This window comes from Rhodococcoides sp. S146-33 (genome assembly GCF_059489205.1).
On sequence record NZ_JCAJWY010000004.1, the window covers coordinates 1 to 112,898 of the forward strand.

Annotated in this window: 110 protein-coding genes, 3 tRNA genes and 1 other RNA gene (1 of these 114 running past the window's edge); 53 read left to right on the forward strand and 61 right to left on the reverse strand. The window is 64.2% G+C overall.

The window, feature by feature from the left end; translation table 11 throughout:
• The first annotated feature begins 115 nt into the window (after positions 1-115).
• Positions 116-391: an Lrp/AsnC family transcriptional regulator gene (locus AC5WEY_RS17815; RefSeq protein ID WP_057476093.1), complete on the forward strand. Its 276-nt coding sequence runs from the start codon at positions 116-118 to the stop codon at positions 389-391.
• Between the two features lie 11 nt (positions 392-402).
• On the opposite strand, the gene trpD is transcribed toward AC5WEY_RS17815, so the two are convergent.
• Complete coding sequence (gene trpD, locus AC5WEY_RS17820) at positions 403-1,464, reverse strand: anthranilate phosphoribosyltransferase (RefSeq protein ID WP_495646928.1); 1,062 nt, start codon at positions 1,462-1,464, stop codon at positions 403-405.
• 51 nt (positions 1,465-1,515) lie between these two features.
• Positions 1,516-1,992 (reverse strand): hypothetical protein, encoded by a 477-nt coding sequence (locus AC5WEY_RS17825; protein WP_495646929.1) that lies wholly within the window; start codon positions 1,990-1,992, stop codon positions 1,516-1,518.
• Between the two features lie 151 nt (positions 1,993-2,143).
• On the opposite strand from AC5WEY_RS17825, the gene ctaE reads away from it, so the two are divergent.
• The 5 genes from ctaE (at position 2,144) to AC5WEY_RS17850 (ending at position 7,160) form a co-directional block, all read left to right on the forward strand.
• The gene (gene ctaE / locus AC5WEY_RS17830) at positions 2,144-2,755 is read left to right on the forward strand and encodes an aa3-type cytochrome oxidase subunit III (protein WP_495646930.1); all 612 of its coding nucleotides are present in this window, start codon (positions 2,144-2,146) and stop codon (positions 2,753-2,755) included.
• Between the two features lie 83 nt (positions 2,756-2,838).
• Complete coding sequence (qcrC, locus tag AC5WEY_RS17835) at positions 2,839-3,687, forward strand: cytochrome bc1 complex diheme cytochrome c subunit (protein ID WP_057476089.1); 849 nt, start codon at positions 2,839-2,841, stop codon at positions 3,685-3,687.
• The gene (gene qcrA / locus AC5WEY_RS17840; RefSeq protein WP_057476229.1) at positions 3,684-4,862 is read left to right on the forward strand and encodes a cytochrome bc1 complex Rieske iron-sulfur subunit; all 1,179 of its coding nucleotides are present in this window, start codon (positions 3,684-3,686) and stop codon (positions 4,860-4,862) included. Before qcrC ends, qcrA begins: the two co-directional genes overlap by 4 nt.
• Positions 4,859-6,652, forward strand: a complete 1,794-nt coding sequence (qcrB, locus tag AC5WEY_RS17845) for a cytochrome bc1 complex cytochrome b subunit (protein ID WP_057476088.1) — start codon at positions 4,859-4,861, stop codon at positions 6,650-6,652. Before qcrA ends, qcrB begins: the two co-directional genes overlap by 4 nt.
• 232 nt (positions 6,653-6,884) lie before the next feature.
• Positions 6,885-7,160 carry a helix-turn-helix domain-containing protein gene (locus AC5WEY_RS17850; protein ID WP_495646931.1) on the forward strand — a complete coding sequence of 92 codons (276 nt, stop codon included), beginning with the start codon at positions 6,885-6,887 and terminating at the stop codon, positions 7,158-7,160.
• 164 nt (positions 7,161-7,324) lie between these two features.
• On the opposite strand, the gene AC5WEY_RS17855 is transcribed toward AC5WEY_RS17850, so the two are convergent.
• Both AC5WEY_RS17855 and ctaC read right to left on the reverse strand, forming a co-directional pair.
• Positions 7,325-7,741, reverse strand: coding sequence for a cytochrome c oxidase subunit 4 (locus AC5WEY_RS17855; RefSeq protein ID WP_397519566.1), 417 nt, complete (start codon positions 7,739-7,741; stop codon positions 7,325-7,327).
• An 18-nt stretch (positions 7,742-7,759) separates the two neighbouring features.
• Positions 7,760-8,839 carry an aa3-type cytochrome oxidase subunit II gene (gene ctaC, locus AC5WEY_RS17860; protein WP_495647161.1) on the reverse strand — a complete coding sequence of 360 codons (1,080 nt, stop codon included), beginning with the start codon at positions 8,837-8,839 and terminating at the stop codon, positions 7,760-7,762.
• Between the two features lie 224 nt (positions 8,840-9,063).
• On the opposite strand from ctaC, the gene asnB reads away from it, so the two are divergent.
• Positions 9,064-10,992 (forward strand): asparagine synthase (glutamine-hydrolyzing), encoded by a 1,929-nt coding sequence (gene asnB, locus AC5WEY_RS17865; protein ID WP_495646932.1) that lies wholly within the window; start codon positions 9,064-9,066, stop codon positions 10,990-10,992.
• A 95-nt stretch (positions 10,993-11,087) separates the two neighbouring features.
• Here asnB and AC5WEY_RS17870 read toward each other — a convergent pair whose 3' ends face one another.
• The 3 genes from AC5WEY_RS17870 to AC5WEY_RS17880 form a co-directional block, all read right to left on the reverse strand.
• Complete coding sequence (locus AC5WEY_RS17870) at positions 11,088-12,062, reverse strand: carbohydrate kinase family protein (protein ID WP_057476084.1); 975 nt, start codon at positions 12,060-12,062, stop codon at positions 11,088-11,090.
• Positions 12,063-12,165: 103 nt separating this feature from the next.
• Positions 12,166-12,531, reverse strand: coding sequence for a HesB/IscA family protein (locus AC5WEY_RS17875; protein WP_032379078.1), 366 nt, complete (start codon positions 12,529-12,531; stop codon positions 12,166-12,168).
• A gap of 66 nt (positions 12,532-12,597) precedes the next feature.
• Entirely contained in the window at positions 12,598-13,671 is a 1,074-nt protein-coding gene (locus AC5WEY_RS17880) for a glycerate kinase family protein (RefSeq protein WP_057476083.1), read from the reverse strand.
• Positions 13,672-13,772: 101 nt separating this feature from the next.
• On the opposite strand from AC5WEY_RS17880, the gene AC5WEY_RS17885 reads away from it, so the two are divergent.
• From AC5WEY_RS17885 to AC5WEY_RS17900, 4 genes are read left to right on the forward strand one after another with little or no spacing between them, the layout of a single operon-like run.
• Positions 13,773-14,432 carry a DUF3043 domain-containing protein gene (locus AC5WEY_RS17885; protein WP_057476082.1) on the forward strand — a complete coding sequence of 220 codons (660 nt, stop codon included), beginning with the start codon at positions 13,773-13,775 and terminating at the stop codon, positions 14,430-14,432.
• A 5-nt stretch (positions 14,433-14,437) separates the two neighbouring features.
• Positions 14,438-15,007, forward strand: a complete 570-nt coding sequence (gene cobU, locus AC5WEY_RS17890) for a bifunctional adenosylcobinamide kinase/adenosylcobinamide-phosphate guanylyltransferase (RefSeq protein WP_495646933.1) — start codon at positions 14,438-14,440, stop codon at positions 15,005-15,007.
• On the forward strand, positions 15,004-16,140 hold the full coding sequence (cobT, locus tag AC5WEY_RS17895) for a nicotinate-nucleotide--dimethylbenzimidazole phosphoribosyltransferase (RefSeq protein ID WP_495646934.1): 1,137 nt from the start codon (positions 15,004-15,006) through the stop codon (positions 16,138-16,140). The genes cobU and cobT overlap by 4 nt, the downstream gene beginning before the upstream one ends.
• A gap of 2 nt (positions 16,141-16,142) precedes the next feature.
• Positions 16,143-16,904, forward strand: coding sequence for an adenosylcobinamide-GDP ribazoletransferase (locus AC5WEY_RS17900; protein WP_495646935.1), 762 nt, complete (start codon positions 16,143-16,145; stop codon positions 16,902-16,904).
• Here the strand turns inward: AC5WEY_RS17900 and AC5WEY_RS17905 are convergent.
• Positions 16,901-18,004: a branched-chain amino acid aminotransferase gene (locus AC5WEY_RS17905; protein WP_495646936.1), complete on the reverse strand. Its 1,104-nt coding sequence runs from the start codon at positions 18,002-18,004 to the stop codon at positions 16,901-16,903. The genes AC5WEY_RS17900 and AC5WEY_RS17905 overlap by 4 nt on opposite strands.
• Before the next feature lie 41 nt (positions 18,005-18,045).
• Positions 18,046-19,146 carry a glycine cleavage system aminomethyltransferase GcvT gene (gene gcvT, locus AC5WEY_RS17910; RefSeq protein WP_495646937.1) on the reverse strand — a complete coding sequence of 367 codons (1,101 nt, stop codon included), beginning with the start codon at positions 19,144-19,146 and terminating at the stop codon, positions 18,046-18,048.
• 129 nt (positions 19,147-19,275) lie between these two features.
• Between gcvT and AC5WEY_RS17915 the strand changes: the two genes are divergently transcribed.
• Entirely contained in the window at positions 19,276-20,799 is a 1,524-nt protein-coding gene (locus tag AC5WEY_RS17915) for a leucyl aminopeptidase (protein WP_495646938.1), read from the forward strand.
• Between the two features lie 42 nt (positions 20,800-20,841).
• On the opposite strand, the gene AC5WEY_RS17920 is transcribed toward AC5WEY_RS17915, so the two are convergent.
• Entirely contained in the window at positions 20,842-21,183 is a 342-nt protein-coding gene (locus tag AC5WEY_RS17920; protein WP_057476077.1) for a hypothetical protein, read from the reverse strand.
• A gap of 379 nt (positions 21,184-21,562) precedes the next feature.
• On the opposite strand from AC5WEY_RS17920, the gene sucB reads away from it, so the two are divergent.
• The 5 genes from sucB to AC5WEY_RS17945 all read left to right on the forward strand — a co-directional run bounded on the left by sucB (position 21,563) and on the right by AC5WEY_RS17945 (position 27,020).
• Positions 21,563-23,338 carry a 2-oxoglutarate dehydrogenase, E2 component, dihydrolipoamide succinyltransferase gene (sucB, locus tag AC5WEY_RS17925; RefSeq protein WP_057476076.1) on the forward strand — a complete coding sequence of 592 codons (1,776 nt, stop codon included), beginning with the start codon at positions 21,563-21,565 and terminating at the stop codon, positions 23,336-23,338.
• A gap of 150 nt (positions 23,339-23,488) precedes the next feature.
• Positions 23,489-24,379, forward strand: a complete 891-nt coding sequence (locus AC5WEY_RS17930; protein WP_495646939.1) for a TIGR01777 family oxidoreductase — start codon at positions 23,489-23,491, stop codon at positions 24,377-24,379.
• Positions 24,380-24,400: 21 nt separating this feature from the next.
• A complete protein-coding gene (gene lipB / locus AC5WEY_RS17935; protein ID WP_495646940.1) occupies positions 24,401-25,180 on the forward strand; it encodes a lipoyl(octanoyl) transferase LipB in 780 nt (259 codons plus the stop codon).
• A 10-nt stretch (positions 25,181-25,190) separates the two neighbouring features.
• Positions 25,191-26,204 carry a lipoyl synthase gene (gene lipA / locus AC5WEY_RS17940; protein ID WP_495646941.1) on the forward strand — a complete coding sequence of 338 codons (1,014 nt, stop codon included), beginning with the start codon at positions 25,191-25,193 and terminating at the stop codon, positions 26,202-26,204.
• Between the two features lie 60 nt (positions 26,205-26,264).
• On the forward strand, positions 26,265-27,020 hold the full coding sequence (locus AC5WEY_RS17945) for a DUF4191 domain-containing protein (RefSeq protein WP_057476072.1): 756 nt from the start codon (positions 26,265-26,267) through the stop codon (positions 27,018-27,020).
• Between the two features lie 40 nt (positions 27,021-27,060).
• On the opposite strand, the gene AC5WEY_RS17950 is transcribed toward AC5WEY_RS17945, so the two are convergent.
• Complete coding sequence (locus AC5WEY_RS17950; protein WP_057476071.1) at positions 27,061-27,525, reverse strand: RDD family protein; 465 nt, start codon at positions 27,523-27,525, stop codon at positions 27,061-27,063.
• A 167-nt stretch (positions 27,526-27,692) separates the two neighbouring features.
• Between AC5WEY_RS17950 and glnA (AC5WEY_RS17955) the strand changes: the two genes are divergently transcribed.
• The 6 genes from glnA (AC5WEY_RS17955) to AC5WEY_RS17980 all read left to right on the forward strand — a co-directional run bounded on the left by glnA (AC5WEY_RS17955) (position 27,693) and on the right by AC5WEY_RS17980 (position 33,967).
• On the forward strand, positions 27,693-29,129 hold the full coding sequence (glnA, locus tag AC5WEY_RS17955; RefSeq protein ID WP_032368128.1) for a type I glutamate--ammonia ligase: 1,437 nt from the start codon (positions 27,693-27,695) through the stop codon (positions 29,127-29,129).
• A gap of 187 nt (positions 29,130-29,316) precedes the next feature.
• Positions 29,317-29,967 carry an ABC transporter permease gene (locus AC5WEY_RS17960; protein WP_057476070.1) on the forward strand — a complete coding sequence of 217 codons (651 nt, stop codon included), beginning with the start codon at positions 29,317-29,319 and terminating at the stop codon, positions 29,965-29,967.
• Positions 29,960-31,159, forward strand: a complete 1,200-nt coding sequence (locus AC5WEY_RS17965; protein WP_495646942.1) for an ABC transporter ATP-binding protein — start codon at positions 29,960-29,962, stop codon at positions 31,157-31,159. Before AC5WEY_RS17960 ends, AC5WEY_RS17965 begins: the two co-directional genes overlap by 8 nt.
• A gap of 95 nt (positions 31,160-31,254) precedes the next feature.
• Positions 31,255-31,965: an ABC transporter permease gene (locus AC5WEY_RS17970; RefSeq protein WP_495647162.1), complete on the forward strand. Its 711-nt coding sequence runs from the start codon at positions 31,255-31,257 to the stop codon at positions 31,963-31,965.
• On the forward strand, positions 31,965-32,948 hold the full coding sequence (locus AC5WEY_RS17975) for a glycine betaine ABC transporter substrate-binding protein (RefSeq protein ID WP_495646943.1): 984 nt from the start codon (positions 31,965-31,967) through the stop codon (positions 32,946-32,948). Before AC5WEY_RS17970 ends, AC5WEY_RS17975 begins: the two co-directional genes overlap by 1 nt.
• A gap of 35 nt (positions 32,949-32,983) precedes the next feature.
• Entirely contained in the window at positions 32,984-33,967 is a 984-nt protein-coding gene (locus AC5WEY_RS17980; protein WP_495646944.1) for a glycine betaine ABC transporter substrate-binding protein, read from the forward strand.
• Between the two features lie 12 nt (positions 33,968-33,979).
• On the opposite strand, the gene AC5WEY_RS17985 is transcribed toward AC5WEY_RS17980, so the two are convergent.
• The 3 genes from AC5WEY_RS17985 to AC5WEY_RS17995 form a co-directional block, all read right to left on the reverse strand.
• A complete protein-coding gene (locus AC5WEY_RS17985; protein ID WP_495646945.1) occupies positions 33,980-37,027 on the reverse strand; it encodes a bifunctional [glutamine synthetase] adenylyltransferase/[glutamine synthetase]-adenylyl-L-tyrosine phosphorylase in 3,048 nt (1,015 codons plus the stop codon).
• A gap of 125 nt (positions 37,028-37,152) precedes the next feature.
• Positions 37,153-38,493, reverse strand: coding sequence for a type I glutamate--ammonia ligase (gene glnA, locus AC5WEY_RS17990; protein WP_057476065.1), 1,341 nt, complete (start codon positions 38,491-38,493; stop codon positions 37,153-37,155).
• 102 nt (positions 38,494-38,595) lie between these two features.
• The gene (locus tag AC5WEY_RS17995; protein ID WP_495646946.1) at positions 38,596-40,158 is read right to left on the reverse strand and encodes an alpha/beta hydrolase; all 1,563 of its coding nucleotides are present in this window, start codon (positions 40,156-40,158) and stop codon (positions 38,596-38,598) included.
• Positions 40,159-40,241: 83 nt separating this feature from the next.
• On the opposite strand from AC5WEY_RS17995, the gene AC5WEY_RS18000 reads away from it, so the two are divergent.
• The 4 genes from AC5WEY_RS18000 (at position 40,242) to pip (ending at position 44,381) form a co-directional block, all read left to right on the forward strand.
• Positions 40,242-41,972 (forward strand): NAD+ synthase, encoded by a 1,731-nt coding sequence (locus tag AC5WEY_RS18000; RefSeq protein WP_495646947.1) that lies wholly within the window; start codon positions 40,242-40,244, stop codon positions 41,970-41,972.
• A gap of 118 nt (positions 41,973-42,090) precedes the next feature.
• Positions 42,091-42,942, forward strand: a complete 852-nt coding sequence (gene panB, locus AC5WEY_RS18005) for a 3-methyl-2-oxobutanoate hydroxymethyltransferase (protein WP_495646948.1) — start codon at positions 42,091-42,093, stop codon at positions 42,940-42,942.
• 31 nt (positions 42,943-42,973) lie between these two features.
• Positions 42,974-43,423 carry a hypothetical protein gene (locus AC5WEY_RS18010; RefSeq protein WP_495646949.1) on the forward strand — a complete coding sequence of 150 codons (450 nt, stop codon included), beginning with the start codon at positions 42,974-42,976 and terminating at the stop codon, positions 43,421-43,423.
• A gap of 1 nt (position 43,424) precedes the next feature.
• A complete protein-coding gene (pip, locus tag AC5WEY_RS18015; RefSeq protein WP_495646950.1) occupies positions 43,425-44,381 on the forward strand; it encodes a prolyl aminopeptidase in 957 nt (318 codons plus the stop codon).
• Here the strand turns inward: pip and AC5WEY_RS18020 are convergent.
• The 3 genes from AC5WEY_RS18020 to rnpB all read right to left on the reverse strand — a co-directional run bounded on the left by AC5WEY_RS18020 (position 44,371) and on the right by rnpB (position 46,489).
• The gene (locus AC5WEY_RS18020) at positions 44,371-45,801 is read right to left on the reverse strand and encodes an RNB domain-containing ribonuclease (protein ID WP_495646951.1); all 1,431 of its coding nucleotides are present in this window, start codon (positions 45,799-45,801) and stop codon (positions 44,371-44,373) included. The two genes, pip and AC5WEY_RS18020, sit on opposite strands and share 11 nt — an antisense overlap.
• A gap of 2 nt (positions 45,802-45,803) precedes the next feature.
• Positions 45,804-45,986: a hypothetical protein gene (locus AC5WEY_RS18025; RefSeq protein ID WP_032379104.1), complete on the reverse strand. Its 183-nt coding sequence runs from the start codon at positions 45,984-45,986 to the stop codon at positions 45,804-45,806.
• A 61-nt stretch (positions 45,987-46,047) separates the two neighbouring features.
• An RNA gene (gene rnpB, locus AC5WEY_RS18030) (RNase P RNA component class A) lies at positions 46,048-46,489 on the reverse strand.
• A 63-nt stretch (positions 46,490-46,552) separates the two neighbouring features.
• Between rnpB and AC5WEY_RS18035 the strand changes: the two genes are divergently transcribed.
• A complete protein-coding gene (locus AC5WEY_RS18035) occupies positions 46,553-47,077 on the forward strand; it encodes a DUF1697 domain-containing protein (protein ID WP_495646952.1) in 525 nt (174 codons plus the stop codon).
• Positions 47,074-48,324 (forward strand): SLC13 family permease, encoded by a 1,251-nt coding sequence (locus tag AC5WEY_RS18040; RefSeq protein ID WP_480434150.1) that lies wholly within the window; start codon positions 47,074-47,076, stop codon positions 48,322-48,324. The genes AC5WEY_RS18035 and AC5WEY_RS18040 overlap by 4 nt, the downstream gene beginning before the upstream one ends.
• Before the next feature lie 53 nt (positions 48,325-48,377).
• Here the strand turns inward: AC5WEY_RS18040 and AC5WEY_RS18045 are convergent, their stop codons facing one another.
• The 5 genes from AC5WEY_RS18045 to cobC all read right to left on the reverse strand — a co-directional run bounded on the left by AC5WEY_RS18045 (position 48,378) and on the right by cobC (position 53,215).
• On the reverse strand, positions 48,378-48,914 hold the full coding sequence (locus tag AC5WEY_RS18045; RefSeq protein WP_495646953.1) for a Uma2 family endonuclease: 537 nt from the start codon (positions 48,912-48,914) through the stop codon (positions 48,378-48,380).
• Positions 48,915-49,011: 97 nt separating this feature from the next.
• The gene (locus AC5WEY_RS18050; RefSeq protein ID WP_495647163.1) at positions 49,012-50,121 is read right to left on the reverse strand and encodes a bifunctional RNase H/acid phosphatase; all 1,110 of its coding nucleotides are present in this window, start codon (positions 50,119-50,121) and stop codon (positions 49,012-49,014) included.
• A 5-nt stretch (positions 50,122-50,126) separates the two neighbouring features.
• Positions 50,127-50,864 carry a zinc ribbon domain-containing protein gene (locus AC5WEY_RS18055; protein WP_057476052.1) on the reverse strand — a complete coding sequence of 246 codons (738 nt, stop codon included), beginning with the start codon at positions 50,862-50,864 and terminating at the stop codon, positions 50,127-50,129.
• A gap of 105 nt (positions 50,865-50,969) precedes the next feature.
• On the reverse strand, positions 50,970-52,091 hold the full coding sequence (locus AC5WEY_RS18060) for a Nif3-like dinuclear metal center hexameric protein (RefSeq protein WP_495646954.1): 1,122 nt from the start codon (positions 52,089-52,091) through the stop codon (positions 50,970-50,972).
• A 14-nt stretch (positions 52,092-52,105) separates the two neighbouring features.
• Positions 52,106-53,215, reverse strand: coding sequence for an Rv2231c family histidinol phosphate aminotransferase CobC (cobC, locus tag AC5WEY_RS18065; RefSeq protein ID WP_495646955.1), 1,110 nt, complete (start codon positions 53,213-53,215; stop codon positions 52,106-52,108).
• Positions 53,216-53,271: 56 nt separating this feature from the next.
• Here cobC and AC5WEY_RS18070 point away from each other — a divergent pair, with 56 nt between their 5' ends.
• From AC5WEY_RS18070 to AC5WEY_RS18080, 3 genes are read left to right on the forward strand one after another with little or no spacing between them, the layout of a single operon-like run.
• On the forward strand, positions 53,272-53,964 hold the full coding sequence (locus AC5WEY_RS18070) for an HAD hydrolase-like protein (protein WP_495646956.1): 693 nt from the start codon (positions 53,272-53,274) through the stop codon (positions 53,962-53,964).
• Positions 53,961-54,434: a low molecular weight protein-tyrosine-phosphatase gene (locus tag AC5WEY_RS18075; protein WP_495646957.1), complete on the forward strand. Its 474-nt coding sequence runs from the start codon at positions 53,961-53,963 to the stop codon at positions 54,432-54,434. Before AC5WEY_RS18070 ends, AC5WEY_RS18075 begins: the two co-directional genes overlap by 4 nt.
• A gap of 18 nt (positions 54,435-54,452) precedes the next feature.
• Positions 54,453-55,388 (forward strand): SURF1 family cytochrome oxidase biogenesis protein, encoded by a 936-nt coding sequence (locus AC5WEY_RS18080; RefSeq protein WP_057476049.1) that lies wholly within the window; start codon positions 54,453-54,455, stop codon positions 55,386-55,388.
• Here the strand turns inward: AC5WEY_RS18080 and AC5WEY_RS18085 are convergent.
• The 3 genes from AC5WEY_RS18085 to AC5WEY_RS18095 all read right to left on the reverse strand — a co-directional run bounded on the left by AC5WEY_RS18085 (position 55,329) and on the right by AC5WEY_RS18095 (position 57,557).
• Positions 55,329-56,297: a cobalamin biosynthesis protein gene (locus AC5WEY_RS18085; protein WP_495646958.1), complete on the reverse strand. Its 969-nt coding sequence runs from the start codon at positions 56,295-56,297 to the stop codon at positions 55,329-55,331. The two genes, AC5WEY_RS18080 and AC5WEY_RS18085, sit on opposite strands and share 60 nt — an antisense overlap.
• A gap of 46 nt (positions 56,298-56,343) precedes the next feature.
• On the reverse strand, positions 56,344-56,469 hold the full coding sequence (locus AC5WEY_RS18090; protein ID WP_268793484.1) for a hypothetical protein: 126 nt from the start codon (positions 56,467-56,469) through the stop codon (positions 56,344-56,346).
• A 191-nt stretch (positions 56,470-56,660) separates the two neighbouring features.
• Entirely contained in the window at positions 56,661-57,557 is an 897-nt protein-coding gene (locus AC5WEY_RS18095; protein ID WP_495646959.1) for a LysR family transcriptional regulator, read from the reverse strand.
• 112 nt (positions 57,558-57,669) lie between these two features.
• Here AC5WEY_RS18095 and AC5WEY_RS18100 point away from each other — a divergent pair, with 112 nt between their 5' ends.
• The gene (locus AC5WEY_RS18100) at positions 57,670-59,163 is read left to right on the forward strand and encodes a CoA-acylating methylmalonate-semialdehyde dehydrogenase (RefSeq protein ID WP_495646960.1); all 1,494 of its coding nucleotides are present in this window, start codon (positions 57,670-57,672) and stop codon (positions 59,161-59,163) included.
• 88 nt (positions 59,164-59,251) lie between these two features.
• Positions 59,252-60,418, forward strand: coding sequence for an iron-containing alcohol dehydrogenase (locus AC5WEY_RS18105; protein WP_495646961.1), 1,167 nt, complete (start codon positions 59,252-59,254; stop codon positions 60,416-60,418).
• Here the strand turns inward: AC5WEY_RS18105 and AC5WEY_RS18110 are convergent.
• A complete protein-coding gene (locus AC5WEY_RS18110) occupies positions 60,415-61,824 on the reverse strand; it encodes an amino acid permease (protein WP_495646962.1) in 1,410 nt (469 codons plus the stop codon). The genes AC5WEY_RS18105 and AC5WEY_RS18110 overlap by 4 nt on opposite strands.
• A gap of 128 nt (positions 61,825-61,952) precedes the next feature.
• On the opposite strand from AC5WEY_RS18110, the gene AC5WEY_RS18115 reads away from it, so the two are divergent.
• Positions 61,953-62,540 (forward strand): winged helix-turn-helix domain-containing protein, encoded by a 588-nt coding sequence (locus tag AC5WEY_RS18115; protein ID WP_495646963.1) that lies wholly within the window; start codon positions 61,953-61,955, stop codon positions 62,538-62,540.
• A gap of 18 nt (positions 62,541-62,558) precedes the next feature.
• On the forward strand, positions 62,559-63,500 hold the full coding sequence (locus AC5WEY_RS18120) for an NAD(P)/FAD-dependent oxidoreductase (RefSeq protein WP_495646964.1): 942 nt from the start codon (positions 62,559-62,561) through the stop codon (positions 63,498-63,500).
• Between the two features lie 12 nt (positions 63,501-63,512).
• Here the strand turns inward: AC5WEY_RS18120 and AC5WEY_RS18125 are convergent, their stop codons facing one another.
• The 4 genes from AC5WEY_RS18125 to AC5WEY_RS18140 all read right to left on the reverse strand — a co-directional run bounded on the left by AC5WEY_RS18125 (position 63,513) and on the right by AC5WEY_RS18140 (position 66,903).
• The gene (locus tag AC5WEY_RS18125) at positions 63,513-64,184 is read right to left on the reverse strand and encodes a nitroreductase (RefSeq protein ID WP_495646965.1); all 672 of its coding nucleotides are present in this window, start codon (positions 64,182-64,184) and stop codon (positions 63,513-63,515) included.
• Between the two features lie 96 nt (positions 64,185-64,280).
• Positions 64,281-65,168 carry a MetQ/NlpA family ABC transporter substrate-binding protein gene (locus tag AC5WEY_RS18130; protein ID WP_495646966.1) on the reverse strand — a complete coding sequence of 296 codons (888 nt, stop codon included), beginning with the start codon at positions 65,166-65,168 and terminating at the stop codon, positions 64,281-64,283.
• Positions 65,169-65,194: 26 nt separating this feature from the next.
• The gene (locus AC5WEY_RS18135; protein WP_495647164.1) at positions 65,195-65,812 is read right to left on the reverse strand and encodes a methionine ABC transporter permease; all 618 of its coding nucleotides are present in this window, start codon (positions 65,810-65,812) and stop codon (positions 65,195-65,197) included.
• 83 nt (positions 65,813-65,895) lie between these two features.
• Positions 65,896-66,903, reverse strand: a complete 1,008-nt coding sequence (locus AC5WEY_RS18140; RefSeq protein WP_495646967.1) for a methionine ABC transporter ATP-binding protein — start codon at positions 66,901-66,903, stop codon at positions 65,896-65,898.
• A 170-nt stretch (positions 66,904-67,073) separates the two neighbouring features.
• On the opposite strand from AC5WEY_RS18140, the gene AC5WEY_RS18145 reads away from it, so the two are divergent.
• The gene (locus AC5WEY_RS18145; protein WP_495646968.1) at positions 67,074-68,465 is read left to right on the forward strand and encodes an LLM class flavin-dependent oxidoreductase; all 1,392 of its coding nucleotides are present in this window, start codon (positions 67,074-67,076) and stop codon (positions 68,463-68,465) included.
• A 1-nt stretch (position 68,466) separates the two neighbouring features.
• Here AC5WEY_RS18145 and AC5WEY_RS18150 read toward each other — a convergent pair.
• From AC5WEY_RS18150 to AC5WEY_RS18160, 3 genes are all read right to left on the reverse strand, one after another.
• A tRNA-Val gene (locus AC5WEY_RS18150) sits at positions 68,467-68,541 on the reverse strand.
• Between the two features lie 87 nt (positions 68,542-68,628).
• Positions 68,629-69,090, reverse strand: coding sequence for a peroxiredoxin (locus AC5WEY_RS18155; RefSeq protein ID WP_495646969.1), 462 nt, complete (start codon positions 69,088-69,090; stop codon positions 68,629-68,631).
• 31 nt (positions 69,091-69,121) lie between these two features.
• Positions 69,122-69,544: a DUF3052 domain-containing protein gene (locus AC5WEY_RS18160; protein ID WP_032379129.1), complete on the reverse strand. Its 423-nt coding sequence runs from the start codon at positions 69,542-69,544 to the stop codon at positions 69,122-69,124.
• Positions 69,545-69,802: 258 nt separating this feature from the next.
• On the opposite strand from AC5WEY_RS18160, the gene aceE reads away from it, so the two are divergent.
• From aceE to AC5WEY_RS18190, 6 genes are all read left to right on the forward strand, one after another.
• Complete coding sequence (gene aceE / locus AC5WEY_RS18165) at positions 69,803-72,622, forward strand: pyruvate dehydrogenase (acetyl-transferring), homodimeric type (protein WP_057476221.1); 2,820 nt, start codon at positions 69,803-69,805, stop codon at positions 72,620-72,622.
• Between the two features lie 87 nt (positions 72,623-72,709).
• The gene (locus AC5WEY_RS18170; RefSeq protein ID WP_495646970.1) at positions 72,710-74,104 is read left to right on the forward strand and encodes a PucR family transcriptional regulator; all 1,395 of its coding nucleotides are present in this window, start codon (positions 72,710-72,712) and stop codon (positions 74,102-74,104) included.
• Between the two features lie 128 nt (positions 74,105-74,232).
• Positions 74,233-75,141, forward strand: a complete 909-nt coding sequence (locus AC5WEY_RS18175) for an ACP S-malonyltransferase (RefSeq protein WP_057476036.1) — start codon at positions 74,233-74,235, stop codon at positions 75,139-75,141.
• Positions 75,142-75,222: 81 nt separating this feature from the next.
• Positions 75,223-75,567: a meromycolate extension acyl carrier protein AcpM gene (acpM, locus tag AC5WEY_RS18180; protein ID WP_052058428.1), complete on the forward strand. Its 345-nt coding sequence runs from the start codon at positions 75,223-75,225 to the stop codon at positions 75,565-75,567.
• A gap of 8 nt (positions 75,568-75,575) precedes the next feature.
• On the forward strand, positions 75,576-76,826 hold the full coding sequence (locus AC5WEY_RS18185) for a KasA/KasB family beta-ketoacyl-ACP synthase (protein WP_032403883.1): 1,251 nt from the start codon (positions 75,576-75,578) through the stop codon (positions 76,824-76,826).
• 129 nt (positions 76,827-76,955) lie between these two features.
• Positions 76,956-78,389 (forward strand): acyl-CoA carboxylase subunit beta, encoded by a 1,434-nt coding sequence (locus AC5WEY_RS18190; RefSeq protein WP_495646971.1) that lies wholly within the window; start codon positions 76,956-76,958, stop codon positions 78,387-78,389.
• Between the two features lie 219 nt (positions 78,390-78,608).
• Here the strand turns inward: AC5WEY_RS18190 and AC5WEY_RS18195 are convergent, their stop codons facing one another.
• From AC5WEY_RS18195 to AC5WEY_RS18205, 3 genes are all read right to left on the reverse strand, one after another.
• Positions 78,609-79,055 carry a cold-shock protein gene (locus AC5WEY_RS18195; protein ID WP_495646972.1) on the reverse strand — a complete coding sequence of 149 codons (447 nt, stop codon included), beginning with the start codon at positions 79,053-79,055 and terminating at the stop codon, positions 78,609-78,611.
• Positions 79,056-79,145: 90 nt separating this feature from the next.
• Complete coding sequence (locus AC5WEY_RS18200; RefSeq protein ID WP_495646973.1) at positions 79,146-79,658, reverse strand: DUF3145 domain-containing protein; 513 nt, start codon at positions 79,656-79,658, stop codon at positions 79,146-79,148.
• Between the two features lie 144 nt (positions 79,659-79,802).
• Positions 79,803-80,606 (reverse strand): serine hydrolase domain-containing protein, encoded by an 804-nt coding sequence (locus AC5WEY_RS18205; protein WP_495646974.1) that lies wholly within the window; start codon positions 80,604-80,606, stop codon positions 79,803-79,805.
• 67 nt (positions 80,607-80,673) lie between these two features.
• Between AC5WEY_RS18205 and AC5WEY_RS18210 the strand changes: the two genes are divergently transcribed.
• The 3 genes from AC5WEY_RS18210 (at position 80,674) to AC5WEY_RS18220 (ending at position 83,739) form a co-directional block, all read left to right on the forward strand.
• On the forward strand, positions 80,674-82,827 hold the full coding sequence (locus AC5WEY_RS18210; RefSeq protein ID WP_495646975.1) for a molybdopterin-dependent oxidoreductase: 2,154 nt from the start codon (positions 80,674-80,676) through the stop codon (positions 82,825-82,827).
• Positions 82,828-82,896: 69 nt separating this feature from the next.
• Positions 82,897-82,973: transfer RNA gene (locus AC5WEY_RS18215), tRNA-Ile, on the forward strand.
• Positions 82,974-83,118: 145 nt separating this feature from the next.
• The gene (locus tag AC5WEY_RS18220) at positions 83,119-83,739 is read left to right on the forward strand and encodes a YdeI/OmpD-associated family protein (RefSeq protein WP_495646976.1); all 621 of its coding nucleotides are present in this window, start codon (positions 83,119-83,121) and stop codon (positions 83,737-83,739) included.
• Positions 83,740-83,755: 16 nt separating this feature from the next.
• Here the strand turns inward: AC5WEY_RS18220 and AC5WEY_RS18225 are convergent, their stop codons facing one another.
• The 4 genes from AC5WEY_RS18225 to AC5WEY_RS18240 all read right to left on the reverse strand — a co-directional run bounded on the left by AC5WEY_RS18225 (position 83,756) and on the right by AC5WEY_RS18240 (position 87,040).
• The gene (locus AC5WEY_RS18225) at positions 83,756-84,340 is read right to left on the reverse strand and encodes a hypothetical protein (protein WP_495646977.1); all 585 of its coding nucleotides are present in this window, start codon (positions 84,338-84,340) and stop codon (positions 83,756-83,758) included.
• Positions 84,337-84,687 carry a hypothetical protein gene (locus AC5WEY_RS18230; RefSeq protein ID WP_495646978.1) on the reverse strand — a complete coding sequence of 117 codons (351 nt, stop codon included), beginning with the start codon at positions 84,685-84,687 and terminating at the stop codon, positions 84,337-84,339. The genes AC5WEY_RS18225 and AC5WEY_RS18230 overlap by 4 nt, the downstream gene beginning before the upstream one ends.
• Complete coding sequence (locus tag AC5WEY_RS18235; protein WP_495646979.1) at positions 84,684-86,468, reverse strand: TIGR03767 family metallophosphoesterase; 1,785 nt, start codon at positions 86,466-86,468, stop codon at positions 84,684-84,686. Before AC5WEY_RS18235 ends, AC5WEY_RS18230 begins: the two co-directional genes overlap by 4 nt.
• A 104-nt stretch (positions 86,469-86,572) precedes the next feature.
• Positions 86,573-87,040, reverse strand: coding sequence for a universal stress protein (locus tag AC5WEY_RS18240; RefSeq protein ID WP_057476028.1), 468 nt, complete (start codon positions 87,038-87,040; stop codon positions 86,573-86,575).
• Positions 87,041-87,168: 128 nt separating this feature from the next.
• Between AC5WEY_RS18240 and AC5WEY_RS18245 the strand changes: the two genes are divergently transcribed.
• Complete coding sequence (locus AC5WEY_RS18245) at positions 87,169-87,891, forward strand: GAF and ANTAR domain-containing protein (RefSeq protein WP_057476027.1); 723 nt, start codon at positions 87,169-87,171, stop codon at positions 87,889-87,891.
• A 10-nt stretch (positions 87,892-87,901) separates the two neighbouring features.
• Here AC5WEY_RS18245 and AC5WEY_RS18250 read toward each other — a convergent pair whose 3' ends face one another.
• The 3 genes from AC5WEY_RS18250 to AC5WEY_RS18260 form a co-directional block, all read right to left on the reverse strand.
• Positions 87,902-89,368: an MFS transporter gene (locus AC5WEY_RS18250; RefSeq protein ID WP_057476026.1), complete on the reverse strand. Its 1,467-nt coding sequence runs from the start codon at positions 89,366-89,368 to the stop codon at positions 87,902-87,904.
• A gap of 55 nt (positions 89,369-89,423) precedes the next feature.
• Complete coding sequence (locus AC5WEY_RS18255; RefSeq protein ID WP_156399397.1) at positions 89,424-89,603, reverse strand: hypothetical protein; 180 nt, start codon at positions 89,601-89,603, stop codon at positions 89,424-89,426.
• Positions 89,604-89,678: 75 nt separating this feature from the next.
• Positions 89,679-90,146, reverse strand: a complete 468-nt coding sequence (locus AC5WEY_RS18260) for an NUDIX hydrolase (protein ID WP_495646980.1) — start codon at positions 90,144-90,146, stop codon at positions 89,679-89,681.
• Positions 90,147-90,251: 105 nt separating this feature from the next.
• Between AC5WEY_RS18260 and AC5WEY_RS18265 the strand changes: the two genes are divergently transcribed.
• Complete coding sequence (locus tag AC5WEY_RS18265; RefSeq protein ID WP_495646981.1) at positions 90,252-90,896, forward strand: ScbR family autoregulator-binding transcription factor; 645 nt, start codon at positions 90,252-90,254, stop codon at positions 90,894-90,896.
• Here the strand turns inward: AC5WEY_RS18265 and AC5WEY_RS18270 are convergent.
• Positions 90,871-91,785 carry an AfsA-related hotdog domain-containing protein gene (locus AC5WEY_RS18270; RefSeq protein ID WP_495646982.1) on the reverse strand — a complete coding sequence of 305 codons (915 nt, stop codon included), beginning with the start codon at positions 91,783-91,785 and terminating at the stop codon, positions 90,871-90,873. The genes AC5WEY_RS18265 and AC5WEY_RS18270 overlap by 26 nt on opposite strands.
• Before the next feature lie 225 nt (positions 91,786-92,010).
• Positions 92,011-92,083, reverse strand: a tRNA-Asn gene (locus AC5WEY_RS18275).
• 168 nt (positions 92,084-92,251) lie between these two features.
• On the opposite strand from AC5WEY_RS18275, the gene AC5WEY_RS18280 reads away from it, so the two are divergent.
• Complete coding sequence (locus tag AC5WEY_RS18280) at positions 92,252-92,497, forward strand: hypothetical protein (protein ID WP_057479979.1); 246 nt, start codon at positions 92,252-92,254, stop codon at positions 92,495-92,497.
• Here the strand turns inward: AC5WEY_RS18280 and dnaG are convergent.
• Genes dnaG through AC5WEY_RS18315 form a run of 7 tightly spaced genes read right to left on the reverse strand, consistent with a single transcriptional unit; the run spans position 92,494 to position 99,991 of the window.
• A complete protein-coding gene (gene dnaG / locus AC5WEY_RS18285; RefSeq protein ID WP_495646983.1) occupies positions 92,494-94,410 on the reverse strand; it encodes a DNA primase in 1,917 nt (638 codons plus the stop codon). The genes AC5WEY_RS18280 and dnaG overlap by 4 nt on opposite strands.
• 42 nt (positions 94,411-94,452) lie before the next feature.
• A complete protein-coding gene (locus AC5WEY_RS18290; RefSeq protein ID WP_495646984.1) occupies positions 94,453-95,727 on the reverse strand; it encodes a deoxyguanosinetriphosphate triphosphohydrolase in 1,275 nt (424 codons plus the stop codon).
• Position 95,728: 1 nt separating this feature from the next.
• Positions 95,729-96,445, reverse strand: a complete 717-nt coding sequence (locus AC5WEY_RS18295; protein WP_495646985.1) for a YdcF family protein — start codon at positions 96,443-96,445, stop codon at positions 95,729-95,731.
• A gap of 55 nt (positions 96,446-96,500) precedes the next feature.
• Positions 96,501-97,109: a response regulator transcription factor gene (locus tag AC5WEY_RS18300; protein WP_057479925.1), complete on the reverse strand. Its 609-nt coding sequence runs from the start codon at positions 97,107-97,109 to the stop codon at positions 96,501-96,503.
• Entirely contained in the window at positions 97,106-98,269 is a 1,164-nt protein-coding gene (locus tag AC5WEY_RS18305; RefSeq protein WP_495646986.1) for a sensor histidine kinase, read from the reverse strand. Before AC5WEY_RS18305 ends, AC5WEY_RS18300 begins: the two co-directional genes overlap by 4 nt.
• A complete protein-coding gene (locus AC5WEY_RS18310; protein ID WP_495646987.1) occupies positions 98,262-99,065 on the reverse strand; it encodes an ABC transporter permease in 804 nt (267 codons plus the stop codon). Before AC5WEY_RS18310 ends, AC5WEY_RS18305 begins: the two co-directional genes overlap by 8 nt.
• Entirely contained in the window at positions 99,062-99,991 is a 930-nt protein-coding gene (locus AC5WEY_RS18315; RefSeq protein ID WP_495646988.1) for an ABC transporter ATP-binding protein, read from the reverse strand. The genes AC5WEY_RS18310 and AC5WEY_RS18315 overlap by 4 nt, the downstream gene beginning before the upstream one ends.
• 122 nt (positions 99,992-100,113) lie before the next feature.
• Between AC5WEY_RS18315 and AC5WEY_RS18320 the strand changes: the two genes are divergently transcribed.
• Positions 100,114-102,150, forward strand: coding sequence for a TPM domain-containing protein (locus AC5WEY_RS18320; RefSeq protein WP_495646989.1), 2,037 nt, complete (start codon positions 100,114-100,116; stop codon positions 102,148-102,150).
• Between the two features lie 65 nt (positions 102,151-102,215).
• Here the strand turns inward: AC5WEY_RS18320 and AC5WEY_RS18325 are convergent, their stop codons facing one another.
• On the reverse strand, positions 102,216-103,601 hold the full coding sequence (locus AC5WEY_RS18325; protein ID WP_032379159.1) for a glycine--tRNA ligase: 1,386 nt from the start codon (positions 103,599-103,601) through the stop codon (positions 102,216-102,218).
• Between the two features lie 317 nt (positions 103,602-103,918).
• Between AC5WEY_RS18325 and AC5WEY_RS18330 the strand changes: the two genes are divergently transcribed.
• Both AC5WEY_RS18330 and AC5WEY_RS18335 read left to right on the forward strand, forming a co-directional pair.
• Entirely contained in the window at positions 103,919-104,257 is a 339-nt protein-coding gene (locus tag AC5WEY_RS18330) for an ArsR/SmtB family transcription factor (RefSeq protein WP_032379570.1), read from the forward strand.
• Positions 104,254-104,694: a Fur family transcriptional regulator gene (locus AC5WEY_RS18335; protein WP_057479922.1), complete on the forward strand. Its 441-nt coding sequence runs from the start codon at positions 104,254-104,256 to the stop codon at positions 104,692-104,694. Before AC5WEY_RS18330 ends, AC5WEY_RS18335 begins: the two co-directional genes overlap by 4 nt.
• Positions 104,695-104,701: 7 nt before the next feature.
• Here the strand turns inward: AC5WEY_RS18335 and AC5WEY_RS18340 are convergent, their stop codons facing one another.
• Genes AC5WEY_RS18340 through recO form a run of 4 tightly spaced genes read right to left on the reverse strand, consistent with a single transcriptional unit; the run spans position 104,702 to position 107,767 of the window.
• The gene (locus AC5WEY_RS18340; RefSeq protein WP_495646990.1) at positions 104,702-105,694 is read right to left on the reverse strand and encodes an iron-siderophore ABC transporter substrate-binding protein; all 993 of its coding nucleotides are present in this window, start codon (positions 105,692-105,694) and stop codon (positions 104,702-104,704) included.
• A gap of 49 nt (positions 105,695-105,743) precedes the next feature.
• The gene (locus AC5WEY_RS18345) at positions 105,744-106,166 is read right to left on the reverse strand and encodes a hypothetical protein (protein ID WP_057479920.1); all 423 of its coding nucleotides are present in this window, start codon (positions 106,164-106,166) and stop codon (positions 105,744-105,746) included.
• Entirely contained in the window at positions 106,159-106,977 is an 819-nt protein-coding gene (locus AC5WEY_RS18350; RefSeq protein ID WP_052058432.1) for an isoprenyl transferase, read from the reverse strand. The genes AC5WEY_RS18345 and AC5WEY_RS18350 overlap by 8 nt, the downstream gene beginning before the upstream one ends.
• Positions 106,934-107,767: a DNA repair protein RecO gene (gene recO, locus AC5WEY_RS18355; RefSeq protein WP_057479918.1), complete on the reverse strand. Its 834-nt coding sequence runs from the start codon at positions 107,765-107,767 to the stop codon at positions 106,934-106,936. Before recO ends, AC5WEY_RS18350 begins: the two co-directional genes overlap by 44 nt.
• 73 nt (positions 107,768-107,840) lie before the next feature.
• Between recO and AC5WEY_RS18360 the strand changes: the two genes are divergently transcribed.
• Positions 107,841-109,262 (forward strand): amidase, encoded by a 1,422-nt coding sequence (locus AC5WEY_RS18360; RefSeq protein WP_495646991.1) that lies wholly within the window; start codon positions 107,841-107,843, stop codon positions 109,260-109,262.
• Positions 109,263-109,304: 42 nt separating this feature from the next.
• Here the strand turns inward: AC5WEY_RS18360 and era are convergent, their stop codons facing one another.
• The 4 genes in view from era to AC5WEY_RS18380 are tightly spaced (at most 40 nt apart) and all read right to left on the reverse strand, a layout consistent with a single transcriptional unit that may run on beyond the window.
• Entirely contained in the window at positions 109,305-110,219 is a 915-nt protein-coding gene (gene era, locus AC5WEY_RS18365; protein WP_032379164.1) for a GTPase Era, read from the reverse strand.
• A gap of 17 nt (positions 110,220-110,236) precedes the next feature.
• Positions 110,237-111,559 carry a hemolysin family protein gene (locus AC5WEY_RS18370; protein ID WP_495646992.1) on the reverse strand — a complete coding sequence of 441 codons (1,323 nt, stop codon included), beginning with the start codon at positions 111,557-111,559 and terminating at the stop codon, positions 110,237-110,239.
• 40 nt (positions 111,560-111,599) lie between these two features.
• Complete coding sequence (gene ybeY, locus AC5WEY_RS18375) at positions 111,600-112,142, reverse strand: rRNA maturation RNase YbeY (protein WP_057479916.1); 543 nt, start codon at positions 112,140-112,142, stop codon at positions 111,600-111,602.
• A gap of 37 nt (positions 112,143-112,179) precedes the next feature.
• Positions 112,180-112,898 carry the 3' portion of a PhoH family protein gene (locus AC5WEY_RS18380; RefSeq protein WP_057479915.1) on the reverse strand. Its footprint extends 325 nt past the window's final position, so 719 of the gene's 1,044 nt are visible here — the last part of the coding sequence; the start codon falls outside the window, past its right edge; it ends in the stop codon at positions 112,180-112,182.

The following is a 112,898-nucleotide window of genomic DNA, read 5'->3' on the forward strand; positions in this document are numbered from 1 at the left end:
GTGGAGCCCGCGGAACGACCGGTGATGCAGGAGTGGAGCCCGCGGAACGACCGGTAGAACTAGGGTTGGGTGGGAGCTCGTCGCACATCGGGCTCGAGACGCATGAGGAGCAGAGATGATCAATGCCATCGTCTTGATCGACGCCGAGGCCGACCTGATTCCGGAGGCGGCGCAGGCCGTTGCCGACGTCGATGGTGTGACGGAGGTCTATTCGTGCGCTGGGGATGTCGATCTGATCGCCATCGTCAAAGTGCGCGATCACGCCTCGATCGCCGACGTCGTCACCAAACACATCAATCGTGTGCGCGGCGTGCGGGGCACCACGACTCACATTGCGTTTCAGTCGTATTCGAGCGCCGACGTCGACGCAGGGTTCTCGATCGGCGAGTAGGACGCAGCTCGTCAGTCGGCCAGTGCGGTGGTGCAGCGCGCCCAGTCGGCGAGTAGCCGAGCCGCTGAACCGTTGTCGACAACCGTTGCGGCGGTTGCCAATCCGGCTTCGATTCGCTCACGCAGGTTCCCGGAGATGCCCTGATATGCGGCTATGGCTGCGGCGGCGTTGAGCACAACGGCGTCACGCACCGGTCCGTGCTCGCCGGCGAACACGCGATGCGCCACTGCGGCATTGAACTCCGCGTCGCCGCCTCTGAGGGCCTCGATGGGAGCTCGTTCGATCCCGAAGTCGACTGGGTCGATCGTCTCCACGGTCACCGAGCCACCCGACACGACGTGCACGGTCGTCGTGGTGGAGAGGGTGATCTCGTCCAGTCCGTCGTCGCCACGCACAACGAGAACCGAGCTGCCCCGGCCGGCGAACACGTCCGCCATCACGGGGGCCAGACTCTCGAAGGCGCAGCCGATCAGGCCTGCGCGCGGCCGACCCGGATTGGTTAGTGGCCCAAGCACATTGAACACGGTCGGAATGCCGATTTCCTTCCGCGGTGCCGCGGCGAACCGCAGAGCGGGGTGGTGGATCGGCGCGAAGCAGAACCCGATACCGACTTGTTCGACGCTCGACGCCACTGCATCGGCCCCCAGAGTCACGCGGACACCCAACGCTTCGAGCACGTCGGTGGTGCCGCTCTTGGACGACGCCGCCCGGTTGCCGTGCTTCACCACTCGTATTCCGCTCGCCGCGACGACGATCGCAGCCATGGTGGAAATGTTCACGGTATCGGCACCGTCGCCGCCGGTGCCCACGACGTCGACGGCGTCGGTATCGGTGTTCACCAACACCGCGTGGGCCAGCATCGACTCGGCGAGCCCGTTCACTTCCGCCGGAGTAGGCCCCTTCATCCTGAGGGCCACGCCGAATGCTGCGATCTGTGCCGCTGTCGCGTTGTCGGCCATGATCTCGTCCATCGCCCAGCCGGTATCGGCACTGGACAAGTCGATGCGAGTGCTCAGCGCGCCCAGAATTCGACGCCAGGTTCGCGGCTGCTCGTCAGTGGTCGGTGCGTTCATGGCTGGATCCGTTCGTCGGTCCCTGGCGGCGGACATGGGGGCGGAGGAATCTTAGCCAGAGCCCGGGTCGGGCAGAGCCGGCTGCAGCGCGTCCCAGCCGAGTACAGCGCCACCCCGGCGTTGGGCGAGGCCCGCCATTCGCGAGCGCTCCTGTGAACAGTGGAGCGCGTCGAGCACCTGCACGCGCTGCAGAACCAGCGGAACGCCGTCGTCGACGTGAGGGCGGTATCCATCGATGTCCGACAATTCGACCGCAGGCCCCACTTCGTAATCGTCCTGAGCCGCGACCGCAGCTGCGTCCGCTACTTCGTGTGCCGGCAGCAGCAAATGATGCCGAAGCAACACATCCGACGCCGCCGTCCACACCGGCGGCATTCGGGCCGCGTCGTCGAGCACGGCGGAACACGCCTGCGCGTCGTCGAAGCAGCTCGCCACTATCACCAGATCCTCGCGCGTGGGGTCCAGACGTTCTGCGGTCGACCGCGAGAACAGCCGCCGAAACCACCCACCTTCGGTGCTCTTTGCCATGAGGCCAGCCTTGCACGACTGGACCCTACCGGCCCGTACAGGGTCTCTGACCAGCCAGGGAACAAGCACGCTCGTGGATTCGTTGCGTTGCGACGCGCCCAGAGCGGACCCGGATATGCCTTCCGTACTACGACGGGTCATACTTCTTTCTGTGACGAGCGCTGTAGGGACTCAAGGATCGGCAATCACCCAACGCGTGCACTCGCTGAACCGTCCCAATATGGTCAGCGTCGGCACGATCGTGTGGCTGTCGAGTGAACTCATGTTCTTCGCCGGGCTGTTTGCGATGTACTTCGTCGCGCGAGCCCAGGCGAACGGAAATTGGCCGCCGGAACCGACGGAGTTGAACCTCGGTCTGGCCGTACCGGTGACGGCCGTGCTGATCGCGTCGTCGTTCACGTGCCAGTTGGGCGTGTTCGCCGCGGAGCGTGGAGACGTCTTCGGTCTTCGACGCTGGTACATCATCACGTTGGCAATGGGCGCGTTCTTCGTGGCCGGCCAGGCGTACGAGTACTACCACCTGGTACACGAGGGCACGACGTTGTCGAGCAGCGTGTACGGCTCGGTCTTCTACATCACGACCGGCTTCCACGGATTGCACGTGATCGGCGGACTCATCGCGTTCGTCTTCCTGATCACCAGAACTCTGGTCAGTAAGTTCACGCCCGCACAGGCCACCGCCGCCATCGTCGTCTCGTACTACTGGCACTTCGTCGACATCGTCTGGATTGCCCTCTTCGCGACGATCTACTTCATCCGCTAGTGACAGTCAGCACGCCAAAGATAACGAACGGACGGATTCAGCCCCCGACGTTCGGCCCGTCCCGACACGACAAGGGATAGAAGATGAGTACATCTCCCCCAGCAGCATCCGTCGACAAAGCCGCCGTCAAGACGCGACGTCAGCGTAAGACGCGCCGACGCATCACCGGCGCTCTCGTTCTCATGATGGGCCTTCTGAGCGCGGGTTTCCTCGCTTCGGCCCTGACTCCGACTCCGCAGGTCGCTACGGCAGACACGGACTCGGCGGCGCTCATTCGCGAGGGCAAGCAGTTGTACGACACGTCGTGCGTGACGTGCCACGGCGCAAACCTGCAGGGCGTTCAGGATCGCGGACCGAGCCTCATCGGCGTCGGCGAAGCGGCTGTCTACTTCCAGGTCTCCAGTGGTCGCATGCCCGCCGTTCGTAACGAGGCGCAGGCACTCCGCAAGCCACCGAAGTTCGACGACAAGCAGATCGACGCGCTCGGTGCCTACATCCAGGCCAACGGTGGCGGACCCACGGTCATCCTCGACGAGAACGGCGAGGTCGCACAGGAGTCGCTGCGCGGCGACGACATCGCACGCGGCAGCGAACTGTTCCGATTGAACTGCGCGTCCTGCCACAACTTCACCGGTCAGGGCGGTGCCCTGTCCTCCGGCAAGTTCGCGCCGGACCTCGGACCTGCCAACGAGCAGGAGATCTACACCGCGATGGTCACCGGTCCGCAGAACATGCCCAAGTTCTCCGACCGTCAGCTGACGCTCGAAGAGAAGGGCGACATCATCGCGTACGTCAAGTCGGCCCAGGAAACCAAAGCCGCGGGCGGCTGGGGTCTCGCAGGCTTCGGTCCCGGTACCGAGGCGATCGCGTTGTGGGTTGTCGGAATCGCCGCAGTCGTCGGCGCAACACTGTGGATCGGAGCGAGGTCATGAGCGACGGCGATTCCGGCCGCAAGGACGCGGCAAACACCGGTGGTGTGGATGCCGACAAGAAGTACACCGACGAGGAACTGGCTTCTCTGAGCCGCGACCAGTTGGTCGAACTCGGTACGAATCTCGACGGTGTCGACGTTGCTTTCCGCAGAAACCGCTGGGCTGTCGAGGGCACCCGGGCGGAGAAGCGCGCGGAGCGCAGTGTCGCGATCTGGTTCGCCATCGCCGGCCTCTCTGCCGTCGCGTTCATCGGTGTCTACCTGTTCTGGCCCTGGCAGTACGCCGGGATCGGTGACGAGAACTACAACCTCTACTCGCTGTACACGCCGCTGATCGGCGGCACGATGGGTCTGGCAATCCTCGCCGTCGGCGTCGGTGCTGTGCAGTTCACCAAGAAGTTCATTCCCGAAGAGGTCTCCATCCAGGACCGTCACGACGGAAGTTCGTCGGAGACGGACCGCAAGACGTTGGTGGCCGAGCTGGGCGACTCCCTGGACACGTCGACCATCGGTCGTCGCAAGGTGATCAAGCGCTCACTGTTCTTCGGCGGCGGCGCACTGGGCATCATGGCATTGCTCCCGCTCGGAGGCCTGATCAAGAACCCGTGGGCGAAGGGCGAAGATTCTCCGTTGTGGGTATCCGGCTGGACTCCTCGGTACGATGGGGAGACCATCTACCTCCGACGAGACACCGGGCGACCGGAAGATGTCGTTCTCGTTCGGCCCGAGGACTTGGACGCTGGTGCTATGGAGACTGTCTTCCCGTTCCGCGAAGCGGACCGCGAAAGCGAGCACGAACTTCTCGTCTCGCTCCGCGGGATTCGCAACGCCGTCATGCTCATCCGCCTCCGCCCCGACGATGCCAGCACGGTCGTCAAGCGTAAGGGCCAGGAGAGCTACAACTACGGCGACTACTACGCCTACTCCAAGATCTGCACGCATTTGGGTTGCCCGACATCGTTGTTCGAGCAGCAGACCAACCGCATTCTCTGCCCTTGCCATCAGTCGCAGTTCAACGCGCTCGAGTACGCCAAGCCGATCTTCGGACCGGCCGCGCGCGCGCTGCCTCAGCTTCCCATCACAGTCAACGAGGAGGGATACCTAGTGGCACAAGCCGATTTCAAGGAAGCACTGGGCCCCGCCTTCTGGGAACGTCGACCGGAGCGTGATTCATGAGTCCTTCACTGCAAACCCTCGCAGCCAAGCAGGCAGACGACGTAGACAGTCGTTACCACTTGGCACCGGGATTGCGCCGCCAGATCAACAAGGTGTTCCCCACCCACTGGTCGTTCCTGCTCGGTGAGATCGCGCTGTACAGCTTCGTGATCCTGCTGATCTCCGGCGTATTCCTCACCCTGTTCTTCGATCCATCACTCAGCGAGGTCGTGTACCAGGGCGCTTACACCCCGCTCAACGGTGTGACCATGTCTCGTGCGTACGCCACTGCCCTCGACATCTCGTTCGAGGTCCGCGGTGGTCTGTTCATGCGACAGATCCACCACTGGGCGGCACTGATGTTCGCCGCGTCGATCATCGTGCACATGGCCCGCATCTTCTTCACGGGTGCATTCCGTCGCCCCCGCGAAGCCAACTGGGTCATCGGCTGCCTGCTGCTGATCCTGGCGATGTTCGAGGGCTTCTTCGGATACTCCCTCCCCGACGACCTGCTCTCGGGCACCGGTCTTCGCGCCGCCTTCTCCGGCATCACGATGAGTATCCCGATCGTCGGCACCTGGATGCACTGGCTGATCTTCGACGGCGACTTCCCGGGAACGATCATCATTCCTCGCCTGTACGTAGCCCACGTGCTGCTACTTCCCGCGATCATCCTGGCGTTGATCGCAGCTCACCTCGCATTGGTCTGGTACCAGAAGCACACGCAGTTCCCCGGACCGGGACGCACCGAGAAGAACGTCGTCGGCGTTCGTATTCTCCCGGTGTTCGCGGTCAAGTCCGGTGCATTCTTCGCCGTGACGTTCGGTGTGCTGGCAGCAATGGGTGGCCTACTTCAGGTCAACCCGATCTGGAACTTGGGTCCGTACAACCCGTCGCAGGTGTCGGCAGGTTCGCAGCCCGACTTCTACATGATGTGGACGGACGGTCTGGCCCGACTGTGGCCGGCTTGGGACATCTACATCGCCGGTCGCTACACCATCCCGGCTGTGTTCTGGGTGGCGGTGATCATGGGTCTCGTATTCACGGTCATGATCGCCTACCCGTGGATCGAGAAGCGCCTCACCGGTGACACTGCACATCACAACCTGCTGCAGCGTCCCCGCGACGTGCCGGTCCGCACGGCCATCGGCGCGATGTCGATCGCGTTCTACGTCGTCCTGACGCTGTCCTGCGTCAACGATCTGATTGCGTACAAGTTCGACATCTCGCTCAACGCCATGACGTGGATCGGTCGCATCGGCGTACTGATCCTGCCTCCGATCGCCTACTTCGTTGCCTACCGGTTCTGCATCGGTCTGCAGCGCAGCGACCGGGCGGTACTCGAGCACGGCATCGAAACCGGAATCATCAAGCGTCTTCCGCACGGCCAGTACGTGGAAATTCACCAGCCGCTCGGACCGGTCGACGATCACGGACATCCGATTCCCCTCGATTACCAGGGCGCACCGGTACCCAAGAAGATGAACAAGCTCGGTTCGGCCGGAAAGCCCGGCTCCGGATCGCTGTTCACCCCGGACCCTGTTGCTCAGAGCAAGGCTCTGGAAGATGCACTGCACAAGGGCGAGCACGAGCAGCTCGCAATGCTCCGCAATTACCAGGCCGGAATTCTCGGCAGCGGCTCGAACGGCCACTCGAACGGCAACGGTCATTCCAATGGCAACGGCCACTCGAACGGTAACGGCCACACAAATGGGAACGGCCACTCGAACGGCAACGGCCATTCGAACGGCAACGGGCACGAAGACGCGGCGATCACGTCGGGTCGTCAGGACAGTGACAGCGATCGCTGACATCTGACACAGCACAACGGAAGGGCGGCACCGGAAACGGTGCCGCCCTTTTTCGTATCCACTGATCTGGAACGAAACGAGGCGTCGCATCGGCACGTGGCGACCTTCGTGCCACTCCCCTCCCCCGGTCTCGGGCGGTCCCTACACCGAACTCGAATACTCGCCGGGACATCCTCGTACGCGGACACCACTGCGCCGCAACAGGACGGCTCACCGGTATTACTATCGGCACATGGTCCGCATTCCCCTCACCCCCGGCGAGCTCGCTCGCGGTGCCAGGCTAGGCGCAACACTGCGTCGTCACCGAGGCAGCCGCACCATGACCGATGTCGCCGACTCCGCCGGCATCTCGGTCGAGACGCTCAGAAAGATCGAGACCGGACGCATACCGACACCTGCATTCTTCACCGTCGCGGCCCTGTGCGAGGCGCTCAGCATCTCTCTGGACGCCGTGGCGGACTCGGCTTCGGACTCTACGGCGAGACACTCCGAGGCCGACGCCTCCTGACGTTGCGGACGCCCATGTACAGTCGCTCGCCTCTGGTCGGGCACTGTTCTACGGCGTGAATGCTCCATGCGACGTCGGTGCTTCTCCAGCGGTCACTCTCGGTACAGAAAAAGGCCCCGATCGTTCTCGCGAACGATCGGGGCCTTTTGTCTGGTGTGTGCCAATCAGTGGCGCTCGGCTCCGAGGTGGTACTCGAACACCAAGCCGGCAGCCGCTGCGATGACGCAAACGACTCCCAGTGCGATCAGCCACGGCTGGAAAAAAGCGAATCCGAGAGCAGTGATGGACGCAGCGCCGGCGAGCACGATCGGCCAAAAGCTGCCGGGGCTGAAGAAGCCGAGATCGCCTGCGCCGTCGCTCACCTCGGCATCGTCGAAGTCCTCGGGACGGGTGTCGAGGCGTCGAGCAACGAACCGGAAGTAGGTGCCGACGATCAGAGTCAGGCCCACCGACAAGAAGATCGCGGTAACGCCTGCCCACTCCACTCCAGTGCGACTCAGGCCCGTGAACAACGCGTACACGATGCCGACCAGGAGGAAGAAGACAGTGAGGATCTCGAAGATCTTGGCTTCGATTTTCATATCAGCATGCTTCCTTGGTCAGTTGCCTTCGGCGACGGTGGCGGTACGGACGGTGCGATCGGTCTCGAACGGCGAGGTGCTCGTAGCGATCGGGCTCTCACCGATGGCCTCGAGTGCCTGCGCATTGGTGAGTGCGTCGCCACCCTCGGACAGTGGCTTGCGTAGCTCGATGTACTGCTCGAACTTGTCCGGCGACACCGCGCGAACCTCGAAGTTCATCATCGAGTGGAAGGTGCCACACATTTCGGTGCACCGACCGACGAACGATCCTTCACGTTCGATCTCGCTGATCTGGAACACGTTGTCGGAGTGGTTCTCCTCGGGGTTCGGAAGAACGTCCCGCTTGAACAAGAACTCCGGAACCCAGAATCCATGGATGACGTCCGAGGACGCGAGCACGAATTCGATGCGCTTGCCGGTCGGGAGGACCAGCACCGGGATCTCGTCACTGGATCCGACTGTTTCGATCTTGTTGTAGTGCAGGTAGGACAAGTCCTGCGTCAGCGCACCGTTGATGGGTCCCGGAACGAACTCGCCGTCTTCACTGCCCTCGGCACCCTCACCGGGAGTGGCGGCGGCTTCCGCTGCCGCCTGCTCCTCTTCGTCGGTGCCCTCGTACTTGGCGGCACCGTCCTTGAGGTCGATGGTCCGGTAACCGAACTTCCAGTTCCACTGGTAAGCGGTGACGTCGACCTGTACGTCCGGATCGGCCTGCTTCTCGTCGACGTAGTTCTGCACCACGACGGTGAAGTAGAACAGGACGGCGATGATGACGAACGGCACGGCCGTGTAGAACAGCTCGAGCGGAACGTTGTACGCCGTCTGGCGAGGGAACTCCGGTGAGTTCTTCTTCTTGCGGTGAAAGAGCACCACCCAGAAGATCAGGACCCACACGACGATGCCCATGACCAGGGCGGCAATAACCGACCAGGTCCACAGGTCGCCGATGCGTTGCCCCTGCGGAGTGACTCCCGAAGCGAAACCAAAATTGAGTACGTTGTCGCTGCTGATGGAACAGCCCGACAGCATCAACGCGGCTACACCGAGAAATGCTGTCAGCCCCGCTCGACGAAGGATCCGACTCTGCGCCACGTTCACGCCTTCCTGATTGCCCACCACTGAAGAATAAGAGCTTCCACATGGAGATGCTCTAGTACTACGCAGCGTAGACCAAAGCCGACGGATAGCCATCCTTGGGTCGTCACCTACGCTCGTGCGTGTCTGCGGCATACTCGGTTCCTGATCTGCCGTCCCGCTGACGCCGCTCGCGGAGACTCGGACCGCTGCATTGTCCCCAACTGCGAGAAGAGGTAGCAGACGCTGTGTGTGGACTGCTCGGAGTACTCACGTCTCACGGAACGACCGCCGCCGGAGTCGAGCTGGTGAGCTCGGCAACCCACTGCATGCGCCACCGGGGGCCTGACGAGCCCGGTGGGACGTGGCACGACGACGACGTCGTTTACGGGTTCAACCGATTGTCGTTCATCGACATCGAACACTCGCATCAGCCGATGCGCTGGGGTCCGCCCGAGTCACCGAACCGGTACGCGCTCGTCTTCAACGGCGAGATCTACAACTACCTGGAGTTGCGCGCGGAATTGGCGCGCGATCACGGCGCGGAGTTCGCCACCGAGGGCGACAGCGAATCGATCGTTGCCGCGTTTCACTACTGGGGTCCAGCCGCGGTGCAGCGACTGAGGGGCATGTTCGCGTTCGCGGTCTGGGATACCGAGACCCGCCAGATGTTCATCGCACGCGATCCCTTCGGCATCAAGCCGTTGTTCCTGGCCACCGGCCCGGGAGGCACTGCATTCGGTAGTGAGAAGAAGAGCGTGCTGGAGTTGATGAATCTGGTCGGGGTCGACGACGACCTCGACCAGCGCGCCCTGGAGCACTACACCGTGCTGCAGTACGTCCCCGAGCCCGAGACCCTCCACGTGGGGATCCGTCGACTCGAATCCGGCTGCTACGCCACCCTCTCCCCCGGTACCGCGCCCGAGGTCACCCGATACTTCACGCCGAAGTTTCCGGTCCGACCCTTCGCGCCCGGCAGCGAAAGAGCTCGTTATCAGGAGATCGCCGAAGCGCTCGAAGATTCGGTTGCCAAGCACATGCGGGCCGACGTGACAGTCGGATCCTTCCTGTCGGGCGGCATCGATTCGACGGCCATCGCGGCGCTGGCAATTCGCCACAATCCTGACCTGATCACCTTCACCACAGGTTTCGAGCGAGAAGGCTATTCCGAGGTCGACGTCGCCGCGGAGTCGGCGGCGGCCATCGGTGCCCGCCATATCGTCAAGGTCGTCGGGCCGGAGGAGTTCGCGGCATCCATCCCCGAGATCGTCTGGTACTTGGACGACCCGGTGGCGGATCCCGCATTGGTACCGCTGTACTTCGTCGCCAAGGAGGCGCGGAAGCACGTGAAGGTCGTGCTCTCCGGTGAGGGCGCAGACGAGTTGTTCGGCGGGTACACCATCTATCGCGAGCCGCTGTCGCTGAAGCCGTTCGAGTCGCTTCCTGCATTCCTCAGACGCGCTGCCGGGTCGTTGAGCGAGCGGATTCCGGAAGGAACCCGCGGGAAAAGCCTGCTGAACCGTGGATCGATGACTCTTGAGGAGCGGTACTACGGAAACGCTCGTAGTTTCAACGACGCACAACTGCGGTCCGTATTGCGCGATTTCCGACCGGAGTGGACCCACCAGGACGTCACTGCGCCGATCTACGCGCAGTCGCAGGGATGGGATCCGGTAGCCCGGATGCAACACCTGGACCTGTTCACCTGGTTGCGCGGCGACATCCTGGTCAAGGCCGACAAGATCACCATGGCGAATTCACTCGAACTGCGAGTCCCGTTCCTGGACTCGGAGATCTATCGGGTCGCCGAGAAGCTGCCCCTCGAGCAGAAGATCACCAAGAACACCACCAAGTACGCCCTACGCCAAGCGCTCGAGGGGATAGTTCCCGGTCACGTGCTGCATCGCGCCAAGCTGGGCTTTCCCGTGCCGTTGCGCCACTGGCTACGCGGCACCGAGCTCTTCGACTGGGCACACCAGCAGATCGCCGACTCCCAGACCGACCACCTGCTGAACAAGCCCGCCATAGTCGCGATGCTCAACGACCACCGCGCCGGAAAATCCGATCACAGCCGACGTCTGTGGACGCTGCTGATCTTCATGGTGTGGCACGGCATCTTCGTCGAGAAGCGCATCGTGCCCCAGATCGCCGAACCGGAATACCCGGTCAACATCTGACCGGTACACCCCTCCCCTCATGGGATCAATGTGGGTTTCAGTCACTCTGATTGCAACAAGGCCACATTGATCCCGTTCTGGGGGGGGAAGCGATCTCAGGCCGGCAGCAGCGCGCCGATCTCTTCGCCTGCCTCGGTGCCGTAAGCCGCGCTCAGCCGCTTGATCGCGTCGTCGCGGTTCAGGCTCCATTCCTGGGTGCCGGTGGTTTCCAGGACCAGAACGGCGACGAGCGATCCGAGTTGCGCCGCACGTTCGATGCTCGCTCCGGCCAGATGTGCGGTGAGGAAGCCGGCCCGGAAGCCGTCGCCGACGCCGGTCGGGTCCACCTTGCTCGTTTCCGGTACGACACCGATGTGGGTATGCACACCGTCTTTGGTGACGATGTCGACGCCCCGCTTGCCCAAAGTCGTGACACGCAGATCCACCTTGTCGGCGATGTCGGCGTCGGACATGCCGGTCTTCTGCTTGAGCAGAGCCCACTCGTATTCGTTGGTGAACAGATACGCGGCTCCGTCGATCATCTCCATTGCCTGCGCCGCATCGAGGCGAGCGAGCTGCTGGGACGGGTCGGCCGCGAACGGGATTCCCGCGGCGCGGCACTGAGCTGTGTGCGCGGTCATCGCATCCGGGTCGTTGGCACCGATCAACACCAGATCGAGGTCGCGCTCGCCGGCCAGCGCCTCGATGGAAATATTGCGAGCCTCACTCATGGCCCCGGGGTAGAACGATGCGATCTGCGCCATGTCCTGGTCCGTGGTGCACACGAAACGCGCTGTGTGGGCGGTTGCGGAGATGCTCACGCCACTGCAATCGACACCGTGGTCTTCGAGCCAGCCGCGATAGTCGGCGAAGTCCGGTCCGACCGCTCCCACGAGCAACGGTGAGCCGCCGAGGACTCCGAGCGCGTAGGCGATGTTGCCGCCCACCCCTCCCTTGCGGATGACCAGGTCGTCGACCAGAAAGCTCAATGAGATGTTCGAGATCTGGTCGGCGACTATCTGCTCGGCGAACCGTCCGGGGAATCGCATGAGATGGTCGGTCGCTATCGAGCCTGATACCGCGAGAGTCACGAAGAAGAGCCTTTCGAATGGGGGTGCTGGTTTACTGACCGGCAGACACGACTGTGACCGATACACGCATGCGTGTATCGGTCACAGTCGAAAACGAGTCAGCTCAGTTGAACGAGTCGCCGCACGCGCACGAACCCGTGGCGTTCGGGTTGTCGATCGTGAAGCCCTGCTTCTCGATCGTGTCCACGAAGTCGATGGATGCACCCTCTACGTAGGGGGCGCTCATCCGATCCACTGCGAGAGTGACGCCGTTGAAGTCGACCGCGAGGTCGCCGTCGAGGCTTCGATCGTCGAAGAAGAGCTGGTAACGCAGTCCTGCACAACCACCTGGCTGCACAGCGATGCGCAGCGCGAGGTCGTCGCGGCCTTCTTGATCCAGCAACGCCTTGGCCTTGGCCGACGCGGTCTCGGTCATGGTGACCTTGTGCGCCGTGGTTTCGGTTGTTGTGGTCTCGCTTGAAACGGTCATGGGCTCTCCCTATCAGTCGTACAAAACCCGTGAACTACTCAACCGTACTCTCGGTGCCTCTATTCCTCACGCTCGCCGCCTCGGATTCACGGCAAAGTCTGCGACCTCGCCCGCGATGCGCGCGGTGAGCAGTTCGAGCTGGTTCGCGGCGTCCGACATCGCCAACTCGACCGATCCCGCGAATTCGCTGATCGAATGTGCCGCCTCGATACCCGCCGACGCCAGTTCGTCGTCGGTCAACGTCACCTGGCCCGCAAGCACGATCGTCTCCACGCCGGTCGCGCCGCCGGCGGCCGCGATTCTGGTGACCAGCTTGCCGCGCAGCGATTGCGAATCGAACTTGCCCTCACCGGTCAACACCAGGTCGACGGTCCCCAACAGGTCCTGCTGTCCGGTCCGTTCGGCCACCACGACGGCTCCGGGTTGCTGCGTGCCGCCGAGTGCGAACAGCGCGGCACCGAGACCACCCGCCGCTCCGGCACCCGGCCTGTCCGCCACGTCGTGACCCGCTGCGGACAGGACGGCGGCCCAGTCCGTGTTCAGCTCCTCCAGTCGACCGACCGTCTCGGCATCGGCACCCTTCTGCGGTCCGAACACCCGGGCCGCACCCCACTCGCCCAGCAACGGATTCTCTACGTCCGACGCGGCGACGAGGTCGATTCCCGATAGACGACCGACCGCCGATCCCAACCCGCCCAGCGCGCGTATCAGTGCGCGGCCGCCGTCGGTGCAGCTGCTGCCGCCGAGCCCGACGAAGATCGTTCGAGCTCCGCTGCCGATCGCCGCATCGATCAACTGCCCGACGCCGTAGCTGCTCGCCTTCAGCGCAGACAATGGGCTCGGCGGGCCGTCGAGCAGATGCAGCCCACACGCCTGCGCGGATTCGATGTACGCCACTGTGCCGTCGAGCAGCCAGTGAGCCCGAACAGGAGTGCCGAGCGGTCCGTCGACGTCGGCGACCTGAACAGTGCCGATGCGCGAGGCCAGCACCTCGACGAACCCCGGCCCGCCGTCGGACTGGGGGGCGAGCTCGAGTTCGTCCTGACCCCTGACCGATGTCCATCCCCTCGCCATAGCGTGTGCCGCGTCTGCAGCCGTCAGGGTGTCTCCGAAAGAATCAGGCGCAATCATCACTCGCATCGTGGAAAGTCTAGGGCTGCAGCATGCAGACGGCATCTGCTGGTCTGCGAGCTGACCTGGCCGGTGTTCGATATCGATAGGTCATCCCATACTCTGGGTGCGTGAAGCTGCTACGCCGTGGAAACTCCGACAATTCGGACGAACAGAACTCGAACGAATCCGAGTCGACTGCGTCCGGGCACGAAGCTGCGTCTCCGGTGTCCCTCGGCAAGGGCCGCCCGACACCCAAGCGCCGTGACGCCGAGGGTCGTCGTCGCGGGCCTGTTGCTCCGGCGCCCCTCACGAGCAAAGAAGCACGCGAGCGCCGCAAGGCGAACAAGGGCAGCAAAGAAGACCGCAAGGCCGCGTCCAACGAACGCCGCGCCGCAGCGGCCGAGCGTCGTGCGCGCATGCTGGCCGGTGACGACAAGTACTTGCTCCCCCGCGACAAGGGCCCGGTCCGCGCATACGTCCGCGACATCGTCGATGCACGGCGCAATCTCGTCGGACTGTTCATGCCGCTCGCACTCATCCTGATTTTCGCGCTGTTCCTACAGCCTGCAGTGCAGCAGTACGTCACTCTCGGCATGTTCGTGATGATGCTGTTCATGGTGGGCGAGGGCATCTACTTGGGCAAGATGATCAACAACAAGATTCGCGTGCGCTTCCCCGAGACGACGGACGGCGGCTTCAAGATCGGGTGGTACGCCTTCGTTCGCGCGTCGCAGATTCGCAAGATGCGCGCACCCAAGCCGCGAGTCAGCGCCGGCGCGGCTGTCTGACGTCGGTGGGTGAACCGACTCGAACCCTCGTACTCGGTGGTGCCCGATCCGGTAAGTCCGCATATGCCGAGTCGTGTGCCGTCACCGAGCCGGTTCGGTACCTCGCAACCGGTAGGCGCAACCCCGCCGACGAGGATTGGCAGCGTCGCATCGAGCTCCACCGGGCGTCGAGACCGCAGCATTGGTCCACCGTCGAGACGGTGACCTCGCTGGCCGCATCGATCTCGGAGCCCTGGGGCGGCACCACGTTGGTCGACGACCTCGGAACGTGGCTGACCGGGATGCTCGACGACGCTCGGGCGTGGGAACGGCCACGGGGCACGATCACGCCGGCTGTCGACGACCTGGTCGGTGCGGTCGCGGACTGCACGTCCACCATTGTGCTGGTCAGTCCCGAGGTAGGTCTGTCCGTGGTTCCCGAGTCGCGTTCCGGACGCCTCTTCCGCGACGAGCTCGGACTGCTCAATTCTCGACTTGCCGCCGTCTGCGACAGGGTTCTGCTGGTCGTCGCGGGACTCGCACTGACCCTCAAGGAACCACCGGCGGAATCCATCACCGCGAAAGGCACAGTGTGACAACATTTTCGGCAGAAAATTCGGAGTCATCGCCGTTCCGTCCGGTCACCGCTCCGTCCGACGCGGCTCGTACTTCTGCCGTCGAGCGGCAACGTGAGCTGACCAAGCCCGCAGGCAGCCTCGGCCGCCTCGAGAAACTCGGTGAATGGATAGCGTCCTGCCAGGACACTTGCCCGCCTCGATCTCTCGAGCGGGTACGTGTCGTCGTCTTCGCCGGTGACCACGGCATCGCAGCGCACGGGGTCTCTGCGTACCCGCCCGAGGTGACAGCGCAGATGGTCGAGAACATCCGTGCCGGCGGCGCAGCGGTCAACGTCCTCGCCGCCATCGCCGGTGCCACCGTGCGGGTGGTCGACATCGCCGTCGATGCCGAGACCGATCCCACCGTGTCCGCGTTCAAGGTCCGACGGTCCAGTGGATCGATCGACCGCGACGATGCGTTGAGCGAGGACGAGGTTCGTGCCGCCCTCGCCGCGGGAGCCGCCATTGCCGACGAAGAAGTCGACGGCGGTGCCGATCTGCTCATCGCGGGCGATATGGGCATCGGAAACACCACTCCGGCAACGGTATTGATCGCAACCCTCACCGACACCGAACCGGTCGCCGCCGTCGGCCGCGGCACCGGAATCGACGACGCCGGATGGATCAGAAAGACCGCAGCCATCCGGGACGCGATGCGCCGGGCGCGTCCGGTCGCGAAGAACCCCACCGATCTGCTTCGGGTCGCGGGCGGCGCCGACATAGCGGCGCTGGCAGGATTTCTCGCCCAGGCTGCGCATCGGCGAACCCCGGTGATCCTCGACGGTCTCGTGGTGACTGCAGCAGCTCTGGTGGCCGAGGACGGCGCGGCCGGGGCACGGGACTGGTGGGTTGCCGGGCATCGCTCGGTCGAGCCTGCACACTCATTTGCGTTGCGGCACTTGCGTCTCGAGCCGTTGGTAGAGCTGGACATGCGACTCGGCGAGGGCTCGGGCGCGCTGGCGGCACTGCCATTGGTTCGCGCAGGTGTCGACACTCTGAACTCGATGGCGACCTTCGCCGACGCTGGGGTCAGCACCGGCGACAGCGAAGCCCACAGCAGTATCGAGGACCACAGCAGCACCGCAGCCCCCAGCAGTATCGAAGACCGCTGACCGTGCGCAGGCGAGCCGATGGACTGTTGCTAGCGTTCTCCTGGCTGACGGTCCTGCCCGTACGCGGCCCCACCGATGTCGATCGGCACTCGGCCGGACGGGCCATAGCTCTCGCTCCGCTCGTCGGCCTCACCCTCGGTGGCATCTCCGCAGCGCTGTTGTGGGTGTCGATCGCAGCCGGACTGTCGCCCCTGCTCGGCGGACTGATCGCCGTTGCGGCCTCGGCACTGCTCACTCGGGGTATGCATCTCGACGGCTTGGCCGATACCGCAGACGGACTCGGTTGCTACGGCCCGCCCGAGCGGGCGCGAGAAGTCATGAAGTCCGGCAGTGCCGGCCCGTTCGGGGTTGCGGCCATTGCTCTCGTCCTGGCAATCCAGGCCGCGAGCCTGGGCCAGCTCGCTCAACAACACCTGTGGTGGGCCATCGTCTGCGCCTCGGTGATCGGACGGGTGTCGGTGGTCGTCGCGTGCCGCCGAGGGATCGACGCGGCCGCACCGAGCGGCTTCGGCGCGCTGGTGGCAGGCACTCAGTCGGCCGCAGCCGTGGCATTGTGGGCAGGCGTCGTAACGGCCATGTTCACGTACATTCGGCCCGACCGACCGTGGCAGGGCCCACTGGTCGTCGTCGCCGTACTTGCCCTTGCGGTGATTCTGACTCGACACTGCGTCCGCCGCTTCGGTGGCCTCTCCGGCGACGTACTCGGAGCCGGAATCGAGACCACCACAGCTCTGGCCGCGGTCGGCCTGCTTCTGGGGAGCTAGCGGAGTGTGGTCATCCAGCCGTGGGTATCGGCGAAGGTGCCGCGCTGAATTCCGGTGAGAGTGTCTCGCAGAGCGAGCGTGATCTCGCCCGGCTCACCGCCCGCAATCTCGAACGCTCCCTCGGTGGACTTGACGCTGCCCACCGGAGTGATGACAGCTGCAGTGCCGCAAGCGAACACCTCGGTGATCTCGCCCGAGTCGGCACCCTTGCGCCACTCTTCGGTGGAGATGCGGCGTTCTTCGACGGGGATGCCGGCGTCCGTCGCCAAAGCCAACAGCGAGTCTCGGGTGATGCCGGGGAGAAGCGATCCGGACAGCGACGGCGTCACCAGGCGTGCATCGGACCCCGAGCCGAAGACGAAGAACAGGTTCATCCCGCCCATCTCCTCGACGTACCGGCGCTCGGTGGCGTCGAGCCACACCACCTGATCGCATCCTTCGTCGCTGGCCTGCGCCTGGGCGAGGAGTGACGCGGCATAGTTACCTGCGAACTTCGCGGCACCCGTTCCTCCCGGTGCCGCCCGGACGTACTCGGTGGACAGCCAGACGCTCACCGGCTTGACCCCCCTGGGGAAGTACGCCCCTGCAGGCGAGGCGATCAGCATGTAGCGGTACGAATCTGCGGGGCGCACGCCCAGCCCGGCCTCGGTGGAGAACATGTACGGACGGACGTACAACGCGTCCTCGCCGCCTGCCGCAGGAACCCACTCGTGGTCGAGTGCGAGCAGCTTCTCGATCGATCCGACGAAGAGCTCGTCCGAAAGCTCAGGCATGGCAAGTCGCCTGGCCGAGGACCGAAACCGTTCGGCGTTGGACTGGACCCGGAACGTCGACAGGTCTCCGTTCGGCTGACGGTAGATCTTGAGGCCCTCGAAGATAGCCTGGCCGTAATGCAGCACCATCGCTGCCGGGTCGAGCTCGATCGGGCCGTAGGGCGCGATCGTCGCGTCGTGCCAGCCACGGTCGCGGGTGTAATCGATGTACACCATGTGGTCAGTGAAGTGTTTTCCGAATCCCGGTGCGGCAAGCACTGCGTCGCGCTCCGCCGGTGTAGCGGGCGAGGGATGCTGCACGTACGTGAATTCGGAAACACCTGTCATGCCCGAGATCCTATCGTGGAGGTCACTCGCTCCCTCAGCGGTCACCTGGTCTTGGCAGCGACGAACGGCGGCGCGACCACTTCGCAGCGCAGCGCCCGCCCACGAACGTCGACCTCGACCTCGGAGCCGACCGCTGGAGCTGCCTCGGCGTCGAGCAGGGCCAGGGCGATACCGACCTTGAGCGACGGCGAGAAAGTTCCGGACGTCGTCGTCCCGATGTCCTGGCCCGACGCACGCACGGTGAGACCGGGGCGGAGTACACCGCGGTCGAGAGCCTTGAGTCCGCGCAATGTTCGCGCAGGCCCACTGGCCTTCTCTGCGGTCAATGCCTCCTTGCCCCAGAATGCCTCCTTGTTCCACCCGATCGCCCAACCGCATCGAGCTTGCAGGGGCGAAATGTCCAGCGACAGTTCGTGTCCGTGCAGTGGGTAGCCCATCTCGGTCCGCAGAGTGTCACGTGCTCCGAGCCCGCACACCTGTCCCCCGCGAGTCCGCACTGCGGCCATCAGCGCACGGAAGAGCGGTTCCACATCACCCGCCGGTGGAACCAGTTCGTACCCCTGCTCGCCGGTGTAACCGGTTCGGCACACCCGCACGGCCACCGAATTCCAGGTCGCGTCCTCGAACGCCATGTAATCCATCTCGGTCGGCAGACCCAATTCGTGCAGCACCTCGGCCGCTTTCGGCCCCTGAACGGCCAGCACTCCGAACTCGCGGTGCTGGTTCACCACCGACACCCCAGCGGGTGCCTGCGCTGCCATCGCCGCCACGACATCGGCCGTGTTGGCGGCGTTCGGCACCAGGAACACGTCGTCGTCGGAGACGTAGTACGCGATGAGGTCGTCGACCACACCACCGGATTCCGTGCAGCAGAGGGTGTATTGCGCCTTACCGGGTTCGATCCGGCCGAGGTCATTGGTCAGGACGGAGTTGACGAAGGCGGCAGCGCCGGGTCCGGTGACCGACGCTTTGCCCAGGTGGCCGACGTCGAACAGGCCTACGGTTTCCCGCACCGCGGTGTGCTCGACGACCACCCCGGCGTACGACACCGGCATGGTCCAACCGCCGAAAGGTGCGAATCTCGCACCCAATTCGATATGTACGGCGTGCAGCGGTCCCTCGATCAGGTCGGTGTCGGTCATGGCGGTCACGCTAGTCCACATCACGGCTCGTGCGGGCGCTGCGGACCCAGTTCGTCCCTCGCTCCGCTGCGCCATGGGTCGTCATTAGGATCGAGGTACCTACACGTCAACCCCTACAGGAGCAGCCACGTGCCTTCACCTTCGACGCTATCCCGCACTCTCGGACCCGACCTGGTCCTCGCGGGCAAGCTCGGCAAGAAAGTCGACGTTCTCGTTGTCGCGCTGAGTACCAGTGACGACGGCCTCGAGCTCGCCATCACCGACGACATTTCCGACGACGCCGTTGCTGCCGGACTCCTCGACGCCTTCGAATCCGTCGGTGCCACCGGCAAAGCCGACGAGCTCGTTCGCATCCCGGCTCCGTTCGGGCTGCCCGTCTCCAGTGTCCTGGCGGTGGGCCTCGGCAACGCTGCCGACATCGACAGCGAGCGCATCCGTCAGTCGGCCGGTACCGCGGCACGCTCGCTCAAAGGTGTCGATACGGTAGCGACGACGTTGTCCGCACTCGACCTCGGAGCGGCCGCAGAGGGGTTCTTCCTCGGCGCGTATCAGTTCACCGAGTTCAAATCCGCACTGTCGGCACCGAAGGCCGACGCCCTTCCTCTCGCCCGCGTCGAATTGCTCGTTGCCGACTCTCGATCGAAGGACGCGAAGAGCGAGCTCGCACGCTCCGTCGCCATTGCCGAATCAGTGGCGCTAGCACGCGATTTCGTGAACACCCCACCGAGCCACCTCTATCCCGAGGAGTTCGCGGACCGGGCGAAGGCCCTGGGTACTGCGGCAGGCTTGAAGGTCGAGATTCTCGACGACAAGGCCCTCGAGAAGGGTGGTTACGGCGGTATTCACGGAGTGGGTAAGGGGTCTTCGCGGTTGCCGCGATTGGTTCGCCTCTCCCACACCGGCGGCAAGCGTGGCGCCAAGAAGGTTGCTCTGGTGGGCAAGGGAATCACGTTCGACACCGGCGGCATCTCCATCAAACCTGCTGCGGGAATGGAGAACATGACCTCGGACATGGGCGGTGCCGCGGCGGTTATCGCCACCGTCGTGCTGGCCGCCAAGGTCGGTCTGCCGCTCGACGTGATCGCGACGGTGCCCATGGCGGAGAACATGCCGTCGGGAACAGCGCAGCGTCCCGGCGATGTGCTGACGCAATACGGCGGAATCACCGTCGAGGTCATCAACACCGATGCCGAAGGTCGACTGGTGCTGGCCGACGCGATCGTGCGTGCCTGCGAGGACGATCCGGACTACCTCATCGACACCGCAACGCTCACCGGAGCTCAGGTCGTGGCGCTCGGCAACCGAACGCCCGGCGTGATGGGTACCGACACCTTCCGTGACCGGGTTGCCGAAATCTCCCAAGCGATCGGCGAGAACGGCTGGGCCATGCCGCTGCCGAAAGAGATTCGACGTGAACTCGACTCCAAGGTGGCCGATCTTGCGAACGTGACCAATGGCAGGGCCGGCGGAATGCTGGCAGCAGCCCTGTTCCTGAAGGAATTCGTGGCCGACGGCGTCGAATGGGCCCATATCGATGTCGCGGGCCCGGCCTACAACACCGGAGGCCCCTTCGGCTACACCGGCAAGGGCGGCACCGGAGTTCCCGTGCGGACCATTTTCGCGGTTCTCGAAGACATCGTCGAGAACGGCTGATCGCGGACGTCCGTGCGCGCGGATCTGCGCGCACGGACGCGATCACCGGTCGCGCCGTTCCTGTTCGCGTCTCTTGACGATCTTCTGGCGAGCATCGTGGTCGCGCATTCGCTGGGGGTACCCGGTCTTCCGGACGTCGTAGACCGGGATCTTCAGGTCGGGTCCGATCTTTCGTGCATATTTTTCATCCAGCGGACGCCGGGTCCATTCGCCGTCGTTCGCCACCAGGACGACGGTCAGTGGAGTCACTGTCGTCTTCGGCTCGACATAGGCCTCCACACCGATTCGCGCCGCAGTCCAATCGGCCAGGTACTGGGCGACCGACCCTTCGGGACCACGTTTCGCGGCCCCGCCGCGCCGCTTGAGTCGATCGAACAATCCCACGAGAACATCCTTTTCGTACGGCCGATGGATTCCCGGCACGGATGCCGGAAATGTTGTTACCCGCCAGTTTGCCAGGCGTGTTCTGCGCCCTAGGGGAACGGCGAGGCGATAACAATGGAAGGATGCCGGTAGAGGGTTCAACTCTCTTGATAGTGAACCAAGGCTCGTGAAGTGAGTGAGTGAATTGCCGAGAGGGAGTGTCGACGTGGGCGCTGTATCGAGCCGAACATGCTCGGTCGGTGTCTGGTGCACCGGTGCCTCCGTCGAACCGAATCACGCAACTCTCGTCCATGAACCCTGTTCCGCCAGCACAATGGTCTGCGACCACAAGTCGTAAGAACTACATCACCCGCATACAACTGTCGAGGAGTCAACAGACATGGCCTTCTCCGTCCAGATGCCAGCTCTCGGTGAGAGTGTCACCGAGGGAACTGTCACGAGGTGGCTCAAACAAGAAGGCGACACCGTCGAAGTCGACGAGCCATTGCTCGAAGTCTCCACGGACAAGGTCGATACCGAGATCCCGTCGCCTGCTGCCGGTGTTCTCACCAAGATCGTCGCTCAGGAAGACGACACCGTCGAGATCGGTGGCGAGCTCGCCCAGATCGGTGACGCAGGCGAGGCCCCCTCGTCGGACGCACCGGCCGAGGACGCTGCTCCCGCCGAGGAGTCGGCACCGGAAGAGGCTGCCGAGGAGCCCACTCCCGCAGCCGAGCCCGAGCCGCAGGCCGAGGAGGAGGCACCCGCAGCGAGTGCATCGTCCGACTCGTCCGGCTCCGGTACACCGGTGACGATGCCCGAGTTGGGTGAGTCCGTCACCGAGGGCACCGTGACCCGCTGGCTCAAGGCTGTCGGCGACGAGGTTGCAGTCGACGAGCCACTGCTCGAGGTCTCCACCGACAAGGTCGACACCGAGATTCCCTCTCCTGTCGCCGGTACTCTGCTCGAGATCTCCGCCGAGGAAGACGACACGGTCGCCGTCGGTGGCCAGCTCGCCGTCATCGGATCCGGATCGCCGGCCGAGAAGGCCCCCGAGCCCGAGGCCACCCCGGAGCCCGAGGCCCCCAAGGCCGAGGAGCCGAAGAAGGAAGAGCCGAAGAAGGAGGCTCCCAAGCAGGAAGCTCCCAAGGCCGAGCCCAAGCCCGAGCCCAAGCAGGAAGCTCCCAAGGCCGCTCCCGCCAAGGAGTCGGCACCGTCGGGTGATTCCAGCCCGTACGTCACACCGCTCGTGCGGAAGTTGGCGTCGGACAACGACGTCGATCTCGCTACCGTCAAGGGCACCGGTGTCGGTGGACGCATCCGCAAGCAGGACGTGCTCGCTGCCGCCGAGGCCAAGAAGGCTCCGGCCGCTCCGGCCGCCGAGGCTGCGCCCGCCGCTGCCGCCAAGCCTGCGGCTCCGGCAACCGCCGGTGTTCGTCCGGAGCTCGCGCATCTTCGTGGCACCACGCAGAAGATCAACCGGATCCGTCAGATCACCGCGAAGAAGACGCGCGAATCGCTGCAGACCTCTGCTCAGCTCACGCAGACCTTCGAGGTGGACGTCACCAAGATCGCCGGTCTGCGGACGAAGGCGAAGGCGAAGTTCGCCGAGAACGAGGGCGTCAACCTGACGTACCTGCCGTTCTTTGCGAAGGCAGTCGTGGAGGCACTCAAGGCCCACCCGAACGTCAACGCGAGCATCAACGAGGACGCCAAGGAGATCACCTACCACGCCGATGTCCACCTCGGCATTGCCGTGGACACCGAGCAGGGTCTGCTCTCCCCCGTCATCCACAACGCCGGTGACCTGTCGCTGGCCGGGTTGGCTCGGGCGATCAACGACATCGCGACCCGCGCACGTTCGGGTGGACTGAAGCCGGACGAGCTCTCCGGTGGCACGTTCACGATCACCAACATCGGCAGCCAGGGCGCGCTGTTCGACACCCCGATCCTGGTTCCGCCGCAGGCGGCCATGCTGGGCACGGGTGCGATCGTCAAGCGCCCCGTGGTGGTCAAGGACGACTCGGGCAACGAGTCGATCGGTGTCCGCTCGATGTGCTACCTGCCGCTCACCTACGACCACCGGTTGGTGGACGGAGCCGACGCAGGGCGCTTCCTGACGACGATCAAGCAGCGTCTCGAAGTGGCGTCGTTCGAGGCCGATCTCGGCCTCTAGACAACCGGCGGGTCTCGCGCCTCACGTATTCTCGTAGGAGCGCGACACATTCGCATCGGAGTCTCGACAAGCGGGGCACGAACCGAGCATCCGGGGCATCATTCGTTCGCGAATGATGCCCCGGCTTGCGTCAAGGAGGCTTTCGTTCACATGCGCGTAGTCATTGCAGGTTCATCGGGATTGATCGGCACAGCCCTGGTCGCAGCATTGCGGGGTCGGAGCCACGATGTCACCCGTCTCGTACGGCGTTCACCGGCGGGACCGGACGAGTCGCAGTGGGACCCGTCCCGCGGGAGCATCGACGCGGCCACCCTCGATGGTGCCGACGCGATCGTCAATCTGTGTGGTGTCGGAATCGGCGACAAGCGATGGTCCGGTGCGTACAAGCAGTTGGTGCGCGACAGTCGAATCGCTCCGACCGAAGTGCTCGCCGGAGCTGCCGCCGACGCGGGAGTACCGACGTTGATCAACGCCAGCGGCGTCAACTTCTACGGTGACACCGGCGATCGGGTGGTCGACGAGAGCGCCCCCGTCGGTGAGGGTTTTCTGGCCGAGGTCTGTCGTGACTGGGAGAACGCCACGTCTGCCGCGTCGGAAGCCGGTGTTCGCACGATCATGCTGCGCAGCGGCGTTGTGCTGTCGCAGCGCGGCGGCATGTTGGGCAAGCTCCGCCCGCTGTACCTGTTCGCCCTCGGCGGGCGCCTCGGCAGTGGACGTCAGTACTTCCCGTGGATTTCCTTGGAAGACGAGATCGGTGCCATCGTTCACGGCATCGAGAACGACTCCTTACGTGGACCGGTCAACATGGTGGGTCCGACCCCGGTGACCAACGCCCAGTTCAACAGTGCGATGTCGCGTGCGGTGCACCGCCCGGCACCGTGGGTCGTCCCCGGCTTCGCCCTCAAGGCGGTGATCGGCGAATTCGCCGAGGAGGCCATTCTCACCGGTCCGCGCGCCATTCCGAAGGCTCTGGAGGACGCGGGATACACCTTCGAGCACAACACCGTGGGTGAGGCCCTGCGAGTAGCTGTGGGCAGCTGACGCGGCGTACCGTTCCGAATCATGAGTGACGCGAACTCTTCGTCGGTCCGAACATCGGCACGCGCGAGCACCGACCCTGTGGAGGTGCGCGAGTTGGGCACCGTCGAGTACACCGAGGCGTGGGCTCTCCAGCGTGATCTTGCAGGTGCCCGGGCCGACGACATCGGCTCCGACACGCTCCTGCTGCTCGAGCATCCGTCCGTCTACACGGCTGGACGACGCACGGCCGAGGAAGACATGCCCCGGGACGGCACTCCCGTCGTCGAGGTGGACCGCGGCGGCAAGATCACCTGGCACGGACCTGGCCAATTGGTCGGATATCCCATCGTCAAGCTCGCGCAGCCCATCGACGTCGTCAAGTACGTGCGGCGTATCGAAGAAGCGCTGATCTCCGTCGTGTCCGGCTACGGCATCGAGTGCGGACGTGTCGACGGCCGCTCCGGGGTGTGGCTCGCAGCCGAGATGCGCGACGGCAGCTGGCTTCCCGAGCGCAAGATCGCCGCGATCGGGGTCCGCGTGCAACGCGGAGTGACACTGCACGGCTTCTCGCTCAACTGCAACGCGGCCATGACCGGTTTCGATGCGATCGTCCCGTGCGGTATCGCCGATGCGGGCGTCACCTCTCTGTCACTCGAACTCGGGCGTGACGTGACGACCGCCGACGTCGTCGCTGCCGTCACCTCCGCGATACTGGCAGCCCTCGACGGTTCGATGCCGGTGCAGGACCACGACATAGAGCATCCGGCAACTGTCGGCGCGTCCAACAACCCGCAGTTCACCACCGTTCGCTTCGGCGCGTAGCATCGAATCTGTGACTGTGGCCCCAGAAGGACGCAAGCTGCTCCGCCTCGAGATCCGAAACGCGGAGACCCCCATCGAACGCAAACCCAACTGGATCAAGACGAAAGCCAAGATGGGCCCGGAATACACCGAGCTCAAGGGTCTTGTGAAGCGCGAGGGTCTGCACACGGTGTGCGAGGAAGCCGGCTGCCCGAATATCTACGAATGCTGGGAAGATCGCGAGGCGACCTTCCTCATCGGCGGTGAACAATGCACCCGTCGGTGCGATTTCTGCCAGATCGACACCGGTAAGCCGGAGGACCTCGATCGAGACGAACCACGTCGCGTGGCGGAGTCCGTACAGGCCATGGGTCTGCGTTACTCGACGATCACCGGCGTCGCTCGTGACGATCTCAAGGACGGCGGTGCGTGGCTGTACGCCGAGACGGTGCGCTTCATCAAGAAGCTGAACCCGAACACCGGTGTCGAGCTACTCATCCCGGATTTCAACGCCAAGCCCGATCAGCTGGCCGAGGTCTTCTCCTCGCGACCCGAGGTGCTGGCCCACAACGTCGAGACCGTGCCGCGCATCTTCAAGCGCATCCGTCCGGCGTTCCGCTACCAGCGCTCGATGGACGTCATCACCGCAGCGCGCGACGACGGTCTGGTCACCAAGTCCAACCTCATTCTCGGCATGGGCGAAACACCCGAGGAGGTGCAGGAAGCGATTCGCGACCTGCACGAGGCAGGTTGCGACATCCTGACCATCACCCAGTACCTGCGGCCTTCGCCGCGACACCACCCCGTCGAGCGGTGGGTGAAGCCGGAGGAGTTCGTCGAGCACTCCGACTACGCCACCGAGATCGGCTTCGCAGGAGTTCTGGCCGGGCCGTTGGTCCGCTCCTCCTACCGTGCCGGCCGCCTGTACGCGCAGGCCATGGCGCACCACGGTCGTGAGCTGCCCGAGAGCATGAGCCATCTGACCGACGGCGGCGAAGCATCGCAGGAGGCCAGTTCGCTGATGGCCCGTCTGGCCGCGCGCTGATCGTCGTTCCCAACCCGGAGCGGTGCACGTGAGCGTCGGCACAGGACGTATCCTAGAGGTATGGCGAACGGCAGTAAGGCTGGCAAAGCAGCAAAGCCCAGCAAGGAAGTAAAAGCAGCCGCGAAAGCGGCCCGCAAGAAGGCATCGAAGGAACGTCGCAGTCAGCTGTGGCAGGCGTTCCAGATGCAGCGCAAGGACGACAAGGCTCTCCTTCCGCTGATGATCGGGGCGGTGGTCGGGCTCGGACTCGTCGGCTTCCTCATCGGCCTTGCTTTCGGCTTCCAGTGGTTCTTGCTCCCCATCGGCTTACTGCTCGGTGTGTTGGTCGCCTTCATCATCTTCGGTCGCCGGGTGCAGAAGTCGGTGTACAAGAAGGCCGACGGACAGGCCGGTGCAGCGGCCTGGGCCCTGGACAACCTGCAGGGATCGTGGCGCGTGACCAACGCGATCGCGGGCACTACTCACCTCGACGCCGTGCATCGGGTGATCGGCAAGCCCGGGGTCATCCTCGTCGCCGAGGGTGCGCCCCAGCGCGTGAAGGCATTGCTGGCGCAGGAGAAGAAGAAGACCGCCCGACTGGTGGGCGACACCCCGATTTACGACGTCATCGTCGGAAACGGAGAGAACCAGATTCCTCTGTCGGGTTTGCAGAAGTATCTGTCGAAGCTGCCCAAGAACATCGACGGCAAGCGCATGGACACCATCGAGTCACGGCTCTCCGCGCTCGGCACGAAGGGCGGCCCGGCAATGCCGAAGGGGCCCGTTCCCGGCGGGGCCAAGATGAAGGGCGTCCAGCGGACTATGAAGCGCCGCTAGATCCCCGATCGACACTCGACAGCAGCCCTGGTGCGCGCCCTCAACGGGTTCGCAGCAGGGCTGTTCCCGTTGCGCGGTCGTGCATTCCGCGACCGTCCATGTCGGTGATGACGGCCGGGACGACGAACAGCAGTATCAGCTGACGAACCAGGGCTCGGACGAAACCGACTCGGGCGTGAGCGTCGATGCGGCCGACCTGGATGCCGACCACGAACTGCCCCGGGGTGAACGAGAACAACGAGACGGTCACCAGTCCTACTGCGAACCACACGCCGAGCACGATCGTCGAGATCAGCCCACTCGTGGTGTATCCGCCGAGTATCAGCGACGCCACGCCGGTCGCCATGGTCCAGTCCAGAATCAGGGCCAAGATTCTGCGCCCTGCACCAGCCAGTGCTCCGACCCCCTGCTGAGGCAGGCCCAGTTCTTCGCCGCGAAAGTTCTGTGGTTGTCGTGGGTTCGCGGCCGCCGGTCCGGACAACCAGGACCCAGTCATTCGTGCCATGATTTCCAGGATAGGCGCGACCGGACACACGGGAAAACACACGGACGTACTGTTGTCCGTGCCGCTCGTGAACCAGGACGCGTAACACGGGCGAAACACGACCTTGACGGGTGGGCAACACCAAGTCCATAACGTCAGTTCGACGGACTCAACAAAGGAGCAAAAGCGTGGCGTTTTCCACGGCCCAAGAGGTCATCAAGTTCATCGCAGATGAAGGAATCGAATACGTCGACATCCGATTCACGGATCTGCCGGGTGCGCAGCAGCACTTCTCGATCGCTGCCAAGGCGTTCACGGCCGATACCCTGGAAGACGGTCTCGCGTTCGACGGCTCGTCCGTCCGCGGCTTCCAGTCCATCCACGAGTCCGACATGATCTTGCTTCCGGACTACGCCACCGCTCAGGTCGATCCGTTCCGCAACGCCAAGACGCTGAACATCGACTTCTTCGTCCACGATCCGTTCACGCGTGAGGCGTACAGCCGCGATCCCCGCAACGTGGCTCGCAAGGCCGAAGAGTACTTGGCCAGCACCGGCATCGCCGACACCGCATACTTCGGTGCCGAGGCCGAGTTCTACATCTTCGATTCCGTGCGCTTCGACTCGCAGGCCAACGGTGCCTTCTACGAGGTGGATTCCTCCTCGGGTTGGTGGAACACCGGAGCCGAGACCGAGGCAGACGGCAGCCCGAACCTCGGCTACAAGGTTCGCTTCAAGGGTGGCTACTTCCCCGTCGCTCCGTACGACCACTACGTGGACCTGCGCGACCAGATCTCCACCAACCTGCAGAACGCGGGCTTCGAGCTCGAGCGTGCTCACCACGAGGTCGGCACCGGCGGTCAGCAGGAGATCAACTACAAGTTCAACACGCTGCTCCGCGCGGCCGACGATCTGCAGCTGTTCAAGTACATCGTCAAGAACACCGCATGGCAGAACGGCAAGTCGGCGACGTTCATGCCGAAGCCGCTCTTCGGTGACAACGGCTCGGGCATGCACGTGCACCAGTCGCTGTGGAAGGACGGAAAGCCGCTCTTCCACGACGAGGCCGGATACGCCGGACTGTCGGATCTCGCACGCCACTACATCGGCGGCATCCTGCACCACGCGCCGTCACTGTTGGCTTTCACAAACCCGACGATCAACTCCTACCACCGCCTGGTGCCGGGCTACGAAGCCCCCATCAACCTGGTCTACAGCCAGCGCAACCGGTCTGCGGCAGTCCGCATCCCGATCACCGGCAACAACCCGAAGGCCAAGCGCCTCGAGTTCCGCGCGCCGGACTCCTCGGGCAACCCGTACCTCAACTTCGCTGCTCAGATGATGGCGGGCCTGGACGGAATCAAGAACAAGATCGAGCCGATGGCTCCGGTCGACAAGGACCTCTACGAGTTGCCGCCCGAGGAAGCCAAGAACATTCCTCAGGCACCTACCTCGCTGAACGCGGTCATCGACCGTCTCGAGGCCGACCACGACTACCTCACCGAGGGTGGCGTGTTCACGACCGACTTGATCGAGACCTGGATCTCGCTCAAGCGTGAGCAGGAGATTGCGCCGGTCAACCTGCGACCGCACCCGTACGAATTCTCGCTGTACTACGACGTGTGAGTCGATAGATTTGCACGAACAAACGCCCGGCCGAATCTTTTCGGCCGGGCGTTTTCGCGTTCTCGATTGTTTCCGATCGGCGACTTTTGCAGCAATCCGCAAAGAATTCGGACCGGTCGGCGTTTGATAAGTGGTACGCGGGGTAAAAGAAATCATCCGCTATCGGCGAACAGAGGACGACAACTGCATGGATGCACTGTGGGAATTCATCGTCGGGCGGCGAAGACAGTTGGCGATCGATTCATATCTGCATGTTTCGGCCGTCGTGCAATGCGTGATCATCGCTACCGTGCTCGGCGTGGCCATCGGCATCCTCGTCTACCGCAGTCCGGCCGGATCAGCCGTGGCGACAGCTCTCGCGAGCACTGTCCTGACGATCCCGTCGTTCGCTTTGTTGGGTCTACTGATTCCCATTCTGGGACTGGGTGTTCGACCGACAGTGACTGCTCTCGTTCTGTACTCGCTGCTTCCGATCATCCGGAACACGGTGGTAGGGCTCGATGCGGTGAACCCAGCGGTCACCGATGCTGCTCGCGGAATCGGTATGAGCCGAATTCTTGTGTTGCGGCGCATCGAGATTCCACTGGCGTGGCCCTCGATTCTGACCGGGATGCGGATCAGCACACAGCTGGCCATGGGCATTCTGGCCATCGCTGCGTACGCCAAAGGTCCTGGACTGGGCAACCTTCTGTTCTCCGGGCTCGCGCGGGTCGGCAGCCCCACGGCCGTTCCACAGGCCCTGACCGGCACCATCCTCATCGTCCTGCTGGCGCTGATCCTCGATGGGATCTACGTCGTGATCGGCAAATTGACCACCTCGAGGGGTATCCGTGAGTGAGAAAACGACCGTATCCGGTGCAGAAATCGTGCTGGAGAACGTGACCAAGAGTTACTCGGGCCAAAAGGATGCGGCCGTCGACAACGTGTCGATGACGATTCCTGCCGGCGAGGTGGTCGTCCTGGTCGGCCCGTCCGGCTGTGGCAAGACGACGACCATGCGCATGATCAATCGATTGATCGAGCCGACGTCGGGCCGCATCACCATCGGCGGCAAGGACGCGTTGTCGATCAACCCGAACGAGCTCCGCCGCACGATCGGATACTCCATCCAGCAAGCAGGGCTGTTCCCGCACATGACCATTGCCGAGAACGTCGGTATGGTTCCAGGGTTGATCGGCTGGAAGAAGAACCGGATCTCGGATCGCACGGACGAAATGCTCGATCTCGTCGGTCTCGATCCAGCGTTGTACCGGGACCGCTACCCACGCCAACTGTCGGGAGGTCAGCAGCAACGGGTCGGTGTTGCGCGCGCTCTGGCCGCCGATCCCCCGGTTCTGTTGATGGACGAGCCCTTTGGTGCCGTCGACCCCATCACCCGCGGCCTGTTGCAAGACGAACTGATGCGCCTCCAAGCAGAATTGGGCAAGACCATCGTGTTCGTCACCCACGACTTCGACGAAGCCGTCAAACTCGGTGATCGAATCGCTGTGTTGGGCAATCAGTCTCGCATTCTGCAGTTCGACACCCCGGAAGCTGTGCTGGCCAATCCCGCCGACGACACCGTTGCCGGGTTCGTCGGTGCCGGTGCAGCTCTCAAGCAACTAACCCTGATGAGAGTGCGGGACATCGAATTGTCCGATGTTCCGGTCATGGGCGAAGATCAGCCGGTCGAGTCGATGAACGCGGCTCTCGGAAACGACCCGGAAGCATGGGGAATCATTCTCGACGCACGCAAGCGGCCCATTCGATGGACCGATCGACGCCACCTCACGAACGCGAAGAGCCTGCGCGACGTCGGTGTTCCGATGGGCGAAATGGTCTCGACTCAATCGACGCTGCAGGACGCACTCGAAGCGCTTCTCGCCGAGGGTAACGCGACCGCAACGGTTACCGGTCAGCGCGGCGAATACGCCGGCACGATCACGATCGAGCAATTGATCGACACCATCAAGACGATCCGTTCGCAGCATGCTCACGACCACGACAAAGACACCTCCTCGCACGACGTGACTGCAGGAAGCCCGTCGTGACAACCTCTGCGGATTCCCCGGTTGTCGATGCGGCGGGGGACGACAGCGGCGCGCAGGCGGCGAAGCAGGCTGCGAAACGAGCCGAGCGGATTCGCTTGCTGGTGCAACCCGCGATCATCTTGTTGGTCGTCGTCGTTCTGCTTGCCTACACGTTCACCCGCGACTTGAGTGCCACGCAGAAAGAGACACTGAACGCGAGCACTTTGTTCCAGCGGCTGTCCGAGCACGTCGTCATCACCATCGTCGTCACCGCGCTCGTGCTCGCGATAGCGGTACCGCTCGGAATCCTGTTGACCCGCAACGGCTACCGAAAGTTGGCACCGATCTTCATCGGTATCGCCAACATCGGTCAGGCCGCTCCGGCTGTCGGTCTGCTGGTGTTGCTGTTCCTCGCGACGGGCAAGACCGGCTTCTGGATCGGTGTGCTCCCCATCGCGTTCTACTCGCTCCTTCCTGTTCTCCGAAACACGATGCTCGGCTTCCAGCAGGTCGACCCGAGCTACATCGATGCCGCACGCGGACAGGGCATGTCGAGTAGCGGCATCCTCTGGCGTATCGAGTTTCCACTCGCGGTGCCGTACATGTTGGCCGGTCTCCGCACGTCGCTGGTGCTCGCCGTCGGCACGGCCACACTGAGTTTCCTGGTGGGAGCGGGAGGTCTCGGAGTTCTGATCGATACCGGATACAAGCTCTACCAGCCACTGATCCTCGTCGTCGGAGGCGTTCTCGCCGTGGCCCTCGCGTTGTTCGTCGACTGGCTCGGAGCACTCGCCGAGGCCTACCTCGGACCGAAAGGACTCCGCTGATGCGGCGCTCGACACGACAGCTCGTTGCCCTGTGCGCGATCAGCACGCTCGCACTGGCAGGGTGCGGTTTGCAATCAGGCAGCGCGGTGCCGCTGTCGGTGGAGCCCGGGAGCATCGAAGCGATGCCGGGTCTCGAGGGCGCGGAATTGACCGTCGGCTCCAAGGACTTCACCGAGCAGATCGTCTTGGGCTACATCCTCGAATTCGCGTTGTCGGCTGCAGGTGCCGACGTTCGCGACCTGACAAATATTTCGGGGTCCAACAGTACTCGCCAAGCCATGGTCTCCGGGCAGGTCGATCTCACCTACGAGTACACCGGGACCGGCTGGATCAACTACCTCGGCAACGAAAGTCCCATCACAGACGCCACCGAGCAGTTCGATGCGGTCCGCGACGCCGATGTCGCCAATGGACTGACGTGGGTCAACCCCGCGCCGATGGACAATACGTACGCACTGGCGATGAACCAGGCGACGGCGGACCAGACCGGAGTGAAGACACTCTCGGACTACGCGGCTCTCGTGGCGCGCGATCCGGCCGCGTCGGCGTTGTGCGTCGAGACCGAGTTCAATTCTCGGCAGGACGGATTTCCCGGGCTGGCGGCGGCCTACGGTTTCGACGCCAATGCTGTTCCCCGTCAGATTCTGCAGACCGGAATCATCTATCAGGCGACGGCCGAGGGTTCGCAGTGCAAGTTCGGTGAGGTGTTCACTACCGACGGCCGAATCAAGGGTCTGAATCTCGTCGTGGTCGAAGACGACAAGAGCTTCTTTCCCCGGTACAACGCCACGGTGGTGATCCGCTCGTCGATCGCCGAGCAGTATCCACAGATCGCCGAGTTGACGGCACCTATCTCGGCAAAGCTGACCAACGACGAGATCACCGAACTGAACAAGCAGGTCGACGTCGACGGTCGCGAACCCGCCGACGTCGCGCGTGACTGGATGGTCAAAGAAGGCTTTGTCACCGCCGGCGCGGATTAGCCGTCACTTACCTCGAACCGTAAGGACCGAAACCGATGCGGCACACCACACGACGATCGATCGCACTGTGCGCTGTCGTGCTGACGGCGCTGACGAGTTGCGGTCTGGAGTCGGGTAGTGCGGTGCCGCTGTCCGTGCAACCCGGCAGCATCCAACCTGTGCCGGGTCTCGAGGGCGCGAAATTGATCGTCGGCTCGAAAGAATTCACCGAGCAGGTGATCCTGGGTTACATACTCGAATTCGGGCTGGTGGCAGCCGGAGCCGACGTTCGCGACCTCACCAACATTTCGGGATCCAACAGCACTCGACAAGCTATGGTCTCCGGCCAGGTGGACGTCACTTACGAATACACCGGTACAGCCTGGATCAACTTCCTGGGAAACGAAACCGCCATCCCGGACGCCACCGGGCAGTTCGAAGCCCTACGCGACCAGGACGCGGCCAACGGACTCACCTGGGTCAACCCAGCACCGATGGACAACACGTATGCGCTTGCGATGAATCAGGCAACGGCAGACGCGACCGGCATCGAGACGCTGTCGGACTACGCCGCGCTCGCCAAGACCGATCCGGCCGCGGCACAGACCTGTGTGGAAACCGAGTTCAATTCACGACAGGACGGGTTTCCGGGTATGGCCGCTGCCTACGGCTTCGACCCCAATGTCGTTCCGCGGCAGGTGTTGCAGGGCGGCATCATCTATCAAGCAACGGCCGACGGTTCGCAGTGCAAGTTCGGTGAAGTGTTCACCACCGACGGCCGCATCAAAGGCCTGGATCTGACAGTGATTCAGGACGACAAGAGCTTCTTTCCCCGCTACAACGCCACGGTCGTGATCCGCACGCCGATCGCCGAGCAATACCCGGAGATCGCCGAGGTCACCGCTCCGATCTCCGCAGTGTTGACGAACGACGAGATCACCGAGCTCAACCGGCAGGTGGACATAGACGGCCGTGAGCCAGCAGATGTCGCGCGCGACTGGATGGTGAAGCAGGGCTTCGTCACCGTCGAGAGCGACTAGAGGAAGACGCGACTAGTTTCCGCCGAACGTCCGCTCCACCACTGCTTTTGCCCGACGCGTGACGCGCAGGTAGTTGTCCAGGAACGCCCCCGCGTCGCCGTTCTCCCACCCCGCCACCTGCGCCACGGCGGACAGCACCGCACCAGGGGCCGGCAGCTGGTCGGTCGGTTTGCCGCGCACCAGAACGAGCGCGTTGCGCGCTTTCGTGGCCAGGATCCACGCTTCGCGTAGCAGTTCGATGTCTGTTTCGCTCATCAGCTCGGCCGCCCCGATCGCGTCGAGAGATTGCAGCGTCGAGGTGTTGTGCAGCGAAAGAACCTTGTGCGCGTACCGGAGCTGGATCAGCTGGACCGTCCACTCGATGTCGGCCAGTCCCCCGCGTCCGAGCTTGGTGTGGGTCGCCGGGTCGGCTCCCTTGGGGAGCCGTTCGGAGTCGATCCGTGCCTTGATACGGCGAATCTCACGGACGGCGTCGGCGGACACTCCACCCTCGGGATAGCGCACCTTGTCGGCCATCAACAGAAACCGAATACCGAGGTCTTGGTCACCGGCCACCTGGTGCGCGCGCAACAGTGCCTGCACTTCCCAGGCCTGCGCCCACTGCGAGTAGTAGGCGGCGTACGACGCCAAGGTGCGCACCACCGGCCCGTTGCGCCCTTCCGGTCGCAGGCCGGTGTCGACCTCGAGCGGCGGGTCGGTGCTGGGCGCTCCGAGCAGTTTGCGGATGCGGTCGGCAATGGTGTTGGCCCACTTGACTGCAACGGTCTCGTCGATGCCCTCCACCGGTTCGCAGACGAACAGCACGTCCGCATCGCTGCCGTAGCCTAGTTCGCCGCCGCCGAGCCGCCCCATGCCGATGACGGCCAGAGTTGCCGGTGCCGGTTCGCCGCGCTCGATCTCGCTGGCTCTGATGGCAGCGGCCAGAGCCGCATTGATGACGGCGGCCCAGACCGACGACAGCGCCCGGCATACCGCAGGCACGTCGAGCATGCCGAGGATGTCTGCCGACGCCACCCGGGCCAGCTCGTGACGCCGCAGGGCCCTGGCCGCGTTGATCGCCCGCACCGGATCCTCGTAACGAGCCGAGGACGACAGGATGGCGCGATAAGTCTCTTCGGGCTCGACATCGAGAAGTCGCGGGCCGGTGGGGCCGTCGGCGAACAGCCGAATGACCTCGGGGGCCTTGATCAGCAGATCCGGTACATAAGCCGAGGATCCGAGCACGATCATCAACCGCTGAGCCACTGCGCCTTCGTCGCGAAGTACCCGCAGGAACCAGGTCTGCTCCCCTGCCGATTCCGATAGTCGGCGATAGTTGAGGAGACCGGCGTCCGGGTCGGGGGTGTCCGCGAGCCACTCCAACAGAGTCGGGAGCAGCACGGCCTGGATCTGACCGCGACGGGTGCCCGTGCCGACGAGAGCGCGCAGGTGACCCAGTGCGTTCTGCGGGGTCTGGTATCCGAGCGCGGCGAGCTGTCGGGTCGCGGCATCCGGAGTCAATCGCACTGTCTCCGAGTCGAACTTGACCACCGAGTCGAGCAGTGGCCGGTAGAAGAGCTTGGCGTGCAGTCGCCTGATGCGTTGCGCGTTGCGCTTGATCTCGGCGTTCAGTACGCCGAGAGCGTCGCGATTGCCGTCCGGTCGCATGTGCGCCGAGCGTGCCAACCATCGCAGAGCTTCCTCGTCGTCCTGCGGAGGCAGGGTGTGCGTGCGCCGCATCCTCTGCATCTGCAGGCGGTGCTCGATCAGCCGCAGGAATTCGTAGGACGCCGTCAGATTAGCGGCGTCGTCGCGGCCGACGTAGCCGCCCTCGGTGAGTGCGGTCAACGCGTCGGTCGTGCCGAGCACGCGTAGCGACTCGTCGGTACGACCGTGCACCAATTGCAGGAGCTGGACGGCGAATTCGACGTCCCGCAGACTGCCGCGTCCGAGTTTGATCTCCCGTTCGCGAAGCTCGGGCGGCACCATCTCTTCGACGCGACGACGCATCGCGCGCACTTCCGGCACGAAGTCCTCGCGCTGACTGGCCAGCCACACCATCGGGTTGACCGCGTCGACGTAATCGTTGCCGAGTGCGATGTCACCGGTCATCGGCCTTGCCTTGAGCAGCGCCTGGAACTCCCAGGTCTTGGCCCACCGCTTGTAGTACGCCACATGCGAATCCAGGGTGCGGACCAGTTCGCCGCGTTTGCCCTCGGGACGCAGGGCTGCGTCGACCTCGAAGAACGCCGAGGATCCGATGCGCATCATCTCACCCGCGATGCGGCTGGCCTGCGCATCGGCGGGTTCGGCGACGAACACGACATCGACGTCGGATACGTAATTTAGTTCGCGCGCACCGCATTTGCCCATCGCGACCACGGCCAGACGCGTCGGACACGGGGCGTCCGGGCACACGGTGGCCACGGCGACTGCCAGTGCTGCGGTGAGCGCGGCGTCGGCCATATCGGACAGCTGCGACCCGACCACCGTGTACGGCAGGACGGGCTCGTTCTCTACCGTCGCGGCAAGGTCGTAGGCGGCCAACACCATGATCTGGTCGCGGTATTTCTTGCGCAGCGCGATCACGGCGGGCGGCCCGGTGACGGACGCCCGATACAGATCGGGTGCGGCGTTGGGCCCGGTCTCCGGCTCGGCCCCGACGGCCTCGAGCAGTTCGGCGACCAGCGTTGCCTTGGTAGGCAATTGGATCTTCGCCGATACTCCGCTGCTCTGTCCTTCTGCGGTCAGCAACAATCGCCAGGTGGTGTCGTCGGCGACGAGGTGGTCGGCGAGCGCGCTGGACGCGCCGACGAGCCCCAGGAGCCGACCGCGGAATCCCTTGTCTTTACGAAGTGCGGCGTCGAACTCCGCCCAACCTGTACCGAGCAACTCGTACATCCGCACCAGAGTGCGCAGCGCGAGATCGGCGTTGGGGGCACGCGAGAGCGACCACAGCAGTTCGAGGCTTTCTTCATCCGTCCAACCGAGGGTGCGCAAGTCGTTCGGAGCAGATTCTTCGACGAGACCGAGACGGCCCGGCCCGGGAACGACGGATCTCGAAGTCGGAGGACGCACCATCAGAATCCACCTCGGCGTGCCACAGTTTTACCCCGTCGTCGGTAATGCGGCGCGAGGGTGCCCGCGCCGGCATCGGAACTACATTCTCGATCGACTAGAACGTAGCCCATGACGTACCTGGGTTGTTAAAGACCCAGGTACGCCCTCAGCTCGTACGGCGTGACGTGACTGCGGTATTCCTCCCATTCACGACGCTTGTTGCGCAGGAAGAAGTCGAACACGTGCTCGCCCAGCGCTTCTGCGACCAGCTCGGAACCCTCCATCGCGTTCAACGCCTGATCGAGGTTGCCGGGCAATTCCTTGTAGCCCATGGCGCGACGCTCGGCGGAAGTCAGTGCCCACACGTCTTCCTCGGCCTCGGGCGGCAGGGTGTAGCCCTTCTCGATTCCGCGCAGACCGGCCGCCAGGAGTACTGCGAAGGCCAGATAAGGATTGCAGGCGGAATCGGGGCTACGAATCTCGACGCGACGCGACGAGGCCTTGTTCGGGGTGTACATCGGCACGCGGATCAGCGCCGACCTGTTGGCCGGTCCCCAGGACGCGGCGGTAGGGGCCTCGCCGCCGCGTACGAGCCGCTTGTAGGAGTTGACCCACTGGTTGGTCACCGCACTGATTTCGTTGGCGTGCTCGAGAATGCCGGCGATGAAGGACTTTCCGGTCTCCGACAGCTGCATCGGATCGTCCGGGTTGTGGAAGGCGTTGGTGTCGCCCTCGAAGAGGCTCATGTGCGTGTGCATCGCCGAGCCGGCCTGATCGCTGAACGGCTTGGGCATGAACGTCGCGCGCACACCCTCCTCGATGGCGACCTCTTTGACCACGTAGCGGAAGGTCATGATGTTGTCGGCCATCGACAGGGCGTCGGCGTACCGCAGGTCGATCTCCTGCTGTCCGGGTGCAGCCTCGTGGTGGCTGAACTCCACCGAGATCCCCATCGACTCGAGTGCGTCGATGGCATGCCTGCGAAAGTTCGGGGCCGAATCGTGCACGGCCTGATCGAAGTAGCCGCCGTTGTCCGCGGGGGTCGGTGGTGAGCCGTCCTGGGGAGCATCCTTGAGCAGGAAGAACTCGATCTCGGGGTGTACGTAGCAACTGAATCCCAGGTCTGCGGCCTTGCTCAGCTGGCGACGCAGCACGTGGCGAGAGTCAGCCCAGGACGGCGAGCCGTCGGGCATGGCGATGTCGCAGAACATGCGAGCAGAGTGCTGGTGGCCCTTGCTGGTGGACCACGGAAGAATTTGGAACGTCGAGGGATCGGGCTTGGCGACCGTGTCGGCCTCGGAGACTCGGGCGAATCCTTCGATGGCGCTACCGTCGAAGCCGATTCCCTCGTCGAATGCACCTTCGAGCTCGGCGGGGGCGATGGCCACCGACTTCAGATACCCGAGAACGTCGGTGAACCAGAGGCGGACGAAACGAATGTCGCGCTCTTCGAGGGTCCGGAGCACGAATTCCTTTTGACGATCCATGAACGCGAGAGTAAGCAAACGGAGTTAAATCTGTGTTACATCGTGAATTCAGTCTCACTTCGTGAAACTCTCTGCCCACATCGCGACGGGTGAGGTAGCAGGTCAGCAGCGCAATCCGTCACCCGGCGGGACCAGATCGACGAGGTATTTCACCAGCGGATCGTCGATGCAACCCACGCCCGAGAACGCCACCGTGTGCTGGGTGCCCTCGTAGGTCACGAGATTCCCTCGCAGCTGCGCGGCCAATTCCACTCCGGCCTGATACGGAGTGGCCGGGTCGTTGGTCGTCGACACCACTACCAGCGTCGGCAGCCCCTCGACGTCGACGACATGCGGGTCGCTCGTGTTCGGCACCGGCCAGAACGCGCACAGGTCGAGCGGCGCGTTGCCGGTGGCTCGGCCGTCGTCCAGATACGGCGCGGCAGCGCGGAACCTGGCGTCGGCCTCGTCGGCCGCCGCCCGGTCCGTGGTCGGCGGCCCGTCCACGCATCGGACGGCATTGAACGCGTCGTCGATGTTCGTGTAGCTACCGTCCTCCAGCCGCCCCGAGTAGGTGTCGGCGAGGCGGAGCAGGGTGTCGCCCCGACCGTCGCGTAGTTCGTTCAACCCCGCCCGCAGCAGCCGCCACAGCTGCTGCGAGTACAGAGCCTGCTGGGCCCCCGTGATCGCGTCGTCGTAACTGAGGCCGCGGGGGTCGGTCGTCTCGGCGGGACGGTCGATCAGTGGGTCGACCAAGGATCGAAACTGTGCGACGGCCTGCGCCGGATCGGTTCCGAGCGGACAGGTGTCGGTCTGTGCACAATCGGCGGCGAACTGATCGAACGCGGTCTGGAACGCCGCGCCCTGGGCGACGGCCTCGTCGACGGGTGACTGGTCGGGGTCGAGCGCACCGTCGAGCACCATCGCCCGAACGTTCGACGGGAATTCCTCGGCGTAGGCGGTGCCGATGCGGGTGCCGTAGGAATAGCCCACGTACGTCAACTTCTCGTCGCCCAGAACTGCCCGGATGACGTCCATGTCGCGCACCACTTCTCTGGTGCCGACGTGCTCGAGCACGTCGGCTCCGGTCCGGTCGACGCACTGAGCGGCATAGTCTCGATGCTCGGCCTCGGTGGCTGCGATGCCCTCGGGGCTGACATCGACGTCCGGCTCGCGCCGTTCCTCGTCGACCTCCTCGGATGTCAGACAGCGCACCTCCGGTTCGGAGGCACCGATCCCGCGCGGATCGAATCCGATGCGATCGAAGCGGTCGGCAATGGCGGTGCCGTCGGCCTGGGTGGCCAGATACAGACCCGAAGAGCCGGGGCCGCCGGGGTTCATCAGGATCGATCCGATCTTCTCCCCCGCCGCCCGCGTCCGGGATATCGCGACCTCGATGGTCGTGCCGGTGGGATCGGCGTAGTCGAGCGGCACGGTGACCATCGCGCACTCGACGGGGTCACCCAGTTCGCTGCCGTCGGTGTTGTACCGATCGCAGGACTCCCAGTCGAGCGTTTGGTCGTAGAACGCCTCCAGACCCGCAGGAACAGGACCGGCAGCCGAAGCCGATGCCTCGGGCCGATCGGAGGACTCCGGTGCGGCAGTGGGCTCGGGGCCGGAGCAGCCTGCGAGCAACACGGCGATGGTGGACAGCGCCACGGCCGTGTTCCTGGTGCGCGTTCTCATGGCACGATCGTGCCAGGTCTCTTCGACCACACTCCATTCTCGCTGCCCGGCAGGGACGGCCGCCGAGCACTAGCGTCTACGTGGTGCAGGCCCTCCGACTCGCCCTTGCCCAGACCAACTCCGTCGTCGGCGATCTGACGGCGAACTCCGCCGCAATCGTCGAATGGACGGTCCGCGCCGCCCACGACGGTGCCAACGTGGTGGTGTTTCCGGAGATGGCCCTGACGGGGTATCCCGTGGAGGACCTGGCTCTTCGGCCGTCGTTCGCCGCCGCGTCGGTCGGAGCCCTGACCGAATTGGCCACGGCTCTCGATGCCGCCGGCTGCGGCGACCGCATCGTGGTGGTGGGCTACCTCGATCGTGATGCCGAGGGCTCCCGTAACAGTGCCGCGGTGATCGTCGACGGACGGGTGGCAACTCGCTACGACAAGCACTCCCTTCCCACCTACCGAGTGTTCGACGAGGCCCGATATTTCGCTCCCGGATCGCGCTTGAGCATCGTCGAGATCAACGAGGTCAGGCTCGGAGTTGTTGTCTGCGAGGACATCTGGCAGGCGGGCGGGTCGGTGACGGCATATGGGGCAGCGGGTGTCGACATGTTGCTCTGCCTCAACGCCAGCCCCTTCGAGTGGGGCAAGAACGAGGTACGGCACTCCATCGCCGCGCGCCGGGCCAACGAGATCGGCGTCCCGATCGCCTACGTGAACGTGGTCGGCGGTCAGGACGAGCTGGTGTTCGACGGCGCGAGCTTCGTCATCGGCCCCGACGGTTCCACTTGGGGGCGCTCCCCGCAATTCGTAGAGCATCTGTTGATCGTCGACGTGGACGCGCCCACGGATCCACGTCCCGACGCGGTCGCGGTGCCCGGTTGGGGCATCGATCGGGTAACTCTGCCCGACGTCACGATCACCGGCTGGCAGCGAGCCGAGCCGTTTCTGTCCGACGTTGCCTGTGCCGAGGAACAGGTGTGGGGCGCGCTGGTGACCGGCTTACGAGATTACGTGCACAAGAACGGCTTTCGTTCGGTGGCTCTGGGTTTGTCGGGTGGCATCGACTCGGCGGTGGTTGCGGCCCTCGCCGTCGACGCCCTCGGCAGCGATGCTGTGCACGCAGTGTCGATGCCGTCGACGTACTCCTCGGGTCACTCCCGCACCGATGCAGAGGATCTTGCGTCGCGCACCGGTATCCACTTCAGCGTCGAGTCCATTGCCGACATGGTCGCCTCCTTCGTCGACCAGCTGCACCTGACCGGACTGGCCGAGGAGAACATTCAGGCGCGCTGCCGCGGCATGACGCTGATGGCACTGTCGAACACATTCGGCCATCTGGTTCTGGCCACCGGCAACAAATCCGAACTGGCCGTTGGCTATTCGACCATCTACGGCGATGCGGTCGGCGGCTTCGCGCCGATCAAGGACGTACCGAAGTCGCTCGTGTGGGAGTTGGCGCGGTGGCGGAACAAGTCCGCTGCCGACCGCGGAGACGTACCTCCGATCCCCGAGTCCAGCATCGACAAGCCGCCGTCCGCCGAGCTCAGGCCCGGACAGCTCGACACCGACTCGTTGCCCGACTACGACGAACTCGACGCGATCCTGTTCAGGTACGTCGACAACGATCAGGGGTACGACGACATCGTCGCGGCCGGTTTCGACGCGGCGGTGGTCGCGGACATTCTCCGTAAGGTCGATGCGTCGGAGTACAAACGGCGTCAGTATCCGATCGGCAGCAAGGTCACCTCTCGCGCCTTCGGGCGCGACCGCCGGATGCCGATCACCAACGGGTGGCGGGACTACGCAACACCCGATCCACTGTGACGAATTGCACTGTCCGGAGCGTTCCGGCGGAACCTGCGCAGTGGCAGACTCGTCGATGTCATCACACCCCATCCCGGGGACCCGCCGAGCGGGCCTCGAGGACCAGAAAGGGACAAAGATGTCCGAAACTGCTGTGTACGGCGGCTCTTCTCAGGAAGTACCTTCCACCGGTTTGACCCGGAAGACCCGCACCCACCACCTGCTGCAGATGAAGGCGGAGGGCGAGCGCTGGGGAATGCTCACCGCATACGACTACTCCAGTGCGCGCATCTTCGAGGAAGCCGGCGTTCCGGTGCTCCTCGTCGGCGACTCCGCTGCGAACGTCGTCTACGGCTACGACACCACCGTCCCGATCACGGTCGACGAGCTGCTTCCGCTGGTCCGTGGAGTGGTCCGCGGTGCGCCGCACGCTCTCGTTGTCGCCGACCTGCCCTTCGGCACCTACGAGGCCTCGCCGCAACAGGCGCTCGAGACAGCGGTGCGGTTCATGAAGGAAGGTCTCGCAGGCGCGGTCAAGCTCGAAGGCGGCGAGCGTGTCGCCGGCCAGATCGCCGCGATCACCGCCGCAGGCATTCCGGTGATGGCCCACGTGGGCTTCACCCCGCAGAGTGTCAACACCCTCGGCGGCTTCCGGGTGCAGGGCCGCGGCGACGCGTCCGAGCAGCTGGTGGCCGACGCCATCGCGGTCCAGGAGGCCGGTGCGTTCGCCGTCGTCATGGAGATGGTTCCCGCCGACATTGCCGGTCAGGTCACCCGCAAGCTGACGATCCCGACTGTCGGCATCGGTGCGGGCAACGAATGCGACGCCCAGGTACTGGTGTGGCAGGACATGGCCGGATACACCAACGGCAAGACCGCGAAGTTCGTGAAGAAGTTCGCCGACGTCGGCGATTCTCTGCGCACCGCGGCTACCACGTACATGTCCGAGGTTCGCTCGGGCGTGTTCCCCGGACCCGAACACAGCTACTGATTTTTCCGGTTCGGATGGCACACTCGAGGCCATGACAACCAGACGGGGTACTACGTCCATCGCAGGTAGAAGCGCAGTCGCACTGGCCGGTGCGGCTGCGCTGCTCTCTCTCGTGGGCGCATGCAGCACCGACACGACCAACACCGGTTCGTCGTCCACGACGACGACGGTGGCACCGACCACTACGGTCACCTCGACTCCCGCGGAAGCGGTGATCACCGATGCCCAGAAGCAGCAGTTGTGCACCGATCTGGAAGCGCAGCTGTCCAATTGGCGCGTACAGGGGCCCACGCTCGGCCGCGGCGGGTTGAACATTCTGGTGCAGACCTGGGCGGCGCAGAGCGGCGTCATCAACCTGCAGGTGGTGCAGAACCGGGCGATCGTCGACGACATCACGACCGAGACGTGTTCGGACGTTCGAGACGAGGCCATCCGCTCGCTCGACATTCCGGACCTGGCGTCGGGTCTGGTGGGCTTCTAGGATGCGGACTCTGTATCCCGAGATCGACCCCACCGAGACCGGCCACCTCGATGTCGGCGACGGCCAACAGATCTACTGGGAAGTCTCCGGAAACCCGGAGGGTGCGCCGGTGGTGTTCGTCCACGGCGGTCCGGGCGGTGCCACAAATCCGTTGCAGCGGCGCTACTTCGACCCGCAGGCCTACCGGATCGTGTTGTTCGATCAGCGGGGCTGCGGGCAGTCGACACCGCACATCGCCGACGGCGCCGATCTGTCGGTCAACAGCACCGACCGACTGATCTCGGACATGGAGAAGCTCCGGGATCACCTGGGTATCGACACGTGGTTGGTGTTCGGCGGTTCGTGGGGCTCGACGCTGTCACTGGCCTACGCGCAGTCGCACCGCGATCGCGTGCGCGGGCTGATCCTGCGAGGAATCTTTCTCGTACGGCCGTCGGAGATCGACTGGTACTACGGGGGCGGTGCCGGCCACCTCTTTCCCGATCTGTGGGAGAAATTTCTCGCACCCATTCCGGAGGACGAACGCGACGGCAATCTCGTCGAGGCGTATCACCGGCAATTGATGTCCGAGGACTACGAAGCCGCGACGCGAGCGGCGGTGGCGTGGTCTACCTGGGAGGCGGCAACGAGTTACCTGATTCCGAAACCCGATGCAGTGCAAGACAACTCGGATCCGCGGTTCGCCCTTGCATTCGCCGGTATCGAGAATCACTACTTCCGCAACAACTGCTTTCTCCAAGAGAATCAGCTGCTACGCGACGCGCACCTGCTCGACGGAATTCCAGGCGTCATCGTGCAGGGCCGCTACGACGTCGTATGCCCGGCAACGAGCGCGTGGGCGCTGCACAAGGCCTGGCCGGGTGCCGATCTCGTGATCGTCGACGACGCTGGGCATTCCGCGGCCGAGCCCGGCATCGTGCACCACCTCGTCGACGCGACCGACCGCTTCAGGCCGTGACGGGCGAGTAACCGAAAGCGATCTTGCGCGAGTCGGTGTCGGCCTGGGTCAGCCGGACCGCCACCGACTCCCCCGCAGGGGGTTCGCCGTCGCACTTTCCTATGACGATCGGGTTCGACACGAGTACCTCGGCATCTCGCTTGCCCTCGGCACCGCGAAGCACGATTGCATCGAATTCCTCGCCCACTCGATCTTTCAGGACATAAGCCTCGGTGAGGTCGACGCAGGCACGATCCACTTTCGACGCCGTCGAATCGGATCCGCGCATGGTGGCGGGTAACTCCGGCAATGCCTGCGTCGCCCAGTCCGGTGTAGGCGATCCGGCTACGACGGCCAGGCACACCTCGGTGGCGAAGCGATCCGACAGCCGACGCAGTGGTGCCGTCACATGGGCGTACGGCGCACCGATTCCCGAATGCTCGACCGATGCGTCACTGTCGGCGGGGTTCGTCGAGCGGTCGAACGCGAGGTAGTCCGCCCCGCGCAGCAACCCGGTCGCCTGGGTCATCATCGCGAGAGTCGACGGCTCGTCGGTGGGCAGGCCGGCCAGCACCGACCCGGCGGATGCTCCTGCGGGCCAGTCGATTCCGAGTGCTTTTGCCGTCTTCTTCAATGTTTCCACGGATTCGGACGAGGCAGGCGGCAGGGTGCGTACGATGCCGATTCCGGCGTCGAGCATGATTCTGGCGGCGCACATCCCCGTCAACAGCGATACCTCGGCGTTCCACCCGTCCACCGCAGTGCGTGGTTGCAGGACGATGCGCCAGCCCTGCCCGTCGGGCACCACTTCCTGCTCGGGCAGGGTGATGTCGATGGCTCCGCGGCGTCTGGCGGCGTTCGCCCGTTGCGATCCGAATTCCGCCAGCGCTGCGATCGAGGGATGTGGAGTTCCCGCGTCGACGTCGGCTTGAACTCCGGCGTAATCCAGCCGTGCGACAGATCGCACCAGCGCGCGGGTAACCGTCCAGGCAGCTGCTTCGCCGACGTCGTCGAGTTCGATGGTCCACAGAGCGGCGCAGCGAGTTTGCCCCTCCAGCAGGCTGCCCGAGCCCTCCGACAACTCACGGGGGTGCAGCGGCACAGATCCGTCGGGCAGATAGAACGTCTGGCCGCGTCGGCGGGTTTCCGCGTCGAGCGCTCCCCCGGGCATCACCAGCGCGCCCACGTCGGCGATCGCGTAGTGCACCACCAAGCCGTTCGACGTCTTCTCGATGTGTACGGCTTGGTCGAGGTCCTTCGAGCCGGGCGGGTCGATGGTGACGAAGGGAATGTCGGTGCGGTCGATCCTGCTGCCGGCGTGCAGATCTCGGGCGTTCTGCGCGTCGTCCAACACCGCTGCGTCGAAGACATCGGACAGACCGAACTCCGATCTGACGGCCTCGAAATCGAAGTTCGGAGCCCTCAGCCGGGTGAGCAACACCGTCAGTTGTTCCAGTCGTCGTCGGAGTCGGCTGCCTTGTTCCGCGCGGCCGCGATCTTCAGCGCCTGCTCTGCAGTGGCCTTGTCCGGATACGGGCCCATGCGGTCGAGGGCGTTGGTCTCTTTGCCCTGCACAACCTGCTTGGTGCTGATGTCGTAGTACCAGGAGGTGTCGTCGTCGGTCATGACTTCCAGTGTGCCCCATGGAGCGACGCAGTAGGAGAAACTGCGCGAGAAATGATGAGTGCGAACGAGTCGGCCTGTAAGCCGGATCCTGTCTGCCGTTCCCGCTTTCGCCGGTTCGACGTCGACGACCATCCATCTGGGCACACCGTTGCCGGGTACCTCGAGCAGTCCACCCGCAGGCTCGGGCGAGCAGCCCTCGAGCACCTGCGCAGCTGCACCACTTTCGCGGTGCAGCCTTCGACCTTGCTCCGGGCGGGGTTTACCTAGCCACCCCAGTCACCTGGGGTGCTGGTGCGCTCTTACCGCACCGTTTCACCCTGACCTGCAATTCGATTCCGAAGAACCGATCCGCAGGCGGTCTGTTTTCTGTGGCACTGTCCCGCGAGTCACCTCGGGTTGCCGTTAACAACCGCCCTGCTCTGTGGAGTCCGGACTTTCCTCGGCCCGAAGCGCGACGGAACTGATCCGCCGGTCCTCCGAGCCGCAGCCGTCCGGCCAACTCGTTCGCGATTGCACAGCCTACTCGGCGATCCTCGCGCGCCGGACACCGAACTACAGTTCCCCCTATGAGTGAATGGGTCGTGTTGCTGCGCGGCATCAACGTCGGCGGCATCAACATCAAGATGGTCGACCTACGTGCGGCGCTGAGCGCGGCCGGCTTCACGAATGTCCGCACGATTCTGGCGACCGGCAACGTGCTGCTGCAGTCTCCGCTGACCGCCGCCGCCCTGAAAGCACAGGTGGAAAGCACGCTCGCCCAGGCGTTCGGCTACCAAGCCTGGGTTGTCGTAATCGACGTCCCGACAATGGGCGCGATAGTGGAGTCCTACCCGTTCGACGCCGAACGGGAAGGCTGGCATCCTTATGTGGTGTTCGGCAACGACGATAGCCATTTGACCGAATTGTCCGCTCTTGCAGACGAACTCGACCCCGATCTGGAAAGGATTGCCGAAGGGAACAGCGTGCTCTACTGGGAGGTACGCAAGGGCAACACCACCGACAGCACGTTCGGGAAAGCCACGGCAAAGGCGAAGTACAAGGCCACGACCACCACGCGAAACGTGCGCACTCTCGTGAAGATTCTCGCGTGACCGTTCTCGCTGCGGCATTGGTCGCCGCCGTTCTCGTCTTCGCCATCGTTCGCCCGCGCGGTCTCCCCGAGATCGTCGCCGCACTTCCAGCGGCAGCCGTCGTTCTTCTCGTCGGCCTCGTCAGCCTCGATGCCGCACGTGAGCAGGTACTCGAGCTCGCTCCCACCGTCGTGTTCCTGGCGTTCATCCTGATCCTGGCGCATCTGTCGGATGCCCTCGGTGTCTTCACCTGGATCGCCGCGAAGCTACGCCGCGGATCCAAGGGCAGCCCCCGCAGACTGCTCACCCTCGTGTTCGCAGCCGCCGCGGCAACCACGGCCGTACTGAGCCTCGACGCCACCGTAGTTCTCCTGACACCGGCCATCATCGGTGCCGCTCGCATCCTGGGGATGTCGCCGCGTCCACACAGTTACGCCACAGCGCACCTGTCCAATTCGGCGTCGACTCTGCTGCCGGTGTCGAACCTGACCAACCTGTTGGCCTTTGCCGCAACCGGCCTGACCTTCCTGCACTTCACCGCGTTGATGGCACTGCCGTGGATTTTCGCGGTCGCTATCGAACTAGCGGTGTTCCTGATCTTCTTCCGCAAGGATCTGACCGGCACGGGAGCCCCACCGAGCAGTCCCACCGAGCAGGACACCGACGACGTGCCCGCACCGCGCAGCACGCTGCTCATCCTCGGTGCGACACTCGTCGGCTTCGCTGTCGCGGGATTGTTCGATATCGAACCGTTCTGGGTCGCTGCGGTGGGGTCGATTGCGCTCGCGATCCCGGCACTTCGAGCTCGGCACACCACACCTCGCGCCATTCTGCGCGGTGCCGATTTACCGTTCTGTGGCTTCGTCTTTCTTCTCGGCATCGTCGTCCTCGGTGTGACAACGGGCCCGATCGGCGACTGGTTGGCACGAATTCTGCCGTCCGACACCACCTTCGCGTCTCTGCTCGCCGCGGCTGCCATTGCGGCGGTGGCGTCGAACATCGTCAACAACCTGCCCGCGACCCTGCTGCTATTGGCCGCGTTCGGGGCCGACGCTCCCCCGGCTCTGTTGTTGGCCATGGTGATCGGGGTGAACCTCGGACCCAACCTCACCTACGTCGGATCGCTGGCGATCATGCTGTGGCGACGCGTCGCATCGGCCAACGACGAGCCAGCGGATCTAAGAACGTTCACCGTGCTCGGCGTCATCACCACGCCGCTGACCATCGTGGGTGCGGTGGCGGGCCTGTGGCTTGCGCTGCAGATCTGAGCCTTGCCAGTCGGGCAGCGATTCGAGCGGGATACGTCGCGAAAAAAGCAGAATCAGCTCAGCGCAGCGTCGAGGTCGATCGTCACTGCTAACGGAGCTTCTATGACGCACAGCCCTCGGCGGACCTGCTCGACATAGCCGCGCGAACTCAGATCCAGCGTTGTCAGCGTGGCAGCCTCCGGATCGACAATCCAGTAATGCTCGATCCCCGCGTCGGCGTACTCGCTGCGCTTGGTCACCACATCAGTACGCCGAGACCCAGGCGAGATGACCTCGACGACCAAAACGACGTCCTTCGCGTACAGCGCCTCGGGTGAGTCGGTTTCGCACACCACCACATCAGGTACGCGCACTGTCGCCGGCGTCACCGCATCGACGACAACCTCGACCTCCGGTAACGCCTCCAGCTCGACCGGTAGCTGTTCGGCGAGCTGTGTACACAGACGGAACAGAATTCGGGCGTGGGCTTTCGACGGACGCGGTGACCCGATAGGCACACCCTCCTGCATTTCGGCGTGAAAATCGTCCTCACCCAGCGCACGCCACTGCTCGACAGACAGCAGTGTGGGATGCGCTCTGGCGGCGGTCACTCGTGCAGTCTATCCGTGGTCACTACTGGCACCACCGACAATGGCTGCGCTGCTTGCACGTGGCTGTGAAGGTGACGTCACCCGCGTGGCAGAAGCGTCAGCTAAGTGGGGTCAGGTGCGAGGTGTCGTTCACCAATCGCACCGATGCCCCGCCGTCGGGGTAGAACTCGGCGATGCTCAGCGACGCCAGATCCAGGTGCAGTCGGTACAGCAGCGACGGGCCGACGTCGAGCGCAAGTTGCAGCAGCATCTTGATCGGGGTGACATGGGTGACCACCAAAAGGGTCTTTCCGGCGTACTCGGTGAGCAACTGGTCACGGGTCGCTTCGATGCGTACACGCACCGCGTCGAAACTCTCCCCGTTCGGCGGGGCTACCGAGGTGTCGCCCATCCACGCCTGATGCTGCTCTGGAAATCGCTCTTTCGCCTCACCGAACGTCAGAGCCTCCCAGTCACCGAAATCGGTCTCGATGAGTCCATCGACGGTGGTCACGGGCAATCCCAGCTTGCCCGCAGTCGCTGCAGCGGTCTGCTGAGCCCGCGCCAACGGCGAGGCCACGATCGCATCGATATCGGTACGCGAACCGAGAACCGTTGCGGCAGAATCAGCTTGGCGTTGTCCCAGTTCCGTCAAGTCCGGATTCCCGCGGCCGGAGTATCGCCGGTCGACCGACATTGGGGTCTGTCCGTGGCGCAGCAACAGCAGGCGCGTCGGTTCCCCCATTGCACCGGTCCACCCCGGCGACTCGGCCTTCTTGGCGACCGGCTCGGCATCGGACTTGGGTGTCAGGTCGACGCCCTCGGCCGCTGCGTCCATAGCCTCGTTCGCCAGTGCGTCGGCGTGCGAGTTCTGCGCGCGCGGAATCCACTCGTAGGTGACGGAATCGAAGCCGCGAGCCAGTTCGGCCGCTTTCCGCTGAAGCGGAATCATGTCCGGATGCTTCACTTTCCAGCGTCCGGACATCTGCTCGACGACGAGTTTGGAGTCCATGCGCACGGCAACCTCACGTGCCCCGACGTCGCGAGCCGCAGTCAGTGCGGCGATCAGGCCGTTGTACTCGGCGACATTGTTGGTCGCCACTCCCAACGACGCACGACGCTCGGCAAGAACCTGCGAGCGATCGGCGCTGAACACCACTGCGCCGTATCCAGCGGGCCCGGGGTTTCCCCGCGATCCACCGTCCGCTTCGGCGACAACCCGCGACATCTGGCTCAAATTCCGGATTCCTTCGTGCGCACCAGGATTGCGTTGCACTCGGAGCAGCGAATCAATGCATCGGCCGGCTTGTTGGCGATGCTTGCGATCTCGTTGCGATCCAGCTCGATTCGGCATGCCCCACAGCGGCGAGCTTGCAGCAAGGCTGCACCGCGGCCGGTGAGCGCGCGCTGCTTCTCGTACAGCGCAAGCAGATCCGCGGGCAATCCCGAGACCAACGATTCGCGCCGCTCGGCGCTGCGCTTCTCGGCGACATCCAGGTCTGCGACGGCGTCGTCTCGGCGTCGACCGGCGTCGACGAGTTCGTCCTCGATCTGGGTGAGCTGCGCACCAGCGTGCTCGTAGTCCCGCTCACTGGCCTCACGCTGCTCCATGACCTCGAGCAGTTCCTCCTCCAGGATGCCCTGCCGACGCTCGAGGCTGCCGAGCTCGTGCTGCAATTCGGTCATCTGCTTCGGGGCGATCGTGCCGCTCTCGAGCATCTTCTTGTCGCGCGCCTCGCGCTGACGAACCGCGTCGACCTCACCCTCGAGCTTACGAATGTCTCGATCGAGGTCGTCCATAGAAATCTGCACCGTCACCGCGGCGTCCTTGCGGGTGGTGCGCTCAGTCTCGAGCTTGTCCACCTCCTGCTGCTCGGGGAGGCTTTTGCGGCGGTGGGCGATCTGCGAGAGTTCGGTATCCACACCGGCCAATTCGAGTAGCGAGGCCTGGACTTTGGGATCGACGTTCACGCTTCATGACTCCTGCGACTATGGAAGTTGATTCCGATTACCCTACCGGCTGCAGTAAACCGAGCGAGCCCGATCCACTCGATGGCCGGTCGCGGGGTTCATCCGTCACAGCGTCCACGGGTCGGTGCGCACCTCGGTCACCCGGCTGCTCCACCCGTCCGTGTCACCGAGCTTCGCGTCGACGATGCTGCGTGCTTGTTCACACCATGGGAACTCCGACGCCCAGTGCGCGGTGTCGATCACCGCGGGGCCACCCGCGCGCAGATGTTCGTCGACGGGGTGGTGCCGCAGATCCGAGGTGACGTACACGTCGGCGTCGGTCCGCGCGACTGCAGAGAGGAACGAATCGCCAGCTCCCCCGCACATCGCAATCACCGAGACCGAGGCCTCGGGATCACCGGCGGCTCGTACGCCCCAGCTGGTAGCCGGCAACGCGCCCCGAACGACGTCGGTGAACTCGGCGAGGGTCATCGGACTCGGCAGTCGGCCGATGCGCCCCAAGCCGGTGCACGACGGTAAGGCCGCGGACTCGAAGACATCGAACGCAGGCTCCTCGTAGGGGTGCGCGTGGCGTAGAGCCGAAAGCACATGCGCGCGTTCCGATTTAGGGGCAACAACCTCGATGCGATCCTCTGTCACCGTGTGCACCTCACCGACAATGCCCAATGTCGGGTGCGCATTCGGACCGGGGCGGAACTGGCCGAGACCGGTCGCGTGCCAGCTCGCTTCGCTGTAGTCGCCGATCTGTCCGGCTCCGGCGTCGAACAGCGCCTGCCGCACCGTGGCCGAATCGGAGGTCGGTACGAAGACCACCCATTTGTCGTGTGCAGGAGCAGGAATGGGGTCGAGTGGTCTGGTGTCGATCACGCCGAGCGCGGCTGCGAGCGCGTCCGACACACCGGGATCGGCAGAGTCTGCGTTGGTGTGGGCGGTGAACAGTGCACAGTCGGCTTTGATCAGGCGGTGGATCACCGAGCCCTTGGCGGTATCGGCCGCCACGGTGTCGACGCCTCTGAGTAGCAGCGGGTGGTGGGCGACGATCAGATCGGCACCCCACGCGATGGCCTCGTCGACCACCGCCTCGGTGACGTCGACGGTGTACAACACCTGCTGCACAGCAGCTTTGGGGTCTCCGCACACCAGCCCCACCGAGTCCCAGCTCTCGGCCAGATGCGGTGGGTACGCGGTGTCGAGAACCTCGATGACCTCGGCCAGTGTCACTGCCATGTTCGTTGCTCTCCTCACAGAACGGTGTTCAACGCATCCACCAGTATGTCGACCTGCACTGAGTCGCGGACCGCCACACGCAGGTAGTGACGGTCGAGTCCCGGGAACGTGTCGCCGCGACGCACCGCGATGCCCCTCGCGCGCAGGCTTTCTCGTACCGAATCGGCACCGTCGACACGCACCAGCAGAAACGGTGCACGGGCCGGACCGGCGATCTCGAGACCGAGGGCATCGAGTCGTCCGATCATCTCTGTTCGTTCACGATCGATGCGCTCGGACTCGGCACGTGCCTGATCGATGGCAAACGGTTCGGTGCAGGCACGGATCGCTTCGATCTGCAGGCTCCCCAGCGGCCAGTGCGCGCGGCCGTGCTGCATCCTGGCAAGAACGTCGGTGTGCCCCACCGCGTATCCGCACCGCAGCCCCGCCAACGCCCATGTCTTCGTCAGGCTGCGCAGGACCACTACGTCATCCAGGCTCTGCGACGCGACCGATTCTCCGGCCCCGAGCACCGCGTCGGCGAAGGCCTCGTCGACCACCACCGTTCGGCCGGGCCGACGCAGGCTCAGCACCGCCTCGCACGGGTGCAGAACCGACGTCGGGTTGGTGGGGTTGCCGATGATCACCATGTCGGCGGCCTCGGGCACGAGCGTCGGGTCGAGTGCGAAGGGCGGCGGAAGGATTACCCGATGCACCGGTACACCCGCCTGTTCCAGCACCCAATCGGGCTCGGTGAAGGACGGATGAATCGTTGCCGCGAGGGAGGGCTCCAAGCGCGGCAGCATCGAGAAGCCCTCGGCCCCGCCGCTGAGCAGCAGCACCTCGTCCGGGGAGCGCCCGTGGTGTGCGGCCACCTGCTCTCGTGCGGCGTACTCGGCTGCAGCGCTCGGGTACGAACCCAGTGAACTCAGTGCGGTGGCAAGCCGATCCCGTAGCCAGGGCGGCGGGCCGTCGCCGCGCACGTTGACGGCGAAATCGACGAAACCGGACTCGACCTCGACGTCGCCGTGGTGACGAAGGAGCTCATCCGGCTTGTGACGAAGGAGCTCATCCGGCCTGTGACGAAGGAGCTCATCCGGCTTGTGACGGAGAAGCGCGTCGGGTTCGGCAGCTGTATCGGACATCGCGACGAGCGTAGCCGCAGGCATACCCGAACAGTCCGCACCGATAGGCTTCGAACATGCCTGCCGTTACCCCCGCGTCCGTTGTTCTGTTCGATCTCGATGGAACTCTGACCGATTCCGCACCGGGAATTCATGCCGGTTTTCGCCACGCACTGGCCTCGGTGGACGCGCCCGAGCCGACCGATGAGCAGCTGTCGCTGGTCGTCGGGCCGCCCCTGATCGACACCTTGCGCGGGCTCGGACTGGACGAGGACGCGGCGCAACGAGCGTTGGCGGCGTATTTCGAGCGGTACGACGAGCGGGGCTGGGCCGAGAACACCGCGTTCGAGGGCATCGAGGCGGTATTGACGCGGTTGCAGGAACGCGGCGTGCGCCTCGGAGTGGCGACGTCCAAGTCGGAGCGCTTCGCCGTACGAATTCTCGACCACTTCGGTCTGTCTCGATACTTCGAGTTCATCGGCGGTGCGAGCAACGACGGCACCCGGCGAGCGAAGTCCGACGTCATCGCGCACTCGTTGTTTAATCTCGGCATCGACCCGGTCGAACACACGAACGGCGGCACCGACGGGGTGATCATGATCGGTGATCGTGACCACGACGTGCACGGTGCGGCTCGATTCGGCATTCCCACCGTCTACGTGGAGTGGGGCTACGGCATCGACGGCGAGAGCGACGACGCCGCGTTCACTGCATCGAACATGGACGAGTTGGCTGCGGTGCTCGAGCAGAACACGGTGGCAGCCCGGTGAACGAGCCACTGCATGTGACATTCGTGTGCACCGGCAACATCTGCCGATCGCCGATGGCCGAGAAGGTCTTTGCGTCGCATCTGCGCGACGCCGGTCTGGCCGATGCCGTGCGGGTGTCGAGCGCCGGCACCGGCGGCTGGCACGTGGGCGACGGTGCCGATCCCCGAACTGTCGCCGAGCTCGTTGCCCACGGCTACGACGGTGAGCACGAGGCCGCACAGGTCGGACCGGACCATCTGGCAGCCGATCTGATCGTCGCGCTCGACACCGGCCATGCGAAGGCGCTGTTGCAACTCGGTGCGCCCGCCGATCGAGTGGCGCTGTTGCGATCGTTCGATCCCGATGCCGACGACTCGTCGGTCGCAGACCCGTACTACTCGTCGGACTCAGCGTTCGCCGAGGTGCGCGAGCAGATCGAAAGTGCGGTCCCGGGGCTGCTGAACTGGGCACGGTCTCAGCTCTCCGGCTGACCCGGCTACCGTGGTGGGGTGGAGAAGTTAGGGTTCTTGCTGCGTCCGAAGTGGTTGGTGCTGGCCGCCGTCGCGCTGGCCTTCGCGTTTCTGTGCTTCAGCGTGCTCGCTCCGTGGCAGCTGGGCAAGAACACCTCGACCTCTGCACGCAACGACCTGATCACCCGGTCGGTCGGTGCAGATCCCGTACCGATCTCGGACATCCTCACCGCCAACGGCTTCCCGGCCGACGACGAATGGCGTCGAGTGACTGCAACCGGCTCCTACCTGCCCGACTCCGAGGCGTTGGTGCGACTGCGCAGCATTCGTGAACAGCCTGCGTACGAGGTCATCACCCCGTTCGTGCTCGACGGTGGGCCCACCGTATTGGTCAACCGCGGCTACGTACTGCCGGTGGAGGGCACCAGACCGCCCGACTTCGAGCCCGCACCCACGGGACAGGTGACGCTCGACGCGCGGGTGCGCCAAGCCGAGGGCACGTCGCGGGAACCGATCGAAGAGGACGGTCACCTGCAGGTCTACAACATCAACCCGGAGCAGATCGGCGCAGCGGTCGGAGTCGATGCAATCGACGGGTACCTGCAGCTCGACGACGACCAGCCGGGCGGACTCGGCCTGATCGAATTGCCGCAGACCGATGCGGGTCCCTACCTCTCCTACGGTCTGCAGTGGCTTGCATTCGGGATCATGGCACCGCTGGGTCTGGCGTACTTTGTTCGCGCCGAGATCAGGGAGCGTCGGATGTCTCGTGCCGAGATGGCCGACGCGATGTCCGGCGAGCCCGGTCCTGTGCCCGACGACCGCGACGGACCAGACGACCGGCCCGGTTCGGTAGAGGAAGAGGAGTTCACACTTCCCACCCGACGCGAGAAACGCGCCAGGGCGCGCTCTGCATCACGTCCGACGGTGCCGTCGGATCCTCGCCTGGCCGATCGCTACGGCAAGAACCGCTGACGCGATCACCGACAGTTCTTGCACGCGAGTCGACAGGGTGACCGCTCGTCGAAGGTCGCGAGCGGTCGGTGAGGCCCCGTCCCCCAGGGTCGGCCGATTCTCGATGCCGTGTCGATACTGCGTTCTACCTCCGAGCTGCAGCCCCAGCGCGCCGGCGGCCGAGGCCTCGGCGGCGCCTGCATTGGGGCTGGGGTGCTTGGACGCGTCACGACGCCACATCTTTGCCGCCTCGACGGGCGATCCGTGCACCAGCGGTGCTGCCAGTATCGTCGCCAGTCCAGTGACCCGGGCGGGCACCAGATTCAGGACGTCGTCGATTCGTGCCGAGGCCCAACCGAAGCGAAGGTACTTCTCGGACCGGTAGCCGACCATTGCGTCCAGCGTGTTGCTCGCGCGATAGGCCAGAATTCCGGGCACCCCCGCCAACGCGCCCCACACGAGAACACCCACCGCGGCGTCGGACGTGTTCTCTGCGATGGATTCGAGGGCGGCTCGTGCCAGCCCATCGGAGTCGAGGAATTCCGGATCGCGACCACACAGTGACGGGAGCAACTCACGGCCGCCCACCAGATCCTCGCTGTCGAGTAGGTCTGCCATGTGCCCACCTACCCGGGACAGAGACGTTCCGCCCAGCGCTGCCCAGGTAGCGGCCGCGACCAGAACGGTCTCGGCGGGTCCACCCAGGCGAGCGGCCGAACGGCTCGAGCCGACACCGAAAGCGGTCATGGAGCCGACCAGCAGCACGGCATGAACGACTCCTGCGGCTCTGTTGTCACGGTAGAGGGCTCGTTCGACGTGCAGTGCCGTCGTGCCGAACCCCGCGACCGGATGCCAGCGCTTCGGGTCTGCGAACACGCGATCGAGGCCGTAGCCGACTAGTAAGCCGATCGCTCGGGGGTGTGTCCACATCTCACGAATCTTGCCAACTGCGCATCCGGCGTAGAAACCCGGTGGGTCAGGCCCAGCGCTGGCGGTATGCGCTCGCGAGCTGACGGTTGCCGAAGTCGATGTCGCTTCCGTCGTTGAGCAGTGCGATTGCCATTCCTACGAAGCCGACGGCTGCCATTACGAACATTGTCATGATTCCCCCAGAATCTCGAGTGGATCCGCTGTGCGGACTTGGCTGTACCCGATTGTTACCCGCCAGTAGGCCGATTCCTACGCGTTTGAGGCGGCCGTCACGTGTGTCGGTCGTCACGAGACACCCGTCTCATCCGAACCTCCAAAATTCAACGGCCACCGGCGATCTCGCGCTGTGCAGTTCTCCCGTCGTTACTGTGACACAGGAAGCAAATGCTTCTCGTCGGTCACGACCGAGCGCAGAAAGTCGTCGACGGCCTTCACCCGTGCGAGACCGGTCAGCTCTCGCGGCACCACCGTCCAGTACGTCCGCTCGACCGAGACGACGCCGGGCAGCACCGGCGTGAGTGCAGCGTCCGGCGCACCGATGTAACTGGGCAACGGCGCGATTCCCACCCCCGATCTCGCCGCGATCCACTGCCCGGTGATGTTGTTGGTCTGAATCTGCGCGCGGCCCTCGGGCAGAATCGAATCCAGGATTCGCAGCGGCGCGACATCGAGCAGAGCGTCGACGTACGAAATCAACGTGTGGCCTCGGAGGTCGTCGACGGTACGGATCGGCGACATCGCGGCGAGATACTCCTCGGTGGCATAGAGCTCGAGCGAGTACGTCGCCAGCCTGCGGGTGACGACGAATCTCGGCGACGGCCGCTCCAGTGTGATGGCGATATCGAACTCTCTTGTGGCCAAGGAGTTGTGCTCTGTCGCGGTGACCAGTTCGATATCGAGATCAGGGTGCTTGTCCCGCAGTACCCCGAGTTTCGGTGTCAGGACGAAGGCTCCGAAGCCGTCCGGAGCCGCGATACGGACGGTGCCGCGCAGGGATCCGGTGTCGGACGTCTGATCCTCGAACGCCGCGATGAGCGTCGACTCCACGGTTTCGGCGTAGCCGACGAGCCGCCGCCCCGCCTCGGTCAATCGCCATCCCGACGGGGTTCTGTCGAACAGTCGCTGTCCGGCCGACTTTTCGAGCGCCGTGATGCGCCGGCCGACGGTGGTGTGGTCCACGCCGAGAGTCCGGGACGCGTCGGTCAGGCGTCCTGTTCGCGACACTTCGAGGAAGTAGCGGAGGTGATCCGGGTTGAACACCCACCGAGCCTATCGCCCTGTGCATTTCTGCACGGCAATCTGCGTCTTTGGCCTTTGACATGTGCATCATTACAAGTGAGACTCGAGACACACCGATGGAAAGGATCGAACGTTGACCGACGTCATTGCGCACTGGATCGATGGCAAGACCTACTCCGGCAAGTCCGACCGGACTTCCCCCGTCACCAATCCTGCGACCGGCGAAGTCACCGGCACCCTCGCCCTGGCCGACACCGACGACGCCCGCGCGGTCATCGACGCCGCCGCCGCCGCATTTCCGGCGTGGCGCGACACGTCACTGGCCAAGCGAACCTCCATTCTGTTCTCGTTCCGAGAGTTGCTGAACGCCAAAAAGAACGAGCTCGCCGCCATCATCACCGCCGAGCACGGCAAGGTCCTCTCCGACGCCCTGGGTGAAATCTCGCGCGGCCAGGAAGTCGTCGAATTCGCCTGCGGCATGGCGCATCTGCTCAAAGGTGGATACACCGAGAATGCGTCGACCGGCGTCGATGTCTACTCGATCCGTCAGCCGCTGGGACCCGTCGGCATCATCTCCCCCTTCAACTTCCCCGCCATGGTCCCCATGTGGTTCTTCCCCATCGCCATCGCCGCAGGCAACACCGTCGTTCTCAAGCCCAGCGAGAAAGACCCGAGCGCGAGCATCTGGCTGGCAAAGCTGTGGGCCGAGGCAGGCCTGCCGAACGGCGTGTTCAACGTCCTGCAGGGCGACAAGGTGGCCGTCGACGAGCTGCTCGAGAACAAGAAGATCAAGTCGATCTCCTTCGTCGGGTCGACCCCCATCGCCCAATACGTGTACTCCACCGGCACCGCCAACGGAAAGCGCGTCCAAGCTCTCGGCGGTGCCAAGAACCATGCCGTCGTCCTCCCCGATGCCGATCTCGACCTCGCGGCAGACGCCATGGTCAACGCCGGGTTCGGTTCTGCCGGTGAGCGATGCATGGCCATCTCCGCACTCGTCGCCGTCGGGAACATCGCCGACGAACTCGTGGCCAAGATCGCCGAACGCACCACGCCGCTGGTCACCGGCGACGGAACCCGCGGCGCGGACATGGGACCGCTCGTCACCAAGGCCCACCGCGACAAGGTCGCGTCCTACGTCGATGCAGGCGAAGCCGCCGGGGCCACCCTCGTCGTCGACGGTCGCGGCGTGAAGGCTGATGGTGGAGAGAACGGATTCTGGCTCGGCCCCACGCTCATCGACCACGTGACTCCCGAGATGAGCGTCTACACCGACGAGATCTTCGGACCGGTTCTCTCGGTCGTCCGCGTCGACACCTACGACGACGCACTGCAGTTGATCAACGAGAACCCGTACGGCAACGGCACCGCCATCTTCACCAACGATGGTGGGGCGGCCCGCCGCTTCCAGAACGAGGTGGAGGTCGGAATGGTCGGTATCAACGTGCCGATCCCGGTTCCCATGGCGTACTACAGCTTCGGCGGTTGGAAGAACTCCCTCTTCGGCGACAGCCACGCACACGGCACCGAAGGAGTGCACTTCTTCACCCGAGGAAAGGCCGTCACCAGTCGCTGGCTCGACCCGAGTCACGGCGGAATCAATCTCGGCTTCCCCGAAAACAGCTGAGCCCCGAAAACAGCCAACCCATGTGCACGGAACTTCGTAGCCCGCTGCGAAGTTCCGTGCACATGGTCACCTCGCAAAGGAGCACACTATGGTTGCCAATATTTCGTTTCCTCGGTTCCTCAAGCTGGGCGGCGGTGCCGTCGAAGAGCTGGGCACAGTTCTGACCGACCTGGGCGTATCACGGCCGCTGCTCGTCACCGATGCGTTCATGGCGGGCAACGGCTCGGCAGATCGATTGATGCAGATCATGACCGAGGCCGGGAAGACGCCGGCACTGTTCTCGGGGACCGTCCCGGATCCGACGACCGACTCATTGGTCGCTGGTCTCGATGCAGTGCAGCAGCATTCGGCCGATTCGATCATCGGGTTCGGCGGCGGCAGTCCGATGGACACGGCCAAGGCGCTGGCCATTCTCGCGGTGCAGGGCGGGACGATGCGGGACTTCAAAGCTCCCGTACTCTCGACCGGCCCGGCCCTGCCGATCATCGCCATTCCCACCACGGCCGGAAGTGGTTCGGAGGCAACCCAGTTCACCATCATCACCGACGTCGACTCGGACGAGAAGATGCTGTGCCCCGGCCTTTCTTTTCTGCCGATAGCGTCGATCATCGACTTCGAGCTGACGATGTCGATGCCCGCACGCCTGACGGCCGATACCGGAGTCGACGCGCTGACACACGCCATCGAGGCGTACGTCAGCAAGAAGGCCAACCCCATCTCCGACGGCTTGGCGCTCAGTGCGATTCGCACGATCGGAACGTCGCTGCTGCGGGCGTACCGGGACGGCGACGACCGGCAGGCGCGCGAGGCGATGATGCATGCCTCGACGCAGGCAGGAATGGCGTTCTCCAACGCGAGCGTCTGTTTGGTGCACGGCATGAGTCGGCCGATCGGTGCTCATTTCCATGTGGCACACGGGCTGTCCAATGCAATGCTGCTACCTGCCGTCACGGCCTTCTCGATCACGGGGGCACAGGCTCGTTACGCCGATTGCGCTCGTGCTCTCGGTGCGGCCTCGGAAAGCGATTCGGATCAGGTTGCCGGGGGAAAGTTGCAGAACGCGATCGTCACGCTGTGCCGTGACGTCGAGGTTCCCACTCCGGAGACGTTCGGTATCGACAAGTCGAAGTGGGACGATCTCCTCCCGTTGATGGCCGAGCAGGCTCTCGCCTCGGGCAGCCCGGGCAACAATCCGGTGGTGCCCACCGCCGAGGAGATCGTCGACCTGTACCGACAGGTGTACGCAGGGATCTAGTCGGATGTACCGGATGCGCGGGCGGCAACACTGTCGTGCCGCGTATTTCGGCGCTGCACCAGGATCCCGCCGATCACGGTCACTGCCGCCAGCACTGCGGACAGCAGGATGGCAGACCGCTGTTCCGGTCGCACCACCATCATCACCAGGACGAAGACGATGAAACCGATGGCCAGGTAGGTGAGCCACGGGTACAGCCACATTCGGACGGCAGGGCGTTCGCCGTCGCGGTCCAGTTGACGTCGCAGCACCAGTTGACTGCTGGCGATGGCGAGGTAGACGAACAGCGCGACGGCACCGGTAGTAGCCAGCAGGTACGTGAAGAGCTTCTCGGGGAGGATGTAGTTGCCCACCACAGCAAGGAAGCCGAGAACCATCGAGGCGATGACGGCAACCCACGGCACCCCATTTGCGGTGATCTTCTTGACCGCCTTGGGCGCATCCCCTCGATCACCGAGCGAATACAACATGCGAGACGCGGTGTAGAGCGCCGAATTCAGGCACGACGCGACGGCGGTCAGGATGACGATGTCCATGATGGTCTCCGCGTGAGGAATTCCCATCTTGGACAGCACATACTGGTAGGAGCCGGTCGCGGGGTCCAGTTCGTTCCAGGGCACGAGCGCGACGATGATGAAGATCGAGCCGAAGTAGAAGATCGAGATACGCCAGATCACCGAGTTCGTCGCGCGGGTGATTCCCTTTGCCGGGTCCTTGGATTCGGCCGCAGCGATGGTGACGATTTCCGAACCCATGAACGAGAACATCGTGGTGAGCATGGCGGCTATCACCGCGCCGAAGCCCAGCGGCATGAAGCCACCCGAGGCCCAGAGTTGGTCCACACCACTGACTTCGGAGTTCGGCAGCCATCCCAGGATGGCTGCGATGCCGAGGCCGATGAAGGCGATGATGGCCACTACCTTCACCAGCGCGAACCAGAACTCGAACTCACCGTAGTTACCGACGCTGATCAGGTTGGTCGCAGTGAGCGCGACGACGATGATCAGGGCCCACATCCATTGGGCACCGCCCAGCCAGTTGGTGAGAATGGCGGCAGCGGCGGTCGCCTCGACGGGAATCACCAGTACCCAGAACCACCAATACAGCCAGCCGACGGAGAAGCCGGCCCAATGTCCTAATGCTCGGGTCGCATACGTCGAGAACGATCCGGTGTCGGGGTTGGCGGTCGCCATTTCCCCGAGCATGCGCATCACCAGGATCACCAGGAGTCCGGCGAAGAAGTAGGCCAACAGCACCGCAGGTCCTGCGGTGGCGATGGCGTTGGCCGAGCCGACGAACAGCCCTGCCCCGATAACACCGGCTATCGAGATCATCGTTACGTGCCGTGGTTTGAGGCTGGTGCCCAGTCCTTGCTCACCGGTTTCCGGCTTGTCCGTGATTGACATACCTGTAGTCGATCACAGAGTGAGGGTTGCCGCGGTCCTTGACCGAATTGTCCAGACAAACTGTGGTACAGAAATTTCCGCGGATCAGACGGCAGTATTGATATCGTCTCGTCCGTGAAAGCAGGCTCATGATCTTCTCGGTCGCTGTTGCGCACGCCATCGCCGACGGTTCCGTTCGACGCGTGTATCGACGATGGGCGAGACCGAACGTGACGGTCGGATCTGTGCTGCGTTCTCCGTCGGGGATGATTCGTATCGACTCCGTCCGCGAGGTGGATCCCGCCGATGTGACCGACGCAGATGCACGTGCGGCAGGAGAAGGTACCCGTGCGCGCCTCGAGAAGTCCTTCTTCGGTCCCGCCGCCCATCCCACCTTCGTTATCGAGGTGTCCTACGTCGGACCGGACCCGCGTGATGCACTCGCCGACGACGATGGCGTCGACGACGAGGCAGCGACTACCCTCACCACGGCCCTCGCCCGTATGGATGCGCGATCCGAAAGCCCCTGGACCAGAAACACATTGATGGCGATAGTCGCCGATCCTGGGCGTCGCGCAGCAGATCTCGCCGAGCAGGCCGGCCTGGACACGAAGACGTTCAAAGCCCGAGTGCGTCGATTGAAGAGCCTGGGTCTGACGATCAGCCTCGAGACCGGATATCGAATTTCACCACGCGGTGCCGCGTACCTTCGCCTCACCGACAACACGACGGACTGATCCCGGCATACTGGACCGATGAACTCCGAAGCGGGCTCCTCCACCGGTCCAGTCACCATCGTCGGTGCGGGTATTGCGGGCGCGGCATGTGCCCGGGTTCTCCACGACGCAGCCGTGCCGTTTCGCATCGTCGACAGAGGACGCGCGCCGGGCGGGCGTATGTCGTCCCCCGAGCTGCACGGACGGCGAGTCGATCTGGGTGCCGGCTACTTCACCGTCCGAGACCAAGATTTCACGACGGTAGTCGCAGATTGGGAGTCGAGGGGTCTGGCGCGGCAGTGGGCCAACACATTCGGCATTCTCAAGCCAGAAACGACGCCGTGCACCACCACCGGCCCGGTCCGCTGGGCCACCCCGAGCGGGCTCCGATCTCTGGTACGAGACTTGCTGGGAGACTTCCCCATCGAAGGATCCTCCGATCTGACCGACCTACCCGACGGCCACGTCGTGCTGGCGATGCCCGATCCTCAAGCGACGCGACTGACCGCAGTTCCCGACGCCGTCGAGTACGAACCTGTCATCGCGGTGGCATGCGGATTCGACGGCTTGGACATGCCCTTCCGCGACGCGGCCTTCGTCAATGATCATCCCGATATCGCGTTCGTCGTCGACGACGGTGCCCGGCGGGGTGACGGCGCTTCGGTTCTCGTCGTGCACACCACGTCCGAGCGGGCCCAGCAGCACCTCGACGATCCCGACGGCGCGATCGCACCGGTTCTCGAAGCATTGCGCGAACTGTCGGTCATCTCTTCAGGACCCAGTTGGACGCACGCCCATCGATGGACGTTCGCAAAGCCTGCGTCGCAGCACGATTGCACTTTTGCGCTCGAGCAGCGCGACGGACGACTCGTCGGGTTCGCCGGCGATCAGTGGTGTGCATCCGGGGCACCCAGGGTGGAAAGCGCATGGCGTTCGGGCACGGATGTCGGTACCGAGCTGGTTCGTCGTCTTCGGGACTGACGCCGCACGTGCTCAGCTGACGAATCTGACCGTCTCGTCCAAAGGCGCTCTACTGGTGCGGAATCCGTTGATCGGGTGAGTCTCGTCCGGGTAGCCGAAGGAGATGCCGGCCACCACGCGGCGGGTGTCCGGGATGTCGAACCACTCGTGCAGAAACGGTGAATACGCGGCCAACGCTGCCTGCGCGATTGCCCCGAGTCCGAGGCTCTGGGCCGCGAGCAGAAAGGTCTGCAGGTACAACCCGCAATCGACCGCCCCGTACACACCGAGATCGGCATCGGTGGTGATGATGGCCGCGTGCGGGGCGTCGAACAACTCGTAGTTGCGAATGAACTGACGCGTCGTCGCTTCGGTGTCGGACTTGACCACGCCGATGCTCTCGTACAGTGCTCCACCGCATTCGCGTCGTCGAGCGCGGTGCAGGGCGTTGTAGCTGGCCGGGAAGGCGAAGTCCGGTTGCGGGACTCCGGATGCGACGTGCTCCACCAACGCCTCGGAGAACTTCCGGGTGGCATCGCCTTCGGTGACGATGATCTGCCACGACTGGGTATTGGACCAGGAGGGAGTTCGCTGGGCGGCGGTGAGTAGCTGCTCGAGGACCTCGTGTGAGACCTGCTTCGGCAAGAACTGCCGGCACGAGTACCGCTCGTCGAGTAGTTCTGTCAGCGCGTCGTACCGGGTCACGTCGTCCGCCTCGTGTCAGTGCTGTCGGGTGCGGATCGAACCTAGCACCAGGGCTGCGCCCGACGGCCATGCGCTGGACCGTCGGGCGGGCACCGTTCACTGGAGAGGAAGCAAGATGTCTTTCACACCCGGGTCGGTGGCCAGGAATTCCTGCACCGCAGGGTCCTTGAACGCAGCGACGAGGTTCTTGATGTTGTCGGTATCTGCCCAACGGCTACCGATCGTGAGCTGTCCGGCGAACTCGTCCGGTGCCGGCGGTGCAAAGATCTGCTTCTCGACGGGGATGCCGGCCGCGAGGTAGTACTCGGTATAGCCCACTGCTGCATCGAGATCCGGCAATGCCCGGGACTGTGCGGCGAAATCCAGCAGGGTGAATTTCAGGTTCTTCGGGTTACCGACGATGTCCTTCTGCGTAGCCGTCGACTTGTCGACAGCCGGGTCGAGCGTGATCAGCCCCGCTCGCTCGAGTACCCACAGGCCCTGGGCTTCGTTGGCCGGGTCGGAGTAGAGCGAGACCGTTGCGCCGTCCGGCAGTTGCGCTGGGTCGGAGTACTTGTCGGACCACAGTCCGAAGCCCCAACGAAACACCGGGGTTGCGGCTTCTTCCTGGAAGTCGGGGTTGGATTCGAGTACCTGGCCGAGCCACAGCTTGTGCTGGTAGACGGTTGCCGCTACTTCCCCTTCGCTGACGGCGCGGTTGATGGTGTTGCTGTCTGCGAGGCCGCGGAACTCGACCGAGATGCCGTACTTCGGGGCAACCTGTTCGGCGACGAATTCGACGAGGGCTTGCTCGGACGCGTTCCCCTCGGCCGTGGCAACGACAAGCGTTGCTCCCTCGGTGTCGTTGGCCGAGGCCGTGTCGCCGAAGAACGCGATGCGGACGATCACGGCGAGTGCGATCAGCAGCACGACGGCACCGATGATCCAGGGCGCTTTTCGACGGTTCTTCAGCTCGAAGCCGTGTGCTTCGGTGGACGTTGTCATGATGGATTGGACCTTTCGAATGCGGTTCAGGCAGTGCGCAAGGTGCGCTGGTGAGGTGTGGTGTAGCGAACAAGTGCATCGCCAACGAGCTGGACGGCGGCGACGGTGAGAATCAAAATGACGATGGTTGCGATCATGACGGTGTGATCGAACCGCTGGTAGCCGTATGTGACTGCGACATAACCGATTCCGCCTGCACCGATGGTTCCGGCAATGGCCGAGTATTCGGTCATGGCAATGACGTTGATGGTCAGCCCGCCGATGATCGACGGCACAGCCTCGGACAACTGAGTGGTGGTGACCTGCAGTGTGGAACCGCCGGATGCCCGAGCGACGTCGACAACTGACGTCGGAACCGAGCGCAGAGAGTTCTCGACGATGCGAGTGAAGAATGCAATACCCGCCAACGACATCGGCACCACAGCGGCTGCGATACCGATGTTGGTTCCGGTGATCCACCGCGTGACCGGAACCAGCGCAGCCATCAAGATCAGAAACGGCAACGACCGACCGATACTGACGATCCAGCTGATCGGCGCGTGGAGCATCGGGTTCTCGAACAGTCCGCCGGGTCCCAGGTTGAACAGCACCGCGCCGAGCGGCACACCCACGAGAACCACGATGAACATCACGATCCCGACCATCGTGAGGGTGTCGCCCAACGCGGGCAACAGCAGAGCCGGCAGTTCGTCGACCGGAACCTTGTTGCCTGCCGCGAGTACCGCGATCACGACGCGGCCTCCAGGATCGGCTGCTCGGTATTCGTAGATCCGGACAATCCGAGAGCCGTGAGCGCACCGGGGACACGTCCACTCAGGTGGCCACCGATGCCGATCGACGCGCTGCCGACCGTCACTCCGGCCACAACCTGCACGGACGCTCCCAACAGCGCGACCGGTGCGCCCAGATCCTGGCCCAACCGACCGATCCAGTCCTGCGGAACATCGGGCGAATCGTAGGTCACGTTCCATTGCACGTCGCCGGCTGCAGCCTGGGCGTCGTCACGCCTGGGTCGCAGCTCGTTGCCGAGCGCCGACGTGTGGTCGGTCAGCAGGTCGACCAGCTTCCCGGATTCGACGATGCGGCCGTGATCGAGCCTGGCCACCGAATCAGCAGCTCGCAGAACGGTATCCATTTCGTGAGTGATGAACACGATGGCGAGGTCGAGGTCGCGACGGAGTTCGCGCAGCAACTCGACTACCGATTCGGTGGTCTGCGGATCCAAGCCGGAGGTGGCCTCGTCGGACAGCAGCACCGACGGCCGAAGTGCCAATGCTCGCGCGATTCCCACTCGCTGGCGCTGCCCGCCCGAGAGCTGAAACGGATATCGAGCTGCTCTGTCGGACAGACCTACTCGGTCGAGAAGCTCTCCCACACGCCTGGCCGTTTCGGCCTTCGTGACCCCGAGGAACTCCAGTGGCAGGGCGACGTTCTCCGCCACCGTTCGACGCGAGAGCAGACTCGACGACTGAAACACCGTGCCGATGCGGCGGCGCGCGACTCGAAGTTGCTTGGCATTCAACTGCGCCAGGTCGTCTCCGTTGACGATCACCGAGCCCGAGGTGGGCCGCGTGAGGAGGTTGATGCATTGGGCCAGAGTGCTTTTGCCGGCACCACTGGGGCCGACGACGGCCAGGATCTCGCCGGATTGCACCGTGAAATCCAAGCGGTCGAGGACGACAGTCGTGTTCTCCCCCGTCCCGTACGTCTTGGTCAATTGCGCTATTTCGATCATGCTCCGACGCTTCTTTCGCTGATGTGACTGCGCAACACTGAGGTATCGGAGCGCTGCTGACCAGCTATCGACTCATCACGATCCGAACTGTTCCCACCGGCCTGAGTCGTCGGTAGCGTCGCACCGCTGTCGGTATCGAAGACAGGTCGTCCTGCCGAAGGAGTTCCGCCGTGTCACATGAGATTCGTTTCAATGCCTTCGATATGAATTGCGTCGCGCATCAGTCACCCGGTCTGTGGCGTCATCCGCTCGATCAGTCATGGCGCTACAAGGAACTCGGCTACTGGACGGATCTAGCGAAACTGTTGGAACGAGGCCTGTTCGACGGCTTGTTCATCGCCGATGTCCTAGGCACCTACGACGTGTACGGCGGAAACCACGACGCCGCCATCCGGCACGGTGCGCAGATTCCGGTGTCGGACCCACTGTTGCTCGTCAGCGCGCAGTCCGCGGTCACCGAGCATCTGGGCTTCGGCATCACTGCGGGTACCGGCTTCGAGCATCCGTATCCGTTCGCACGTCGGCTCTCCACGCTCGATCACCTCACCAACGGCCGGATCGGATGGAACGTCGTCACCGGGTATCTGCCATCTGCGGCGCAGAACATGGGACACGACGATCAGCTGAAACACGACGATCGCTACGACCACGCCGACGAGTACCTCGAGGTCCTCTACAAGCTGTGGGAGGCGTCATGGGACGACGACGCGGTGGTCCGCGATCGCGAGACCGGTGTGTTCACCGACCCAACCAAGGTGTATCGAATCAACCACCGCGGCAAGCACTTCACGGTCCCGGGTATCCACCTCGCCGAGCCGTCGCCGCAGCGAACGCCGGTGATCTTTCAGGCCGGTGCCTCACCGCGTGGCGTTCGGTTCGCGGCGCAGAATGCCGAAGCGATCTTCGTCGGCGCACCTACCAAGGAGATTCTGGCGGAAACGGTTTCGAACATTCGTCGAGCCTTGCGAGACGCGGGGCGAGATCCCTACTCGGCACGCATCTATCAGCTGCTCACCATCATCACCGATGAGACATCCGAACTCGCCCATGCCAAGCACGACGAGTATCGGTCGTATGCCAGTGCCGAGGGCGCGTTGGTGTTCATGTCGGGCTGGATGGGCGTCGACCTGTCGCGGTATGCGCTCGACGAGCCGCTGGGAAATGTCGAGAGCAACGCGATTCAGTCCTTCGTGGCGTCGTTCCAGTCGATCGGGGCCGACGGCAAGGAATGGACGGTGCGCGATATCGCCGAGTGGGGCGGCATCGGTGGTGCCGGTCCGCGCATCGTCGGGTCCCCCGGCAAAGTCGCAGACCAGTTACAGGAGTGGGTGGACGAGACCGACGTGGATGGATTCAATCTCGCGTATGCCATCACCCCGGGATCGTTCGAGGACGTAGTTCGATTCGTCGTCCCCGAATTGCAGCGCCGGGGTGTATATCGCACCGAATACACACCGGGCACATTGCGCCACAAGCTCTTCGACAAAGGTGATCGACTGCCCGAGGAACACCGGGCGCAGCAGATCGTGCGAGAAACTCGGGAGAGCCGCGAATCGCTGTGAATGGTGGGCGCAGAGGGGTTCGAACCCCCGACCGCTGGTGTGTAAAACCAGAGCTCTACCGCTGAGCTATACGCCCGAGTAACGGTGGCCTGGGGACAACCCCGGGCCACCGGAACGCTTGGAGAAATTTATCGTGTCTGATCTCTAACTACAATTCCGCAGGTCAGCTCACCTGTGCGAGTGCCTCGGACCACGATGAACTGTCTCGTGCTTCCCCGGGGCCGTTCATTTCGGCGAACCTGATGATTCCGGACTTGTCGACCACGAACGTTCCGCGATTGGCGAATCCGGCATCTTCGTTGAACACCCCGTATGCCTGAGCTACTGCACCGTGCGGCCAGAAGTCGGACAGCAGCGGGAATGTGTATCCCTGTTCTGCGGCCCAGATCTTGTGAGTCGGAGGCGGACCCACCGAGATCGCCAGGATCGCGGTGTCGTCGTTCTCGAACGACGGTAACTCGTCGCGCACTTTGCACAGCTCGCCCTGGCACGTACCGGTGAACGCCAGTGGATAGAACACGAGCAGAACGTTTTTCACGTTCCTGTACGACGACAACGCGACCAGTTGGTTGTTCTGGTCTTTGAGGGTGAAGTCGGGCGCTTCCGCGCCAACCTCGATCGGCATCTAGAACCGTCTTCCTGTGTCGAGAATCGGTCTACCGCTTGGTGGCGGGAGTCTTGGGCTGAACCAATCGACTTCCGATCCAGTCGCCGAGGTTTGCCGCAGAGGTCTGCGTCAATCCTGCGGTCGGGGCGGATTCGGCAATCTCGCTGGGTTCGACATGACCGGACATGCCGGTCTTGGGGCTGAGGACCCACACGATGCCATCGTCCGAAAGCGGACCGATTGCATCCATGAGTGCATCGACCAGGTCACCGTCTCCGTCGCGCCACCACAGCAGCACAACGTCGATCACCTCGTCGGAATCCTCGTCGAGGGTCTCCCCACCGATCGCATCTTCTACGTCGGCGCGCAGATCATCGTCGGTGTCCTCGTCCCAGCCCAGCTCCTGTACGACCATGTCGCGAGTTATGCCAAGTTTCTGAGCGTAGTTCTGAGCGTCCGCCGCGGCGACCACGGTGGTGACCTCCTTGAATTGTGGGTGCAGTAGTCAAAGCGAACAGTGTTGAAGCCGTTCGCGCAAGCTGACCGCGCCGAAATTGAGTACATAAATTTCTACTGGTGGGTATTGGACCTCTGTACTACCAGAACCGACGGGATGCGGCAGGATTGGGGAGGAATCACGAGAACGAGGAAAGTAGACCGCCGTCACAGGGGCGGGACTACCGGGACCGGGCGCCACACCGAGCGTCCGCCACATTGAGGAGTGCACACGTTGTCCGAAGTGAACAGCGGCGAACGGCAGAACACATCGTCTGCAGGCAAGAAGGGCTCGGACGGCCGGGTCCGCGTCATCCGTGAGGGTGTCGCGTCGTACCTGCCCGATATCGACAACGACGAGACCAACGAATGGATCGAGTCGTTCGACGGCCTGCTCGAGAGGTCCGGACCCAACCGCGCTCGCTACCTGATGCTCAGGTTGCTCGAGCGCGCCGGCGAGCGCCGCGTTGCGCTGCCGTCGCTGACGTCCACGGACTACGTCAACACCATCCCCACCGAGAACGAGCCGTGGTTCCCGGGCGACGAGTCGATGGAGCGCCGCTACCGCGCCTGGATTCGCTGGAACGCCGCGATCATGGTGCACCGCGCGCAGCGTCCCGGCGTCGGCGTCGGTGGTCACATCTCCACGTACGCATCCTCCGCAGCTCTGTACGAGGTCGGCTTCAACCACTTCTTCCGCGGCAAGGACCACCCCGGCGGCGGCGACCACATCTTCATCCAGGGCCACGCCTCCCCCGGCATCTACGCCCGCGCCTTCCTCGAGGGCCGCATCCCGGCCGAGCGCATGGACGGCTTCCGCCAGGAGGCAAGCCACGAGAGCGAGGGCGGCGGACTGCCGTCGTACCCGCACCCGCGTCTGATGCAGGATTTCTGGGAGTTCCCGACGGTGTCGATGGGCCTGGGCCCGATGAACGCCATCTACCAGGCTCGCTTCAACCACTACCTGAACGACCGCGGCATCAAGGACACCTCCGATCAGCACGTCTGGGCCTACCTCGGCGACGGCGAGATGGACGAGCCGGAATCACGCGGTCTCGCGCACGTAGCCGCCACCGAGGGTCTCGACAACCTCACGTTCGTCGTCAACTGCAACCTGCAGCGCCTCGACGGCCCGGTGCGCGGCAACGGCAAGATCATCCAGGAGTTGGAGTCGTTCTTCCGCGGTGCCGGGTGGAACGTCATCAAGGTCGTCTGGGGCCGCGAGTGGGATGCGCTGTTGCACAAGGACCGCGACGGCGCGCTCGTCAACCTGATGAACACCACCCCCGACGGCGACTTCCAGACGTACAAGGCCAACGACGGCAGCTACGTCCGCGATCACTTCTTCGGCCGTGACCCGCGCACCAAGGAACTCGTCAAGGATCTGTCCGACGACGAGATCTGGAACCTCAAGCGCGGCGGTCACGACTACCGCAAGGTGCACGCTGCCTACGCGGCGGCGATGTCGCACAAGGGCCAGCCGACGGTCATCCTGGCGCACACCATCAAGGGCTACACCCTCGGCAAGCACTTCGAGGGGCGTAACGCCACGCACCAGATGAAGAAGCTCACGCTCGACGACCTCAAGACGTTCCGCGATCTTCAGCACATCCCGATCTCCGACGAGGAGCTCGAGAAGGATCCGTACATGCCGCCGTACTACCACCCCGGTGCGGATGCTCCCGAGATCCAGTACATGCTCGATCGTCGCAACAAGCTCGGCGGCTTCGTCCCCGAACGTCGAGTGAGCGTCAAGCCGCTCCCGCAGCCGGGCGACGACACGTACAAAACCCTCCGCAAGGGCTCCGGCAAGCAGGAAGTCGCCACCACCATGGCGCTCGTGCGCGTCATGAAAGAGCTGTTGCGCGACAAGGAGATCGGCCACCGAATCGTGCCGATCATCCCCGACGAGGCCCGCACCTTCGGCATGGACTCGTGGTTCCCGTCGCTGAAGATCTACAACCGCAACGGCCAGCTGTACACCTCGGTGGACTCGGAGCTGATGCTCGCCTACAAGGAGAGCTCAGTCGGCCAGATCCTGCACGAGGGCATCAACGAGGCCGGTTCCACGTCGTCGTTCACTGCGGTCGGCACCTCGTACGCCACCCACGGCGAGGTCATGATCCCGCTGTACATCTTCTACTCGATGTTCGGTTTCCAGCGCACCGGCGACGGTCTCTGGGCCGCCGCGGACCAGATGGCTCGTGGTTTCGTCCTCGGTGCCACCGCCGGCCGCACCACCCTGACCGGTGAGGGTCTGCAGCACGCCGACGGTCATTCGCTCCTGCTGGCGTCGACCAACCCGGCGGCCGTGGCCTACGACCCGGCGTTCTCCTACGAAATCGCACACATCGTCAAGGACGGTCTGCGACGGATGTACGGCGGCACCGAAGGTGTCGAGGGCTTCGGCGGAGAGAACATCTTCTACTACATCACCCTGTACAACGAGCCGTACGTGCAGCCGGCCGAGCCGGAGAACCTCGATGTCGAGGGTCTGCTCAAGGGCATCTACCAATTCGCGGCTCCGCAGGACGGCGACGGCCCCGAGGCGCAGTTGCTGGCGTCGGGCGTCGGCATGGTCTCGGCCCGCAAGGCCCGAGAGTTGCTGTTCGAGGAGTGGGGTGTGCGCTCGGCCGTCTGGTCGGTGACGTCGTGGGGCGAACTGCGCCGCGACGGCGTCGACGCCGAGCGGGAGTCCCTGCGCAACCCCGGTGCGGACAAGCGCGTTCCGTTCGTCACCTCGGCACTGGCCGACGCCAACGGCCCTGTCATTGCGTCCTCGGATTGGATGCGTGCAGTGCCGGACCAGATTCGCCAGTGGGTTCCGGGCGACTACGTCACCCTCGGCACCGACGGCTTCGGGTTCTCCGATACCCGTCCGGCCGCGCGTCGGGTGTTCAACGTCGACGCCGAGTCGATCGTCGTTGCCACGCTGTCCGCACTTGCGGCATCCGGTGAGATCGACAAGTCCAAAGCCGTCGAGGCTGCGGACAAGTACAAGATCGACGACGTCACTGCAGCTCCGACGTCGTACGCCGATACCGGTTCGGCGTAGGTTCCACCCCTGTTCGGCCGACCCCCGTCCCACGTCGCGAAGCATGTCCATCGCGATAGGGGCGGGGGTCGGGCGTAGGTTCTCCTTATGTCCGATGCGAAACCCGACCCACCGGGCAGCGCGTCCGCACGCGATGTGTCCCGACGCGACGCCTATCGCGAAGCGTTGCGCGAATCGTTGACCCGCGATTCCCTGACGTCGGACAACGAGGTGCACCTTCCGGTCGCCTCACTTGCACCCTCCCGCCAGAAGCGCGACCCTCTGCCCGACGCCCTTCTACGACGGGTCAAGCAGTTCTCCGGCCGACTCTCGACCGAGGCCGTGACGACGATGCAGGGCCAGCTACCGTTCTTCGGCGATCTGGATGCCGCTCAACGTGCGAGTGTCCAGCTCCTGATTCAGACAGCCGTCGACAACTTTCTCGAATGGCTGAAGAATCCCCACAGCGATATTCGCTTCTCACTCGATGCCTTTCAGGTCATCCCCCAAGACCTCGCCCGACGCCTCACCCTGCGCCAGACCGTCGACATGGTCCGCGTGGCGATGGAGTTCTTCGAGCAGTGGCTGCCGGCTCTCGCGCGCAACGATCAGCAATTGGTCGCGCTGACCGAAGCAGTGCTGCGATACGGACGCGAGCTCGGCTTCGCTGCCGCATCGGTCTACGCCAGTGCCGCCGAGTCCCGTGGAGCCTGGGACACCCGCCTCGAAGCCCTCGTGGTCGATGCCGTCGTGCGCGGAGACACCGGCTCGGACATGCTTTCTCGCGCCGCCACGTTGAACTGGGACGCCACCGCTCCCGCGACTGTGCTGGTCGGCACTCCCCCGGACGATCGGGGCGTATCCGTCGTAGGAACCGTGCACGCGGTGGCGCAGAAGCACGGACGCGCAGCACTGGCCGTGGTGCAGGGCACGCGGTTGGTCATGGTGGTCAGTGGCCAGATCGGCGATTCGTCCGCCCACCACGCATTGATCGACGACATGCTGCAGAACTTCTCCGACGGGCCCGTCGTCATCGGTCCCACCACCCGCACTCTGGGAGCAGCGCATTCGAGCGCCGTGGAGGCGTTCGCGGGGATGCAGGCCGTGGCGGGCTGGCGAGGCGCACCGCGTCCGGTGCATGCGGGCGAATTACTACCCGAGCGTGCGCTGCTGAACGACAGTGCAGCGATATCGGCGTTGAACGATCATGTGGTCGTTCCGTTGGCTGCGGCGGGTTCCGGACTGGCCGACACGCTCGACGCCTATCTGGATTGCGGCGGTGCCGTAGAAACCTGCGCACGGCAGCTGTTTGTTCATCCAAATACCGTCCGTTATCGCCTCAAGCGCATAGCCGAGGTAACCGGGCGCGATCCCACCAACCCGCGCGATGCGTACGTCCTCCGAGTTGCAGCAACGGTAGGAAGGTTGGCTCGAACGCATCACGAACCGCCCCATCCTGCCCCATTTGTCACACAGGTCACATTCGGCGAAGTCGTCACGTAACGCTCGGGTACCGTCCGGCGATAGCGGATCTCCACGAGGCAATTTGTAGGGTTCCCACAAATTGCTTGTCGAGAGTTCATCGGGCGCGACATCACTGATAGACGGGCCGACAGTGTTCCCTTAACTCTGTGATTGCGTTGCTTGCGCCCGGTCAGGGCTCCCAGACTCCCGGCATGCTGCTGCCATGGCTCGAACTGCCCGGCGCAGCCGACCGGCTCGCGCTGTGGTCCAAGGCTTCCGGCCTGGATCTCGTTCGCCTCGGCACCACGGCCACCGCCGAGGAGATCACCGACACCGCAGTGACACAGCCCCTGGTCGTGGCATCTGCCTTGCTCGCCTTCGAGGAGATTGCGTCGCGCGGCCTTTTTCCCGAGGATGCCGTCATCGCCGGGCACTCCGTCGGCGAGCTCGCTGCCGCGGCTATAGCCGGCGTCATCTCCTCCGATGATGCGGTGTCGCTCGCTGCCGTCCGCGGAGCTGCGATGGCCAAGGCCTGCGCACTCGAGCCGACCGGCATGTCCGCCGTACTCGGCGGCGACGAAGCTGCCGTGCTGGCCCGACTCGAGGAGCTGGACCTTGCTCCGGCCAACGTCAATGCTGCAGGTCAGATCGTCGCAGCGGGCCTGCTCACCAAGCTCGCCGAACTGGCCGAGAGTGCGCCCGAGAAGGCGCGCGTTCGAGCCCTGCCGGTCGCCGGCGCATTCCACACCAAGTACATGGCGTCGGCGGGCGACACCGTTGCTGCAGCAGCAGCCGCCATCACGCCGTCGGACCCCACGCGGACGCTGCTGTCCAACTCGGACGGCCAGCCGGTCACCTCGGGTGCCGACGCACTGAACAAACTTGCTGCTCAGGTCACTCGCCCCGTGCGATGGGATCTGTGCAACGCCTACCTGCGCACGGCGCAGGTCACCGGACTTGTGGAACTGCCCCCGGCAGGCGCACTGGTCGGCATCGCCAAGCGTGAACTGCGCGGCGTCGCCAACCTCGGCCTGAAAACACCGGCGGACATTTCCGCATTGGCCGAGCTCGGATAGCTCGGCACACCGCAGTCACAGCACTGCGGATCCACTTCCACTCCCCGAGTGGCAGAAATGCACAACCGCGTCTCGAAGCACATGACTTCGGCGTTCGACACAGAAGAGAAGGGACCCACAACAGTGGCCAGCCAGGAAGACCTCATCGCCGGACTTGCAGAGATCATCGAAGAGGTCACGGGCATCGAACCGTCCGAGGTGACCATCGAGAAGTCCTTCGTCGACGATCTCGACATCGACTCGCTCTCCATGGTCGAGATCGCAGTGCAGACCGAAGACAAGTACGGCGTGAAGATCCCCGACGAGGACCTCGCAGGTCTGCGCACCGTCGGTGACGCCGTCAACTACATCCAGAAGCTCGAAGCGGAGAACCCCGAAGCCGCAGAAGCTATCAAGGCCAAGCTCGACGACTCCGCGAGCGAGTGACACGGCCCATGACCAACCCATCCACCGCCAACGGACGCTTCCCCAGTGTCGTCGTCACCAGCCTCGCTGCGACCACGTCACTTGCGGGTGACGTCGATGCCACGTGGAAGGGTCTGCTGAACGGCGACAGCGGAATTGCAACTCTCGAAGACGATTTCGTCGCCGAGTACGACCTGCCCGTGCGGATCGGCGGACACCTCGCGGTGAACCCGCAGAGCCTGCTCTCGCGGGTCGAGATTCGTCGCCTGAGCTACGTGGAGCAGCTGGCCACCGTGCTCGGTCGCGAGGTATGGAAGAACGCCGGCACCCCCGACGTCGATCCTCTTCGCCTCGGCGTGTCGATCGGTACCGGCCTCGGTGGCGGCGATTCGCTGATCGACGCCAACGACAAGATGAAGGCCGGCGGCTACCGCAAGGTGTCCCCGCTCGCGGTTCAGATGGTCATGCCGAACGGCCCCGCAGCGGTCGTCGGACTCGAGCTCAAAGCGCAGGCCGGCGTCATTACTCCCGTCTCCGCCTGCTCCTCGGGATCGGAAGCCATCGCTCACGCATGGCGAATGATCGTGATGGGCGACGCGGACATGGTCGTCACCGGTGGCGTCGAGGGTTACATCGACGCGGTTCCGATCGCCAGCTTCTCCATGATGCGGGCGATGAGCACCAACAACGACAACCCGAAGGGTGCCTCACGTCCGTTCGACAAGGATCGTGACGGCTTCGTCTTCGGTGAAGCGGGTGCGCTCATGGTCATCGAGACCGAGGAGCACGCCAAGGCTCGCGGCGCAACGATCCACGCCCGCCTGCTCGGTGCCGGAATCACCTCGGACGGGTTTCACCTCGTGGCTCCCGACCCGGAGGGCAAGGGTGCAGCGCGTGCGATGCAGCGCGCCATCGAGACCGCAGGCCTGCAGAAGTCCGACATCACCCACGTGAACGCACACGCAACGGCAACTCCCATCGGAGACACCGCCGAAGCGCTGGCGATCAACAAGGCCGTCGGAAATCACGCAGCGGTGTACGCACCGAAATCCGCTCTCGGCCACTCGATCGGTGCCGTCGGTGCCCTCGAGTCGGTTCTGACGGTGCTGGCAGTGCGTGAGGGAATCATCCCTCCCACACTGAATTTGGAGAATCAGGATCCCGAGATCGATCTCGACGTCGTCAAGGGCGAGCCCCGCGTCGGACAGATCGATTACGCGATCAACAACTCGTTCGGATTCGGTGGGCACAACGTAGCGCTCGCCTTCGGAAAGGCGTGATGCACTGAGTCGATCTTTCGACTCAGCGAATCTCGCTCTCGCAGTGCATGATCCGAACCGGGGTCCGTTCCTCGCGAACGGCCCCGGTTCGGGCCTCGCCCCCACGGGGGCCCTGAAGAAGGACAAGCGATGACTATTCTGGCTCCCGTCACTCGATTCGGTACTTCTACCGATCCCCGCGATCCACTCGCCCGCCTCGAGAATCTGTTCGACACCGGAACCACTGTCCCCCTGCACGATAGGGACAAATCCGGCATTCTCGCGGCCTCCGGTGAGATCGACGGAGTCCACACCATCGCGTATTGCTCCGACGCCACCGTCATGGGCGGTGCCATGGGCGTCGACGGCTGCAAGCACATCGTCGCCGCCATCGATACCGCCATCGAACAACGCGCCCCGCTCGTCGGCGTATGGCACTCCGGTGGCGCTCGCCTCGCCGAGGGCGTCGAAGCTCTCCACGCCGTAGGTCTCGTCTTCGAGGCCATGGTTCGAGCGTCCGGCCTCGTCCCCCAGATTTCCGTCGTCCTCGGCTTCGCAGCCGGCGGCGCCGCTTACGGTCCTGCGTTGACCGACGTCGTCATCATGGCTCCCGAGGGACGCGTGTTCGTCACCGGTCCCGACGTCGTCCGCAGCGTCACCGGCGAGCAGGTCGACATGGCCTCGCTCGGTGGCCCCGACACCCATCACAAGAAGTCCGGTGTCTGCCACATCGTCGCCGACAGCGAGATGGACGCGTTCACCCGCGCCCGCCGCCTGGTGTCGATGTTCTGCGAGCAGGGCGAATTCGACATCGCCGCCGCCGAGCACGGAGACACCGACCTCCGGGCGTTGATGCCCGAATCCAACCGTCGCGCATACGATGTGCACCCGATCGTTCACGAGCTGCTCGACAACGTCGAAGGCGAATCGACGTTCGAGGAGTTTCAGGGCGGCTGGGCCCGCAGCATCGTCATCGGCCTCGGACGCATCAGCGGCCGCACCGTCGGCGTCATCGCCAATAATCCCATTCGTCTCGGCGGTTGCCTCAACTCCGAAAGTGCCGAGAAGGCAGCACGTTTCGTGCGGTTGTGCGATGCGTTCGGCATTCCGCTAATCGTGGTCGTCGACGTTCCCGGATACCTCCCCGGTGTCAGCATGGAATGGGAAGGCGTCGTCCGCCGCGGCGCAAAGCTGTTGCACGCCTTCGCCGAAGCGACCGTTCCTCGCGTCACCCTGGTCACGCGCAAGATCTACGGCGGTGCGTACATCGCCATGAACGCTCGCGCACTCGGTGCCACTGCTGTGTACGCCTGGCCCGGCTCCGAGGTCGCCGTGATGGGCGCGAAGGCAGCCGTCGGCATCCTGCACAAGAAGGCCCTCGCCGCCGCGCCCGAGGAAGAGCGCGAGGCCCTGCACGATCGCCTCACCGTCGAGCACGAGAGCATCGCCGGTGGCGTCGAGCGTGCCGTGGCCATCGGTGTCGTCGACGAGGTCATCGAGCCGAGCAAGACTCGCAGCACGGTCACCAAAGCACTCGCTGCTGCCCCTGCGGCGCGGGGCAACCACAAGAACATTCCGCTCTGATCGGCTAGGGGTTCGCCGCCAGCCCCGCCCTCTCGCCTGCACGCCCGCCCCGCAAGCCCGGCCCGCAAGCCCGCCCCCTTGGGATCAATGTGGCTTTCAGTCGCTCAGACTGCAACAAAGTCGCATTCATTCAGCGGCCGGGCGGGTTCAGCGCCGGGCGGGGTCAGGAGCCCGGGTCCGGGATTGGTTCGAGAGGGCTGCAGGCGATTGAAGCGTCGGTCAGCTCTCGATCCATTTGTGGTCGTGAGCCAGTCTCAAAATCGCTGATCGAATGTCGAGAATCTGCGTCGCTGACAAGGTGCCGTTGGCGGTCAGGAGAGCCTCGGTCAGTTCCGCGGTGAAAGCCCCTTCGGACAGCACGTCGCAGATGACGTCTTCGAGTTGCTCGTGTTCGGTGATCGGGACATTGCGGAACGGCACGTCCGGCTTGTGCCGGGTAACCAAGGCGGTCGATGCCGGACCGTCGATGATCTGCACCTGAGTGGCCTTGAGACCCCGGTCGCCTTCGACGGCGACGTACTCGACTCGAACCCCCGGTGCCAAGAGCCTCTTGTCGAAGTCCAGATCGTTGACGTGAATGAACACGTCCTCGCCGCCCTCGTCCGGCGCTACGAATCCGTACCCCTTGAACTCGTCGAATCGAATCACTTTTCCAGTCGACAGCATCGAACTCACCACTCCACGGTCGTTCCCACATGCCTAACTAGGCACGCCCGCGAAACTACCGCGACACTCAGGCCCCAGCAACCCCTACGGTCAGCCGACGTCGCGGCTCAACCACGTCACTTCCGCTCCCGCACCACCGGTGCGGAACGGTTCGAGGGCAGCGTCCCAGTCCGAGCCGAGAGCATGTTCCACGGCTGCGGTGAAATTCCCCTGGTTGTTTTCCATCAAGGCGCGCAGTCGCATCTCACCGAGCACCACGTCACCGTTCGCGCTCGTCGTTCCGCGCCACAGGCCCAATCCGGGTACGTGTGAGAACCGTTCGCCGTCGACGCCGTCACTGGCGTCCTCGGTCACCTCGAACCGCAGCATCTGCCACGAGCGCAGGATGCCGGCGAGCCTGGCTCCGGTACCGACCGGGCCCACCCAGTCGGTGGTGGCGCGAAGCTGACCGTCGGAGGCAGGCTGCGCAGACCACTTCAAATTCGCACGGCAATCGAGGGCGTCGGTCAACGCCCATTCGACGTGCGGGCACAGAGCAGCGGGCGACGAGTGGATGTACACAACACCCGACGTCGCTTCTGCGAATTGATTCGATCCACGCATTGCACTACCTCCAGCTTCGACGAGGGACGTCTTCCCCAACGACCTCGACATGCTTCGGCTGGCTGCAGTGAATCAATGCGTATGTGTACTAGTGTGCCCCGAGTTGCCCCTGTTGCGCCAGTGCAATCTGTGAACAGACGAGTTTCACCCCGCCAGGACTGCGTCGGACAGCTCCGGCCACAGCGGCTTGGCCCAGTCTCCGAACGCTCGATCGGTCAACACCACGCAGGCAGTCCGTACCGCGGGATCCACCCACAGGAACGTTCCGGCTTGCCCGAAGTGACCGAACGTGGACGGCGAGTTATTGCCCCCGGTCCAGTGCGGAGTCTTATCGCCACGCAGCTCGAACCCAAGCCCCCAGTCGCAAGGCTTGTGCGATCCGTACCCGGGCACGATCCCGTTGAGGCCGGGAAACTGCACCTCTGTCGCCGACGCGAGTGTCTGCGACGCCAGGAGCGTCGGCTCCAGCAGCTCTGTAGCGAACCTCGTCAGGTCCGCGAGCGTCGATCGGCCACCGTGACCGGCCGATCCCGGCAGCGACGTGTTCGTCATCTGCAGGGGCACGCACACCGCCTCGTCGAGGTAGTCGGGGAAGGCGATGCCTGCCTCGGTCTCGATCAGTTCGGCCAGCACCTCGAACCCGGCGCTCGAGTAGATTCGCTTTGTGCCTGCTGGTGCCTGCACAGTCCGGTCGCCGAACGCCAAGCCCGACGCGTGTGCCAGTAGATGACGCACCGTCGAACCCTCGGGCCCTGCGGGTTGATCGAGCTCCACCGCACCTTCCTCGACGGCGACGAGTACTGCGTACGCACTGAGCAGTTTGGTGACCGAGGCCAGCTCGTAGACGCGCTCTGAGTCGCCGACCTGTTCGCGAACTCCGGAGTCGGTGACGACTGCTGCACTGACATGGTCGACGGGCCACGAGGCCGTGAGATCGAGGGTGGTCACGATTCACGAGCCTAATTGTCCGCCGATGACAGTGCCTCGGTCCCCCGCCGGGCTACGCTCGCAGCACATGAGTGGGAGGAATGCGATGTCGGTTGTGTATGGATCGTGCAATCTGTGCGAGGCGATCTGTGGTCTCGAGTTCACCGTGGAGAACGATGCGGTGACGTCCATCCGCGGTGACGAGAAAGATCCTCTCTCGCGTGGTCACATCTGCCCCAAGGCGCTGTCGCTGATCGATCTGCACGCCGACACCGATCGGCTCACCACACCGGTCAAGCGGGTGGGTGACAAGTGGGAGAAGATCGGGTGGAACGAGGCATACGACCTCGTCGTCGACGGTCTCGTCTCGACACGCAAGAAGTACGGCCGCAACTCGGTCGGCATCTACCAGGGCAACCCCAACGTGCACTCGATGGGCGCGATGACGCACGGAATTCCGTTCACCTCGCTGCTGCGGACGCGCAATCGCTACTCCGCCACCTCGCTGGATCAGCTGCCGCATCAACTCGTGGACCATCTGCTGTACGGCCATCAGCTGCTGCTGCCGATTCCGGACATCGATCGAACCGACTTCTTTCTCGTCCTGGGCGGCAACCCGATGGCGTCGAACGGCAGCATGATGACGGTGCCTGATTTCGCCAAAAGAGCTCGCGCACTGCGCAAGCGGGGCGGACGCATGGTGGTGGTCGATCCGCGCAAGACCGAAACCGCCGATATAGCCGACACACACTTCTTCGTTCGTCCAGGCACCGACGCGTTGTTGTTGCTCGCGATGATCCACACCATCGTTGCCGACGGCACGACGACGGTGGCCGACTACATCGACGGGGCCGACCGACTGGCCGATCTGGTGGCCGAGTTCACTCCAGAAGCGGTGGCTCCCGTCGTCGGCATATCGGCGGACGAGATCTCCACCCTCGCTCGTGATTTCGCTGCGGCCAAATCTGCCGCGGCGTACGGCCGGATGGGGGTATCGACCCAGCAGTTCGGCACCGTGTGTCAATGGGCCATCCAGGTGCTCAACATCATCACCGGCAATCTCGATCGTCCCGGCGGGGCCATGGTGACCGATCCTGCGATCGACTTGATCGAGCAGGGCATCGTCGGCCGCGGCCATTTCGACAAGTGGCGCAGTCGAGTTCGCGACCTGCCCGAGTTCGCAGGCGAATACCCCTGCTCGACGCTTGTCGACGAGATCACCACCGAGGGCAAGGACCAGATCCGCGCGATGGCGGTGCTGTCCGGCAACCCGGTGTTGTCGATGCCCGGCGGCACCACCCTGAACGACGCATTCGCGGGCCTGGATTTCATGGTGTCGTTCGACTTCTACATCAACGAGACTTCGCGTCACGCACACGTGATTCTGCCGCCGACGATGTCGCTCGAACGCGATCACTACGACCTGATCTTCAATTCCTTCGCGGTACACAACACCGCGAAATACTCGCCCGCGGTTCTGCCGAAGCAGGCCGATGCCAAGCATGATTGGGAGATCTTCCGAGACCTGTCGATCCGCTACAAGAACCGCATGGCGGGTTCGACTGTCGATCGGCTGAAGGCACGAGTGAGCCCGAAGAGCATCATCGGCGAGGCTCGCCTGCGCCTGTCCCCCGCTCGCACTCTGGATATCCTGCTGCGTAGCCGTCGAAAAGGTTTGTCGCTGCGTAAGCTTCGGGCCAATCCACACGGGATCGATCTCGGACCACTGCGTCCCGGCTTCCCGCAGAAGCTGAAGACGCGAGACAAGCGTGTCCAGTTGATTCAGGATGTGGTGGTCACCGAACTTCCCGCGTTGGTGGATCTGATGCATTCCAGTGCAGTTGGGAATGGTGACGAGTTGTTGATGATCGGTCGGCGGCACCTACGCAGCAACAACTCGTGGATGCACAACACCGCCCGGCTCACCAAAGGCAAAGCGCGACATCAGCTTCTGGCACATCCGGACGATCTCGCACATCGCGGTATCGAGGACGGGTCGATGGTGTCGGTCACCTCCGCTGCCGGAACCGTCGATATCGAGGTGGCGGCGTCGGAGAAGATGATGCCGGGCGTGGTGAGCATGCCGCACGGCTTCGGCCATCAGCGCCCCGGCGTACAACTGTCTGTTGCCACCACAGTGCAAGGACCGAGTGTCAACGACATCACCGACCCGGGCCGCGTCGACGCCGTCTCGGCTAATGCGATCCTCAATGGGGTCCCGGTCCAGGTCCGGGCCAAGTAGCGCACCCGATGCACCACCGAGGGTGCCGGATTCTGTACGATTCTGCAGGCTCGTACCTGGCACGAGCATGGGGCGGTAGCTCAGTCGGTTAGAGCCGTGGACTCATAATCCATTGGTCGCGGGTTCGAGCCCCGCCCGCCCCACCACGGTGTCGACAGCCGAGCCAGAATCCGTGTCGATCGATGAATACCTCGGCCTCATTGCGGACATAGGATGTCCTCGATCGTTGGCACACTGATCGCATGCTAAATCGCAGTGTGCAACACCACGACGAGTAGATGGAACGTTCACGTGACTGCTGAGAAATCTCCGTCGTCGGCATCCGACCACCCGGCTACATGGAAATTCGACTATCCGATCGTTCACGTCGAGACCCGCGCGCAGTGGCGTACCTGGCTGGAGCGCAATCACGCATCCAGCCGAGGCGTGTGGCTGTGTTCGTGGCGCAACACCACCGACCGACCGCGCTGCCCGTACCCCGACGCCGTCGAGGAAGCCATCTGTTTCGGTTGGATCGATTCCACCGGCAGCAATCTCGACGAGGAGCGCAGCCTGCAGCTGTTCACGCCGCGCAGGACCAAGAGCCCGTGGACCCGTCTGAACCGGAAACGCGCAGCCGATATGGAAGTCAGCGGGCTGATGACCGAAGCCGGCCGCCGTGCCATCGCGGCCGCGAAATCCAACGGCTGGTGGACGATTGCCGATCAGGTCGAGGACCTCCTGGAACCATCCGAGTTGACGACGGCGCTGGACAATGACCCGAACGCTCGAACCAACTGGGACGGCTTTCCGCCGAGCGCCCGCAAGCAGATGCTGTGGTGGATTGTCAGCGCCGTGCGAGACGACACTCGCGCAACTCGGACAACTCAGGTTGTCGCCGAAGCCGCGGCCGGTCGCCGAGCCCGCGGCTGAGTGCCGTCGACGGAGATCAGACCGGCGCTGCCCGTCGGTAGAGCCGAGACCAATACGTCAGCAGCACAGCAGCAGTGGCTCCGAACCACACCCACGTGAGGAACGCCGCCACCAGGCCGGTGACGAAGAAACCCAGCACCAGCGCCGCGACCCAGCCGAGGATGTAGGCCACAATGGTGACCGCAACCGCGACTGCGCACCGCCCTGGCGACCGCCCGACCGTAGCCGACGCTGCGCGGAACGGATGTCGGTGACCGTCGACCGCGGCCGGAAGTATCAGCAACGCAACCAGAATCACGACAGCCGGCAGCAATGGGAACAGAATCGCGAGCGCAGCGGCCACCCCGGTCAGCACCACGCACCACACCAGGACTCCCGGCCGTCGCCAAGCCCGACTGAGCGCACCGGACGCGTTGCCGTCCACCACATCGAGTGCCGTCGACGCGGTGATCCACAGTGCAAGTACCACCGCGGCAACAGAAGCCAGAACCAATCCCGCGAAACCGAGAGACGACATCGGAACCGGATCCCCCAGCACAGTCAGCGCCTGAATCAGCGCCGACACGACCACCACGACAGCCAGAACCGCACTCCCCCTCACGGCGCACCGACCGTCGAATTGCGATCGAGCACGTCCTGCACGGAACCCGAGTAGAGAACTTTCTTACCGACCTTGATCTCGACGGTGCTCGCGTCGTCCGACGTAGCCGAACCGGAAATCGCCTCGTTGTCGGTTGTCTCCCCAACACATTCGATGTCGGCACCGGTACCCGAGCACACCGGCGCGACCAAGATGTCGATTCCCTTCTCGAACAGGACGTCGTTGACTGCGTAGCGCAGGTTTCCGAGTTCGGCTCCGCCGACCGGCGCAAGCGCTGCGGTCTGTGAGCATCCCGCGCACGCCACCACCGCAGCTGCGAGGAGGATCTTCCTGTGAACACTGTTCATCGGGCCCGCCTCGTCTCGTAGGCGATCAAACGCGCGTGCTCGGCGAGGTGTTGCTGCTCGAGAGCGGCGTCGGTGATGGTGCTCAGGTCGAACGGGGCCGGCAGGAGCAGTTCGGTGTTGCGATCCAGTCGCGAACCTCGTCGCATCAGAGGATTTTCGGCCCAGTCGTTGGCCGCCAGTTCACGGCTGCGCGACGCGAGATCGAGGTAGCTGCCACTGTTTCCGGGCGTGATCGGCGACGCGTGATCGAGCACCGTGGTGAACAACGAGAGAGTCCCGTCCCGATTGTCGACGATCTCGACCACCTGCTGCTGTTGCGGGAAGTCGATGCACGACGCGGTGGTGATCTCCCAGAATCCGCGTCCTTCTCTCGAGTGCGCCAGTATTTGGTTCTGGTGGGTGTGACCGTTGAGCCAGCCGATCACCACCGGATATTTCAACAGCAGATCGACGAATTCGTCTGCACCGTAGAGCTTCACCGAGCGACCTGGCCGCTGCGCCCGGTTCTCCAGCGTCAGACTGTTGTGGTGCGTGTAGATGAGCACGAGCTTGTTTTCGGCCTGCGCCCGCTCCAATTGCTCTGTCAACCAGTCGAATTGCTGCTCCGGAACCGCACCGTCGGGTCCGGCGACGGCATTGCAGGTGTCGAGTCCGAACGTGCGAATGTTCGGGGCGGGGTCTGCCGTCCACCAGGTCTCGCCGGAATCGAGATTGTGTTGCGTGAAGCCGTGCCCGATCGGACCCGGCGTCGGAGTGGTTTCGAAGTGTTCTTCCATGAACTCGCGTTGCTCGAACAGGTATCGCGACGGATCGGCCGACACCGCGCGAAAGCCTGGTCGCGCACCGGATCCGACGCCGAGCGCGTCGATCGTTCGCTGCAACGGACTGGCCGTCGAGGCATAGCCGGCGAGTGCCGACGTGGCCGTCGCCCCCAGCGTGTACGCCTTACGACCACCGACGGCGAGGGCGTGCAGTTGCGAGGACAGATCGAACGTGCCGAGCAACAGGGTGTCGTGATTCCCGTAGACCGAGTACCACGGTACGGGTAGCCCCACCGACTCGACGGTTCCCGACATCGCCTGGGTGAGCAGGTCGGGCAGCGTCGGGAATCCGTAGTCGCCGAACGACCCTCCCGACGGATCGCCCGGACGATAGGCCCACTGTGCCTCCGGCCACGCCTGAACACCCTCGAAGACGTCCGGCGCGCCGCTCGTGGGCCTCACCGGGACTCCGTCGAGAACATCGATATACCAGCGCAATTCGAGATGCGAATGCATGTCGGCGCTGTCTCCGGTGACCACCGCGGCTCCCATCGGTGCGCCGGTGACCGGGCTGATCCGAGCGTCGGCGAAAGCCTTCACCATCGCGGCGGTGACGTGCACGGTCAGCGGATCCTGCGGGTGGAAGGCCGAACCCCACGCAGCGTGATCGGACACGATCATGGGCTCGATCCGGCCGGGCGATTGGGCGTCGATCACATGCATGTCGGACAGGTGCCCGAGGTAGAGCAACGACCGCCTCGACTGCACCCTAGACGACAGGGGTGCGCGGCCCAGAATGTCCGATCGAGAAACGTACGGCTCGCCCGGACCGGCACCGAGGACGCGATACTGCCCAGGCCCGGTCGCGGACCGCAGAATCGTCTGCGCCAGGGTTCCGGCCGTCTCCGCAGGTTGGGCACGAGCGACCAGAGCCTGACCGAGCACCTGAGGCGCGATTCCCCACACTGCCGCGAGTGTCCCGACGCGAGCCACGAATTGTCTACGCGAAAGCCCGGTCATGGAACTCCTCGGATCCGAAATCGGCACCACGTGCGCCTCGTATCCGACGAGGTGACTGCCTATTTTTACCGTGCGGACCGGGGATCGGCTCGATTTCGCCTCGTTCAGGGCACCACGGTGACCGGCCACCGTCCCGCTTTGACCAAGCGAACTGCCACCGAGCCGGCGATTCGATGTCCTGCATTCTCGGACGCCCCCACCACGACGGCATCGGTGCGCAGTTGCTCTGCGACGGCGATCAGCCCGTTGTACGGATCACCCTGTGCGGTACGGAACTCCCACCGAACATGCTCTCGATCACCGAACTGGGCAGCCGAGGTTCTGATGTAGTCGAGCAACTCGTCGGCAATCTGCTGACCGGTCTCGACCAGTGATATGCCGGCCTGGCCCCACGATGCCGTCGCAATGGGTTGCACGTAGACCAGCACGAGCAGCGATCGCTGCCTGCGGGCCAGTCCTGCGGCGTAGGCAGCGGCACGCCAGGACGAGTCGGACCCGTCGACTCCCACCACGATCGATTTCGGTCCGTCGTGGCCGTACTCGAACCCGGTGGACTCCTGCGCATCGCTCACGACCCGAGGCTACTGCCGGTACCCACCCGTTCGAACACCCCATGCCGTGGCGGTACGGTTGACGCACATCGAGTGCCGGTTGCTCGAACGATCACACAAGGACGATCACACAAGGACGGGAGTTGCAGGTGAACGACGTCTCGCAGCACGACGGCCCGTCGACCGATCCGGCCACTGTGTTCGCCGCTCTGGCCGACATTGTGTACCGAGGCAGCAGCGCCGAGGAAATCTACACCGCGATCTGCAACGCCGCCGTACTGATCGTTCCGCATTGCGATCACGCCAGCCTGATGCTGATGCGCCACGGCAAGCCCGTCACAGTGGCCGCCTCCGACGACATCGCGCGCGTGATCGACGATATCGAGCGCGCTACGGGCGAAGGACCGTGCCTGGACGCGATCACCAGCGAGGCAGCCCAGCTCGAGTCCGATTTCCGCACTCCCACCCAGTGGCCTGCGATGGCGCGCGGTGTGTTGAACCGCACGCCGGTGCGAGGTGCCATGGGATTCCGGCTCAAGGTGGACGATCAGAAGGTCGGCGCGCTCAACCTGTTCACCGACCAGCCGGGTGTGTTCGACCTCGAGAGTGCGAGCAAGGCGATCATTCTGACGGCGTTCACATCGGTCGCGGTTGCCGCGGTCAGCAGCGGGCAAGAAGCGTCGACGCTTCGTGACGGGCTCGAAAGCAACAGGGAGATCGGCAAGGCCATCGGTCTGATCATGGCTCTCCACGACGTGTCCGGAGACGAGGCATTCGCATTGCTGCGGAAGTCGTCCCAGGACTTGAACGTCAAGATTGCCGATCTGGCAGCATCTGTCATCGACCGGCACAGCAAGGGTCTGAACACCTGAGCACGTGTGCTCAGCCCGCGCTCTGAACCTTTTTGGGAAGCGCGAAGACCAGCGCCAGCGCCACCACACTGAACGCCGCACTGACCGCCATTGCCATCGCCGCTCCGTGCAGAAATCCGGATCCCACCGTGTCGGGCCCGGTGATGGTCAGGCTTCCGAACAGAACACTGCCGATCACGGCGATGCCGATCGCGGAGCCGACGCGCTGCATCGTAGAAATGACGCCGCTTGCCGCGCCCGCGTCATCACGATCCACGGTCGCCACGATGAACTGCGCGTTCGGCGCAATGAAGGCACCGTTACCCAGCCCTGCGATGAACAGCGGAACCAACAGCGTCCAGTGCGAGATGGTGTCGGCCGAGCTGGTGGCCAAGATGATCCACAGCCAAATCAACCCGATCGAGACGAGCGAGGCTCCGAGTATCAGAACTGTGCGCCCCAGACGGACGGTCAGCTTGTTGCTCTGTGACGAGGCAATGATGCTGCCGATCGCGAACGGAATCGATACCAGGCCCGAGGACAGAGCCGTATTGCCGAGTCCGGTCTGCCACAGCAGCGAGATGGTGAAGAAGATGCTGGTGAAAGCTGCGAAGTAGACGAGCGCGAGGATCACACCTCCGGTGAATGCGGGGCGGGTGAACAACCGCGGTGGCACCAGCGGACTGCGTCCACGGCCGGTGTGGATCACCTCCCACCATCCGAACGAGGCGATCAGCACCAGCCCTGCAGCGATCGTCAGGTAGGTCCACAGTGGCCAGCCCAGTTCCTGGCCCTCGATCAAGGGAACCAGCAGGGCTATCAGTCCCGCGGAGATGAGAACCAGTCCGAGCCAGTCGATTCCGGGGCGGGTCGTGGGAGCCGAATCTTCCTTTTTCGGGAGCAGTACGGCGGCAGCCACCAGGCCTACGATTCCGATGGGCAGATTGACCCAGAAGACCAACCGCCACCCGTTCTCGTCGCCGAACGCCTGAATGATCAGGCCTCCGACGATGGGTCCCAGCGCAGTCGAGACTCCGATGACGGCACCCATGATGGCAAAAGCCTTGCCACGCACAGGCCCGGGAAACAGCAGCTGGATGAAAGCGGTGACCGCGGGTACGAACATGCCACCCGCCAGGCCCTGTACGACCCTCGCGACGACCAACTGCAGATCGTCCTGAGCGAGCCCGCACGCGAAGCTCGCGACGGTGAACAATGCGAGGCCGGTGAAGAACACCCATTTGTGACCGACGCGGTCGCCTACCTTGCCCGCAGGAATGAGAGCCAGGCCGAATGCCAGCGCGTATCCCGAGATGATCCACGACAGAACCGATTCCGACGCGTCCAACGTGGTGCTGATGGTAGGCAGAGCCACGTTCACGATGGTGGTGTCGAGCAGGGCCATGAACATACCCAGCAACAGAACCAACAGCGCTTGCCAGGAACGTTTGGGTACTTCGATTGCCGGTGGAGTGTCGGAGACACTTCGGTCGGTCACTGTGCTGCCCTTCGTTGTTGTAGCTGAGCAGTATCGGCCAACCGACCGATGGCCGCTAGCCGATCATGGCAGTTGCCGCGAACACCCACGACAATGCTGCGGCCAGAAGAACGAATGCGGACGCGACCACGCGTCCGGCCCACTGCGTCTCCAGGAGTGAGGTGTCCACGACGGACGTTTCCACCGGAGACGATTCCACCACGGTCTGTGCGCTGGACGCATCCGTCGGCATCATGATCCACTTCCCCACCCTGCATCTGCGAACCTCGTCATTTCCGGCCGCTGAATACCCCAGGCCCGCCTGCCGAAACTATCGCGCTGCAACAACCGCCTGAACGGCATCGAGAAACGGGTGCTGCGACGCCAGCAGCTTCGCTCTCGCCTGCTCTAGCCCGAACCATTCGATGCGGTCCACCTCGGGGAACGATGTCCTCACACCGGATTTCGGCGGCCACTCGATCTCGAATGTGTTGCTCACCGCATTCGAGACGTCGAGGTCGGCTTCGACGCCGAAGGCCGTGACAATTTTTCCTCCGCGTTGTTTGACTGTGCCGAGGTCCACAGGCTCTCCGGCGGGCACATCCATCCCGACTTCCTCCCGAAACTCTCTGCGGGCCGTCGACCACAGGTCTTCACCTTCGGCCAGTAGCCCTTTGACGATCGACCACGCTCCGTCGTCCTTACGCGCCCAGAACGGACCACCGGGGTGTGCGATCAGAACATCCGGACCGTCGGCACCGACGCGAAACAACAGGATTCCTGCACTCTTATCGACCATGGCAACAGGGTGCCACCGAATGGTTCGACACCGTCACAGACCATCGCAATCGCCGGTTACTTCACCCGCCGTGCCGTGAACCCGCGTAACAGCTATTGTCTACCGATGCAAGAGCGCGCAGCGTCCACCAGGCAGGCCGTACTCGAAGGAGCGGCCGCCAGCTTCGAGAAGTTCGGTTATGGCACAGCCAGTTTGAGCACCATCATCGCTCACGCCAAGGTGAGCAAAGGCGCGATGTACTTCCATTTCTCGTCCAAGGAAGAGTTGGCGCAGGCCGTGATCGACGCGCAACTGACGATGGCGGCAACTGCCACTGCCGTCATTGTCGACCACACCCCCAAGGCGCTCGATGCGTTGATTCTCGTGACCAAGGAGCTGGGACGTCAGCTACAGACCGAATCGATCTCGCGCGGGGGCATGCGGTTGACACTCGAATCTGCCATCGCCGACGGTCCCCACGCGGGGGCGTTCGAAGAATGGATCGACAAGATCGGCGATCTGATCGAGCGTGCCCAAACCGAGGGCGACATCGTCGACGGCGTCGACCCGAGCGCGGTGGGTCGGTACATCGTGGCGTCGTTCACCGGAGTGCACACGGTCTCGGAAATGATGACCGGGCGTGCCGATCTGCAGCAACGACTGACCGAGATGTGGCAGATAGTGCTCCCCGCCGTCGTCCCGCGTCGACGCCTACCGCGACTCGTCGCGCTCGCGGAGGACTCCGTTATCGACTGGAGCGCTCGGCAGTAGCCAGCCACGGTTCGGACGTCGCCGAGACGGACACCGCAGACAACACCGCACCGTCGTGCTCGAACTGGATGCGGTGCACGCCGTCCGTCGAGTCGGTATCGACGATCACGGAGCACGGGTTCGCCCACTCGGCGAAGCCCATGAAGCGCACCTCGCACGAAGTGAAGTCCAGCGTCGGCGTTCCGGTCGCCAGACGCAAGGCCTGACGAGCGGCCTCGAGCATGGTGACGCCGGGAAGATATTCGACGGAATGATCGAACATCGCCAGGTTACGAGGATCGGGTGCAACGACGATCGTCCCGTCCGAGGTGTGCCGTGCCAACACGACATCGGAGGGATCGAGCCGTCCTACGGCCGAGGCCTCCACCACTTCGGTCCCGGCCGGCAGATGCCGGAAGTGAGGGTCTGCCATCGACGGGGTGCGAAACTGCGAGTACACCTCGGGGCCGAGTGACCGTACCGACGCTGTTCCGAACGCGACGAGGCGGTCGCCGTTCAACAGCTTGGCCGACAATTTCATATTGTCCAACGACGCGTCGTCGAACGTCACGTCTGTCGTGATGGATTCGGCGACGAGCGAATCGTCGATCTCGTCGACCGAGAGAGGGTCGAGAATCTCGAATCGAGAGTGCTCGATGAACACGACGTGATCGAGCGGAACGCCGTGATTGACGTGGCAGAAGAGGCTGATCGCTTGGCGCAAAGCCTCGGCCACCAGCAGTGAGTCGTGGGTTCGACGAACCGGAGCGAACATCCGATGGGAAGCCGGGAGCTGAACAGCCGCCCGATGGGTTCCGTCCACCGTTTCGTAATCGGTCAACAGCACGTCGGCGGGCGACCGCCGATGCACGAGGTGACGTGGAACGGTTGCTGCGTAACTCAAACTCATGAAGCCCCTTAAAACCGACCGATCCGGTTTTTTATAGCACTGTTGAGCCTCCCGGACCGCTCGTTCAGTATGTCGCGGACCACCGACAAAACAGGCATCCGTTGGACGTATTCATTCAATCGATATACAGCAAGGAGAGTCACGATCTGATAACCGATCGCGACTCACGGTGCCGCCGACTGGAACGACAAAAATCCCCGCCCGGAGCACCGGACGGGGATTGCGCTCCCCCACCTGGACTCGAACCAGGAACCCTTCGATTAACAGTCGAATGCTCTGCCAATTGAGCTATGGGGGATTACCTCGCGGCGTCACACTCTCGTGCGAGCCGTTGGAAACAATAGCGCACACACCCTGGTGAGTACCAAATCGCCCTGCTCGAGGTTCGTCGGAGCCGCCCTGCTTTCCCGGAGTGCAGTCGGGCAAGATGGACGTACAGCCGCACGCTCTACGGAAGGACCCACTGATGATTCGTTTGGTACTGGCGGCTGGAGCTGCATATGTGCTCGGTGCCAAGGCCGGCCGGGGCCGGTACGAGCAGATACGCAAGACGGCAAACGCCGTTGCGTCGTCTCCGGCTACCAAGAAGGCCATCGAGGTCGGCCGGCAGAAGCTCTCCGATTCCCTCAACACCCAGCCGCGTCTCGAACCTATGCAGCCGATCGACGACGAGACCCAGGTCTACGTTCCGCGCGATCAACTACGTCGCTAACCGATCTCGGCGACACTTCCGACGGCGAGCTCGAGCAGACTCCGGCGGTACTGCTCGAGGGCGATCAGATCGCCGAACAGAGCGTTGTAGTCATCGGGCTTCTCGACCGGTGACATGCGCTGCAGCTTCGACTTGAGTTCTGCCACTTGTTGGCCGACCCATACCTCCTGCAGCCTGGCGAGTACACCCGAGATATAGCGCGTGAGTGCGTCGTCGGCCACCCGCATCGGGTCGACGGCCAGCTCGGTCACCAACGACACCACCACGGCGTCCTTGGCCTGCTTGGCCACGGCATCGACCCACTCCCCTCCGCCCAGTCCCGCGGCGGTTCCTCCGGCAGCAGCCACCGCGTCGCGCACGGCCGAGTACGCCGGGTGATGGAAGCTTTCCGGTGGGAGCGAGTCGAACACCGTGCCTGCCATCGCAGGCATCTGCAATACCGCCTTGAGAGCCTCCCGCTGCGGCCACAGAGACGGATCGGTGGGGTTGGGACGCGGCGGCCCGGCCGGAGCCTCGGTCGGCGTCGTCTGACGCTTCTCGAACGGCACCCGCTTGCCGCTGGTGTCGCCCCGAGCGCCCTTCTTCGCCTCGTCGCGCACGCGGGCAAGCACCATCGCGGTGTCGTCCCAGCCGGTCCAGCCGGCCAGCTGCCGTGCGTACTCGTCCCGCAGCGACGCATCCTTGATGCGGGCGACCACGGGCACGGTTCGCTTCAGAGCTTCGACGCGCCCCTCGGGGGTATCCAGGTCATGTTCTCGCAGTAGCGATTTGACCACGAACGCAAACATCGGGGTACGCCTGGCGACCAGATCGCGAACGGCGTTGTCGCCGGACTTCAAACGCAGGTCGCAGGGATCCATTCCGTCCGGTGCCACGGCGACGAAGGTCTGTCCGGCAATCTTCTGATCACCCTCGAAGGCCTTCATGGCGGCGGCCTGACCGGCATCGTCTCCGTCGAAGGTGTAGATCACTTCACCGCGAAAGTAGCTGTCGTCCATCATCAATCGGCGGAGCATGGCCAGGTGGTCCTCGCCGAATGCGGTACCGCACGACGCCACGGCCGTCTTGACCCCGGCCAGATGCATCGCCATCACGTCGGTGTAGCCCTCGACGATGACAGCCTGATGGGACTTCGCGATCTCCTTGCGCGCCAGGTCGAGACCGAACAACACCTGAGACTTCTTGTACAACATGGTTTCCGGGGTGTTGATGTATTTACCCGGCATCGTGTCGTCGTCGAACAGTTTGCGGGCACCGAAACCGATGACGTCCCCGCTCTGACTGCGAATGGGCCACACCAGTCGGCGCCGGAAACGGTCGATGGGCGTGCCCCGCTTGCCGGGTGTCGCCAGGCCGGCGTCGACTATCTCCTTGGCCTCGAAGCCCTTGCCCAGCAGGTGTTTGGTGAGAGTGTCCCAGCCGTCGGGTGCGTATCCGCAGCCGTAAGCCAGTGCGGCGTGGCCGTCGAAGTTGCGTTCGGTCAGATAATCCCGCGCGGCCTGCGCGTCGGGCCCGCTGAGCCTACCGGCGTAGAACTCCTGAGCTGCGGCGTTCGCGGCGATCAGGCGCGCGCGGGTCCCTCGGTCACGTTGAACCGATGGCCCTCCGCCCTCGTAGGAGATCGAATAGTTCAGCCGGTCGGCGAGTTGCTCGACGGCCTCGACGAAGGAGATGTGCTCGATCTTCTGGAGGAAGGAGTAGGCATCACCGCCCTCGCCGCAACCGAAGCAGTGATAGTGACCGTGGTTGGGCCGCACATGGAAGGACGGAGACTTCTCGTCGTGGAAGGGGCACAACCCCTTCATGGAATCGCCGCCCGCGCGCTTGAGCGAGACGTAGTCGCCGACTATGTCCTCGATCCGAGTGCGTTCGCGAATGGCGGCAATGTCACGTTCAGGAATTCGGCCGGCCACGACTGGAGTCTAGCGCTGAACCAGACACCCTCGGCAGCGCGATCAACCCCAGCTGGCCTGAGCCCCGAGCGACCGCTTGTCCACCAGTTCGAGTCGACTTTCGGTGTACGACGCGATCTGATCCACCACGACGCGAGTCCGTTCGGCGTCACTGTTCGCGCGTTGCCACGCGGGCACCAGAATGGGGTCCAGCTCCCCTGGCGCCGACCGCAGCAACCACTCGGCGACGCGGTGAATTCGGTCGCGTTGACGCTCCTGGCGGATCTTGTGACCGGCGTCGGACATCACGTACCGCAACGCCATCGTTTTGAGCAGTGCCACTTCCGAGCCGACGATCGACGGCACCACGAGGTCGGCGTCGTACCGGCTCAACGGCGCGGTGCCGTATTTCTCGTGAGTGCCTTCGATCGCGGCTGTCGCGAAGCGCCCGACCAGTTCGCTCGTCATGTGCTTGAGGGCTACGGACGCTTCGAGAGTGCCGTCGTACCGTCCGACGGCGATCACGACGGGCATCCTCGACAACCGGCCCGCGGCGTCGATCAGCTCGTCGACATCGAGTCCGCGAAATTCCGAGACACCGAGTTCCGCCAGGGCCCGCTGTTCGATCGGATCGGCAAGCGCCCGGAGGTCGATGCGGGCGTCGATGACGCCGTCCTCCACATCGTGTACCGAGTAGGCAACGTCGTCGGACCAATCCATGGTCTGCGCTTCGAGACATTTGCGCTTGTCCGGTGCACCGTCACGAACCCAGCCCAGAATCGCGGAGTCGTCGTCGTAGGTACCGAATTTCGCGCCCGGTGCCGGCCGGATCCATGGATACTTGGTCGCGGCATCGAGAGAGGCTCGGGTCAGGTTCAATCCCGCACTGCGCCCGTCGGCGTCGAGGATCTTGGGCTCGAGGCCGGTGAGAATGCGGAGGTTCTGCGCGTTGCCCTCGAACCCACCGCAGTCGGTGGCCACTTCGTCGAGGGCCCGTTCACCGTTGTGGCCGTACGGCGGATGGCCGATGTCGTGCGCCAAGCCCGCAAGATCGACCAGATCGGGGTCGCTGCCGAGGCCTTCGGCGATACTGCGGCCGATCTGTGCGACTTCCAGCGAGTGCGTGAGCCGAGTCCGCGGAGTATCGCCGTCGCGAGGCCCGGTCACCTGGGTCTTGTCTGCGAGACGACGCAGTGCAGCGCAGTGCAGCACCCGCGCCCGGTCGCGGGCGAAAGCACTTCTGTGTGACGCGTTGTTCGTTCCCGGTTTCAGTCCGGCGGTCTTCGGGGGTTCGGTGACGAACCGTTCGACGTCGTGCGCCGAATACGTGCCGGTCATGTCATTGACCTGCCGTGTAGGAGAAGTCTGCCGTGAAGTGAGTCAGCTGGTACCACAGCAGTGCGCCTGTCTCCCTGGCAATTCCGTGTGCTTGGGACTCTCGGGTGTAGACGGCCGGGCCGGTACGCGTCGGTGAGGTCCATGCATCCAGCCCGGCGTCACGCGCCATGGTTCGAGTGCGCAGCGAATGCCACGGGTCACTGACCAGCACCACCGACGACTTGCCCTCGACGCGGAGTGTGTCACTCACGGCCTCGATGCTTTCGAGCGTGTCCGACCCGGTCTCGACGGCCACGATGGCGTCCGCGGGCACTCCCTGCTCGATCAGATAGTTGCGACCCGACGCCGCCTCGGTGAAGAGGTCGCCTTCCTGCTTGCCGCCGACGGTGACGATCTCGGGGGCGATGCCTCGCTCGTACAGCGCCGCGGCTTGTGCCAAGCGTGCCTCGAACACCGTCGACGGCGTACCGCTGTATTGCGCCGCGCCCAGTACGACGATGGCGTCGGCCTTGGAGTAGTCGTCGATGCGAGCAACCTGCCACACCCGGACCGCAGTTCCTGCGACCAGTACCACCGCCATCAGGACCACTCCCGCGACCAGCCGACCGGTCCAGCGTCCCAGCGTTCCGAAGAAGCCGAGGCGCTCGGGACCGGGGTCCGAGGCATACCGGTCGTCGTACGGGTCGCCGTACGGGTCTCGGTCGAGAGTTGAATTCACCCCTCGAGTTTGCCAGGCCCGCGCATCGCTTCGGTCACGGCGCGCCCCGTGGGAGCTACAGCCACCCACGGTCCTCGGCCACTCGGACCGCTTCCGCACGGGTGGTGGTACCGGTCTTGCCTATCGCGGACGACAGGTGATTGCGGACGGTCCCCTCCGACAGGTGCACTTGGGCCGCGATGGATCCTGCCGTTCCACCCTGCGCTGCTGCCCGAAGAACTTCCTGCTCACGGGCCGTCAGCGGCGAAACGCCGTCGGTGAGCGTCTCGGTTGCGAGTGCAGGATCGACGACGCGCAGACCCATGTGGACCCGTCTAACGGCGTCGGCCAATTGCTTTGCCGGGGTGTCCTTGACGACGAAACCGGAGGCTCCGGCATCGATTGCGCGGCGCAGATATCCGGGCCTTCCGAACGTGGTGACGATCAACACTCTCGACTCGGGTGCCGCCACAGCCAGCTCGGCGGCGACGTCGATTCCGTTCTTTCCCGGCATTTCCACGTCGAGCAGGACGACATCGGGTCGGTGTTCGAGAACCGCCGACAGCACTTCGTCGCCGCGTCCCACCTCCGCCACGATGTCGAGATCGTGTTCGAGCCCCAGCAGCGCTGCGAGCGCTCCCCGCACCAGAGCCTGATCGTCGGCCAGCAGCAGTCTGATGCTCATGGTGCCGAGACCTCCACCTTGAATCCGCCGGTCGGAACCCGGGCGACCGTCAGTGAACCACCAGCGGCGCTCACGCGTTCACCCAACCCGCGGAGCCCGTTTCCCCCGCAGGTGTCCTCGCCCGGTCCGCATCCGTCGTCGACGATGGAAATGCTCGACGGCGTCAGCGCCACTCTGCAGTGTTGCGCGTGCGAGTGTCGAACCACGTTGGTCACCGCTTCACGTAGAACCCAACCGAACAGTTCGCGATGCCTCAGTGGCACCGTATCGGCGTCGCCCGGCAGGTCGACATCGATGGCTGCGGCGACCAGTGCTGTTCGCGCACTGGCCAATTCGGTGCCGATGTCGATCTGGCGCATACCGCCGACGGTGCTGCGAACATCGGCGAGTGCTTGCCGGGCAAGAGTTTCCACCTCGGCGATCTCGACTGCAGCTCGTGCGGCATCGATCTCGAGCAGCCGTCCGGCCAGTTCGCTCTTCACGGTGATGACCGTCAGCGAATGACCCAGAATGTCGTGAACGTCTCGGCTCATTCGCTCCCGTTCGGCGACGATGGCCAGATCGGCCAATTGTTGCCTCGCTACGGCCAATTCGTGGTTGCGCTGGAATACCTGCGTGATGCCCCATGCAGCGGCTGCGCTGATCAGCAACTGAAACGCGAAGAAGTTGTCGGGCTCCCAGGTCGCGATGACCCGCGGTGCCACTTCGATGATCACCACCATCACCGCGACCAACGACCACGCTTGCCGAACCGGCAACGTCATCATTCCCAGCACGGCGATGTAGATGGTTGCGCCGAACCCGGTGGTTCCGATCAGGGCGCTCATGGCCACGGTGAGTGCCAGCATTGCCCCGAGCGCGATCCAACCCTGCCACACCGGCAGGGGATTCCCGCGACGGTGACCGTTGCGAAAGCGCCAGAAGGTGACGGTGAACACGACCCCGAACCCGACGATCGCGGCAATGCCCAGAACCCGTGCCGCCAGTGACTCCAAGGACAGAATCTCGTTCAACGGATAGATCAGGTAGATGAGCCAGATGGCCCCGAACATCCAGCCGTATCGCCAGACCCGCCCCTCCGGCAGATCGGCGGTGAACGTGGTCATGTCGCCCACGGTATCTCCGTGGGCGACACGATCGGTGGTTTCGGCGTCAGGCACGCTTGGTGTCTTTTCGGAACAGCAGGGCCGCTCCGGCTACGAACACCGCGGCCCACACCACCAGGTTCACCACTGCGATGGCAAGGGTGCCCGCCTCGGCGGACGTGAACGGCGCTCTGGCCACCGTGGCCAGGCCGTAGAGCGGGGTGAACTTGGCCAGCATCGGGAACCAGCCGCTGTCGCCGAGCGGGACGAACAACCCGCCGGCCAGGGCGAGGAAGGCCAGCACCGGTCCGAGGATTTGCATGACGTTCTCCGAGGGCAGCAGGTACCCCATGAACAGGCCGAACGCGGCGAACACTGCTGAACCCAGCCAGGCGATCACTCCGCAGGCGATCCACACCCAGATCGGCATGTCGGCTCCGAAGAATTTCGCGACGACGAAGACCACGACGATCGCAGCGGCACCCATCGTCATGGCCACCAGGACCTTGGTGATGATGTAGGCAACGGGCTTCAACGGCGTCAGGCGGAGCTGCCTGCTCCACCCCTGAGCCCGTTCGACCGAGACCATCGCTCCCCCACTGGTCGTGGCCAACATCGCTCCGTAGACGGCCATGCTGATGGCGATGTAGCCCGTGACGTTGCCGTGCGCAAAGGAGTAGTCGGTCTTGAAGTCCGACTGCGTACCGAAGATGACGAAGAACACCGGCGGCATCACCAACGTGAAGATCAAAGTCCGCTTGTTTCGGAACAGTCTGCGGATCTCCAGTCCGAGGAAGGTGGGCGAAAAGCCGCCCCAGGCAACAGCTCTGGCAGGTGTGCGCGTGGCTGCAGTGTGCGTGGTCGTGGTCATCGGATGCTCCCGGTGAGGTTGTGTGCGGCTGGGTCGTTCTCGGAATCGGTGGTCAGGGCGAGGAACGCGTCCTCGAGGTTGCGCGAGACGATTTCCAGGTCGGTCGCATGCGCGTCGTTGAGCAGGAATCGGGCCACGGAATCGGAGTCCCGTCCGTGCACGATCACCCGGTCGCCGCGAGTCTCGACGCGGTCCACCCCCGGCAGAGCGAGCAACATGGACCGGTCGACGCCGGGCAGCGTGGCGGTGACGGTGCGTCCGGCAGCCAAGTTCTTCACCTCGGCGGCGCTACCGTCGGCGACGATCTTGCCGTGCCGCACCAGCACGATCCGGTCGGCGTAGGCGTCGGCCTCGTCGAGGTAGTGCGTTGCGAACAGCACCGTTCGGCCGGTACTCGCGTCCTGGCGAATGGCGTTCCAGAAGTCGCGACGACCCTCGACGTCCATGCCGGTGGTTGGCTCGTCCAGTACCAACAGATCCGGATCGGGCAACAGGGCGAGCGCGAATCGCAGTCGCTGTTGCTGGCCTCCGGAGCATTTCGCCACTCGACGGTCGCCGATGTCGGCGATGCCGGCCCGGGTCAGCACTTCCTTCACCGAGCGGGTGTGGGCGAACAGTGCCGATGTCAGCTCGACGGTTTCGCGGACGGTCAGGTCGCGGAGCAACCCACCGGTCTGCATGACGGCCGAGATTCGGCCCTGGGCGATGGCGTCGGCGGGCGTTCCTCCGAACACCGATACCGACCCGGTGGTGGGTGTTGCCAGGCCGAGCATCATGTCGATGGTCGTCGTCTTTCCGGCTCCGTTGGGTCCGAGGAATGCGACGACCTCGCCCGGTTCGATCGACAGGCTCAGCCCGTCCACCGCACGGACCGATCCGTATGTCTTGGTGACGCCTCGCAGTTCGACTGCCTTCGTTGTGGTCATGACAGTTACTCTGCTGCGGTCCGAGCCCGTGCACCTCGACCGAGCGTCACGATTGCACGATGACAACTGTCATGGATCGACCTGCTCGATTCGGACACGACCCAGCCGGTAGATTTCATCGCATGGCAGTCCAGCACCGGCGGCACTCCAGCGCCACAGTCCGTAGGTCGGTCCATCGATTGCGTCGTCTCGCTGCTACGGGTGCTCTGACCCTGTTCGCCGCGGTTCTGCTCGCGCCGGGGGTTGCATCCGCCGAGGCTCCTTCGCGGCTGGCCACCCAGATCACCGACAACGTCCAGGCTCTCGACCCTGATTCGCTGGCCGAGGTGCAGACCTCCATCGACGACCTCTACAGCAGCAGTCAGCTCAGGCTGTGGGTCACCTACGTTGCGGATTTCGACAACATGTCGGCCGCGAGCTGGGCCGAGCAGACGTACACAAGAAGTGACCTCGGCCAGCGCGACGTTCTGCTCGCAGTGGCGACCGTCGACCGTTCGTACTACCTCGCCGTCAACACCGGGCTCTCGCAGATCACTACGGCCGAGCAGGACGACATTCGCGTCAACGACGTCGAACCCGCACTGGGCGAAGAGGATTGGTCGGGAGCTGCCATAGCGGCTGCGGGCGCTCTCGGCGAGGCCTATGCGTCGAGCGGCGACGGTGGGTCGTCGGCACCCCTGCTGATCGGTGTCGGTGTGTTGGCGGTTGCAGGCGGCGGAGCTGTCGTCTACTCCTCACGGCGCAAGAAGGCCAGGGTGGCCGCCGAGGTGGACGCCGTGGCGAAGATCGACCCGAGCGACCCGGCCGCACTGGCTCGGTTCCCGATCGACGTTCTCGACACCCGCGCCAAGGAAATTCTGATCGAGACCGACAACGCCGTGCGGGCCAGCGAAGAGGAATTGACCCTCGCCCGAGGCGAATTCGGCGATTCGGCAGCCGCTCCGTTCATCACGGCGTACGACAACGCCAAGAAAGCCCTGGCCGCTGCCTTCGAGATCCGTCAGCGCCTCGACGACGCCATCCCAGAAACCCCCGATCAGCGGCGAGCGATGCTCGTCGAGATCATCTCCTCGTGCGGCCAGGCAGATCGCGAGCTCGACTCTCGGGTCGAGGAATTCGACGGATTCCGCGACCTCGTCATGAATGCCGGCTCGCATCTCGACGAGCTCACCCAAGCCATCATCGGCTTGACGGTGCGCATTCCCCAGTCCGAAGCGGTCCTCGCTCAGCTGCATTCGGAATTCTCCGAGACCGCACTGAAGTCGATAGCCGACAACGTCACGATGGCCAAGGATCGCGTTGCGCTGGCCGAGGAGAACATCGAAGCCGGCCGCAAGGCCGCAGCACTTCCGCCAGGAAAGCAGGGCCCGGCCGTCACCGCGATTCGGACCGCCGAACGAGCTGTCGATCAGGCGAAGTCTCTGCTCGACGGAGTCGACCACGCGCGCGACGACATCGGGCACGCAATATCCACCCTGCCCGACGCCATCGCGGACGTCCGACGCGACATCGAGCAGGCTCGCACACTGGCCGAACACGGTGGTACCGAACTGCAGGCCGCCGTGGCCGCGGCGCAGACGGCGTTGAAGAACGCGGAGGCCGCTCAGTCGTCCGATCCGCTCGGTAGCTACACCGCGCTTGCCGCAGCTGATTCCGAACTCGAAAAGATCGTCGACGAGGCGTCGGCGGAGAAGGCGGCCGAGGATCAGCTGCGGGCGCGTCTGGAACGCGATATCGCAGCTGCTCAGGCGCAGATCACTGCTGCCGCGGACTACATCTCGACGCGGCGCGGCGGCGTGGGTGCCGATGCTCGTACACGTTTGTCCGAAGCCGAACGGCACCTGAGTGCGGCACGCCAGCTCGAACCGGAGAATCCCGACGAGGCTCTCAAGCACGCGCATGCCGCCAGTCAGTTGGCCTCGCGCGCATCGCAGATCGCCCAGTCCGACGTGCAGAACTGGGAGAACCGCCACGGGCCACGCGGCGGCGGCTTCGGCGGCGGCAGTAGCGGCGGCAACGTGGCAGGCGCTGTGCTCGGCGGAATCCTGATCAACAGCGTGCTGCGCGGCGGCGGAGGCTTCGGCGGCGGCTTCGGTGGAGGCGGGGGCTTCGGCGGTGGGGGCGGCGGCGGCTTCGGCGGTGGTGGCGGCCGCTTCTGATTCGACCCAGACACACAACAGGGCCCGATCTCACGAGGAGATCGGGCCCTGTTGTGTGGTGAGGTCTATGCGCCGATCAGTCGCGACGCGATGTAGCCCTCGACCTGATCGAGAGCCACGCGCTCCTGCGCCATCGTGTCGCGTTCGCGGATGGTGACTGCGTGGTCGTCGAGGGTGTCGAAGTCGACGGTGATGCAGAACGGAGTACCGATCTCGTCCTGACGACGGTAGCGGCGACCGATGGCTCCGGCGTCGTCGAATTCGACGTTCCAGTACTGACGCAGTTGCTGCGCAAGATCTTTGGCCTTCGGCGTCAGATCGGCGTTACGCGAGAGCGGGAGCACCGCCACCTTCACCGGGGCGAGACGGCGATCGAGCTTGAGCACCACACGCTTGTCGACACCGCCCTTGGCGTTGGGAGCCTCGTCCTCGGTGTACGCGTCGACGAGGAACGCCATCAGCGACCGCGTCAAGCCTGCCGCCGGCTCGATGACGTACGGGGTGTAGCGGGTGTCGGTTGCCTGCTCGTAGTAGCTCAGGTCCTGACCCGACGCCTTCGAGTGCACCGAGAGGTCGTAATCGGTGCGGTTCGCGACGCCCTCGAGCTCGCCCCACGCGCTGCCCTGGAAACCGAACTTGTACTCGATGTCCACGGTGCGCTTGGAGTAGTGCGACAGCTTCTCCTTGGCGTGCTCGTACAGCCGCAGGTTCTCCGGATCGATGCCGAGGTCGGTGTACCACTTCATGCGGTAGTCGATCCAGTACTGGTGCCACTCGTCGTCCTCGCCGGGCTTGACGAAGAATTCCATCTCCATCTGCTCGAACTCGCGGGTGCGGAAGATGAAGTTTCCGGGAGTGATCTCGTTACGGAAGCTCTTGCCGATCTGGCCGATACCGAACGGCGGCTTCTTGCGCGAGGTGGTCAACACGTTGGCGAAGTTGACGAAGATGCCCTGCGCGGTCTCCGGGCGCAGGTAATGCAGGCCCTCTTCGTTGTCGACCGGGCCGAGGAAGGTCTTGAGCAGGCCCGAGAACGCACGCGGCTCGGTCCAGGAACCGGGCTCACCGGTCTCGGGGTCGCGGATGTCGGCCAGGCCGTTCTCCGGCGGATGGCCGTGCTTCTCTTCGTAGGCCTCGATGAGGTGATCGGCGCGATACCGCTTGTGCGTGTGCAGCGACTCCACCAGCGGGTCCGAGAACGTCTCGACGTGCCCCGACGCCTCCCACACCTGACGGGGCAGGATCACCGACGAGTCGAGCCCGACGGTGTCGTCCCGGCTGGTGATCATGTTGCGCCACCACTGCTTCTTGATGTTCTCCTTGAGCTCGACGCCCAACGGGCCGTAATCCCAGGCCGACTTGGTACCGCCGTAGATCTCGCCGCACGGGTAGACGAGGCCTCTGCGCTTGGCGAGGTTGGCGACGGTTTCGACTTTGGACTTGGGTGCCACTGGCGGAGCTCTCCATCTTCGGTTACATCGTGATGTCGCACGAGGGGGTGACGCGGGCGGTTTTCGCCCTGATCAGACTATCTGGCTCGGCGGGCGAATCCGAACACCGGTCGAGTTCGGAATTGACATGCGCACTTGTGCATATCACAATGAATACGATTTGCAATAGCGATAACTGCACTAACCTGATGCCAAGACGAAAGACCGCGCAGGGAGAGTTCGCCGAGAACGAGTCGGCAATCGAAGGAGCCGCAACCGTGTCCACCGAGCAGGCCGTTCACACAGATTCGCCGGATCGACTCGACCCCGAGCACCCGATGCACGAGAACGACCCCTTCGCTGCCGCTCCCCCGGCACACATCCCACCGAAGGAGACCCTGGCCGCGGCCGGCGACATTCTTCGGGCGCTCGCGGCCCCGGTGCGGATCGCGATCGTGCTCCAGTTGCGCGAGTCCGAGCGTTGCGTCCACGAACTCGTGGTCGCTCTCGGCGTCACGCAGCCGTTGATCAGTCAACACCTCCGGGTACTCAAGGCTGCAGGTGTCGTGCGTGGAGAACGCAACGGGCGCGAGGTCCTCTACCGACTGGTCGACGATCACCTCTCCCACATCGTCGTCGACGCCGTGGCCCATGCCGAGGAAGGCCGGAACCTGTGACCGAGAAGTCCACCGATACCGCAGCACCGAGACGACCCGTCGTGGTCGGAGTACGAGCCACGAAGCAACGCAGCGCTATCTCGGACTTGCTCGACACCATCGAGGAATTCAAATCCGCCCAGGATCTGCACGACGAATTACGCAAGCGCGGTGAGGGAATCGGCCTGACAACCGTCTATCGCACGCTCCAGACTCTGGCCGACGCCGGCACGGTGGATGTGCTCCGTACCGACAACGGCGAGTCGGTCTACCGGCGCTGTTCCTCGGGCCATCATCACCACCTGGTGTGCCGAGCATGTGGATTCACCGTCGAGGTCGAGGGACCCACCGTCGAGAAGTGGTCGCAAAGTGTCGCCGAGTCCAACGGTTTCACCGACGTCAGCCACACGATCGAAATATTCGGCACCTGTAGTCAGTGCAGCACAGCCGGTCGTTGACCGACTCTCAGGCCACCGCATCCGCCAGGCGAGGCACCACCGAATCGATGGCGAACGGTATGGACAGCACCGAGTTGTACGTGATCGCCCCGCGCTGATCGGTGGACAACGGAACGATGGCGCCGTTGCGGGCGGCTGTCAGTGCTCCGAAGATCGGATTCTCGGCCACGACGTCGATGTCGTCGCCGGTGCCGAGATACAGCACCACATCGGCGTCGAGCTTCGAGATGTTCTCGGCCGAGACCGGAACGAAGAAGTTGGTGCCGTCGTCCTCGGCCAGAATCGGGTCCGGAATACCGAAGCCCAACGACGTGACGAACGTACCGCGCGCATCGCCGGGCAGATATGCGCCGAACTGACCGTCGTACGGAAGTACCACGGCTGCAGTCTTACCCGCGAACTCCGGATGTGCGGCTCGCACCTGTTCGAGCGCAGCCGTGGTCTGCGCATCGAGCTCCTTGCCACGTTCGGATTCACCCATCGCGCGGGCAATGGTGTCGGTGGCCACCTCACGATCGACGGCGTAGGCCGCCGATCCTGCCGGCCGAGCGACCGTCGGGGCGATGTCGCTGAGCTTCGCGTAGGTGGCCTCGTCGAAGCCGGCATTGAGCCCGGTGATCAGATCCGGTGCCAGCGAGGCGATCAGCTCGAAGTTCGGTTCGGATTCCGAGCCCAGCAGCGTCAGCGGTGCGTCGCCCACCAACTCGTCGGTCCACGGACCGAGTCCGGTCTCGTAGAACGTGTACCCGGTGTTCCCGACCGGTACGGTGCCGAGGGCAATGACGGCGTCGGCATCGGACACTCCGAGTGTGACGATGCGGGTGGGCTTCTCCGGAATGGTCGTGCTGCCGTAGATGTGGTCGATGACGACCGGGAACGCACCGGCGGAAGATGGTGCCGCCGAGTCCTCCGAGCTCTCTGCCGAACAGGCCATCAGGGACACACCGAGGACGATCACCGCCACCACTGCCGTCACTGTTCGGGCCAACCGTGCTGTCATCGCATCCGCCTCTACTCGAAGTAAGTACAGGCAAACCTTAGCTGACCGATCAGGGCAGCAGGCCCTCGCGCGCCTTCTCGACTCCGGCCAGCACCAGAATCAGCATCGTCAGCATCGCCTCGTCGTCCAATCCGTTCGCCGGAAAGGTGTAGCGCAGCAGCACATCTGCGAGCTTGTCGTGAGTATTGACCGAGATCGCGCCGAATTGCGAATCGGCATTGCGGTCCGAGACCTTCTTGTGCAGAGCAGCCTTGAGCGGCCTGTCCCACGCCAACACCGCGGTGAGAGAGAGGACCTCGAGTTCTGGAGAGAGCTGTACGGCCCGCAACGAGCACAAGGCACCGGCGTAGTCGAAACCGAGTGACCCCTCCTCGCCGACGGTCACCGTGGCGAACTGCGACAGCGCCAGCCGAGCACGCGTCTGCAACGTCAACCCATCGGGGCCGTCGATCCCGTGTACTTCGTCACTCATATTTCACTCCACCGAATCGTCGATCACGCGAAGCGAATTCGATACACGCCTCCCACAGGTCCCGGCGATCGAAATCCGGGAAGAGCTTCTTCTGAAACACGAACTCTGCATACGCGGATTGCCACAGCAGAAAATTCGACGTTCGCTGCTCCCCCGACGGCCGCAGGAACAAGTCCACGTCCGGCATATCCGCCTCGTCGAGGTACTTCGCGACGGTGGCCTCGGTGATCTTCTCGGGGTTCAGCTTGCCCGCCGCAACCTGCCGAGCGATTTCCCTTGTCGCATCGGCAATCTCGGCGCGTCCACCGTAATTGACGCACATCGTCAACGTCATCACCGTGTTGTGTTTCGTCAGCTCCTCGGCCACTTCGAGTTCCTTGATGACGCTGCCCCACAACCTGGGTCGTCGACCGGCCCAGCGGACCCGGACACCCATCTCGTTCATCTCGTCGCGTCGACGACGAATGACGTCACGGTTGAAGCCCATCAGAAACTTGACCTCGTCGGGACTGCGCTTCCAGTTCTCCGTCGAGAAGGCATACGCGGACAACCACTGCACACCGATCTCGATACATCCGCACACAGTGTCCATGAGCACGGCTTCACCCTGCTCGTGCCCCGCGGTGCGCGGTAGACCGCGATCCTGCGCCCATCGACCGTTGCCGTCCATCACCAGGGCGACGTGGCGAGGTATCAGTTCCGGCTGCAGAATCGGCGGCCGCGCGCCCGACGGGTGCGGATCTGGAGGGCGCACCGCCGACTGTCCGTCAGGCCGGGGTTGCGGCTCTCGTCGTCGAATCACGGTCCCCATCCTGCCCGACGGTATCGGCGAACACGGAGTCAGGTTGCGCCAGCGGAACCTGATGCGGGTGCGAGCGTTCGATGAGCGGAAGTGTGCGCAGTTGTCGTTCGAGATGCCATTGCAGATGCGCCGCCACCAGTCCGCTGGCCTGCTTGCGCACCGTGTCGGAGGTGGTGACGGTGTAGTCCCACTCGCCTCGTTCGAGCGCGACCATCAAGTCCAGGACCCCGGTCGACGGCGTCGCGGACCCCGGTGGGCGGCAGTGCACACACACCGCTCCACCGGCGGCGACGTGAAATGCGCGATGTGGCCCGACTGCCGCACACCGCGCGCAATCGGTGAGTGCAGGTGCCCATCCGGCGAACCCCATGGCGCGCAGCAGATACGCGTCGAGCACCAGCTCGGGAGGGCGGACGTGCTGGGCAAGCGCTCGAAGCGCACCGACGGTCAGCTGATGCAGTCGCTGCGCCGGTGCATGCTCCTCGCCCGCCAGCCGTTCGGCGGTCTCGAGAACGGCACAACCGGTGGTGTAGCGGCCGTAATCGGCGACGATGTCTCCGCCGAACGCGTCGACGGTGTGCACCTGGGTGACGATGTCGAGGTTGCGTCCCGGATAGAGCAGGACGTCGATGTGCGCAAACGGTTCCAGTCGCGCGCCGAACTTGGACTTGGTCCGACGAACTCCTTTGGCGACGGCCCGTACGATACCGTTCTCCCTGGTCAACAACGTGACGATGCGGTCGGCCTCACCCAGCTTGTGCTGGCGCAGGACGACTGCGTTGTCACGGTATGGCCTCACGTCTTCCAGTCTCCCACGGGTGCCGCATCGGTGGCCGCTTCCCGCGCTGGAGAGAAGTCGATACTGTGCCAACGTGGATTTTCATCGGTCGACTCTCGTTGCTCAGGCCGCCGCACTCGCGTCGGGTCGCATCACTTCGGTACAGGCGGTCACCGAATCACTCGACCGAATCGAGAAGAGCCAACCCACTCTCAATGCCTTCCGGCTCGTCCGCCGCGACGCCGCACTCGCCGAGGCGGCTGAGGCGGATCGCCTGCGACTCACCGGTGGAACCGCACCCCTGCTGGGCGTTCCGATCGCCGTCAAGGACGATGTGAACATCACCGGGGAGCCCACGGCCTTCGGCTGCGCCGGGGACTTCCCACCTGCCACCGCGGACTCGGAGGTGGTCCGCAGACTGCGTGCGGCCGGAGCTGTCATCGTGGGCAAGACCAACAGCCCCGAGCTGGGTCAATGGCCGTTCACCAGCGGCAGCTTCGGACACACCCGCAATCCGTGGGACCGTGAGCGCACCCCCGGCGGCTCCTCGGGCGGTAGTTCGGCTGCAGTTGCCGCTGAATTGGTCTCGGCTGCACTGGGTTCCGACGGTGCGGGCTCCGTCCGGATCCCGGCGGCGTGGACCAATCTCGTGGGCATCAAACCGCAACGGGGACGGATATCGACGTGGCCGGACGCCGAGGCCTTCAACGGCATCACCGTCATCGGCCCGCTCGCGCGCACGGTCGCCGACGCCGCACTTCTGCTCGACGTGGTCTCCGGTGGGCACGACGGCGATCTGCACTGCCCGGCTCCGTTGACCGTCTCGGATGCTGTCGGACGCAACCCCGGCTCGCTACGAATAGCGCTGAGCCTGCGCAAGCCGTTCATTCCGACGCCTGCCCCGCTGGATCCGGAGATCGCGGCGGCAGCGTACGACATGGCTGCGGTGCTGCGATTGCTCGGACATCGAGTGGTGGTCGACGACCCCGCCTACGGAATGTTGTTGGGGCTCAACTTCTTACCGCGCTCGCTTGCAGGTGTTGCCACGTGGCTCGACCGCCTCCCCGATGCCTCCCTGGCCGACCCGCGCACCCGGGCCAATGCCAAAAGCGGCCGGGCTCTCGCCGGAGCCCCGTTGCGTGCAGCCCGCGCGCCCGAACCTCGCATCGGACGCCGCATCGGCCGGTTCTTCGACGACTACGACATCGTGCTCGCCCCGACGACGGCGACTCCCCCGCCGCGGGTCGACGCGATCGACGGTATCTCCAATGCCGACACCGATCGGGTCATCACCGAACACTGCCCCTACACGTGGCCGTGGAACGTCCTGGGCTGGCCGAGCGTGAATGTCCCCGCGGGTCTGACGAAGAGCGGCCTTCCCATCGGACTGCAGTTGATGGGCCACGAATCGTCGGAACCACTGCTGGTGTCGGTCGCTGCTCAACTCGAGAACGTGCTGCAGTGGCACCGCAAACGCCCCGAACCGTGGTGGACCCACGTGAGCGAAACTTCGTAGCCCACTACGAAGTGCCGTGCACGTGCGGCGCAGCCGCTCCGGTCAGAAGCCGAGCTTGCCCATCTGCTTGGGGTCGGTCTGCCAGTCCTTGGCGATTTTCACGTGCAGGTCCAGGTAGATCCTGGTGCCGAGCAACTTCTCGATCTGCAGTCGCGACGCCGTGCCGACCTCTTTGAGTCGCGATCCGCCCTTACCGATGATGATGGCCTTCTGACTCGACCGCTCGACGTAGAGAATCGCATGGACGTCGAGCATGTTGTCGTGACCTTCGCGGGGCACGACTTCTTCGATGACGACGGCCAGAGAGTGGGGTAGCTCGTCGCGGACGCCTTCGAGCGCTGCCTCGCGGATGAGCTCGGCCATGAGGATTTCCTCGGGCTCGTCGGTCAGCTCACCGTCGGGGTAGAACGCCGGGCCCGGTGGTAGTTCGGACGCCAGCAGATCGACCAGCTTCTCCACCTGCTCACCGGATTCGGCCGATACCGGAATCACGTGACTGGAGTCGCCGAGGAGCTTCGACAGCGCCATCAACTGCTGCACGACGCGTTCCTTCTTGACCTTGTCGATCTTGGTAACGATGCCGATCAAGGTGGTCTTGGGCGCGATGTGGCGAACCTGCTCGAGGATCCATCGGTCCCCCGGTCCGATCTTCTCGTCGGCCGGGATACACAGGCCGATGACGTCGACCTCGGAGTACGTGTCCTGCACCAGATCGTTGAGTCGCTGCCCCAGAAGCGTTCTGGGCCGGTGCAATCCGGGGGTGTCGACGAGAATCAGCTGCGCGTGCTCACGGTGCACGATGCCGCGAATGGTGTGCCGCGTCGTCTGCGGACGCGAGGACGTGATGGCGATCTTCGACCCCACCAACGCATTGGTCAGGGTGGACTTGCCGGTGTTGGGTCGGCCTACGAAACAGACGAATCCGGATCGGAACTCACCGTTGTTCTGCTCGGACACAAGAGCACCTCCAGATTTCAGTGTTGGTGAGTGACGTCCGACGAGTCGTCGTCCTCGGTGGATTCTTCGTCGGGTTCTATCTTTTCGACCAGCACGGTGGTGATGCGGACGCGGCCCTTGGGGTCGGCCCCACCTTCACCGCGCAGCAGCAGTCCGTGGGTCATCACCTGAGCGCCGGGCAGCGGCACGCGGCCCAGCTCGTATCCGAGCAGTCCACCGACGGTGTCCACCTCCTCGGATTCGATCTCGATCCCGAAGATCTCGCCGAGGTCTTCGAGCGGCACGCGGGAGGACACCCGATACCGTCCGTCGTCGAGCTCCTCGATGGGCGCTACCTCGTCGGAGTCGTATTCGTCGGCGATCTCGCCGACGATTTCCTCGATGACGTCCTCGATGGTCACCAGGCCTGCGATGCCTCCGTATTCGTCGACCAGCAGGGCCATGTGGTTTCTGTCGCGCTGCATCTCGGCGAGCAGACTGTCGAGCGCCTTGGAGTCGGGAACGAACACCGCCGGACGCATCAGCTCGGAGACCTGCACCCCGCGGCCACCATCGGTGGAGTAATACGTCTGCTGCACAAGGTCTTTGAGGTACACGACACCGACCACGTCGTCCACGTTCTCGCCGATCACCGGGATGCGCGAGTGTCCACTGCGGACGGCCAACGACGTGGCCTGTCCGGCCGACTTGTCCGACTCGATCCACACCATTTCGGGACGCGGAACCATGACCTCACGGGCGGAGGTGTCCCCCAACTCGAACACGGATTGGATCATCCGACGCTCGTCGTCGGCCACGACGCCGCGCTCGCGGGCCATGTCCACCAACTCGCGCAGTTCGATCTCGGACGCGAACGGGCCGTTGCGAAATCCCTTACCCGGGGTGATCGCATTACCGATGAGAATGAGCAGTCTGCTGATCGGTCCGAGGAGCCAACCGAGTGCGCGCAGCGGAAAGGCTGCCGCAAGGGCGATCGAGTACGCGTTCTGCCGGCCGAGGGTTCTCGGTCCGACACCGATCACGACGTAGCTGACCAGCACCATGGCCACCGCGGTGACGACAAGGGCCGTCGTGGAATCGATCAGCTGAGTCAGGCCGCCCGCGAGCAGGACGGTGCCGCCGATTTCGCACAGAATGCGCAGCAGCACCATCAGGTTCACGTAGCGCGGGCGGTCGGCAACCACGACGACGAGGCCAGTGGCACCCGGCCGCTCGTCCTTGACCATGTCGTCGATGCGCGCACGCGAGACCGTGTTCAGCGCGGAATCGACAGCGGCGAACAGACCGCCGAGAGGGACCAGAAGGACAGCGAAGACGATGAGTGCAACAGCACTGCTCACGTGTCAGAACCCCGCACTTCGACCGGTCCGATCACGTACGTCACCGATCGACACCGTCGACGAAACCGGCTTTGCCCAGCAACCGGGCATCGCGGGCTGCCTGTTCCGCGGCTTGCTCGGCCCGCCTGGCATCCTCGTACCATTCGGCCAGAAGGCGGTTCTGCAGCTCGAACATTTCTTTTTCTTCGTCCGGCTCGGCGTGGTCGTAACCGAGCAGATGCAACACTCCGTGCACCGTCAGCAATGCGAGCTCGTGTTCGAGCGAATGGCCCGCAGCAGCAGCCTGATCCGCAGCGAACGACGGGCACAGCACGATGTCACCGAGCATCGCCGGTCCGGGATCGGGAGCGTCGGGACGGCCACCCGGCTCGAGCTCGTCCATCGGGAAGGACATCACGTCGGTGGGCCCGGGCAGATCCATCCACCGCATGTGCAGATCCGCCATCGTCGCCGAATCCACCAGCACCATGGACAGTTCCGCTGCGGGATGCACGTCCATACCGGCGATCGCGAATCGTGCGACCGAGACCAGCTCGGGTTCGGAGATGTCCATCCCCGACTCGTTGGACACTTCGATACTCATCTGGCCACTACCCACGCTCTCGTTGCCTGCGTCTGAATCATCTTCTCGCCGAACGCGGTCCGCCGGTACGGCGTTGTTCGCGGTTGGGGATCACGCTTTCTCCGGCCGACTCGAACCGCTCGTACGCGTCGACGATTTCCGAGACCAACCGGTGCCGCACCACGTCGCTGCTGGTGAGCTGCGCGAAGTGGATGTCGTCGACGTCGGTGAGAATCTCGGATGCGGCACGCAATCCAGATTTTGCGCCACCCGGAAGGTCGACCTGGGTGACGTCGCCGGTGACGACGATCTTCGAGCCGAAGCCGAGACGCGTCAGGAACATCTTCATCTGCTCGGCCGTGGTGTTCTGCGCCTCGTCGAGAATGATGAACGCATCGTTGAGCGTGCGACCACGCATGTACGCGAGCGGAGCGACCTCGATGACGCCTGCTTGCATCAGCTTGGGGATCGCCTCGTCGTCCATCATGTCGTGCAGCGCATCGTGCAGCGGGCGCAGGTACGGGTCGATCTTCTCGTGCAAGGTACCGGGCAGAAAGCCGAGGCGCTCCCCCGCTTCGACGGCCGGGCGCGTCAGAATGATGCGGCTGACCTGCTTGGTCTGCAGCGCCTGAACGGCCTTGGCCATCGCCAGGTACGTCTTGCCGGTACCGGCGGGCCCGATGCCGAACACGATGGTGTTGACGTCGATCGCGTCCACGTACCGCTTCTGGTTCAGCGTCTTGGGCCTGATGGTCTTGCCGCGCCGAGAAAGAATGT

What these genes read in the sequence shown, in the direction of transcription:
- AC5WEY_RS17815 (WP_057476093.1), top strand. Translation starts at nt 116, where the DNA reads ATGATCAATGCCATCGTCTTGATCGACGCCGAGGCCGACCTGATTCCG.
- trpD (WP_495646928.1), bottom strand. Translation starts at nt 1,464, where the DNA reads ATGAACGCACCGACCACTGACGAGCAGCCGCGAACCTGGCGTCGAATT.
- AC5WEY_RS17825 (WP_495646929.1), bottom strand. Translation starts at nt 1,992, where the DNA reads ATGGCAAAGAGCACCGAAGGTGGGTGGTTTCGGCGGCTGTTCTCGCGG.
- qcrC (WP_057476089.1), top strand. Translation starts at nt 2,839, where the DNA reads ATGAGTACATCTCCCCCAGCAGCATCCGTCGACAAAGCCGCCGTCAAG.
- qcrA (WP_057476229.1), top strand. Translation starts at nt 3,684, where the DNA reads ATGAGCGACGGCGATTCCGGCCGCAAGGACGCGGCAAACACCGGTGGT.
- qcrB (WP_057476088.1), top strand. Translation starts at nt 4,859, where the DNA reads ATGAGTCCTTCACTGCAAACCCTCGCAGCCAAGCAGGCAGACGACGTA.
- AC5WEY_RS17850 (WP_495646931.1), top strand. Translation starts at nt 6,885, where the DNA reads ATGGTCCGCATTCCCCTCACCCCCGGCGAGCTCGCTCGCGGTGCCAGG.
- AC5WEY_RS17855 (WP_397519566.1), bottom strand. Translation starts at nt 7,741, where the DNA reads ATGAAAATCGAAGCCAAGATCTTCGAGATCCTCACTGTCTTCTTCCTC.
- AC5WEY_RS17875 (WP_032379078.1), bottom strand. Translation starts at nt 12,531, where the DNA reads ATGACCGTTTCAAGCGAGACCACAACAACCGAAACCACGGCGCACAAG.
- AC5WEY_RS17880 (WP_057476083.1), bottom strand. Translation starts at nt 13,671, where the DNA reads ATGCGAGTGATGATTGCGCCTGATTCTTTCGGAGACACCCTGACGGCT.
- AC5WEY_RS17905 (WP_495646936.1), bottom strand. Translation starts at nt 18,004, where the DNA reads ATGACAGGTGTTTCCGAATTCACGTACGTGCAGCATCCCTCGCCCGCT.
- gcvT (WP_495646937.1), bottom strand. Translation starts at nt 19,146, where the DNA reads ATGACCGACACCGACCTGATCGAGGGACCGCTGCACGCCGTACATATC.
- sucB (WP_057476076.1), top strand. Translation starts at nt 21,563, where the DNA reads ATGGCCTTCTCCGTCCAGATGCCAGCTCTCGGTGAGAGTGTCACCGAG.
- AC5WEY_RS17930 (WP_495646939.1), top strand. Translation starts at nt 23,489, where the DNA reads ATGCGCGTAGTCATTGCAGGTTCATCGGGATTGATCGGCACAGCCCTG.
- lipB (WP_495646940.1), top strand. Translation starts at nt 24,401, where the DNA reads ATGAGTGACGCGAACTCTTCGTCGGTCCGAACATCGGCACGCGCGAGC.
- AC5WEY_RS17945 (WP_057476072.1), top strand. Translation starts at nt 26,265, where the DNA reads ATGGCGAACGGCAGTAAGGCTGGCAAAGCAGCAAAGCCCAGCAAGGAA.
- AC5WEY_RS17950 (WP_057476071.1), bottom strand. Translation starts at nt 27,525, where the DNA reads ATGGCACGAATGACTGGGTCCTGGTTGTCCGGACCGGCGGCCGCGAAC.
- AC5WEY_RS17960 (WP_057476070.1), top strand. Translation starts at nt 29,317, where the DNA reads ATGGATGCACTGTGGGAATTCATCGTCGGGCGGCGAAGACAGTTGGCG.
- AC5WEY_RS17975 (WP_495646943.1), top strand. Translation starts at nt 31,965, where the DNA reads ATGCGGCGCTCGACACGACAGCTCGTTGCCCTGTGCGCGATCAGCACG.
- AC5WEY_RS17980 (WP_495646944.1), top strand. Translation starts at nt 32,984, where the DNA reads ATGCGGCACACCACACGACGATCGATCGCACTGTGCGCTGTCGTGCTG.
- AC5WEY_RS17985 (WP_495646945.1), bottom strand. Translation starts at nt 37,027, where the DNA reads ATGGTGCGTCCTCCGACTTCGAGATCCGTCGTTCCCGGGCCGGGCCGT.
- glnA (WP_057476065.1), bottom strand. Translation starts at nt 38,493, where the DNA reads ATGGATCGTCAAAAGGAATTCGTGCTCCGGACCCTCGAAGAGCGCGAC.
- AC5WEY_RS17995 (WP_495646946.1), bottom strand. Translation starts at nt 40,158, where the DNA reads ATGAGAACGCGCACCAGGAACACGGCCGTGGCGCTGTCCACCATCGCC.
- panB (WP_495646948.1), top strand. Translation starts at nt 42,091, where the DNA reads ATGTCCGAAACTGCTGTGTACGGCGGCTCTTCTCAGGAAGTACCTTCC.
- AC5WEY_RS18010 (WP_495646949.1), top strand. Translation starts at nt 42,974, where the DNA reads ATGACAACCAGACGGGGTACTACGTCCATCGCAGGTAGAAGCGCAGTC.
- pip (WP_495646950.1), top strand. Translation starts at nt 43,425, where the DNA reads ATGCGGACTCTGTATCCCGAGATCGACCCCACCGAGACCGGCCACCTC.
- AC5WEY_RS18025 (WP_032379104.1), bottom strand. Translation starts at nt 45,986, where the DNA reads ATGACCGACGACGACACCTCCTGGTACTACGACATCAGCACCAAGCAG.
- AC5WEY_RS18035 (WP_495646952.1), top strand. Translation starts at nt 46,553, where the DNA reads ATGAGTGAATGGGTCGTGTTGCTGCGCGGCATCAACGTCGGCGGCATC.
- AC5WEY_RS18050 (WP_495647163.1), bottom strand. Translation starts at nt 50,121, where the DNA reads ATGTCGCGGGTTGTCGCCGAAGCGGACGGTGGATCGCGGGGAAACCCC.
- AC5WEY_RS18060 (WP_495646954.1), bottom strand. Translation starts at nt 52,091, where the DNA reads ATGGCAGTGACACTGGCCGAGGTCATCGAGGTTCTCGACACCGCGTAC.
- cobC (WP_495646955.1), bottom strand. Translation starts at nt 53,215, where the DNA reads ATGTCCGATACAGCTGCCGAACCCGACGCGCTTCTCCGTCACAAGCCG.
- AC5WEY_RS18070 (WP_495646956.1), top strand. Translation starts at nt 53,272, where the DNA reads ATGCCTGCCGTTACCCCCGCGTCCGTTGTTCTGTTCGATCTCGATGGA.
- AC5WEY_RS18085 (WP_495646958.1), bottom strand. Translation starts at nt 56,297, where the DNA reads ATGTGGACACACCCCCGAGCGATCGGCTTACTAGTCGGCTACGGCCTC.
- AC5WEY_RS18090 (WP_268793484.1), bottom strand. Translation starts at nt 56,469, where the DNA reads ATGACAATGTTCGTAATGGCAGCCGTCGGCTTCGTAGGAATGGCAATC.
- AC5WEY_RS18105 (WP_495646961.1), top strand. Translation starts at nt 59,252, where the DNA reads ATGGTTGCCAATATTTCGTTTCCTCGGTTCCTCAAGCTGGGCGGCGGT.
- AC5WEY_RS18110 (WP_495646962.1), bottom strand. Translation starts at nt 61,824, where the DNA reads ATGTCAATCACGGACAAGCCGGAAACCGGTGAGCAAGGACTGGGCACC.
- AC5WEY_RS18115 (WP_495646963.1), top strand. Translation starts at nt 61,953, where the DNA reads ATGATCTTCTCGGTCGCTGTTGCGCACGCCATCGCCGACGGTTCCGTT.
- AC5WEY_RS18120 (WP_495646964.1), top strand. Translation starts at nt 62,559, where the DNA reads ATGAACTCCGAAGCGGGCTCCTCCACCGGTCCAGTCACCATCGTCGGT.
- AC5WEY_RS18130 (WP_495646966.1), bottom strand. Translation starts at nt 65,168, where the DNA reads ATGACAACGTCCACCGAAGCACACGGCTTCGAGCTGAAGAACCGTCGA.
- AC5WEY_RS18135 (WP_495647164.1), bottom strand. Translation starts at nt 65,812, where the DNA reads ATGGTCGGGATCGTGATGTTCATCGTGGTTCTCGTGGGTGTGCCGCTC.
- AC5WEY_RS18140 (WP_495646967.1), bottom strand. Translation starts at nt 66,903, where the DNA reads ATGATCGAAATAGCGCAATTGACCAAGACGTACGGGACGGGGGAGAAC.
- AC5WEY_RS18155 (WP_495646969.1), bottom strand. Translation starts at nt 69,090, where the DNA reads ATGCCGATCGAGGTTGGCGCGGAAGCGCCCGACTTCACCCTCAAAGAC.
- AC5WEY_RS18170 (WP_495646970.1), top strand. Translation starts at nt 72,710, where the DNA reads ATGTCCGATGCGAAACCCGACCCACCGGGCAGCGCGTCCGCACGCGAT.
- acpM (WP_052058428.1), top strand. Translation starts at nt 75,223, where the DNA reads ATGACTTCGGCGTTCGACACAGAAGAGAAGGGACCCACAACAGTGGCC.
- AC5WEY_RS18185 (WP_032403883.1), top strand. Translation starts at nt 75,576, where the DNA reads ATGACCAACCCATCCACCGCCAACGGACGCTTCCCCAGTGTCGTCGTC.
- AC5WEY_RS18190 (WP_495646971.1), top strand. Translation starts at nt 76,956, where the DNA reads ATGACTATTCTGGCTCCCGTCACTCGATTCGGTACTTCTACCGATCCC.
- AC5WEY_RS18195 (WP_495646972.1), bottom strand. Translation starts at nt 79,055, where the DNA reads ATGCTGTCGACTGGAAAAGTGATTCGATTCGACGAGTTCAAGGGGTAC.
- AC5WEY_RS18200 (WP_495646973.1), bottom strand. Translation starts at nt 79,658, where the DNA reads ATGCGTGGATCGAATCAATTCGCAGAAGCGACGTCGGGTGTTGTGTAC.
- AC5WEY_RS18210 (WP_495646975.1), top strand. Translation starts at nt 80,674, where the DNA reads ATGAGTGGGAGGAATGCGATGTCGGTTGTGTATGGATCGTGCAATCTG.
- AC5WEY_RS18230 (WP_495646978.1), bottom strand. Translation starts at nt 84,687, where the DNA reads ATGAACAGTGTTCACAGGAAGATCCTCCTCGCAGCTGCGGTGGTGGCG.
- AC5WEY_RS18235 (WP_495646979.1), bottom strand. Translation starts at nt 86,468, where the DNA reads ATGACCGGGCTTTCGCGTAGACAATTCGTGGCTCGCGTCGGGACACTC.
- AC5WEY_RS18255 (WP_156399397.1), bottom strand. Translation starts at nt 89,603, where the DNA reads ATGATGCCGACGGATGCGTCCAGCGCACAGACCGTGGTGGAATCGTCT.
- AC5WEY_RS18260 (WP_495646980.1), bottom strand. Translation starts at nt 90,146, where the DNA reads ATGGTCGATAAGAGTGCAGGAATCCTGTTGTTTCGCGTCGGTGCCGAC.
- AC5WEY_RS18265 (WP_495646981.1), top strand. Translation starts at nt 90,252, where the DNA reads ATGCAAGAGCGCGCAGCGTCCACCAGGCAGGCCGTACTCGAAGGAGCG.
- AC5WEY_RS18270 (WP_495646982.1), bottom strand. Translation starts at nt 91,785, where the DNA reads ATGAGTTTGAGTTACGCAGCAACCGTTCCACGTCACCTCGTGCATCGG.
- AC5WEY_RS18280 (WP_057479979.1), top strand. Translation starts at nt 92,252, where the DNA reads ATGATTCGTTTGGTACTGGCGGCTGGAGCTGCATATGTGCTCGGTGCC.
- AC5WEY_RS18290 (WP_495646984.1), bottom strand. Translation starts at nt 95,727, where the DNA reads ATGACCGGCACGTATTCGGCGCACGACGTCGAACGGTTCGTCACCGAA.
- AC5WEY_RS18300 (WP_057479925.1), bottom strand. Translation starts at nt 97,109, where the DNA reads ATGAGCATCAGACTGCTGCTGGCCGACGATCAGGCTCTGGTGCGGGGA.
- AC5WEY_RS18310 (WP_495646987.1), bottom strand. Translation starts at nt 99,065, where the DNA reads ATGACCACGACCACGCACACTGCAGCCACGCGCACACCTGCCAGAGCT.
- AC5WEY_RS18315 (WP_495646988.1), bottom strand. Translation starts at nt 99,991, where the DNA reads ATGACCACAACGAAGGCAGTCGAACTGCGAGGCGTCACCAAGACATAC.
- AC5WEY_RS18320 (WP_495646989.1), top strand. Translation starts at nt 100,114, where the DNA reads ATGGCAGTCCAGCACCGGCGGCACTCCAGCGCCACAGTCCGTAGGTCG.
- AC5WEY_RS18330 (WP_032379570.1), top strand. Translation starts at nt 103,919, where the DNA reads ATGCACGAGAACGACCCCTTCGCTGCCGCTCCCCCGGCACACATCCCA.
- AC5WEY_RS18340 (WP_495646990.1), bottom strand. Translation starts at nt 105,694, where the DNA reads ATGACAGCACGGTTGGCCCGAACAGTGACGGCAGTGGTGGCGGTGATC.
- AC5WEY_RS18345 (WP_057479920.1), bottom strand. Translation starts at nt 106,166, where the DNA reads ATGAGTGACGAAGTACACGGGATCGACGGCCCCGATGGGTTGACGTTG.
- AC5WEY_RS18350 (WP_052058432.1), bottom strand. Translation starts at nt 106,977, where the DNA reads ATGGGGACCGTGATTCGACGACGAGAGCCGCAACCCCGGCCTGACGGA.
- ybeY (WP_057479916.1), bottom strand. Translation starts at nt 112,142, where the DNA reads ATGAGTATCGAAGTGTCCAACGAGTCGGGGATGGACATCTCCGAACCC.